This is a genomic window from Brevibacillus sp. 1238, from assembly GCF_029892995.1.
GTDB lineage: Bacteria > Bacillota > Bacilli > Brevibacillales > Brevibacillaceae > Brevibacillus > Brevibacillus parabrevis.
In genome coordinates, this window is record NZ_JARXWC010000004.1 from 1 (window position 1) to 114,791 (window position 114,791).

Sequence of the window (114,791 nt, forward strand, 5' to 3'; positions counted from 1 at the left end):
CAACAACTCGCCTACTTTTGCCCGATGTGCAGGTACATCTACCCGCAAAAGCTCTGCCGGAGCAAGCTCCGTGAACCGCTTCGTCTCCCGCAACAACTCGCCTACTTTTGCCCGATGTGCAGGTACATCTACCCGCAAAAGCTCTGCCGGAGCAAGCTCCGTGAACCGCTTCGTCTCCCGCAACACATCGTCCAGCTTCGCGTGAAGGGAACAGGCAGCATGAAAAGTCAGCGCTTCCGTCAAATACCAAAGCAGCTCATGCAACTGCCACATGATCGGAAAAACTCCGTACATCTGGCTTGCCAGTTCAGGCGCTCGTCTCCAGTCACGCCCTCCGTATGTCTCTTGGGAAAGCTTTTGCCCTGCGCCGAAGCAATCGTAGACTGTACAGCCGCGAAAGCCGATCTGCCGCAAGCTTTGATGAACCCCGCAGCGAAAATCGGCCTGCAAGTTGCGACAGGGGGTACCTGCGTCTTTGTTGATTGCAAAATCCGAAGAAGCGGCAAAAGGCAGCGCCACACAGCACAGTCCGAAACATTTTTCACAGTCCGCTCGCAAATCATCGCGCAACCCCGCCAGGCTCGGCGCATGATTGCCCTGCTGATCATCCATACTTATCCTCCTGAAAAATAGCCGCTTCGTCGTATCAGCACTCAACTGTCAAAAGAGGCGATAAGGTCAAGCGGGCTAACAAATAATTACCATCGTAGTACGCCGACCGTATCTCGTCAATCCATTGTCGCTTCCTGCCTGATTGTCTCTGTTCTGTCGCACAAAAAAGCACGATCCGCCTTGCGCCGCTGGCAAAAGGATCGTGCTTGCTTTTTGTGAAAATGGGAAACAAGTATCGGCGTTTTTGCGAAAACGGATGTGCCTGCTTCCCGCCAACCTGTCTGCCGCAGTAAGCGAAAAACGGCGCGACCATTTGGTTTCTTGCAAGTTACTTGAAGGCGACTTGCGACTCCAGCATGTAGTTGACCAGCACATCGGCAAAAGCCTCTGCCGTATTGTAGCATTCTTCCAGCGTATTGTTCGTTCCGCCAAACTCCAGAAGCAGACTTCCCGTCGAGACGGACTGGTTGTACACGCCGTTTCCTTCGTTTTTGCTTTTTAAAATGACGCCGCGCGACAGGCCGGGATAGTATGCTTCCAGGCGTGCATGAAGGGCATCGGCCAGCTTTTTGTTCTCCAGATAGCTCGGGTTGGCTGACCCGATGACAAACAGCATGCGCGAATACGTTTTGCCGTTGATCGTGATGGCGACTTTGCTGCGCGGCTCGTCGCTATCCCGGTGAATGTCGAAAATGTACTTGAGATTCGGGCTGGTCGTCGCCGCTGCCGCAACCGCTTTGTACGATTCGGTGTAGGACATCGAGTAGCTCTTTTTCTGCTCCGCCAGTTTTTGCGCGAAGTCGTCCTGGTTGACCATCGACGGGATGCCTTTTCCTTGCAGGATTTCGCCCAGTCGCTTGCCTACCAGCGTAATGTTGATCTCAGGATCGTCCACAGAGCTGCCCTGTGTATTGCGCGCTACATTTCTCCATGACTCGCGGTTGTGCGTGTGGTAAATGTAGACCGTTTCATTGCCGATCATGCCTTGATTGTACCCTACTCCCGTTGTCGGTCCTGTGGAGCCTGGCGTCGGTGTTCCCGTCCCCGCAGCTGGAATCAGATCGACAATCCAGCCGGCGATGTAAGCAACCGAGTTGTCTGGCAGGCGAATGGCGTACCATTGCCCTACGGTTCGCACGATTGGAAAAGTTTGACCAGGCTGAACGTTGCCCACGACATCGTATTCTGTACCGGGGCCGCTGCGCAGGTTGGTGTCGGCGTTTTTCACGCGAACCGTCGCTTCTGCCGGAACCGGAGCAACTACTGGCGGCTGTGTCGTCTGACCCGTTCCACCTTGCACGACTGGTTTGAAAATATAGGCGTAGGTGCCGTAGTAGTCGATCGTGTACCACCCGTCCGCATAACCGTATTGCGTAATCGTGGTGCCGCCATTGACTTGTCCAATCACCGTTCCCAAAATATCAGGAGCTGCGTACACCTCGTAGCTCTCGTTCAGAACGAGCGGCCCTGCTCCCAATCCGCCCGGTGTTTCTGGTACGGTCGGCACGGGGGTCGGCTGCGGAACGGGAACCGGGACAGGCGTCGGGGTTGGCACTGGCGTCGGTGTCGGAACAGGAGTTGGCGCTGGTTTCGGTGCTGGCGCCGTCGTTTCTACCAAAAAGCGTGCGTTCACCCAACCGCTCGCTTGGTCGGACAGCTTGAGTTGCGCCCACTCGCCCTGCTTTTTCATTTGCAGGAAAACTCCGTTCTTGTCAATGATTTGCACAATTTGCGAGGTGGCGTTTGGCTCTGTACGCACATTCAGCATGTCCACATTGCTTTTTACGTATTTGATTTGGGGAATTTCAAGCATTTTCACATACTTGTTGTTGACCCAGCCAGTCTTGCCGTTGGTGAGCTTCACTTGCGTCCAGTCTTTTGTTCCCTGCACGATGGGCAGACGTGTTGCTTTGGATATCGTGCCGACGATCTGGGTCGTCGTTCCCGGGGTATCGCGAATATTCAACTGATCAACCGTTACCTCGACATGTGTGGCTGCTTCCGCGAGGGAAGCCGGCAGCAGGAAAATCAGGCAGCAGGCAGCAATAACACTGTTTTTTACGCGTGCAAGCAAGATTCTTGTTCTCCTTTTGTGTAGAGATCGTTAGCGAGATTGGTAAATCTAGCCTGATAGTAAAATTCGTGATTCGCCTGCATTTTCCTTCATCTTCCGACATCTTTTCGGCACGCTTTCCGCGATTGCTGACAAAATGACGCAGCGATTCGTCCGCTCCCCAGACGAATGGACCAGCACTTATGGCTCGATCGACTCTTCCGGCTCCTCCCTGACGATCGCAAGCGTCTGGTGATCCTCCCAGCGCCCGTTGATTTTCACGTTTTTGCGGGCGAGCCCTTCCTTGTGAAAGCCCGATTTGAGCAACACCTTGATCGAACCCAGATTGTGCGGCATCACCCCTGCTTCCAGCCGATGCAAGTCCAATGTCTCAAACGCATAACGGACAACGAGCTTGACCGCCTCCGTCATAAAGCCTTTTCCGTTGTGCTCCTGATCGAGGAAATAGCCGATCCAGCCGCTTTGCAGATTGTAGCGCACCACCTCGGAAAGCATCACTTCCCCGATCACCTGATCCGTCTGCGGCAAACACACGAGGAAAACGTACCCGCGATCCTCCGCGCATAAGGTCATGTACTGGCGAATGCGTTCGAGCTGTCCTTGCAACGTATAAAAGTGTTCGTCCCGCTTTCCGGTAAAAAGTTGAAAAAATTCGCGGTTTCGCACCTCAAGCTCCAAAAGCGCTTGCGCGTCCGACTCTTTGACCAGGCGGACGTAAATGTTGCCTCCATGCATGTGCATCGTGCTCTTCTCTCCCTTGTAGGGCTGGTTTGCCCCAGCTATTTTTTTGCATAAAAAAACACCACAGGTTCATCCCCTGTGGTGTGGCATTTGCTCCGCTGCCAGCTGCAAAAGCGCGATTAACTCACAGGCTCCCCGTTCGTATATCCGTTTTTGGACAGACTTCTCCCGCAGTTAACCGCAGCAAAGAAAACAGCGGTGGAGTAGCCGATGCCTTTGGCCAAAGACTGCAACGATCTTTTTTTCATCTGGACTCTCTCCCTTCCGCTGGTTTCTGGAAAATATACGACACTTGCGCATCCGACTGATCCTGATTTTGCCAGAAGTATACGCTATCGCTGCCACCTTTGGCAAGCTTGTTGTCCGCTACTTGTTCTTTTTTGCCTGCCTCCACAGCATGTAGACATTCGCAAGCGAAGTAACGACCAGACACCCCAAGAGGACATTGGTCACGATTAGCGTGTTCGTCAAGCCGCGAATCGGAGCCTGCATCACGGCAAGCACCCCTGCCAGCTTGTCGGGAAGCTCGTAGATCGCAGCGAGGAAAGCATTGACATCATGTAGGTACTTATCCATAGCAACCGCTCCCTTGTATCGATCACCCACGTTTTTCCTGCCCAGTTGCTATCGTTTGCAGGAAAGGCGCTCGTCATGCTCATTTTGCTATGGATAAAACCATCCTACTTGTGGAACAATAGATATGAGAATATTACAATGATTCATAATTGCAGGGACAAAAAGAAAGGAAGTTTTCTCATGACGATCGAGCGCTTTGTCCGGGAGTCCCGAACTTTTAAAGCCAGCCACGTTCTGCCTCCCGATACGAACAACCACAATACGCTGTTTGGCGGACGGCTGATGGCGCATATTGATGACGTCGCGGCCATTTCCGCGATGAAGCACGCCCGCGGGCCAGTCGTGACCGCTTCTACCGATTCCGTCGATTTTTTGCATCCGATCCGCGTGGACAACGAAGTTTCGCTCGAAGCGTTCGTCACCTGGACACACCAGACGTCCATGGAAGTATTCGTCAAAGTCGTTGCCGAAGACCTTTTGAGCGGAAAACGCACCGTCTGTGCCACCTCGTTTCTCACCTTCGTCGCCATCGGCCCTGACGGACGCCCGACCCCTGTGCCCAAAGTCGTAGCGGAAACCCAGGAGGAGATTTTTCTGCACGACGGAGCCGCCGAAAGAGCCGAAGCACGCCAACAACGCCGCAAGCGCAGCAAGCACCTCGCTGATTTGCTCGGCACAAGACGTCCGTGGGAGCCGTAAAAAATGCATGGCGAACCACAGCAAAAAGTCCCCTTTTCCTGTCGGCGGAAAGGGGACTTGCTGTTTTCCTTCGTGCTTTTATTCCTTCGAGGCCCATTTGAAATCGAGGTAGCCAAGGTCATCCATAACGATGCCCTTCACCTTTTTATCCTGCACCCAGTTGTTTGTGTAAAAATAAATCGGGATGACGGGCATTTCATCCATCAGGAGCTTCTCGGCCTGCGCGAGCAGTTGCTGGCGTTTGGCTGGATCGGCTTGGCTCGCCGCCTGCTGAAGCAGCGACTGATACGCTTTGTTTTCCCATTTCGTATCATTCAGACCGCCGTCTTTCTCCTTGTACAGCTCCAAAAAATTCGCCGGATCGGCATAGTCCGCAAACCAACCGGAACGCCCGATCTGGTAGTCGCCGTTATGCAAGTTTTCCAGAAAAACTTTCCACTCCAACTCTTGCAGCTGGACTTCCACACCTAGCGTCTGTTTCCACTGACGCTGAATCTCGACAGCGACCTTTTGGTGAACGGGAGATTGGTTCAGCGATATCGCAATCGGCGGCAGCTTGGCCAGGCCCAGCTCTTTCATGCCTTCTGCAAGCAACGTTTTCGCCAACTTCTGGTCGTTGTCCTTGAAATACGCTGGCTGTTTGCTTTTGTCGCTGACAGGTACTGCCGTCAAAGCTGGCTCCTGGTTTCCTTTGAGCACCGTATCGACGATCGCCTGACGATTCAATGCGTAGGCGAACGCTTTGCGAATTTTCGCATTGGTAAAAGGCGCTTGCTCTGTATTGAACTTGTACCAGTAAACGGCTGCGAGCGGCTTCGTATGCAGGAGTCCTTTTTCTTGCAAGATCGGCAAAGCATGCAGTGGCAGCTCGCCAAACGGGGCACCCGCCATGTCCACCTCGCCTGCATCAAACTTGGCCAGCGCTTGATCCTCACCTCTGCTGATGGAAAAGTCGAGCTTGTCCAGCTTGACTGCCGCCTGATCCCAATAGCCCGCGTTTTTGCTCAAGGTCAGCTTGTCGTCACGATTCCAGGAAGCGAGCTTGTACGGGCCGTTTCCGACATGTGTCGAAGCTTCCTCTGCCCAGGCCGGGTTGGCAGCCACTACTTTTTGATTGACCGGATAAAAGACGGGAAAAGCAGTCAGCTCCGCGAAGTAAGGAGTAGGCTGCTCCAAAATGACGCGCAATGTTTTCGCGTCTACCGCTTTTACCCCTACCGCATCCAGCTTCTCCTTGCCGCTGTTGGCCTTTTCCGCATTCAAGATCGGAAAGAGCTGGTAGGCGTAGCTGCTTTCCGTGTTCGGATCGAGCACGCGCTTCCAGGCGTATTCAAAATCGTGGGCGGTGACAGGATCGCCGTTGCTCCATTTTGCCTCGCGCAAATGGAAGGTGTACGTCTTCAAATCAGCAGACACGTCCATTTTATCAGCCAGCGAAAGCTGCAACTTCCCATCGGGACCAATCCGAACCAGTCCGTCAAACAAGGCTCGCGCCAAAGTGAGCGAATGCTGATCATCTGCCACTGCCGGATCAATCGACATCGGCTCATCCGACAGATTCAGCCGCAAAACTTTCGCGGAATCGGCTGGACTGACGGCCTGTGTCTTCGCCTCACTCGCTCCAGCATGCGCTGCGCTTGCGGCAACCACTCCCGTAGCTACTAACACCGTCAAAGCCCTTTTGCTTCGTAGCTTCATTGTCCTTCTCCTTTTATTCCTGATTATTCAAACATTACATATAATACCAAAACATCCAATCAGAAACAAACCGCTGAGTTTAAACCTACAGCGTCCAATGATAGTGCAAAAAGCCTTGTGCATCAGCCTGCTGAAAGACAAAGCCGTTTTTTAGCAGCACTTTTTGCGAAGCGATATTGTCCGCAGTTGTCTTGGCGTGCACTTCCCGGATGCCAAGCTGCTGCACGTACTCGCCCAGCAAAAGCCCGAGTGCCGAAGAAGCAACGCCTTTGCCTGCGGCCTCTTCGCCGACGCGATAGCCCAGCTCCGCGCTCGCTCGCTTTTGATCGATGTCTACCAAATTCATTCTGCCTAAAATAATGCCTTGCTCACTTTTGATCAGCGAAAAGAACGCTGTCCCTTCCGCTTGTTCTGCGAGCAAAGCCTGCAAGCTTTCCTGAAAATGCTCGTCCTGATAGTACGCTTCGCCACGGGTGGGCACTGTCCGTTCAAAAAACTCCCTGTTCTTGCTCTCGAACGCCAAAAGCGCGCGGGCATCCTCCTGCTTTAACGCTTCGATCAAGACCTTCATCTCTAACACTCCTTTGAAAAAACGTCCCTTCTCCTCATCTGGCAGCGAAATCGGCTACAATAGAGGAAGATAGGGGGAATCACACTTATGGCTTATTTGGAAGAGGGAACTTTTGTTGCCTATCTCGCCTTTTCGATTTTCTTCCTGGTCGCCTACAAGCTCGATCAGATTTCGTTTGTTGCTTTCGTTGTTTCTCTCGTGGTGACAGCCTTGGTGCATGCCGCCTTTTACTTGCTCGTCCTGAAGTATTGGCCGATTTTTTAGCTGAATGGAACCGGACCAGCAAAATGGCACGGGTGATTGCAGAGACTCCCCGTGCCGCTTTCCATCGACTATATTCGTTTACTTCCCGACTTGCTTTTCATAGGCAGCGAGCAGTTGGGCCGCCTGCTTCTGGTAAGCTGTCAAAAACGGTTGGACGCCCTGTTCCCACTCTGCTTGCGGCAATGGCATCGGCAATTGCTCCGCAGGACGTCCGTTGACCAAAAGCATCGATTCGATCATTTTCTTTTGGGCAAAGGACAGCTCCCCTTGTTTCAGCACCTTGGGCTTCGCCACCTTTTTTCCTGCCAAGGAACGCAGCAGTTCAGAAAAAAACATCTGGTGGTACTCCCGGTACAAATCCATCGTCTGATAGTATTGGTTTCCCCCGCGCTGCAGAACAATTCCCCGCTGTTCGGCCCACCGTGTCAGCTGCTCCGCTGTCATGGACAAGCTGCTTTTTCCCGTCGCCATATAGTAGACGAGGCTGTACATGTCTTCGTCACTCACGTCTGAACGGCCCTCATCCGGCTTGATGATCGCTTTGCCTGTCAGCGCCGCGAGCACTTCGCTCTTGCCCGCGCCTTGCGGAAGTTCCAGATACAACGCCAGATTCGCGTAGAACTTGCCCTCGCTGTTGCCGCCCTCTGGCCAGCTGTACGGCTTGCCGAAGTCGATCAGCTCCAGCGGGTTTTGCTTCATCAGTTCGCTATACGCCGCAAAGCTCGGCAGTTGGAGCGGAAGATAGCTGATCGCGGGCTTTTTCGTCAGAAGTTTGCTGGCAAACAACTCTTTGCCCTCCCGATCGAGGTAGCCGAACTGGTCTTTTTTGCTGAACGCAAAAGGCGGCTGTCCTTCAGACGCAGACCACAAACCGGGAAATGCTTCACTGGACAGCCGGATCGACTCGTACTGAGGAGCGGTCAACTGCTTCCCGTCCTGGGTCAACAATCCGTACAAGCCCGTCGCTTTATCCCGATAGACGATGGCTTTCGCTCCTTTGTCGCTTAGCCCGAGCAGCTTCAATGCCTGATAGCCCCCTGTCGTCAATCGTTGCAGCGACGACGAGTACACATGCCAGCCATCGCTTTCCGCAATCAGCAGACCGCCAAAGTAAGAATCCGTCTGATATTCGCTTGCGCCCGCCACCTTTTTCACCAACTGGTTGCCTTCTTCGCCCCAAAAGTCCAGCGTGCCGTCCGTTCGCATCATCACGGCGACTTTTTTCTCTCCCACGACTTTGTACACTGCTTCCCGATACACCAAATCGCTTGCGGCCTGCAGCTCCCCATCCGCAATGGTGAGCAGTGCCAGCTTGCTCGTGCCTTCCTTGCCTCCCCACGTGTAAAAGGAATCGCCCACCTGGATGAAAGTGACGGGCGGAGCATCGCTTCTTTCACGCATAAAGGCAATCTTCAGCTGCGTGGTGAGCAGCTTGCCATCGGGAGTGTACAGGTCAGCCATCTGTCCGTCTGCTGCCACGATCAGTTTGGACACGTCATCCAGATAAACTTGTTGATACAGCTTGCTGATCGGCTGATTGGTCGTACGGTTGACAATCACGGTTCCTTTGCCCGCTTCGTATACCCCATTCAACTGTTCAGACAAAGTCTGGACATGTTGCCCGCTCTCCGGCTTGCCGCTAATCCCGCCGAATCGCAGCACTTTCCCGTCCGGCTCGGTCACTACGATATGCCCCGTAGCTTCCTCATAACGAAAACGGCAGTTCTCGACAGGCGACAAAATCAGACCTTCATTTTCCGAATACAGGCCGATTTTACTTCCGTCCTTGATCAGTTGCATACTGTAGCTGCCGCCGATTGGCGCGGCGGAGTCAAACCAAAAGTCAAGCTCTTTGATCGGCTTTCCCCAAGCGGGCAACATCGCCTTTTTCCCATCGCTGCGCACAAGCTGTCGAGCAGCCGGCGGCCCTTCCACTTTCGGATAGACAAACGGGATCACTGCTTCCCCGCCGACCTGGAGCACGCCGTACATGCCTGTCTTCGGGTCTTGCCCCAGCACGTAGCTGTCGTGCAAATAGGTCGCGCCCTGTTTCAACGCATGCTCTGTTCCCTTGGCGATGGAATGATAGGTGACGATCCCTTTGTCCAGCGTCCAGTACAAATCGGGGTTATTGTACTCAAAGCCGACCTCTTGATAGAGCGGTTCCGCCAAAAATCGTCCGTCCTTCCACAAGCCCGTGCCTTTTTGCGCGAGCACCTGAAAATATCCCTCGTTCCACGTGTAGATCGCCTTGTACTTCGCTGGCAAAACGTATTTCCCGTTTACGTCCACCAAGCCTTCCATGCCGCCTGACCTCACCTTGAGGTAAGCAGTCTTCGGCCCGCCCTCATTCGGAATCAACTGCGTATTCGCCAACGAAAATCTCGGCTTGAACGAAGCGGCATCATACAGCGTGATCCCTTTGGCAGTCGAAGCCACCAAGTAACGCGTTTCTTTTGCCTCCCGATCTCCCGTCGCTTCCGGGGGAATCAGCGAAACGACAGAGAGCTTGCCGGCAAACGGCGGTATGAGCACTTTGCCTGTACTGTCCAAAAGCATGGACGTCTGCCCGACAAACACGATCGCGTCAGCGTAATCCGCGGACAAGGAGTACGTGTGCGCTCCCGCGAATTTGGCAGCAGACAGCTTTTTCGTCGTCAGATCGATGTATTGAAACCAGCCGCCCTTTTGGACGATCGCCACATTGTTGCGCCCGGGAATTTCTATCTGATCCCAGCTGGCAGGCGTGATTTCTTTTCCCGTGCGGGCGTCGAGCAATCCTTTTTTCCCGGCTTTCGTCACAATCACCGTTTGCCCGGCGTACTCAAACTCATCGTACTGGGCTTTGGTCAACAGAGCATGCCCGTCAGTAAACCCAACCTTGTAATCAGTCAAGTAAGGCTGAACCGTAGTAAACGTTGCTGCTTGCACGGGCGCCACCCATGTGCTGGTCAAAAGCATCGCAGCCGTCAGCAGGCTAATCCTTACGCGCTTCATTTGTTTCTTGCCTCCCTGCGTCGTTTTCTTCTGCTAAAAGTCAGACGCTTTATCAGGCAAATGGTTTCATTTTCCCATAACTGGGCAATGAAAAATAAAAAGCGACGCCTGTCTTCGTATTGCGCACTCCGTATGCTGCCTCGTGCAGTTCCAGGATGTGCCGCACGATGGCAAGACCGAGTCCCGTCCCGCCTGTCTTGCGGTTGCGCGAGCGTTCGATCCGGTAAAAGCGATCCCAGACGAAGCCAAGCTGCTCCTCGGGGATTGGCTCGCCTTCATTTTCAATCGTGACGCGCTGGGCGTGCTGCTCGCCTTCGATCCGCACGGTAATTTCACTGCCGGGATTGGCGTAGCGGATGGCATTGACCAGGATGTTGAACAGCACTTGCTCGATTTTTTCCTGGTCGGCAAACTGCGCTTCCTCATTCGCCAAAATCGTGACGATTCGAAGCTCTTTGTCGCGCAGATGGTGCATGAGCCGCTCTCCGATCTCTTCCGTCAGCTCGCTCAGGAAAAACCAGCTTTTTTTCAGCTTGGTCGTCTTCGCCTCCAGCTTCGCCAGCTCCAGCAAATCGCGGACAAGCTCCTCCATTTTTTCCGTCTCGTCGAGGATGACTTCGATGTACCGCTCCCGCTTGTTCTCCCCTACGCCGTCCCGCAGCCCTTCCGCAAAGCTTTTGACGATGCTCAGCGGCGTCTTCAGCTCATGCGAGGCATTCGAGACAAAATCTTTCTGGATCAGCTCCATCCGCTGCTTGTGATCCATCTCCTGACGCAGTTGCTCATTGGCTTGCTGCAACTCCCGCAAGGTCACATCCAGCTTTTCCGACATCGTATTCAGACTGCGCGCGAGGCTGCCGAACTCATCGTTGCGGGCAAGCGGCGACTTGACGGAAAAATCCAGCCTCGCCATGCGCAGGGCGCTTTTGTTCAAAGACAGCAGCGGCTTGGTGACGATTTTGGAAAAGAGCAAAGAAAGCACGAGAATGAGCGCAAAGCCGCCGATTCCGATGTAAATGTAAAACAGCCGCAAAGCATCGTTTGCCTCGCTGATTTGCTGCAAGGAAGTCAGGGCGACGATCAGCTCGCTCAACTGCCCGTTTCGGATCACGGGATGAATCGCGACCAGGCTGCGCACGCCGCTCCACGGTTCCACCCACTCTTCCTCCAGCACCTTGCCGTGTTCCAGCGCCCGTTTCCGTTCCTCTGACAGCGGGAACAAGTCTTTTAACACATGAAACAAAATGCCTTGCCGCAAATTCCACTGGTTGGGCGCAGGCAAAAACAAATCGGTAATTTCACCGCTGACGCTGACCAGTGACGAGGCGGTGTCGCTTGCTTTCAGGCTGCCGATGTCGGCTGCACCCGCTTTTCTGATCACGCGGGGATAAAACATCTCCTGGAGCAGTCCTTCCTCGAAGACGCCAATCGCCTCAATCCGGTCGCCTTTTTGCAAATTCGCGCTCAACAGGGCACTCCGCTCCTCCTCCGGGAACAGCGACAAAGAGATTTTTACACTTTTTCCAGCCTGATCGCGGATGACGATGCGAAACGGATTGTCGTACTTGACCTGCCCGTTCGTGCTGACAATCGCCAGCTGCGTCTTGTTGCGGCTGATGAACGCCGACAGCTCCCGGGCCATGCTTTCGGCGTCCCACTCCCGCGAAACATACTGTTGGGAAAAGGCTTCGAGCTTCTTTTCCAGATCGTTCAGCTTTTTGGATTGATAAAATTGCTCGAAAAAAAGTAACTGACCGATCATAATAATCGTATAAAACAACAGGAAAAACGATGCGGTAATGGCAAACAGCTTGAGTGTCACGCCCCATTTTTTCATCGCTCTTCCTCGAACGTGTAGCCTGCCTTGATGACAGTCCGTATGTGTCTGGCTTCGCTGCCGAGCTTGCTGCGCAGCTTCTTGATGTGGGTATCGACTACGCGCAAGTCGCCGAAGTAATCGAAGCCCCATACGTGATCCATAATCGTTTCTCGCGACAGCACGATCCCGGCGTTTTTGATCAGATAGACCAAAAGCTCGTACTCTTTTGGCGCGAGGTCGATCTCTTCTCCCTTGATCTTCATGCGCCGGGCATGCCGATTGATGACGACTTCGCCAAAGCGAAGCAAATGGTCGGTTCCCCGAACGGTGCCTTCGACCCGCTTCATCAGCGAAGTCGCCTTGGCTACCAGGACTCGCGGACTGAACGGCTTGGTGACATAGTCGTCCGCGCCAAGCTCAAAGCCTTGCATCTTGTCATCCTCTTCCGATTTGGCGGTGAGAATGATGATCGGCACGTCGGAGTCTGCCCGGATTTCCTTGCAAACGGTCCACCCGTCCATTTCCGGCATCATGATGTCGAGGATGACCAGATCGACCCGGAGCTTTTCCATCATTTGTATGGCTTGCTTGCCGTTTTCTGCTTCATGCACAATCCATTGCTCTTGCTCGAAGTAGTCCGCGACGATTTCGCGGATGCGACTCTCATCTTCGACAAGCAGCACTTGACGCTTCATGCTGAGTGCCCTCCTTGGTACGTGTTATTTACAGCATTCGCCAAAAAAAGACACAGGAAATACACATCGTTGCGGTAAGCTTATGGAAGAAAAATAGCGCGTCTCGAAATTGGAAAGGATGTTCCCATGAATTTGCCCACCTTCTTGCAAAATAAGGATTTCAGACGTTTCGGTATATTGGCGTTGTTTTGCCTCCTGCTTTATTCGCTCGGAAGCATGATCAACGTTGTTTTGCTAACTTTTCTCGTCACATTCCTGATGGATCGATTGCATCAGTTTCTCACCAAATCCATTCACAAGCTTGTGCCTGTAAGTCCCAAGCTGACTCTCATTTTCCTGTACTTGCTGCTCGCTGTTTTGCTCGTATGGGGCGGGATTCGCGCCTTTCCGGCCTTGATTCACGAAACCGGGCAACTGATTCATCTGATCGAACAAGTCGTGCGGGCGAACCAGCACTCCGAATTTGCCCCGTATGTCATGTCTACCTTAGACAAGCTTGACATGAAAGGTCTGGTCAAGAGCAGTCTTGACTTTTTGACCGTCGTGAAAAATATGGGCTTCAATCTGTTTTTGGCCCTTTTGCTCAGTCTGTTTTTCTTGCTGGGAAAAGACAATGTCGTCCAGTTCACGTCCCAATTCCGCACCAGCAAGCTGTCCTGGCTGTATAGCGAAATTGAATACTTCAGCCAAAAGTTTATTCTGACCTTCGGGAAAGTAATCGAAACCCAGCTGCTGATCGCCTTGTTCAACACCGTGTTTACGTTGATCGGCTTGTGGATTCTCGGCTTCCCCAACTTGTTCGGACTGTCGCTGATGGTGTTCGTGCTTGGGCTGATCCCGGTTGCCGGCGTGATCATCTCCTTGATTCCGCTCAGCGTGATCGCTTTTAGCATCGGTGGGCTACCTACCGTCATATACTTGCTTTTGTTTATCATGCTGATTCACGCGATGGAAGCGTACGTCCTGAATCCGCGCCTGATGGCGTCGAAGACCCATCTGCCGATCTTCTACACGTTCGTCGTCCTGATCTTCTCCGAGCATTTCTTCGGGGTGTGGGGATTGATCGTCGGCATTCCGTCGTTCGTGTTCCTGCTCGACATTTTGGAAGTGAAAAAGATGGGAACGCCACAACCTAAAAACAAACCTGTACCCAGCGAAGCTTTGGACGTTCGGGTCAATGCAAAATAACAAAGGAGCCCGTCTCAAGCGGGCTCCTTTTCTTGCGTCTGGCGCTCGGCCAAGCGGCTCACTTCCTTATTGGCGATCAAACCATTTGATCAAAGCCTGTGTCCCGCTGTCCGCTTCGCCTTTTTCCGCCAGCTCTTCGTAGAGCGATTTCGACAAGGCAAGCCCGGGAGTCAACAGCCCCATTTCCTCGGCCGCTTCCAAAGCAATCCCCATGTCTTTGATAAAGTGCTTGATGTAAAAGCCTGGCGCGAAATTTTCGGCTATCATCCGCGGAGCCAGATTGGACAGCGACCAGCTTCCGGCCGCTCCCGCTTCGATGCTGGTCAGCACGCGCGCAGGGTCCAGTCCCGCTTTTTTCGCATAGGCAATCGCTTCGCACACGCCGATCATATTCGTTGCAATGCAAATTTGATTGCACATTTTCGTATGCTGCCCCGCACCTGGTCCCCCTTGGAGAACCACGTTTTTGCCCATGATCGCAAGCAGCGGCTCGACCGCTTCAAACGCTTCCTGATCGCCGCCGACCATGATCGTCAGACGCGCCTCCCGCGCTCCTACGTCGCCGCCGGATACAGGGGCATCCAGCGAATGGAGCGAATGCTGTTTCGCTTCCTCGTAAATTTTTTGCGCGAGGGACGGCTTCGATGTCGTCATATCTACCAAATAAGTACCCGGCTTCGCATGAGCAATGATCCCATCGACGCCGAGGTACACCTCTTCCACATCAGACGGGTATCCGACCATCGTAATGATGACATCAGCCTGTGCGGCAAGCTCGCTTACCTGTTCCTTCCAGACGGCTCCCGCATCCAGCAGCTCCTGTGCTTTTGCCTTCGTGCGCGTGTAAATCAGCACGCTATACCCTGCCTGCAAAAAGTGCTTCGCCATGCTTTTGCCCATGACGCCCGTTCCCACAAAACCGACGACGGTTTCTTCTGCACGTAAAGTCACGCTACCAGCTCCTCGTTCTCTCTATGCTATCACCGCCTATACTTCTTGAAAGAGGCGGAATATTCCTGCTGTCAAATCAAGGAGCGGCTCCTTCTTACCGCATCAACTGCTCCGGATTCAATCCAAGCAAAGCTTCATGCACGAACTTCCCGTCTTTGCGAATCAATACATCGTCAAACCAAATTTCGCCCCCGCCGTAATCCGGTCTTTGGATGGAGATCAAATCCCAGTGAATCGTGCTGCGATTGCCGTTGTCGGCTGAATCGTACGCCCGCCCCGGGGTCAGGTGGAAGCTGCCGGCAATTTTTTCATCGAACAGCGTGTCTCCCATCGGATGCAAAATGTGCGGATGAAACGCAATCGCAAATTCGCCGAAGTAACGCGCCCCCACGTCCGTATCCAAAATTTCATTCAGCTTTTGCGCATGGTTGGCCGTTGCCTCGACAATTTTGCCTTCGCGCACGGTAAAGGTGACGTTGTCAAAAGTCGTTCCTTTGTAATGGCTCGGGGTATTGTAGCTGATCGTCCCGTGCGCCGAACTCCGCACAGGCGATGTGTACACTTCCCCATCCGGCATGTTCCGCTTGCCGACCGCCAGTTGCGTGCCAATTCCTTTGATCGAAAAAGAAATGTCGGTTCCCGGCCCCAAAATCCGCACGCGATCGGTCTTGTCCATCAACTCATACAATGGCTGGCTCGCCTGCGCCATTTTCCGGTAATCAAAAGAGCAGACGTCGAAGTAAAAGTCTTCGAAAGCGTCCGTGCTCATGTTCGCCTTCTGGGCGAGAGCAGACGTCGGGAAATTGATGCGAATGCCTTTTGTTTGATTGTCGATGTAGTGGGCAATATCCTGAAACGCTTCGGCAAACAAACGCTGCTTTTCTTCAGGCACGCCTTTCAGCTCACTGTCATTCGTCTCGCCATGAATGCCGATGTACCCGTGCATTCCCTTCCACAGATCGTTTTCCCACGCCATTACCTGTGCTACGTGCTCTTTGGTCAGACCCAGCAGCCACTCCCGCTCCAGCTTGGGTCTGACGAAGCGCAGGTGCGGATAAGCCCCTTTTGCATACAGACGCTTGACCAGTTCCGCCGCCAGCGGCTCGCCCTCGTCTACTACCCGGATCATGATATGCTCGCCTGCCTGAACGTCCAGACTGTACGAAATCAGGTTGTCTGCGATTTTGCCGATTCGCTCATCTCTCATCGTGTAACACTCCTTCAAATCGTTTTGTTTTTTACAGCGTAACGGATGTTTGTCAGAGGAATATCAGCGGGAAGACGCATTCGCAAAAAGAAAAAAGCGATGCAGGCATCGCCCGCACCGCTTCCCGTTCTATCCCACGCCTTGCTGCTTCATCGCGCTTGTTTTTTCACTGTTTTCCGAGCGTTTGTGTGTGACCTCTTCGAATCGCTGGCTGACTCGGGCCAGCGCGAAGGCCACCATAACGGAGAAAATGACAATCCCGTAAAAGCCCGCTCCGATTCCGATGCCGATTCCGCCCGCGAAAAAAATCATCGCGGCAGAGGTCAAGCCTTTGACCTGCAAGCCGTCTTTCAAAATGACGCCCGCTCCCAGAAAGCCAAGTCCCGTCACGATCTGGGCTGCCAGCCGCATCGGGTCCATCATCGTTCCGCTGTTCGGCGAGCTGTAGAGCTTTGTGCTGTAAATCGAAACCAGCGTGATCAGCGTGCAGGCGACAGAGACGTACATGTACGTCTTCAGCCCGGCAGGCTTGTTTTTGTGTGAGCGATCCCAACCGATGAACATCCCCAGCACAGCGCTCACGATTACCCGCAAGTACATTTCCAGGTTCATGATCACATGCTGCTCGTAAAACACATTCAGAGTTTCCATCCCATCCACCTTCTTTTAGCGATAGAGACATGATATGTGCCGACACGCGATTTAGACCCTTTCTTTTTGCTTTCCCCAATCCCCCCAGATGGCCGATGGAACTGCTTGCGTTTGGCCGCGTTTTTATTAAATGAAATATTCTTAATTTTTATTTTATTATAACACTTCATATTGATTTTTGTTGTTTTAATTTGTTTTTTATTTTCCTATCCAACCAAATTGTGCTTTTAGTTGTGTTGATGTTTTTTTAATAAGTAATTCAAACTAAAAACACAATTAATTTACAACAAAACACAAGACAAAGCACAAGGCTTGTGATATATTCAGTAATAGAAGTGCTGAATTTTTAGACAATTCAAAAGGTCAAAAGGAGGCTTCATCATGAAAGTTCTTTGTCTTGGCGGCGCGGGCCGGATTTGCCGGGAGTCGATTCTCGATTTGGTGCAGTATTCCAGCTTCGAGAAAATTACGGTAGCCGACTTCAATGAAGCAGAAGGCCGCAAAATCGTGGAATCTTTGCAAGACCCTCGCGTCGACTTCATCCAGATCAACGTGCACGATCACGAGGATACGGTCAACAAGATGCGTGGATACGACATCGTCATGGACGGCACCACGATTACTTTGAACGGGCTTTCCACTGCCTGCATCGCGGAAGCCGGCTGCCACGGCGTCAATCTGAACGGCTTTGGCGCTGAAGAAGCCTCCGACCACATTTTCAAGCAAAACGGCAAAACATGCGTGCCTGGCTTCGGAATGACCCCCGGCGTCACGCAAATGATGGCGATGCATGCCGCGAATCAGCTGGATCGCGTGGAGTCCGTCCGCGTCAGCCACGGCGCTTTTCGCCCGATCGCTTTTTCCCGTTCGATCACCGAGACGACTACGTACGAATACGATCCGCTCCTGCCTGGCCGTGTCGTCTTTGAAAACGGCGAGTTCATCCAGGTGCCTCCGTTTGCCCGCCCTCGTGAAATCCAGTTGCCTGAGCCATATGGCCAAACCGTTCAGTACATCATCCCGCACGCGGAGACAAAAACATTGGCAACTGCGCTCGCCGACAAGCACGTACAGCTCATCGAAGTGCGCGGCACGTGGCCCGCGAAAAATATGCAGCTCGTTCGCGCCCTCTACGACTGGGGCTTCATGCGCAACGACAAGATCAACGTCAACGGCAAAGAAATCGGGATTCTCGATTGCATCAGCGAGTATTTGTTTCATTCGACAGAAGGGCAGGAAACCGAGCTGTACGGCTATTCGCTGCATGTGGAAGTCATCGGGGAAAAAGACGGGCAGCGCGTGCAACACGTTCTTTACCACACGCATCCCGCTTCCGACGGCTCCGTAGAAGGCTGGGAAAAACTGCGTGCCTACACGCGAAACGTAGGCATCCCGATGGCCATCGCAACCGAGATGATCGCCAAAGGCATGGTGAAAAAGACAGGCGTGCTCATCCCGGAGGACGCGTTTGACCCGGCTGAAGTGTTCGCCGAACTGGAAAAGCGCGGCATCTATATTCACGAGGAAATCACTCAGCTGGATGCGCAAACGAGCGAGTCTGTACAAGCTTCCCGCTAGGCTTTTGCATCCATGCTTGCAACGAGAAGAGGGGCCTTCCGTTTTTATGCGGAGGCCCCTCTTTTTCAGCTTAGCTTAATAATGACCACACCCGCGAGGATCAGTCCAATCGAGATCCATTTGACCAGGCTGACCTGCTCTTTGAGCCAGACGATGCCGATCAAGGTGGCGAAGACGATGCTGATTTCACGCACGGATGCCACATAGGTGACAGGCGTTGTTTGCATGGCGTAAACAGCGAGCGAGTTGGAAATAAACACAAAAATTCCCCCGGCCAGCGTATGCCACGGATACTTTTTCAACAAGGCGAGATACGACACTTTCCTCGCCGCCCTGCGATCAATCAGCCACTTCCCTGCAAACATCCCGAAAAACACGACGTATTTGAACAAAAGCCCGGACATCATCGCTGCGCCCATGCCGTCTACTACACTACTGCAAGCCGAAAAGCTTCCGGCCAGAAACACCCACTTCATATTGCCCCAGTCTTTGACGATGCTCCCCAGCTCGCGCAGCGAAAACGTCCGCTGATTCATGAACACAACGCCTGCGACAATGACGAGAATGCCCAAATACCCCGTCCAGGCGATCGTCGTTCCGATCACTACGATACTGATGAGCGTTGTCACGATGGGAGCCGTTCCCCGCAAGATCGGGTAAGCATAGCTCAAATGATTTTTCTCGTATGCCTTGCCCAGAGCGACGAAGTACAGCACTTCCGAGCACGTGCTGAGCAACAGCCACTTGATCGCCCCCGGCGGAAAAGACGACGTCTGCCACAAGTAAAGGGCCAAAGGAAAGTACAGGATGACGGAAGCTCCCAAAATCAGCGTAAAAAAGGCGTCCCGCTCCTCGATTTTTTTGGAGAGGGCATTCCAGACCGCATGACAGACAGCCGCAAACAGCAAAATCAGCAAGATCGTGGTCGACATGTTTTTCCCAGCTCTCTTTTCTAAATGGCAAAAGGTGCAGTCTATCCGCAGACTACACCCGTTTTGTTGCTTATTGTTCTCGCGTTACTTCATAAGAATCGACAATTCCTACGATGACAGCATCAATCGGAACCTGTCTGTTCTGAAAAACGATCCGCGCAGGCGTACCGCCGGAAACGATGACCTTTTCGCCGATTCCCGCACCGATGCGGTCTGCGGCAATCACCGTTTGTCCACCTTCCCTGTCTTTCCAGTCAATGGGCTGGACGATCAGCAATTTCAAATTTTCCATGCCCGCTTCTTTTTGTGTGGACCAGACGCTGCCGATCACTTTTCCCAAAAACATGAGGCTCCCCCTTTATCGAACGTAGTGCACGACAATTCCTTTTTCTTTGAGCAAATCCGTCGCCAGAGGAGAAACGATCGTTCCTTCGCGCACCACAAGCTGCTGGTCGGGAAAATCGGCTTGTGCCCGAACCCATTCCGCGGTCAACAGCTTGGCAGAAACAATCGTCTGTGCATCAGCACCTGCACCTGACTGTTCACCTGTTTGCGCTTGCGTCTGAGCTTTTGCCCTGCTTTTGCGAATCGCCGCTTCTGCAAGCGACTTTTGCGGGTAAAACTCGACACCAAGCTCCTTCATGGCGCCGATGTGCCGCAAAAACAGCTTCTGGTACGCTAGTGGCAACGTCAGCGTCTTCAGGCAGCGCCGATCCGAGCGCTTGAGTCCCGGCACATCTTCCCCGATCAAGACAGGCTTGCCGAGGACCAGTGCGGAAAAGACGATCTCTGCCTTGATCGTTCCCTTCAACCCTGCCGCCACTCTCGCCGCGTTGTCGAGGTCGATTTCCGGAATGATGACGCCGTCGTACTCCTTCGGCACCTCCAGCGGAAGCGGTGCGTACTCGTCTGCCGTGATGATTTTGCCCGCTCCGCCGCATTCGATGCGATGCATGCCGAGCCAGGACGACGTTTCCCCGTCCAAAAACAGAATGTCGTGACAAACTCCGTTATTTTGCAGTGCGATGAACTGGTCGTCAAACGACTCATGTGCGCGACTGTCACAGAAGATATACAACCATTTGGGCTTGTTCTCCTGCCTGGGGGACTGAATCATCGATTGCAAAAGCTCGCGAGTAATGGACTCGATCATTTGCCGCACGTCCATGTCCTCACCTCCCTGCCGTTCCATCAAGCTTTCCGTTTTTTCCGATGACGAGCACCTGATCATTCGTCTTCAAGCTGGCCGCGTTGGCTTCATCCAGATCGAGATGAAAATCGAGGGCGTACCTCGGGTTGATCCTGACTGTCACTTCCGGAAAAATGACAGGGCGTTCGCCCGTTGTTTGCAGCATCAGCGTATCTTGGTCGCTCACCTGAAAACGCCTGCCATCCTCTGGCGACATGTGCACATGGCTCTTCGCTACGATGACCCCCTTTTCCAGAACGACGCAGCCAGCAGGGCCGATCAGCGTAATGCCCGGCGTCTCCTCCAGCATCCCCGACAACCGCACAGGCGGATGCAGCCCGAGCTGGAAGCCGTCCGTGCGGGAGATTTCCACCTGGCTCACTCCCCGAGCAGGGCCGAGGATGCGCACGCCTTTCATCAATCCCTTCGGCCCGAGCAGCGTGAGCGTTTCCACAGCGGCAAACTGTCCCGGCTGGGAAAGAGGGCGCAGCGGCGCCAGTTGATAGCCTTTGCCGAACAATTTTTCTACATCTTCCATCGACAGATGAATGTGGCGGTTCGATACACCGACGGGGATTGACTTCTGCTCGCCCTCGCTCGCCCGTTGCGAATGAATCTCCTGCGCCTTCAAGACCTCCACGCGGATTCCTCTCCCCTTCAAAAAGTCGGATGCAGCCGGGGTGAATTTATCGTTGACGTGAACGGAAAACGGATTGGGGATTCCCGTTCTCAGCATGGCCCTCAGCGTCGTTTCCGTGATCAAGGCCATCCGTTAGCGACTATCCTTCCAGCTTGGGAAGAATCGACTCGATATCGGAGTGCGGTCGAGGAATGACGTGCACCGATTTCAGCTCCCCCACCTTTTGCGCTGCTTCTGCGCCTGCATCCGTCGACGCTTTTACCGCTCCTACATCGCCGCGCACCATGACCGTGACCAGTCCCCCGCCAACATGCACTTTCCCGATCAGCTTCACGTTCGCCGCCTTGACCATGGCGTCCGCAGCTTCCACCGCGCCAATCAAGCCTTTTGTCTCAACCATGCCGAGTGCTGCCATTTCTCCTGCCATCTAGTACGCCTCCTTACCTGCCGGAAGATTGCAGTTCCAACAGGACGCTTTTAATAATTTCCGCGATCTCATCCCTGCTGATGGCAGGCGCAGCCGCAGCAGCCACCGCCACTGGCATCGCCGCTTCTGTTTGCGCAAGCTGCATGTCCCGCAAGCCGAACGCTACCCGCTTGATGTTGAACAAATGCTGCGGACCGATGTTGTCAGACGTTACGTTGTTTCCTAGCGAACCGCAACCGAGCGTCAGGGAAGGCGCGATGCCTGTAGTGGCTCCGATGCCGCCAAAGGTCGTCCCACTGTTGACCACGATGCGCGACGCTGGCTTGTCGACGACGAACGATTCGATGACGTGCTGATCGTGACAATGAATGCCGAGCGTATGCCCCAGCCCGCCAAAAGCAAGCAGCTTGCTGCAAAGCGTGCTCGCCTCCCGGGTGTCTGCCACGGTGTACAGCGCAAGAATCGGGGCGAGCTTTTCCACGGAAAACGGATAGTCCAGCCCGACGCCTGTTTCTTCCGCGACCAGCAGTGTCGCGTCTTCCGGGACGAGTATGCCTGCCAGCTCAGCCAGCGCCTGCGGCGACTTGCCTACAATCGCCGGATTGAGGCTTTTCCCCGCCAAAATGACCGCCGCGACCCGCCGCGTCTCATGGTCATCCAAAAAGTACGCCCCTTGCCGCTTCAACTCCGCCACGACTTTGCGCTTGATGGATTGATCGACGACGAGAGACTGCTCCGATGCGCAAATCGTTCCGTAGTCAAACGTTTTGCTCTGGACCACTTGCCTGATCGCCGTCGGGATGTCCGCGCTGGCATGCACATAGACGGGCACATTCCCCGGCCCGACTCCATAGGCGGGCTTTCCGGAGCTGTAGGCAGCCTTCACCATCGCTGTCCCGCCTGTCGCCAAAATCAGGTCGGTCAAGGAGTGGTGCATCAGCTCCCGGGAGGCGGCCAAAGTCGGCTGCGTGAGGCAAGAGATCAGTCCGGCGGGCGCACCTGCGCGCTCTGCTGCCGCCTGGACGACTCTCGCCGCTTCTTTCGTACACTTTGCTGCCTGCGGATGCGGGCTGAACACAATCGCATTTCCTGCCTTCACACTGATCAACGCTTTGAAAATGACCGTCGAGGTAGGATTGGTTGAAGGAACGATTCCGGCGATCACGCCTACCGCCTGGGCAACCTCCCACACACGGTTTTGCTCATCGCGATTAATAATCCCGACCGTCTTCATGTTTTGGATCGATTGATGGACGTCCTGGGCGGCAAACAAATTTTTCGCCGTCTTGTCCGCCGCCTTGCCGTATCCCGTTTCTTCTACCGCCATTGCTGCCAGGCGTCCTGCCTCTTGTCTCGCTGCTTCCGCCATGCTCTGGACGATTTGGTCGATCTGGGCCTGGCTCATCCCGGCAAGCCGCTTTTGCGCTTCCTTGGCGGTTTGCAAACACTGTCGCACTTCCTGCACGGATTGCAAATCTGCATCTAGCATCACGATAACGCCACCTCATTTCAGCCGATTGCGATTCATCTGATTGTTTCGTACAGCAACAAACCGTTGCGACTACGACTCCAGCTTTGGCAAAATCAGTTCAATATCCGAGTGCGGCCGCGGAATGACGTGTACCGAAACCAGCTCGCCCACTTTTTCCGCCGCCGCTGCTCCCGCATCCGTAGACGCCTTGACTGCCCCGACGTCTCCGCGAACCATTACCGTAACCAAACCGCCCCCGACATGCACCTTGCCTACGAGCTTCACATTCGCCGCCTTGACCATCGCATCAGCAGCTTCTACCGCTCCGATCAGTCCTTTTGTCTCTACCATTCCCAATGCATCACCCATGACTATTCCTCCTTACTGGTTGGTGTAGCTGTTTTTGCCGCATCGTTTTTTTGCTTGTCAGTCGCCTGTTTTCCCGCTGGCTTTGGCAGGTCTTTGGCCTTTTGCTTTTCCAGCTGTTGCAAGACCATCTGCATCACACTGCGGTCTGGCCGGGGGATGACGCGGGAGTGGCGAAGCTGGCCCACTCTTCTTGCCTCCGCTTCGCCTACCGCCACCGCAGCCGTAACAGAAGCGACATCCCCGACGATATAGATGGTGACAATCCCCGCATCCGCACCCTGATAGGTCACGCAGCGGACGTCTGCGGCTTTCGCAGCCGCATCGGTCGCCGCAACAAGGGCGGGAAAACCCACGGTTTCAATCATTCCCAGGGCGTAGCCGTTTTCTAGCATCTGGATCGCACTCTCCCTCGCAATCGAGTCAAAACTGTCTGAATAAGGCTGTTCTTTTTGAAAATACACGCAAACGCAAATGCAATCAAGTTAATATTCTGTATTTGCATTTTTTTAATTGATTTTAGTTGCGACTATGTCCAAAAAATAGAGAGCACTCCGTGTATGCCCCTGCTTCAATCTGCCACGATCCAGTTGACCCCTTTTGCGTCCAACTCGTGCAACCACTCGTGTGGAGCCGCAACATTGCTGATGACCGTATCGATTTGCTTCAAATCCGCGACCTTGTAAAAGGTGCTTACCCCGATTTTGGAATGATCGGTGAGCACGATGTTTTCCTTGGCGTTCTCGATGATCCGCTTGGCAATCATCGCTTTTTCGCAGTCATAGCTGGAGATTCCGTGCTGGGCCAGTATGCCGTCAATCGAGATAAACGCTTTGTCGACGAAAAAGCCTTGCATCATGTTTTCAGCCAGCGTGCCTGCCGTTCGGAAATGCTTCGGCTGTACCCTGCCGCCGATGAAGTAGATTTCCCCGCTGAACATCTCCTTGTTGTGGTACTCCATCATCAAGTTAAGGGCGGGAACGGAAATCGTGATCAGCTTCAAATTTTTGCGATTGACCAGAAAATGCAGCATGTGCAGCGTCGTCGTTCCGTCGTCTATGACAATGATATCGTTGTCCTGCACGAGGCTTGCCGCCGCTCGGCCGATGCGCCTTTTCTCGTCTGCATGCGATACTTCGCGCATCAGGTGAGACGGCTCCTCGCGGTCGTAGTTGATTTTGATCGCTCCGCCGTACACGCGCTTGAGCTGATTTTCATTTTCCAGCTCTTCGAGATACCTTCTGATCGTTTCCGACGATACTTGCAACTTCTCCACCAGCTCGTTGGTCCGCACTTTGCCGGCGTAGTTCAGCATGTTCAGGATCGTGTCCTTGCGCTCTTCCCCTATGAGAGACATGACCTGCTCCTACCAGAACATGTTTCGTTCAATCGCCTGTACCAGATGCTTCATGTCGTGCGGGTAGACCTCCCCGATATTGCCGATCCGAAACGTATCTGCTACCGAAATTTTGCCCGGATAAATCACGTAGCCTTCCTGTTTCAGTCGCTCGTAAAAAGCGGCAAACGTAAACTGCGGGCTGTCCGGGAAGTAGAACGAAGTGATGATCGGTGACTGTAGCTCGCGGCGCAGCAGCGTGCGGAAGCCAAGCGCTTCCATGCCTTCTACAAGTGTCCGCTGATTTTCCCGATAGCGGACTTGCCGCTTTTCCACGCCGCCTTCTTCCTCCAGCTCCAACAGAGCCTGATAAAAGGCGCGCACCACATGCGTCGGCGAAGTGTAGCGCCATTTGCCGTTGTGCTTTTCCATCGTCTCCCACTGATCGTACAAGTCGAGCGAGAGCGAACGCGCCTGCCCCTTGCACTTTTTCAGCTCCTCGGTTTTCGCCAGAATAAAGCCGAAACCGGGCACTCCCTGGATGCACTTGTTCGCGCTGCTGATCAAAAAGTCGATTTGCAAATCAGCTACGTCCATCGCGACTCCGCCAAAGCTGCTCATCGCATCGACGATGAAGACCTTTCCGTACTCCTTCGCGACCTTGCCGACCTCGGCAATCGGGTTCAACATGCCAGTCGTCGTCTCGCAATGCACCACGGCTACGTGCGTGACGTCTGTATCCTGCTCCAGCAGTTCCCGCAGCTTGTGCGGCTGGGCTTCATCCACTTCCCCGAAGTCGATGACGACTGTGTTGACCTTGAGCACCTGGGCCATTTGCGCCAAACGGTTGCCATAGGCACCGTTCGTCAGCACGACGAGTTTGCCGTCTGCCGGAACGGCGGAGCCTACGACCGATTCCACGGAAAAGCTGCCGCTGCCCTGCATCAGCACCGCTGTATAGTCGTCGTGGTTGTTGCCGGACAAGCGCACCAGCTTTTTGCGAATGTCCTGCACCAGATCGTTGTATTCGTTGTCCCATGTGCACCAGTCGCGCAGCATGGCAGCTTTTACGCTCTTGGACGTGGACAGCGGTCCGGGAGTCAAGAGCAGATACGGATTATCTGGCAATTGTGTGAGTTTCATCGCTTATCTCTCCTTTTGCGCGAGGCGCAAGTTGATTTTCGGAATCAGCTTATCGAGTTCGCCAATGCTGTCGATGACGTAGTCGGCACCGACAGACTTGAAGCGCTTGGCTACCGCCTCCATTTTGTCAGCCAGTTCGTCCGGGTCGCACTGATTCACCTGCTGCTCGGTCATCCCCAGCTCGCTGCTGCCCTTGATCACGCCGACAGCCCATGCTCCCGCTGCCACTGCCTCTTTTATATCGCTGGTCGTATCGCCGACTTTGATGATGTGCTTCATCGGGTGAACGTCCAGATTGATCGCATTTTGATAGCACATCCACGGCAACGGACGTCCGGCAGGCATCTCGCTCGGCGTCACCATGGAGTCGGGCCAGTAGCCTTTCTTCTTTGCCTCTGGGGCCACGACCGCCATCATTTCGGCTGTGTAGCCCGTCGTCGAACCGATTTTGATTCCTGCCGCCCGCAGCCGCGCCACCAGCTCCAGCACACCGGGGATCGGGGTCGTGTAATTTTTCAGGATGGAAAACAGCATCGGCTCGAAGTCGGCGTACAGCATGTCGACATCTTTTTTCTCCGGCAGTCTGCCATACTTGGCTCTCCACAGCTCCGCGACCCGGTCCATTTTCAGCATCGTGTCGATATGGTCCCATTTGAGCATCCCCATCGGCTCACGAGCTTCTGCATGCGTAACCTCGATCCCCCGCTTCTTGAATACTTCCAGGAAAACGTCCAGCGGCGCGAAGCATCCGTAGTCGACGGTCGTTCCGGCCCAGTCAAAGATTACTGCTTGAATCATGTCTCTTCTCCCACCTTTTTATCTTTTTTGCCAAGCCCCCGTTTTCTCCCTCAGCTTCTTCGTTCCGATCTCGTAAATGATCCGCACCAGCACGTTGGTCAGTACGATCAAGACAGACATGGCGGCAGCGGGAGCAACATCGCCCGCGTCATCCATGTTGACAATCGAGACGGAGGCCAACTTGAAATCGGCTGAGTAAAGAAAGACGACGGCAGAAATCGTAACCATGGAGTTGATGAAGTAGTAGACGGCGTTTTCCAAGATAGCAGGCAGGGACATGGGAACCGTCACCCGCCAGAAGGTGACGTAGAACGGAACACCCATCGACTCGGAGGCAAGCTCAAATTCCTTGTCCAGTTTTTTCAGCGCCGTCGTCGCGGAAATAAACGGCACCGCGTAAAAGTGAATCACGTTCGCCAAAATCAGGATGACGATGGAACCGTACATCCAGTTAAGCGGATTGTCGGGATGGTTGAAGAAAAAGATGTAGGCAAGACCGATGACCAGCCCGGGCAAAGCAAGCGGCAAGATGGACAGGAAGTAGCCGACCTGCCGCATTCCTTTCATGAAGCGCGTCTTTTCGATCAGGTACGCATTGATGAAGGTGACGACCGTCCCTGCCACCGCGCTGTAAAAGGCAACGAGCACACTGTTCCAGAACGGCTGCATCCCTTCCCCGGCTACCTTGGAAAAGTCGTAGTGCGTGACCGTCATCGTCAGGTCGTACGGCCAAACCTTGACGAGCGAGGCAAAAATCACCGTGATGAGCATCAGAAAAATCGTCGCGGTAATCAGCGAGCAATAGACGAAAAAAGCGTTGTCGCGTCCGCGCTGCGGCACGATTTTGTACGGCGTGGACTTCGCATTTACGGATGAGTTTTGCTTCCGCTCCACGATCCGGTCCACGATGAAGGCGAGAATCGCCGGAAGAATCAAAATAATTCCGACCGTAGCCCCCATGGTCGTATTTTGTTGACCGATCACTTGCTTGTAGATGTCTGTCGCCAAAACGTTGAATTGTCCGCCGACCACTTTTGGCGCCCCGAAATCGGTAAAGCTGAGCGTAAAGCAGACGAAAATCGCGCTGACCAGACCGTATTTCACGTTGGGGAGCGTCACGGTCAAAAACTTGCGCAGCTTGCTTGCCCCCATCGTCTCCGCCGCTTCGTACAGGTTGTAGTCGGCAAAAGCAAGCGACACCGCGAGGATCAAATACGCCTGCGGGAAGGTGTAGAACAACTCGGACAAAATGATCCCGAGCGGCCCGTACAGCTCCACCTCAAATCCGGGAAAGACTCCGAAAAACCCGGTCGTAATGATTCCCTGATTCCCGAACAAATACGTCAGGGCAATCCCGTGCATCATCGTCGGCGCAAACAGCGGCAGCAATGCCACATAGCGGAAAAATACTTTCCCTCTCATATTCGTCCGCGTCAGGGCAAAGGCGTACAAAAAGGCGAGCGTAACAGACAGGATCGTGGTGACGCCGGAAACGTACATCGTATTGACAAAAGACTGCACCAAGGCCGGAGTCTCAAAATATTTGATAAAGTTGGCCAGACCGATGTACTCGCCTGTTTCATTGATGAACGCTTTGCTGAACAAATCGCCAAGCGGCATCAACACGGTGATGAACAGCACGAGGACGATGCATGCAATCAACAGCCGCTGCAACCACTCATCCCGGCCCATTTTTTGTCTGACGGTTCGCGTGCTCATGTCAATCACTCCCCGTCTTCTTCGCCACCGCCGCCTGGTCAAACGAGATCAGATTTTCCAGCGGCAGCTCAAACGCTACCTGCTTGTCGCGCCTAAGTCCAAGGCGATGCGTCTGGGATACGGGCAAATCAATCGTCACCAGCTGCGGATGCAGTCCCTTTTGCTGATTGATCAACTGCATCGTCACACGGTAAAAGGAACCGCGAAACTCCATGTCGGAGACGACCGCTCTCAGGCTGTAGTCGGCTGGCGGCTCCATCAGGTTAATGTTTTCCGGCCGAATCGCAAACAGCCGATCTTGCCCGAGCGCACTGCCGCTGACGACGGATTCCTCCAAAAAATTGATCGCGCCCACAAAATCCGCCACAAACGGGCTGTTCGGCTTCTCGTATATTTCCTGCGGTGTGCCTACCTGAACGATCTCCGCGTTGTTCATCACTACAATCCGGTCAGCCATCGTCAGCGCCTCGTCCTGATCGTGCGTCACCATGATGGTCGTGATCCCGATCTTTTCATGCAGGCTTCTCAGCTCGCGGCGCAGCTTCAGCCGCACCTTCGCATCGAGAGCGGACAACGGCTCATCCAGAAGCAAAAAGTCGGGGGACAAGGCAATCGCGCGAGCCAGGGCGACACGCTGCTGTTGTCCGCCAGAGAGCTGGGACGGGTATTTGTCGCGGATGTGCTCCAGATCGATCAGCGCCAAAACTTCTCGAACCTTCGCATCCACCTCTTTTTTAGACATTTTTTTCGCCTGGAGGCCATATGCGATGTTCTGTCCCGCCGTCAAATTCGGAAACAGGGCGTACGATTGGAACATCATCCCGAAGTTGCGCTTTGCCGGCGGCAACGTGGTAATGTCCCGATCATTGACGAGAATTTTTCCGCCCGTTGGCTGTTCCAATCCCGCCAGTATGCGCAGCAAAGTCGTTTTCCCGCAGCCGCTTGGGCCGAGCAAGCAAATAAATTCGTTCTTTTGGATGTCAATATCGATCGATGTGAGAGCTACAAACTTGCCAAACGTCTTTCGGATGCCTTGGATGCTCAAATATGGCTTTGTCATACGCTCCTCCTTTCGCCTGTTGTCGGAAATGGGCTGTTGCATGTACGCCTTCATCAGCTTTTCGGCTCGCTCTTGGTGCTGTATCGTTTGTTCCATTCTTCCAAAATCGCCGGACGCGCTTTTGCCGTCTCGTTCAGGTCGTTGTGGATCAGTTGGGATAGCGGATCTTTCGTGTAGCCCTCCGGCAGTGTCGTGCTTGCGTTGTTGACCGTGATGATCGCGAAGTTTTTGTTGTACTCTTTCATCGCCTCATCGGAGATCGCCCAATCCAAAAACAGCTTCGCTTCCGGTTTGATCTCGGCTTTTTTCACGAGTGCATTGGCTTCTACGTCCCAGCCTGCCCCCTCTGGCGGAAAGACGATTTCCAGCGGTGCGCCCTTCTTCTTCTCGGTAATCCCCCGGTAGCCAAACGAGATGCCGATCGGATACTCTCCCGCCGCTGCCATCTTCGCAGGCTTGGAGCCGGAGTGCGTGTACAGCGCGATGTTGTCGTGCAGCTTATCCATATAGCCCCACGCTTCTTTGTCTCCGTACAGCTCGATCCAGGCGGCAACCGTGAAAAATCCGGTTCCTGACGACGCAGGGTTTGGCATGACGATCAGCCCTTTGTATTCAGGCTTGGTCAAATCAGCGTATGATTTCGGGATGGGCAGATTGCGCTTCTCCAGCTCTTTTGTGTTGACGACAAAAGCGGTTTCAAATGCATCGATGCCTACCCAATGGGCGGGGTCTTTGGAATCTTTGAACTCCGGCGAAATGCGCTCGATTCCTTTTGGCGTATAACCTTCCAGCACGCCTTGAAACTCTGCGCCCAAAAGCTCTGTCGCCGCGGTTCCCCAGACGACGTCGGCTTTCGGATTGTCTTTTTCCGCAATCAGCTTGGCGACGATGACACCAGTAGAGTCTCTGACGATGTTCAACTTGATTTCAGGGTGTGCGCGATTGAAGGCTTCCACATACGCTTTCAGCTGGTCATCCTCCAGAGCGGTATAGACAGTCAGCTCGGACGAACCTGACTTTGCCCCTGTCGAACCTCCGGATTGTCCACATCCTGCCAGCAAAGCAGCCGCTAGAATCCCCACTACCATAGAGCCAATCCACTTTTTCATCCTGAATCCTCCCCTTTGTTTCTGATCCATGCTCCCCTTCCAAGCTGCCTGACGGTAAAGACAAGACTAATTCCATGTGTGATTAGTTTGTTTTCCCGTTTTTTAGTTGTTTTTGTTTTTATTATATATGTAATGTTCTTAAAATTTCAAATATTTTTTGAAAAAGAAAAATCGAGCCAAAAAGCCCGATTTTGCGCGATTCTTTTATATGCATCCTTGCCTGCTCTGCTTGTCTACAAGGAAACTAGCGTCCTTTTTCGTTGCTCAAAGGTTGCGATATGTTGGTATCCTGACTGTTTCAGTGTATTTCTTGCCTGTTCCAGATAGCTGCCCAGGTGGTCGGGAAAGTGCGAATCGGACGAAGTCGTAATCGGCACGTCATGCTCTCGCAAAATGCGCAAAAAGCTTTCGCTTGGGCACATTTCCTTTACCGGATAGCGATAGTACAGCCCTGTGTTGATCTCCGTTGCGACATCGTGCTGTTTCAAAAGCCCGGCGATCCGCCTGTAGAGCGGAACAAGCTCGGCTTCTGGCGGCCGATGACCGAACACTTTCAAGTTGTCCAAATGCGCCACGATGTCAAAAAGTCCGCTGGCTACCGCCTGCCCGACCACCGCAAACGTCTCCTCGTACAAATCAAGCAAAGACATCGCAAGGAAGCGCTCCTGCGTCTGCGGGTTGTCGAAGCCCCAGCCGCTGGCAAAATGAATCGAGCCAATCACATGATCCCACGGATAGTTGGCAACGAGCGGAGCGAGCACCTCTTCTCCCCCGGAAAAATAGTCGGCCTCGATGCCAAGGCGCAGAGCGATCCCGTCCTCCGCCCAGACTGGTTGCTGGGAGAGAATAAACGAGACAAACTCGTCGATCGAGGTAGTGCACACCTGATCGAGCCACTCGCGCTGCAATCGGCCCAGCTCGTCATCTGCGAGATGCATGTGCTGTTCGAAGTACGGCTTGAACTCTCGAAAACGATACAGGTGATCGACCACGCCGACTTCCTGCAAGCCGAGCTGCTTGGCCCGCACGCGATACAAATCCAGCCACTCGCGGGAAAACTCGCCTTGCGCGACTCTTTTGCCCATTCTCGCTGCCATTTCCTCCATCCAGGCAAGCGAATGTCTGGGAGAGTCCGGCTGCTGAAAAAATAGCAACGCTTCTGCTGTGCGGGTGAGCCACCTCAAAGAATACGGCCCTTCTTCCAGATGGACGTGATAATCGACTTTCATTTGGCTTCCTCCCCGGGAACTTTGCGTCTCGAACTGCTCCAAGCTTGCCACGCAAGCTGCTGCTGGCGCTTTGGTGAAAGTTCCGACTTTGTTGTTTTTGTTTGTTTTTATTTTGAAAAGTAGTTTTTTTGTGCTTTTTCATTGATTTTCTTTATTATAAAATCTGCCCCGCTGCCATACAATTGTTTTCGCGTAAAATGCTGGGCAAACAAAAAACCGGAAAGCTCCCATGGCGTTCCGGTTGCGTTGCTACGTTTTCGGGTCATCCCACATCTCCTGCGTCATGGCGACAAACGCCTGAATCGCTGCTTCCTGATTGCGTTCCTTCAAATAGATCAAAGACGTGCGCAGTTTTTTGGCAAAACGGTGGAGAACGACCAGCTTGCCAGCCGCAATTTCTTCTTCGACAATCGCCTCGCCCAATACACAGCACCCGGTCTGGCTCAGAGCGGCTTGCTTGATCCCTGCTTCGCTGCCGAACTCGATAATCGTAGTCGGCTTGAAGTCGATTTCGGCATACAGATTGCCGCCGATCTTTTCGACCATCCCGTCTTTGAGGAACGGAACGGTGTGGAGCAGCGTTTGCTTATCGCGCCCTGCAAGCAGTTCAGGCGCTGCCAGCAGCACAAAATCTTCCTCTCCGATCGGGACGACTTCCAGATCGGGGTTGAGGCAGTCGCCCGCTATAATTCCCACATCCGCCTGATGGGCACAAACCAGCTTCGTCGTCTCCACACTGTTGCAGGAGATCATTTGCAAGCGAACTTGCGGGTAGTCTTTCAAGTAGCGCCCAATAATGCCGGGCATGTAACGCGTACAGTAAAACTCCGGGCTGGAGACGACCAGCGGGCCATACGGGATATCCAGCTTCCGCAAGTCGTCATCCAGCTCCCCCATGACGGCGAGCAGACGATCCGCATGATGCTTCAGCAGCTTTCCCGCGGGCGTGAGGTAGTTTTGCCTGCCCACCCGTGTGAACAACGGTCGGCCGATCTCTTTTTCCAGTGCCTTGATTTGCAGCGTGATTCCTGGTTGACTGTACCCGAGCTGCTCAGCCGCTTTCGTCAGATTCAACTGCTCGGCTGCCACCTGGAACGTTCGGAGGTGACGCAATTCCATCTGTCCAACACACTTTCTTGAAAAAGATTTCCCTCATCGTACCACAGCGCCGCTCTCCTGTCTTTTGGAACGAATCGACCAGTCAGCACTCAGCAGGTGATTCGGTAAGGAAGCTGCGGGTGCGACTGAAAATGTCTTGGCTGACCTGGATCGCTTGCCGCCTCCACCGAGATCGGATGAATGGAAGCTCCCCTGTCTGTCGGGAACCATGGACGGCTTTCTTTGACAAGCACGAGAACCCCATCCTGGTCGCCGTAGAAACGAAAAGTGGTTGATTCCGGCTCGAATGCATTCGGAATGGGTATTGATTGTAAAAAAGCTGTGTACGTCGGAACATCAGGTACAGGCATCCCGATTTCCTGGATCGACAGCCAGCTAGTTTTCGCTTCGCTCGGAAAAGCCAGCATTTCCAGGATGTTGCCCTCAGGGTCCAAAAAGTAGAGCTGTTTGCCTTTCCATGTGTAGGACTGCATGATCTCTTGCCCGTCTTTGCCGCGCAAAACAAGCCCGCGCTGCTGGATCACTTTGGCTAAAGCGTCAAAGGCCGTCTCGGCAATCCCGCAGGCAAAGTGGTAAAACGGCTTTTCCGCTACCTGTTCAAAAACGAGCAGAGCGTCGCCCACCCGTACAGAAAAGGAGTGCTCCGAACGCTCGGAAAGCGGCATTTGCAAGACGCTTGTATAAAAGGCCAGCATCTCTTCCAGCATGGTTGTCGTTAGCGTGACTTTTTGCCATTTCACTGTCAGCTCACTTCCTTTCCCTTCCATATTAGCATGCCGGATAAAAGCCACGGCAAGCATTAGAAAACTTGGCTGCACTTGTACTGAATAAGCATCTTATACATTCTTATCTGTATAAAAAAGCAAGCTATCCAAACGAGAATAGCTTGCCTTGCCGCATATGTGCTTTGTCGCCTCAGGCGAATCGCTTCACCAAGTTCAGGAACAGGTCGATGGCCGTCCCGATTTCTTCTTCATCAATGTCGAACTCGGGATGATGATGGGGAAAAGCGCTCTTTGCGCCGCCCATTCCGACCAGCAAATACGCACTCGGCTTGCTCAGCGCGTAAAACGCAAAATCTTCCGCCCCCATAACTGGCTCTACTTTCGTCGCCACTTCGTCTCCATACACTTCGCGAATCACTTTTTCCGCAAACAAACCGAGATTTTTATCATTGATGAGCGGCGGTGTTCCCAAAATGTAGTCGACTTCTCCCGCTCCCCCGAACGTCAGGCACATTCCTTCTACCAGCTTTTTCATTTCCCGGAAAATGTACTGCCTCGTCTCTTCGGAAAACGTGCGAATCGTGCCTGTGATCACCGCTTCATTCGGGATGATGTTGTAGTTCGATCCAGCGGTCACTTGTCCGACTGAAATGACAGCAGGTTCTACCGGATTGATTTTCCGGCTGACAATCGATTGCAGACCAATCAACAAATGCCCTGCGATATACGTCGGATCGACTGTTTCGTGCGGGGATGAGCCGTGCCCGCCTTGCCCCTTGATCGTGATGCGAAAATCATCGGAGGAAGCGAGCATCGCGCCATGCGAATAACCGAGCTTCCCTTTTGGCAGAGCTGACATCAAATGCAGGCCAAATACGGCATCCGCCGACTCGATCGCGCCTTGCTCAACCAAGGCCTTTGCCCCGCTCGGAGACATCTCCTCTGACGATTGGAACAAGAAAAGAATATTCGCCTTGACCGCGTCCCGGTTTTCCGCCATCCACTTTGCTACAGCAAGCAAAATAGCCGTGTGTCCGTCATGTCCGCAAACGTGCGCCACTCCAGGCACTGTCGACAAATACGGCTTGTCTCCTTCCTCGTCAATCGGCAATGCGTCAATATCGGCACGCAGAGCAATCGTCTTGTGCCCATCTGTCCCTTTCAAATAGCCGACCAGATTCGGCGGCTGAAAATCGAGAATCTCGATGCCCAGTTCTTCCAACACGCCCCGGATATAGGCGCAAGTCTGATACTCTTCCCCAGACAGCTCAGGATAAGCATGCAAATGGCGTCTGTGAGCGACAGCCCACTCGGTAAGATTTGTTTCCACAATTGTCCGCATATGTTTCACTCCTCCTTAAAATGGTCCATAGCCAATCGCGTGCGCCAATATGACGGCGACGACTGCAATGCCGTATTGCATGAGCAAAAGCGGGAACAGCCATCTGATCCAGCTCAAGTAAGAAATGCCCGCCATCCCGACTCCCGCTACTGCAATGCCAGGAATCACGATATTGGAAATGCCGTCTCCGAACTGGAAAGCCAGCACAGCGGTCTGACGAGTGATGCCTACCAACTCGGACAACGGAGTCATGATCGGCATGGTGAGAGCAGCCATTCCGCTTCCCGAGGGGATAATAAAGCTCAAAACTGTTTGGAAACCCAGCATACCAACAGCTGTCAAGGAAGGCGGCAGGTCCTGGATGACCGCTGCCGAATAGTACAGGATCGTGTCCATGATCTGCCCGTCGTTCAGCACGACGACAATCGCTCTCGCCACGCCGATAATCATCGCCCCCGCGAGCAAGGACGATGCACCTTTCATGAAAGCGTCCACCATTTCATTGGCGCTCAGACGGCCAATCAATCCGACGATGACCCCGAGCAGGATGAACAAGCCGGCAATTTCCGTGATGTACCAGCCAAACTCGATCACGCCTACGGCAATCGTGACGAGATTGAGCAAAAAGCAAGCCAGGATCAGCTTGTGGCGCTGCTCAAAAACCACATTTCCGCCAAACATGTCGCGGACACTCTCACGGTTGTAGAAACCGTAAATGCCAAGCTCGGGATTCTTTTTCACTTTCATCGCGTGGCGGTAGACAAAAATAACTGCCACCACATACATGACCACAAACACTCCGATGCGAAAGCCGATCCCCGAAAAAGGCGGCAGCTCGGCAATTCCTTGCGCGATCCCGATCGTAAACGGATTCATGATAGCGGAAGTAAAACCTACCGAAGCCCCCACCAGCACAATGGCAGCACCTGTCATCGCATCGAATCCGAGCGCCACACAGAGCGGAACCAAAATGGCGATGTACGGCAGCGTCTCTTCAAACATCCCGATCAACGAGCCACCTGCGGCAAAAAACAGCATCATCGATGGGATCAGCCATTTTTCCTTGTTGCCAAGCTTTTTCGTCAAGGAATAAATGAACGCCTCCATCGCCCCTGTCGCACTGAGAATGCCGTACGAACCGCCGATAATCAGCACGAAAAACATGATGCTGGCGGAATCAACCATTCCGGTATGAATGCTGTTCAAAAAGCCCATGAAGCCAATCGGCGATGATGCGGTGTACTGAAAAGAATCCGCCTGAACGACGCTGCGTCCATTCACGTCGATTCGGGCATATTCGCCTGCGGGGATCAAATAGGTAAAAAGAACACAGACAGCCAAAATTCCTAGCAACAGCACGAATACATTGATTTCCGTCAATCGGCTTAACGCTTTTTGCTTCAAGACAACTCGCCCCCTTGTCCTCTCTTTGTCTCTTGCCATGGTGTATTCGTTTTCATAGTAGCACCATTTGAAATAATGAAAAAATTACAAAGTCATATGTATGGCATTTCAAATCATTATGGAAGGAGACGGGGCGAGAGTGAATGAAGTGCTTGGGTGGCGCTTTGCAGATTGCTTCATCGGTACTTTTGAAGCGGGTTTCAAGGAAAGTGTCAAAGGCAAGTACATAAAAGCTGGCTTGGGTAGCGCTTTGCAGTTTACGTCATCGATACTTTAGATGTGGCGAGGAAAGAGACGAATCGCTGTAGCTTCTTGGGATACCCCCTGTGGGCCTAGACTGCACGGCTCCGGGGGAAAAGCGAAACCGCGTCAAAAGCAGCGGACTCAGAGAAGCGGACTCACGTTGACGCTTAAAACCATGTTTCGCTTTTTCCTCGGAACCTCGGTCGGTATCCCAAAGAGCTTTCGCGCATTTCGTCTCTTTCCTCGTCAGGGGCTGGTTGTGGTCAGCGCGAGTTTCAAAGAAAAATACCAATACCAAAAAGCTGGCTTGGGCTGGCGCTTTGTAGTTTTGCGTCAACGGTACTTTAGGCGTGGCGAGGAAAGAGACGAATCGCTGTAGCTTCTTGGGATACCTCCTGTGGGTCTAGACGGCACGGCTCCGGGGAAAAAGCGAAACCGCGTCAAAAGCAGTAGTTCACAGAAGCAGACGCACGTTGACGCTTAAAACCGTGTTTCACTTTTTCCTCGGAGCCTCGGTCGGTATCCCAAAGAGCTTTCGCGGATTTCGTCTCTTTCCTCGTCAGGAGCTGGCGGTGGTCGGCGTGAGTTTCAAAGAAAATGCCAAGTGCGGAAAAGCCTACTTGGGTAGCGCTTTGCAGTTTGCTTCATCGGCACTTTTCCTGTGGCGAGGCAAGGGGCTGATAGTAATGATCGAGAGTTTCAAAAAGCACAGAAACATGACTAAGAGTCTTCTTGAAAACGGTTGCTTCATGCAACCCGTTCATGGAAAAACTTGTTTAATTTCTGCTCTGGATTTTTCGTCCCTGATCAACCACACAAAAGCAATGTCCGACCAAAGCTTACCGTTGGCCGAGGAAACAGGAGAAACAAGCGAAAGGGCTTTGGGACTCCTTCCGAGGCGCAGGCGAAAAAGGAAAACACGCCTTTAAGCGGCAACGTGCGTCCGCTTCTTCGATCTCGCTGCTTTTGACGCGGTTTTCCTTTTTCGCCGGAGACGGGCAGTCTAACTCCCCGCTAGAGTCCCACGTCCCTGCAGCGGTTTCTCCTGTTTCCTCCCTCCACCACAGCCGCGATCAACAGGCCAAACCTGTTACATCTCCTTATCTAACAAAAAAACCTCCTTGGCACACAACACAAGAAGGTCTCATCATGGCGAAAATTCACAGGAAACGGGACGAGAAAGGAGAGTACGGTGTTCGCGGTTGTCCAGCCGTATAGAACGAGTAATCGAGCAGGCGAATAGCCGTCTGGCGATTGGTTCAGTCTCTCATAGTTTTTGTAGGTATGCTCTGTCATACATTTCTATGAGCAGCATGCACTGCTCACAGGGGTCCTTGTCTCGCACAAGGATAAGCGTTTGTCCGCGATTTCCTGTGGCTGAGCTGTACTCAGCTTACAAAACATAGCCCCAAGCTTTCTACGTTTTCTAAGCTAAGCACATGAACCATGCGCCTAGTCTTCCAAATCAATGTACTTCTCGGCTTGCGGAAACTCCAGAAAAATTTTGTGGCACTCGTCTTCGATCAGCTGGGACAGACGCTTGACCTTTCGTTCGAGCTGCAACCCGTTCTCGCGCGCTTTTTCGATATCGTACATGGCGCGGGTAATGGTTTGCTCGCCGCCGTTGTAAAACCTGCCTGTGTTCAGCTCTTCTTTTTTCATCGAGCCGTATCTTTTGAGCGAAGCCGCTTCCTTGCGCATATGCTTGGCGGTTTGCATCGCGGTAAACAAGCTGATCTCCTGCTTGTTCCACAAAATATGATGCGCGAGGTTGGCCCCGTGAATCAGCTCGTCAATCTGGCGAAAGTCTTCGCGGGCTTCCTCCAGTTCTTCCGTGATCAGCGTAAACGACCGGGACGGCTCCTCGGCTTTGTCGCCTTTTATATAGACACAGAAAGCGTTATTTTCACGTTCCTGATCCAACTCCGTAACTTTGTGGGCAATATCTGAACGCAACGGAACGAGGGCAGCAAGAGACAATTTTGCCATTCACAACCTTCCTTTCTCACGGGAAAATCTGTACAAGTGTAAAGACGGCCCAAGATATGGAAAGTTACGCTATCCAGCAAAATTTTCTGATGCTGCGAGCAGGCGCACAGCATTTTGTTGCACGCCATGCGCTCCGCTCAAACGCTTTTCGACTGATTGAATTTCTTTTGATAGTAGCGCGAAAAACCGATGATACAGGGAACGAGCACGATTGTCGGCATGAACCAGACAAGCGGGTGAACCGAGCTAAGCCCCAACAGACGCGGTGCGCCAAATACGGTAAAAGCCGTAATCGTCGCAATACAGCAGCCGAGCATCCCGCCCAAGTGCTCGAACCACCAGTGAAGCTTGCGCCCCGGCGCGCGCAGCCAGTACCAAAGCTGCGAAGCACCGAGGAAAATCCCGATGAACGGAAACCAGGTCAAGAGAGTAAAACCGATGGACGCTCCATACAGGCTCATAGCGCCTCCCGAAAGCAGCAGCAGGGCAGGAAACAGCAAGTCGATCGCGTGACGGTGCGCAGCCTTGCGATTTTTGTAGCGAAGCACGCGAATCCCGTACCAGGCCGTTGCTGAGCTCAGTATGGCGATAAAAATGAGGAACCAGGCAAAAGTAACCGACTCTCCTGTTTTTTGCGGATCAAAGCCAATTCGCCAAATGCCCATGACCAAAGCCGAGATCGCTACCGCTCCCATCGCCCAGACATACACCCAGCCCGAGCGCACATGTGCCTTTCCGCCTTTTTTGGTGACGACAGGAATCCAGAACACAAGCAAAGCGGTAAACCCGGCGATGATATGGAGCACTTTGAAGATCGAAAAAATGAGCATGGCACAACTCCCCCCTGCTAGTTTTTTGTCAGCGTTTGATGCATGATTTGATGCACTTCATCGACGGACAATCCTTTGGCTTCCGGTGCGATTTGCGTCTTCATTCTGATACCGTACGTGATCATCGTAAAAAGAATGGCGATCTTCTCGGCATCGAGGCTTTCCGGGATCACTCCGGCTTTTTGCCCCACCTCGATCCATTCCTTTGAGGTTTGTATGCTCTCCGCATGCAGTCGGGAAAGCATGTCGCCAATGACTGGATCTTCCCGTTTGCTCAGCAAGTAAATCAGGATCAGGTTCGTCACATCGCGCGGGTCGTGGACATGACTCAAGCTCTGCGAAATAGTCCCCAACGCTTCCGCCAATTCCCCTCCCCCTTCCCTCACAGTCTGGTAAAACCGCTGGCTGATCGCAGCAAATCGCCTCTGTAGCAGCAAGCCCAAAAGCTCATCCTTGCTTTTTACGTAATGGTAAATAGCTCCTTTGGACAATCCCGAACGCTTCATGATGTCTTGCAACGTCGTTTGCTGGCATCCTTTTTCCAGAATCAATTCCTCCGTGGCTGTAAGCAGCAATTGAAAGCTCGGATTTTGATGGATCGATGACATAGTCTCCTCCTGTGAACATGAATGATGGAAGTCCATTTCCTTTCTTTTACTATACAAACCGTCGGTCGGTTTGTCAACTGAATCAAGAAAAGCGGACTCCTGTCGTCCGCCTGGCCTTTCGCTATTCGCCGATTTGTTTATAGTAAATCACCGTGTCGTGCAGTTCTCCGTCCGCCGATTTTGCATACTGGGGAATGCGCCCGGCTTCCTTGTAGCCCATCGCCTGATACAACTGGTTCGACGGATCGCCCGCCCGCGTATCCAATACGAGCAGGCTGCGGTTCTCCGCCATCGCCCGCGCCTCTGCGAGCAGCATCAGCGTGCGGCCAATTCCTTGGCGCTGTGCCGAAGGATGCACCATCAGCTTGACGATCTCGGCCCGGTGCAGTCCGTTCGGCCGATCCGACAACTGAAGCTGGATCGTTCCGACGATGCCCGTTTCCTTTTCTGCTACCCAGACAACAGCCTGTTCGCGCGGGACCAAAGTCCAATACTTGTACGCTTCTTCCTCCGTCAAAGGCGGCAAAAACCCGATGGAAGCCCCGTCCGCCACGACGTCCACCAACAACCGGGCCAATTCGCGCAGCTCCGCTTCCGAAGGCTGGATCACTTCTCGATACGACAATCCTGGCGTCATGCTTTGAACCCTCCGTTTCATGAGGTATCTTGCAGGTTCCTCTCCACTCCATCATAGCGGACGAACGGAGAAAAGTCAGTGAACAAATCACATTTTATGTAAGAAAATCTAACACGCATTAAAACTGTTATTCACTACGGACGATACCCGTACATGCTAAAGATAAACAGCAGACACATATACACAACAGCTGCCGGGATGAGGGAAAGCGCAACGAGCAGCTTTTTCTTCGTTCCCGAAACGGCCATGAACCAAAGGAAGTAGTTGTACACCAGCAGCAGCAAGAAAGGAACAAAGAAAAAGCCCGTCATGAACCCGACCCATTCCGAATTGGTGTCCCAAAACTGTTTCGGAACCGGCAGCGCATGATACTCCTGGTAAATCTCTTCTTTTCGCGCAATAAATACATATGACAAAACCGCGTAATAGACGATCACAGCGAGCTTGCTCCAGCCATTCATTCTTTTCGTCGCCCACGTCAGCATAAAAATGATGCCCAAGATGAACCATAAGCCCATATATTCCATGTTGATCCCTCCTAGAAGGGATTATATTTTTTCGTTGTCTATGAAATAAGTACCAACTTTTTTTGGTACCTCCCCACGCTTCGTCAGCAAGAGTCGACAAAATTTGGAATCCTTCCTATAATAGACTTGTCTAAAAAAATGCTGTCTTTTCGTAGGAGATGGTCATGATTACATACGCGATTTCGTTTGTACTGTCGTTCGCTATCGTCATGGTGCTGATTCCACCGCTGGCCAAACTGGCATTTCGCCTTGATTTTGTGGACAAGCCCCGGAAAGACGTCGAGCGCAAGATTCACCGCGAGCCGATTCCGCTCACGGCCAGCTATGCCATCTTTGTCGGATTCGCCGCATCTTTTCTGTTGTTTTCCAAAGAGTCGCCGGAACAGACTGTCGCCGTATTGATCGGCTCGCTGCTCCTTCTTACCATCGGCACCATCGACGATTGGTACAAAACCCAGGGCAAAGATTTCTCAGCCCTGCCCAAACTGATCGTCCAACTGTCGGCCGCTGTGATTGTGTACATGTCGGGGATCACCTTCTCCGGGTTCTACAATCCGCTTAGCGGCGAGTACATTTTGTTGCCGGAATGGCTTCAATTCGTTCTCACGATCCTCTGGATATTCGGAGTAACTACTGTCATCAACTTTTCGGACGGAATGGACGGCCTCGCAGGAGGACTTTCCGCCATTTCTGCCGGCACCCTGTTTGTTGTGGCTCTCGTCAAAGGCCAGAACACTTCCGCAATCATGGCGATCAGCCTGGTCGGAGTCGCTCTCGCCTACCTTCGCTACAACAAGCCGCCCGCGAAAATTTTCATGGGGGATGCAGGAGCGACTTTTCTCGGGTTCATCCTCGCCGTGATCGCGCTGGATGGAGCGTTCAAGCAGGCAACCGTCCTGTCCTTGTTCATCCCGATTTTGGCGCTGGGCGTCCCGATCTTCGACAACTTGTTTGTCGTGATGAAACGCTTCATGCAAGGCAAGCCGATCTACCAGGCTGATGCGAGCCAGGTTCACTACCGCCTGTTGCGTACGGGACTCAATCCGAAGCAGGTCGTGGCTTTCCTTTGCCTGATCAGCGTCTGTTTCTCGCTCACCTCGATCATCTTGCTGTTGCTTGGAGTCTAACGCAAGCGCATAAAAAATGCCGCTCCGGTCGCTATCAATCGTGACCGTGCGGCTTTTTTATTGGCAAAAATGGTTTCAGGACAACGGACGTCTTGCCGTCAGCATCGTCTGGCAAGTCTGAAAGCCTGTCCGTTCATACAAGGCAATCGCCGGCTTGTTGTGCGTTCCGGTCAGCAAATACGGCTGCAATCCTTTTTCCAGCGTCCGGTTTACAAAAAATGCGGCGAGCTGCTTGCCGTAGCCTTTTCCTTGATGCAGCGGATCGACAAACACATCGTAAGCCTCGCCGTGCGAGGTGACGATCAGCGAACCGACGAACGCTCCCGCTTCGTCATAAAACATGTGAATATCGTCTTTCATCTCCGTCAGCAGCCACTTTTTCCACGACTCCATCGTTTGCTCGGAGCAATCTGTCAATCGGTACGGCTTCAGGTCGATGCCTTTGCGCACTTCGTAGTAGGCATCACTCTGGGACTGGATGTAGCGCTCCAGATCACCCTCGGCAAAAGGCTTGATCGCAAGCGTCGGCTCAGCGAGCATGCCGCCGCTGTATTGCATCAGATGCTGGCCCCACAAAGGTACAAAGCCTCTCCCGGCAAAAAATGCTTCCGCTTCCCCTTCGTCGACACGATAAGTAGCGGCTACAGCCGTCATCCTTTTCTCCTGCTGTTCCAACTGCCGAAAAAGCTGGTCGAACAGACTGGAACCGATCCCTTGGTTTCGCCACTCAGGGCGCGTATAGACATAAATTTCAGCCGTTCCTTCTTCACCAAAGGAAGTGACATCATACATGCCGCAGGCAACAATCTCCCCTTGCTGTTCGTACAGGAACACGGTAGCGGACTTCAAAATCGCGGCAATCTCCAGCGCGCGCCACTGCACCCCGCGTTGCAGCATCGCCACAACCGCTTTCATGTCGCCATCGTGCATGTCTCGAATCATGTTCTCTTCTCCCTCTATTGCGCACAGTCTGCTTGTTAGTGATTCGGTGCCCCCGTCGTTTCGGTTGCTTGCTCCAGCTGTTTTTTATGCTGCAAGCATGCCTGGCACCTTCTGCTTTTCCGGCCGAAAGCCGTGTAGTATTTCTGCTTTTTGCAGGAGCGGCACGTCATGTACAGCGGGCTGGACAAATTATAGTTCTCTTCGGGCGTGTTTTGCGACAGGTGAACCGTCTTGTTGTACTTGATCAACAGGTGAGCAGTATGTATCGCATCAACCAGCGCGGAATGCAGTCTTCCTTCCTGGACAATTCCGGCACAATCGATCGCATCCTTGAGACTCATCTGCTTGCGGTCGGCGAGCAGCATGCTGATCGCGGGCTGAATATCGTTGTAATTGCGCATCCAGCTGAAATCCAGCCCAAAGCGGGCGCAATGCTCGATCATCAGCCGCTTGTCATCCTGGCCCCACGAGCACAGGTAGTAGTCCGAATCGGTTCCAATCCACTCCAAAAAGGAATGGAAGCCTTTGCGAAACGGAATAAACGTCGGCATATTTTCCTTGTCCAAACCGACGAACTTGCGGGTGCGCTCCGAAATTCTGCGCTCGATGGCCGGAAACGTATAGCTCTGGAAGGTGTCTACCTCCACGCCGTTTGGTCCGGGAACAATTTTTGCCGCTCCGATCTCGATGATTTCCGGAATCTTGTCTTTTTGATGAGTCAGTGTCGTTTCCAGGTCATATACAATGATTTGCAAGCGTGATCACATCCTGAATGTATTGCTTCTATTATGAACGCTTATGGGTATGGATTGCAAAAACATCGGCAAAAGATTTGCTTTTTTTATGGAGGAACGGTCTCGAAGCGGTGACTGACCACAAAGAAAAATGGCTGCCGGAAATGGCAACCATCAGATCGTTTTTCGCAGCCAGGCCAGGAACGCCCAGCGTCTTTCCGTCCGGCGCTTGTAGGAGGGCAGCCCCCGGTAGACTTCTACAGCTTCCTGAAAGGACGCTTTCGCCTTGTCTTTTTGCTGCAATTCGCCGTACACCACGCCGAGTTTGAAGTATACCTCGCACGATGACATGTTCATCTTCGCCAGCTCGCCCAAATATTCCAGCGCTTTTGCCTGTTGTTTGCGCTTCGCATATTCTTCCCCGACGATGAGGTATGGCTCTCCGTACCGGACGCGCGGATTCAGTTGCAAAGCCTTGCCGATCAGCTCCAGTCCTTCTTCCATCCGTCCGACCTTGAACAAGCAAATTCCTTTGTCGCACAAATATTCAGCCGAATCTTGCATCGCGATAGAAATACCGTCCAGATAGGTCAAAGCTTCTGTGTACTGCCGTTTTTCCATGAGCAGCCGGGCAGCCTCAAGCTTGGCAGGCGTATCGTGCGGATTTAGCCTAAGCTGGCTGTTCAGGGCGGACAGTCGCCTCCAGCGCCGATACGGCTTCGTGATGTCAGGCAGCAGCCGGACAAAGCGCAAATCGAGAAAGTACAGGACGAGCAAAATGACGAGCAGCGCGATAAACGGATTACCTGTCAGCCACCATAAAAATGAGAACAAGAACAATTTCCCCAAAAGCTTCCCCTCAATCCTCTATTTTTTTCCTTTTTTACTATATGAGTCTAGCAAGTCTATTGTCAAATATTGTTACAGGGACAAAAAGGTTACTACTACAAGGGGTTGTTATCGCGAAAATTATAGGTTACTATATCTGTGGTAACTTCATTCTTTTATCCAAAAGGAGGTTTGCTCGTCACCGTGAACATGAAAGTATACATTCTGGCCATCGCTGCCTTTGTTGTCGGTACGGTAGAGTTGATCATTGGCGGCATTTTGGACATCATCGCGGAGGATTTGCAAGTCTCCATCAGCACAGCCGGCTGGCTGATTACGATGTTTTCCATTATTTTCGCGCTATCTGCTCCGATTCTTTTGACCGTGACGGCGAAAGCCGAGCGGAAGTCTTTGTACGTCTGGGCGCTAGTTGTGTTTTTGCTCGGCAACGTGATCTCTTTCCTCAGTCCTACTTATTTCGTTTTGATGCTTGGGCGGATTTTTTCCGCAGCGAGCGGCTCGTTGATCATCGTCCTGTCCATCACCATCGCTTCTTCCATTGTCAAAGAAGCGTACCGGGCCAGAGCGATCGGCGTCATTTTCATGGGAGTCAGCGGCTCGCTCGTCCTCGGAGTTCCGCTTGGTCTTGTCATCGGCAATTCGTTTGGCTGGCGCGCTCCGTTCCTGCTCATCTCGGTTTTGACGCTCGCTGCCATCGTCGGCATTTACGCCTTTTTGCCCAAAATTCCGGCAAGACCCACGATTCCGCTGAAAGAACAGCTCGCGACGCTGAAAAGACCGAAGATCATCAGCGCTCAACTGACATCCGTCTTGATGTTGACCGGGCATTTGACCCTGTACGCTTACTTCACTCCGTTTTTAAAAACGGCTTTGCAGCTTTCCTCGGGCTGGGTGAGCATCGTCTACTTCATTTTCGGCATCTCAGCCGTATTCGGCGGCGGGATTGGCGGCTGGGCAGCAGACAAGCTTGGCTCGACGAAAAGCATTCTCGTCATCATCGCTTCGTTTGCCATCGTGATGTTTCTCATTCCGGCCGTCACGTTTTCGCTCTACCTGTTCTTAGTCGTGATGATTGCCTGGAGCATGCTGAGTTGGGCGATTACACCAGCCCAGCAAAACTACCTGATCGAAACCGCGCCGGAGTCGTACGAAATCCAGCAAAGCCTGAACACTTCCGCCCTGCACATCGGCATCGCGCTCGGCTCGGCTGTCGGCGGCTTCGTGATTGAGCATTACTCCGTCGTGGACACGGCTTGGGTAGGCGGCATCTTCGTGCTTCTGGCCTTTGTCTGCGCTGTTTTTTCCGTCACAAGACCTGCTTCCGCCAAAAGGCTCGGTCAATCTATTCCCGTTTAACCCATTCAAGGAGGTGAACGCCGCTGTGTGAGGAACGAGAACGAAAGTAGTCCATGCTCTCGCTCGCCCACACAACGGCCTTATCATGAGCACACATATTCAAGCCAAACCAGGTGAAATCGCAGAAAGCATCCTGTTGCCAGGCGATCCGCTGCGCGCCAAATACATCGCGGAAACGTTTCTCGGCGATGTGACCTGCTACAATCAAGTTCGCGGCATGCTCGGCTTTACTGGCACGTACCGCGGAAAACGGGTATCTGTCCAAGGCACAGGCATGGGCGTCCCGTCGATTTCGATTTACGTCAACGAACTGATCCGCGATTACGGCGTGAAAAATTTGATTCGCGTCGGCACATGCGGCGGCATTCAGAAAGATGTCAACGTCCGTGACGTGATTATCGCCATGACAGCGTGCACCGATTCGAACATGAATCGCCTGACGTTCCCTGGTTTTGACTACGCGCCATGCGCCAACTTCGACTTGCTGAAAAAGGCGTACGATGCCGGAGTCGCCAAAGGGTTGTCTGTACGGGTCGGCAACGTGCTGACAGCCGACGTGTTTTATCGGGAAAGCATGGAACCGGTGAAAAAGCTCGGCGATTACGGCGTGCTGGCTGTGGAAATGGAAACGACCGCGCTTTATACGCTCGCTTCGAAATACGGCGTCAACGGCCTGTCGATCCTGACCGTCAGCGATCACATTTTCACTGGCGAGGAAACGACTGCCGAAGAACGGCAAACGACGTTCAACGACATGATCGTCATGGCACTGGAAGCGATCGCAAGCGAATCGTAGACATACAAAAAAGGGATCGGCCCGCTTCGGCTGATCCCTTTTTTCTATTTATCCTTCTTGACGCAGCACGATCGAAGCCAAAATCATCCCCGCAATGACTGGCTCCCCGCTCTCGACTTCAATCGCCTCTACGCTGCCCGTGACCGGAGAGAGAATGTCCATTCGCCTGCTCCCCTCTGCCAATGTGAACAGCAATTCCCCCTCCTGCACCGAATCGCTCAATTGAAAAAAGATTCGCTCAATGGTTCCGGCAAACGGCGATACCACGTCATACTTTAAACCCAATCGGCTCACCTCGACTTATCTTTTCTTGGATTTCCTGATACTTGCGACTGATCGTGGACTGGCTGACGCCAAGCACTTTGGCAGCCATGGAGGTCGTCTTGAACTCATCCATCGCCATCTTGATCAGTTGCTCCTCCATCGCTCTCGTCGCTTCCTTCAACGGCATGATTTTGGTCAGACGCTGGCGCAAATACTGCTTCTTTTTCGTTTTCAAAAGCGGTGTGATATGGTGCGCCTCAATCAAATCCTCGTCTGCGGTGACCACAATCCGTTCGATGATGTTTTGCAGCTCGCGCACGTTGCCCGGCCAGGAATACGATTCGAGCAAGTCGAGAGCGTCCTGGGACAATTGCGTGGAGCGCGCGTATTTTTCATTGAACGTCTGCAAAAAGTGCAAACTGATCAGCGGGATGTCTTCCGGGCGATCCCGCAGCGGCGGAATGACGACAGGGATGACGTTCAGCCGATAGTACAAGTCTTCGCGGAACGTGCCTTCCTCGACCATTTTTTCGAGATTTTTGTTGGTCGCGGCAATGATTTGCACGTCGACCTCGACGATCTCGGAGCCGCCTACGGGAATAATTTCCCGCTCCTGGAGCACGCGCAGCAGCTTGACCTGCAAATTCAGCGGCATTTCGCCGATCTCGTCGAGGAACAGCACGCCTTTGTGCGCCATCCGGAAGTACCCCGGCTTCCCGTTCGAGTTTGCACCTGTGAATGCGCCCTTTTCGTAGCCAAACAACTCGCTTTCCAACAGCGTCTCCGGGATCGCCCCGCAGTTGACTTTGACGAACGGTTGGCTGTAGCGCGGTCCCAGCTCGTAAATCGTGCGGGCAAACACTTCTTTGCCGACGCCTGATTCCCCGGTGAGCAGCACCGTAGAGGACGTGTTGGCGATCTTGTGGATGTATTTCATCACTTTTTCCATCGGTTCGCTGGCGTAGATCAGCTGGCGGTTTTTCGCGTACTGCTTCTGGTCGCGCAAATGCTCCAGCTCTTTTTTGTACTTTTCCGATATTTTTTTGACTTGCAGCAGCTCTTCCTTCAACATGACTGTCTCCGTCACGTCGCGCAAAGCGATGACGATCCGCTCCAGCTTTCCGTTGTCAGCGAAAATCGGGTTGCCGACAGCCAGCACGTTTTTGCCCGAGCGGCTTTCCTGTGTGACAGACACCTTGCGCTTGCGCTCCATCACCATGCGGACAATCGCCGAGAAAAACAAGCCCTCCTGTTCCAGCTCCATCAGATTGATGCCGAGCAGCTGCTCCTTGTTGATTTCCCAAAAGTCTTCGATCAGGTTGCCGCTGTAGCGCAGCAGCACGCCTTTTTCATCGAGGACGAGAATTTCGTCGTAGATCGAGGAGAGAATCCCTTGCAAGTCGGTGTTGAGGTTTTTGACGTACTCCATTTCCATCGCCATTCGCTCGATAAAAGGCAAATCTTGCAGGACGATCGTCGCTCCGGTCACCGTGCCATCGTGGCTGTGGATCGGGCAAAAGTCGGCGAGCACGCCGATTCGTTCGTTGACGATGATGTAATTGAGCACCTTTTCCCCGTTTTCAATCACTCGCTGAAAAACGCCCGGGTCCAGCAATTCGCCTACCCGTTGCTGTCGCAACTCTTCTGGCGTTACGCGAACCATCCGCAACACTTCGGAGCTGAAGTTTTCGATCTGCCCCTTTTTGTCCACGATCAAAATGCCCATCGGAATCGAGTTGAGCAAAGATCGCATCCAATCCGGGTGGCCGGACTGATTGGTCAAAATGTAGTACAAGACATCCTCGCGGCGCAAATAGCCTTCGTCTTGCCCCGCCGGGTCGCGGACGACCACGACTTCCTCCCCAAACACCTTGAAGTAGTCGGGTATGCTGATTCCTTGCTGATAATAGGCGAGGTTGGTCTGGTACGGAAGCTCCCGAACGGGCTTGTCCATCCAGCCCGGCTCGGTCAAGAGCGGCAGCATATCCGTATTTCGTATATAAGCAACATACTTGTTTTCGCTTTTGGGATCGGTAACAAACACATAACGCTCGTTGAACCGAGTCATGATGTCCCACACTTCATTCGCAGAAGATTCAAACGATACTGGATACGTTTTTCGTACAAAACAATTGGAAACCATAGGTCCTCCCAATATAGCTTGGCATGTGACTACTATTATACTCAGGGCTCCCATGGAGAAGAAAGGGAAAAGAAGACTGGGGTGGGCAGTCTTCTTTTCCTGTCTATCGGTTAGATTTGGACTTGCGGCAGCACTTTTTGGAAAGTCTCGATGACTTTGTCTGCTTCTTCGTACGTAATCGTGAGGGGCGGTTCGATGCGGATCGTCTTGGCATTGATCAGCGTTCCGGCTACCAGAACGCCGTTGTCAAACAAGCCTTTGGACACCTCGTAACCAATCTCGTCGTTATGGAACTCGATTCCGATCAGCAGCCCTTTGCCGCGCACTTCCTGCACTTTGTCACTGTGAGCCGCTGCTGCGGCGCGCAGCCCTTTCAGCATGTACTCGCCCATTTCCACGCAGCGGTCCAGCAAGTTTTCCTCGATCAGCACGTTGAAGGTCGCAATCGCTGCGGCGCACGCCAGCGGATTTCCGCCAAAAGTCGTCGTCTGCACAAACGGGTTCGGGAAAAAGCTTTTGAATACTTCCTCCGTCGCGACCACCGCTCCTGCTGGCATGATGCCCCCGCCAAACGCTTTTGCCAGGCACAAAATGTCCGGCACCACATCGTAATGCTCGCAGCAAAACATTTTTCCGGTGCGGCCCATTCCCGTCTGCACTTCGTCCAAGATGAGCAGGGCACCGTACTGGTCGCACAGCTCGCGCACTTGCTTCAAGTAGTTTTCCGGCGGCAGGTTCACTCCGCCTTCGCCCTGGATCGGTTCGAGGATCACCCCGGCAATTTCTTCCCCGACGAGCGCGCACGCCTCGAATGTTTTGCGCAGCATGTCGATATCGCCAAAATGCACATGGCGGAAGCCGGGAATCATTGGCAAAAACGGTTTGCGGAATACGCCTTTGGCCGTAGCGGACAACGCTCCCAGGCTTTTGCCGTGGAACGCTTTTGTCGTAGCGATAAACGTAGTGCGCCCTGTGTGCATTTTCGCCAGCTTGATCGCCGCTTCTACCGTCTCCGTACCGCTGTTGGCAAAATAGGCGTACTTCAGCTCGCCCGGCGTCACGTCAGCCAAAATTTTGGCGAGCATGGCGCGCAGCGGATCGAGCAAATCCTGGCTGTGCAGCGGTTGACGGTTGAGCTGGTTAATGACGGCCTCTACTACTTTTGGATGGCGATGCCCGACGTTGTAAATGCCAAAGCCGCCGAGACAATCGATGTATTCTTTTCCGTTTACATCCATAAAGGAGTTCGGGCCTGCGTCCTTCCATTCCACGGCGGCGAACTGTCCGTCTTTCGTAACCGACTTGCGGTAGCCGAGAAAGCCGGGATTTACGTGGTCGCGGAAGTTCTCGACCGTCTGGCGCGTTACCCACTCTGCCTCGTCTTTTGTAATGTCGGTTTTGGCGATCAGATCGAGAATCTGGCTCGTATAGGCGTAGACGTCTTTGTACTGTTCTTGTACTTGTATGTTCTGCTGTTTGCTCTCCACGGTTTTGCTCATCTCGCTGTCCTCCTGATTGGTTGGATTAGTTTTCAAACCAGCCGGTTGGCTGAACTTGCAGGTTGATGTTGATTTGCTTCACTTCCGTGTACTCCTCGAAGCCAAACGTGCCCAGGCCGCGGCCGATGCCGCTTTGCTTGTAGCCGCCCCAAGGCGCTTCGTTGTAGGTCGGATGGTAACAGTTGATCCACGTAATTCCGGCGCGCAGCTTTTTGATGACGCGCATCGCTTTGGCGCCATCCTGGGTGAACACGCCGCCCGCCAGTCCGTACACGGTATCGTTGGCGAGACGCACGGCATCTGCCTCGTCTTTAAAGCGTTGAATCGCCAGCACTGGCCCGAAAATTTCTTCCTGAACAATTTTCATGGACGGGGTCGTATCGGTGAAAATCGTCGGCTCGATGAAATAGCCTTTTTCCAGACCGTTTGTCGTCAGGCGGTTTCCTCCGCACAAGAGGCGTGCCCCTTCTGCTTTGCCCAGCTCGATGTAATGGAGAATTTTTTCCATGTGAGCCTGACTGACGACCGGGCCCATCTCCGTAGCAGGATCGTCGCCACGGCCTACGCGTATTTTTTGGGCGCGCTCCACCAGTCGCTCGACGAAGCGGTCGTGAATGCTATCTTCGAGCAGCAGCCGCGATCCCGCCGAGCAAACTTGCCCTTGATTCGCGAAAATTCCGAATAGCGCGTAATCAACAGCCGTATCGAAGTCTGCATCTGCGAAAACGATGTTCGGCGATTTGCCGCCCAGTTCGAGGGAGATTTTTTTGATGTTGCCGACAGCAGCCCGCATGATGCTGCGCCCGGTGGCCGTACCGCCTGTAAAAGAAATTTTGTCGACCAGATGGCTCTCGGCAAGCTCGTTTCCGACCGTTGCTCCCGCTCCGAGCACCATGTTGGCTACGCCTTTGGGAATGCCGACTTCCTCGATGATTTCAAACAGCTTTTGGGCGGTAACCGGAGTGACCTCTGACGGCTTGAACACGATCGTATTCCCGGCGGCGAGCGCAGGCGCAATTTTCCACACACCCATGAGCAGCGGATAGTTCCACGGCACGATCAGGCCGCACACACCGACAGGCTCGCGCACGACCATGGCTTGCACCGGGTCTGCCACGTGATACGTCTGTCCGTCCGGCTTGGTAGCCAGCCCCGCGTAGTAGCGGAAGCAAGCAGCCGCATCCGCGACGTCAAAAGCTGTCTCGCGCAATGGCTTTCCATTGTCCAGCGTCTCCAGCCTGCCGATTTCTTCCGCCCGCTCCTCCAGCTTGTCGGCAATCGCCAGCAAGTAGCGGGCGCGCTCCGCTGCCGGAAGTTCCGACCAGATGCCGCTATCGAACGCATCGCGGGCGATCTGAATGGCATGGCGGGCGTCTTCCACATCCCCTTCTGCCGAGAGCGCAATCACTTCCCCTGTAGCGGGATTCAAGATTTCGCGGGTCTTCTTGCTTTGCGCATCCACCCATTCCCCGTTGATGTACATCTTCAGGTTTATCATGCAATCCATCCTCTCCTTCCGCTGTGTCCCTTCTCAGTGTCATTCCTTAAAGCAACTCCCGTGCCAATCAAGGAAGCACGACTACCATTGGTGTAAGCCTGGGCACTTGTACGACTGATTTATGCAAAAAATCATCGATTATGCAAAAATGAATAGATTTCTTATTGGCTCGCCAGCTGATTTTGCCGGAGGGCAACCAGGGCGGCAAAGTCGTGAATCAATGTCGCTGCCAACAGCGAAGTAATTTGCGTCGGATCGTACGGAGGCAACACTTCCACGAGGTCAAACCCGATGTAGTTCAGGCCTGTCAGGGAGCGTATGATTTGCAGCGCCTCGTGACTGGTGAAGCCGCCTACCTCAAGCGTTCCGGTGCCGGGTGCGAAGGCGGGATCGATAAAGTCGATGTCAAAAGTGAGGAAGCAAGGAGTTTCTCCAATCTGCGCTTTGATTTGCGCAATGACATCCGCAAATCCGCGGCTGCGCAGCTCTTGTGTCGTGATCACGTTGTACCCCAGCTCGTAGCTGGCCTCGATGTCGCCCGGATGGTTCAGCGTCCCGCGAATCCCGACCTGAAGTACTTTGTCCGGCTGCAAAAGTCCTTCCTCGTGCGCCCGGATGAACGGGGAACCGTGCCAATATTTTTCGTCGTAGTACGTGTCCCACGTGTCTGTATGCGAATCAAACTGGATCATCGCTACCTGTCCGTATACTTTTTTGGCGGCGCGCAAGGACGCTAATGTAATCGAATGATCGCCGCCCAGCCCAATCGGCACGATGCCTTTTTTCATCAGGTCGAGCACGGCTTCTTCCATCAGCTCATAGCTGCGGTGGATGTTGTGCGGAATGACCGAAACATCTCCGACATCAATCGCTTGCGTATCCTCGAACGGGTATACTTTGTGCGTCGGATGATACGGAAACAGCGTCATGGAAGCCTGGCGAATCGCTTGCGGAGCAAACCGCGCCCCTACGCGAAACGAAGCGGCCGTGTCGAACGGCTGTCCGATAATCGCTACTTTGGCATTTTCTCTTGCCGACGGTAACCGCATGAACGTGCCTGTCGTGCAAAACTCCGGTTTTACGTCTGGGGAAAGTGGATATTGCATAGGTTGAAGTCCTCCGTTTGTAGATAGTGTGTAGGAGACGGCTGCATTTTGTTCTACAGCGTTGGACTTTTGGTTTGGCTATCTGGTGTCTATCCCTCTGCTCCTGTCCAACGCTGCCTGTATTCGTTTGCCATGTAATGGCGAAGCGGCAAAAGAATCATCGACAGCAGGACGGCAATGAGGAAAAGCTTGTTTCGCATCGCTCGTAACCACTCCTTGTTTCCTTCCTTGCTTGTTCGCGGAATAATTATTGCAAATATTATGCCAATTTACTTTTCCAGCGAACACTTGCAGCAAGGGGGGCGGCTTATGCGGTTTTGCATAATCTATGCGTTTTTGAATCATCGTTTTTGCATGGACTGGTCATGAAAAGGGCGCTGCTCTGGTGAGCAACGCCTTTGATTTTTGCACATTTAGTTTATTACTCGCTTTGTATACTGAGAGCTTCTTTCTCCTGTTGAAATTCCGTCAGCAACTGTTCTGCTTCTTCTTTGGCCTCTTCAGACTGCTTTGCCTTTTTAGCTCTCTTTTTTAAAGAAGCCAATTTCTCTTCAAATTTTGCAACCAGTTTTTTTCGCTGTTCGATTTGCTCTACAATCTCGGTTACTTTTGGGTCATTGGCATCTGCATCGCTGTCCTTGTAGCTTGATTCATGAATGAGTGTCATCTCTTTGAAAACAGCTAACTTACGTGTTAATACATCCTCGGGGTTTTCGGGGTTCAGTTCTTTTTCGAGCTTTCCTACTTCCCACCCCAAGTCTTTGATTTTTTGCCTTTCTTCGCTCGGCGCATTAGGATCATCTTGATCGGCCAATTTTTTATACTCTTCTTTCATTTGCTCAAGCATTTCCGTTTTGGACGAATCATCGGCATAAGCTTGGTAGCCAAGAAAACTTCCAGCGCTTAAAATAGCAAGACTGCCTAATGTTAAAGCGAGAAGTTTTTTTGTTCGATGTACAAACATGATTTCATCCCCTTTTAGCGGATTATTTCTTGATTTTTATTGTCACAACATATGCCCCGCCATAATCGAGCCATTCACTTAATGGCAGGTCTGTCCCCCAAGTATAATCACTGTCATTTACCGAATGTTGAGCCATATACACTTCTCCATCCTTAAAGCGATGAACTACTTGCGAATGAATGGTTCTTCCTGAAGCATCAACATACTGAACAATATCGCCTTCGTACAAATCATTGTAAATGTCTCTAAAATTCTTTATTGCATCTTTGACTGAGTACTTTTTGGCTTGATACGCAAATTCCCCTCCTGAACCATTAACTACTGCCCAGTGTTCTCTAAATTGATGAGCACCAGTCCAAGAAGATGTGCGAGATTTTTTATCATTTGTATTTTCCGGAACATTGCGACCGTAATAGTACCAATCTTTGGTGTTCCTGTTGTAACCAGCCTTCCCATGAAAATCCAGACCCCCACCTTCATGTAATACTTGAGAGACAAAGTTCGTGCAGTCACCGCCATCGCCATTACTTCCATAATTTGCATAATTTTTGTTCCCCGGTCGTTCAGCATACTTTTCAGCGTATTTTTTGGCACCTTTTCGATCAAAATTATTGTTTATTTGGGAATCCGTATTTGTAAACATAGTTTCTGGTGCTGCAAATGCTTGTCCAATTAGTAATGTTGATCCTAAGCATGTTAGTACCAATGATTTTTTTAACATCGTCTTCAAGTTTTCCATCTCCTTGCATGTTAACTTTTTAAAAATAAAGCTCAAATCAATTTACATTAAATCAAAATATTGGAAAATATTCAATTTATTTTTATTAAGAGCAGAAGCAAGCGCGACCGTTTTGTATGCATTTTTGGGTAATCCATGAATTTTTGCATGAATAGGAACGCGCACGCTGACCCCTCCCGCAGCAAAAAGCGGGATAGATGGCGCCCTTTCGCGTTTGGCATATCACTTGCTTACATGGCTGAGAGAAATAGTCGCATCATGTACACCACAGTTTGGGGAAGCAAGGGGGGCAAACGGCATGAGGAAAAACGATGCGACCAGACTCCGCAGCCGGGCGGCCGGGGGTTTGGATCGAATAGAAGCTGACCGCGAAATGTTAACCGCTTTCATTTTACAAACAAAGGGGATTGGTCATGGAAAAAAGCCTGAATCATTCAACTGCACCCACATTAAAAAGAAGCTTGAAGCTGTGGCAGGTTATCGTTTTGGGACTGGGCTATTTAACACCTCTGACCGTTTTTGATACGTACGGCATCGTCAGCCAGGAAACAGGCGGGCATGTTCCGACTGCCTATATTTTGGCGCTGGCTGCCATGCTGTTTACCGCATCCAGCTACGGGAAAATGGTGCGGGTATTTCCCGTCGCCGGGTCTGCCTACTCTTACGCCCGTCAGGCGATTAACCCGCACATCGGCTTTCTCGTCGGCTGGGTATCACTCCTCGACTACGTATTTCTGCCTGTCATTAATGTACTCCTCGGCAAAATTTACTTGTCTGCCGCCTTTCCGATGGTTCCGGGCTGGATATTGGGCATCCTCCTGGCTGCGGTCACTACTTACATCAATTTTCGCGGTATTCAGTCTACGGCCAACTTCAATACATTGCTGGTCGTGTTTCAGGTCATCGTTGTCGTCGTTTTCGTCTGCCTGAGCATTTCGCACATTGCTTCTGCCGCCAACGGTGCGCCTGCTTTTACAGCCCAGCCTTTTTACGGGGAAGCGATCTCGCTGCCGACGCTGCTCACCGGGGCTGCGATTCTCTGCTTTTCGTTTCTCGGCTTCGATGCCGTCACCACGTATACGGAAGAAGCGGTTGACCCGCTGAAAACGATCCCGCGCGGCATTTTTCTCGTAGCATTGATCGGGGGCGTCATCTTCATCACGACTTCCTACTTCACTCAGCTTGCTTTTCCGGCGGTGGACCATTTCCAAAATCCGGAGTCGCCTTCACCCGAAATGTCGATGATTCTCGGACAAGATCTGTTTTACGCGATCTTCGTAGCGGGCAGCATAACCGCTGCGCTTGCTTCCGGGATCGCTTCCCATACGAGCGCTTCCCGCCTGCTGTACGTGATGGGCAGAGAAAACGTCCTGCCGAAAAAGCTGTTCGGCCACCTGCACCCTGTCAAAGGCATTCCGGCGCGCAACGTCTTTTTTGTCGGAGCCATCTCCCTGGCCGCTTTGTTTCTCGACCTGGAAACGGCGCTTGCCTTCATTAATTTTGGCGCATTGACCGCTTTTACTGCCGTTAACGCCTCTGTGATCGCCCATTACTATATTCGCAATCAACAGCGTTCTTTGCGCGATGTCGTTCACTACCTGCTTTCGCCGTTGATCGGCACCAGCTTTGTCGCTTTTCTCTGGTACAACCTGGACAGCCACGCGCTGACCCTTGGACTCACCTGGTCGTTGGTCGGCATCAGCTACTTGCTGTTCAGCACCAAATTTTTCACCAAAAAGCCTCCGGTCATCGACTTCGAGGAAGCCATTTAAAGCTCGGCCCCAAATCAAGCACAGGAGTGAGTCGACAATGAAGTTTGAATATTTGTACGATCAATCAGAAAATTTGCTGTCCCGCTTCGTCACTTTTGCCACCGAGCAGCGCCGCTATGATTTCGCCTTTTTCTACTCCCGGCATTTCGATGGAAAAAGTATCGTCATGTCGCTGCAAAACATGCGCGCCGCCTTGCTGTGCTCCGACGATGTCGGCCACGATCACAACTGGGTTCATTCGTTGGCTGTGCATGCGGAAGACGAAGAGGTCGTTTCCAGTTTCCTTGCGAAAGCGCTCTCTTCCTTGTTCAAACACGACGATCTCGATTAATGAAAGAAACTTTCACGAGCTGGTGCCTGTTTGCGGCATCGGCTTTTTTGCGCTGTGACGCCCGGCGATCCTTGATCGTCATGATCGGCGAACAAACAACCTTTTCCGTCTCCGCACAAGCTGCTTGCCGTTCCCGGAAAGGAAACCGTATCGACCGCTTTCACAGTAGCAGGTATCCGGAAAATCGGAACCTTTTCGCATGGCGGCAGGAAAATGCATGCGCAGCCAGTAAAATAACAAACAGCCCGCTTATTCTCAAACGGCTAACAAGGAGGATAACAACCATGTCCCACGATTGGCACATCCAGCTTGCTACGCCACACGATACGCTGGCTGTCATCAGTCTGCTGAAGCAGGTCGCGCAATGGCTGAAAGAGTCAGGGATCAGGCAATGGGCGTTTCTTTTGGAAGGCGGAGACGACGAGGAGATTGCACAAGCGATTGTGGATCAGCACACGTATCTCGTACGGAAAGGGCCGGAGCTGATCGGCACCTTTACCATCGCAGCCAGCCAAACGGAATGGGACCGCCATATTTGGGGAGAAGATGCTTCCGAAAACAGCCTCTATCTTCACAGGCTCGCCCTGCGTCCTGCTACGATGCGAAAAGGACTCGGAGCCGATCTGTTGACCTGGATCACGCAGCATGCAGCAAGCGAGCAGAAGAACCTGAGACTGGATTGCGTAGCGGACAATCCGCAGCTGAACCAGTTTTATCAGCGCAACGGCTTCCACCTGCTCGGGACAACAGACGGACATCACAAATGGCAAAAGAGCGTGGAACCCCGCGCTTAGCGAATTTGGGCTTTCGCCTTCATAGGCAGCTGCATACGGTAATAGGGACAGCAACTGGAGAGAGGAGCAATTCAATGTATCCGTCGCACTATGGTTATCCATGGCATCCCCCTGTCACGCCTGTGAGCTGGGACTGGGACCAAACGTCTTGGGGACACCACTGGTATCCAGCCTATTATCCTTGGTACAGCAACTGGGAGAGCAGCTGGAATCGGGTCGAGCTGAAAGATTACGGCCCCCACCCGCTGGCGATCAATATCGATGAAGCGACAAAGCAAAACAACTATTACCGCACCGCCTTGTGGACGGGGAAGCATTTGCAAGTCACCTTGATGAGCATTCCGGTAGGTGGAGACATCGGTTTGGAAATACATCCGGACACCGATCAGTTCTTCCGCATTGAGGACGGACACGGGCTTGTGCAAATGGGAGCGAGAAAAGACCGGCTGGACTACCAGGCAAGACTCAATGACGATTACGCCGTGATGGTTCCCGCAGGCACGTGGCACAACATCATCAACACCGGAAACGAGCCGCTGAAGCTGTACTCGATCTACGCGCCGCCCCACCATCCGCACGGAACGGTCCACCGAACAAAGGCGGCTGCCATGGCAGAAGAACGGCATCACTCCTGATGAGCCATTTGACTTCAAGCAAAAAAAAGCAAAAATCCCGACTGACCCTGCGTGCAGGAGTCGGGATTTTTTCATGGCAAATGCTCAATTGCTCAGCTTTCGACGAGTGCTTGCGTATGCTCAAAAACCACTTTTCCATCCACGATTGTCAGCACTGCTTTCGTATCCGGGATTTCCTCGACTGGCACCGCGAAAAGATTGCGCGCAAGCACGACGATGTCTGCCAGCTTGCCCGCCTCCAGCGTGCCCAGCTCCTGTTCCCGGAACGAGCCGTAAGCAGACCCGGCTGTGTACGCCCGCAGTGCCTCGGCCAGCGTAATTCGCTCGTGCGGATGCCAGACATCTGCGCCGCCGCTGTCGATCCTGGTGACAGCCCGGTACACCTGGAGCAACGGATTCAGCAGATCGATCGGGAAGTCTGTCCCGAACGCCAGCCTTGCCCCGGCCTTTTGCAGCGTGTTGATCGAGAAGACATGCTTCTCCCGCTCCGCCCCGATCCGGTCCGTATAGACGCCGCGTTCGGACATGGCAAAATGGTCGGGCTGCATCGAAGCGGTGACATCCAGCTCCCGGAACCGGGGAATATCATCCGGGTGGATGACCTCCACATGCTCGATCGAGTGGCGGGCATCGCGCTTGCCGTTTGCTTTTTGCGCTGCTTCGTAGGCGTCAAAGGCAAGCCGGATCGCTCCGTCTCCGATGGCGTGGAAGCGGATCGCGAAGCCTTCCTTGTCGGCATCCACCACCCATTGTTTGATCGTCTCCGGCGGGAATGACGTCTCGCCCCGCGTGTCGGGCTGATCGGCATACGGCTCAAGCAAATACGCTGTGCGCGCTGTAATGACGCCATCGATAAACTGTTTCAGCCCCGATACGCGCAGCATGTCTGACTGGTACGTCTCGCGAAGCTGTTTGGCTCGCTCCAAATCGCCATCCAGAGCAGGCCAGAGATGAATCCGCATCGTCAGCTCATCTGCCGCCTCAAACTCGTGGAATACGTCATAGTCCGTCAAGATCGCCATCGATTCCGTCGCAAACAGGTCGTGAACCGCCGTGACGCCCAAGCTCGCCGCATACGCGAGGAAGTTGCGGAACAGCTCGCGTCTTTTTTCGCGGGAAAAGTGATACGCGTGCTGGACGACGGCTCCCATCGCCTTTTCATACAAAAGGCCGTTCGGCTCCCCCTCCTCGTCTTTGCCGATGATCCCGAAAGCAGGGTCTTCCGTATCCCTGTCGATTCCGGCCAGTTCCAGCGCTTTGGAGTTGACCCAGGCGTAATGCCCTTCCGCGTGAAACATGAGCGCTGGCCGATCCGGCACAGCCTGATCCAGCGCATAGCGATTCGGCAATTGCTGCGTGTCCCAATAAGCCGCATCCCAGACGTTGCCAATGACCCACGGCTCATCCGGTTTTGCCTGGGCAAACTCGCGCATCATCTCCAGCGCCTCTCTTTGCGATCGGGCGGAAAACAAGTTGACGCATTCCATCGCCACGGCCCCGTGCATGATGTGCAGGTGAAAATCGTGGAATCCCGGCATGATCAGCTGGTCGACAAACGAATACACTTTCGTCTCTTCCCCGGCATAAGCGCTGATCTCTTCTTTTGTGCCGACCGCGATGATTTTGTTGTTGGCAATCGCAATCGCCGCTGGCTCCGGCTTCTCGGAAAGCCCGGTAAAAACGGCATTGCTTGATATGATCAAATCCGCTATTTGTTTTCCCATTGTTTGTCTCATCCTCTCATTTTTCGCTGGAAACGAGTTAAGTTGCCTTCAGCAATGACCGCTGTTAGCCCATCTCGCATCACCCTTTCCTCTCTGCTGGAATGCTCGATTTCGCCCCATTAGTGCACTTCGTCAACCGTCAGCATCGGCGGCGGCTGTCTGAACATTTTCGTCAGTCCAACGAGATAAATAAAGCCAAGCAGGAGCCAACTGCCGCCCAACAACAGGGAATGCTTGTCGAGCTTGATGAAAAACAGGCCGATGAGCGCAGCGCCGATCAAAGGTAGAATCAGGTACAAAATCGTCCCTTTGAACGACCGCTGTTTCTCGCGGATGTAATAATGGGCAACGACCGCCAGATTGACGAAGAAAAAGGCAAACAGCGCTCCAAAATTAATAAACGACACAGCGGTCAGCAAATCGAGAAACAGCGCACTCAACGCGACCAGACCAATGATGGCAATATTGAAAACAGGGGTCCGATACTTGGGCGACAAATAGCCAAACACTTTTTTCGGCAGCACATTTTCCCTGCCCATCGCGTATAAAATGCGCGAGGCGCTCGTCCCGGACGCTACCGCCGACGCGAATCCGGCTGTCAAACCGACTGCGATCACGATGCCGGTGAACACTGTCCCGCCAATGTCCATCGCGATTTCCAGATAGGCGGAGTCGGGGTTTTGAAAAGACTGAAACTGCGGATAAATGAGTTGGGAAAAATAAGACCCGGCAATAAACAACAGTCCGCCGATCAGCGTGATCAAATAAATCGCTTTCGGCAAGCTTTTCGTCGCGTCTTTCGTCTCCTCCGACAGCGTCGTCACCGCATCGAAGCCAAGGAAGCTGAAACAGAGCAGCGGAACGACGGACAACAGCGTCGGGATGCTGATTTGGGCATCGTAAAAAGGCACGGTCGAAAACAGCGTCCCTTCTCCTTTGCCAGTCTGCAAGCCGTAGATCGCCAAAATGAAAAAGAGCAGAAAAACAAGCAGTTGCAGCAGAAGCATGTACGTGTTGAATTGCGCTGCCAGCTTGATGCCGAGAATGTTGACCGCCGTAATGATGGCGATAAAGGACACAATCCAGACGAACATCGGAATCGAAGGGAAAAAGGCCGACAGCGAGATGCCGATGAGCAAGGAACTGATCATCGGGCTGAACATGTAGTCGATAATGATCGTCCAGCCGACAATAAAACCGACGTGCGGACTAAGTGTCTTCTGGGTAAACGTGTAGGCCGCCCCCGCATTCGGGAACGCTTTGACCAGCTGCGCGTAGCTGTACGCGGTAAACAGCATGACAATCATGGCGATGGCGTAAGCCGTGGGCATCATTCCGTTCGTACTATGTACGGCGACACCATACGTCGAGAAAAACGTTTGCGGCGCCATAAAAGCAAGTCCGAAAAAGACGATGTGCCTAAGAGTTAGCGAGCGCTTCAGCGTTGGTGCAGACGGATGCTCCATTGATCAATCCCCCAGTTCTTTTGTTTAGCTACTCTCTTTTTCAAGAAGTTGTCCTCTGCATATTTTGTACCAAGTCAGATAATTTAGCAAATTCCGTTTATTTTGCTGCCAGGTCTAATTCTGCTGCCGCCGAAATGTATGCAATGGTGCATCGGCTATCCATTTTTGCATACTTACTGACGAACGGGCGTAAGCATTTTCCGCGCTGTTTGGGAAGAAAGGTGGTGACATTTGCTTTTTCCGGAAAAATATCGCGGCGTTTTTCGGACACAAAAAAGACTGCCAAGCCATTTGGCAGCCGCTGTCTTCTGTATTTTACTTGTGCACGTTTTGTATGAAACTATTGTCACTCGTTTTGTTTGTGCAGCTTTTGCTTGAAAAGCCATCCGGGCCTTTATTGATAGATCCGCTGAACCCTAAGGTGTATTTTTATGATGAAAAAGAGGCACACATTCAGAAGTTATTCTCACGAGTGAAAGGTAGGGGCGCACTTCATTTTCCAGAGAGGATGTTTTCTTAGATAACACGACACAGTCGATACGAGAAACGAATCACTTTGCTCTTTTCGTGACAATCCATTCTTGATTGTCCTCGTCCAATTTAAATTCAGCAAGAATTAGCTTTCCTTCTCCTTCTTCTTGCAAATATGCCATTTTTCCAAGTGTAAGATCCTCGTTAAGCAAGAGTACGGGTATTGTATCTCCTACTTGAATAATGGGATCCAAGATTTTTTCCTGAACATCAATAAATGACGTCGCTACTTTTTCAGAGTATTTTTCTTCTAACTGCTCTTCAATCAAATTGCTGTGCAGATACGAGACATAGGTCCACTCGTTCCCCTGAGCATCTTTTACTGTATCCAGTACGGGAAGCTCAGAAGCACTTCCTCCCTTGAACGTATTATTGTTCAATTGTACGCCCAGCTTCTCTAACGTCATGCTTTGATACTTTTGCGATGAATCAGTCAACTGCTGAACTTCTTTGTCAGCTAACACACTCTGGCCAACAACAGCCATGACAGCGAGCCCAACGCATACAGGTATTAATTTCTTCAACATATGATTACCCCACCTTTATTTTTTCCAAACCTTGCCAGTCGTCTTGGATATATAGGAATTATCCAGCGTGTATGCCTTGTGAACTGTTTTCACTTCAGCTTCCTTTGTACCTGGCCCTGTATAGTACGATGTTTGTGCCCATGCACCTTCGCCGGAGGAATCTTTTTTAGTCTTATCGGTAATAAATGTTCCGTTTTTGTAAAATTTGGAAGTTGTGCTTACGCCTTTTAAATCTGGCCCCTCGCCTTTTGTGTAACCGCTTAGAAACACATTTCCCGGTTCGGCTTTCTGGTCAACCGCGTATGAGTAGTAATCCTCAAACCCCCAAACATAGTCTGGTCTAGCAAAAGTAGTTCCGCCACCAACAACCAATCCGCTTGCAATTGTGAACAAAAAAACAAATCCACTTATTTTCCTCACAACAAAATCACCTCCGTAATAAGCAATATCATTACACAAATGCGCTAGATTGTCAAATATTGGTAATTCATTTACTTTTCTATCTCAAGCGAAATCACCCCACATATATAGGCGGGAAAATAGCTTCATCTATTGATCTGCACACCAAAACTGTGTACATAACCGTTTGTATCCTTGATTAGCCACAAGTTTTCCGAATCCCCAGTCGAACCGAGCGTTTTGTTGAGCGCAAGCGGTCACATCCCATTTCATGGAAAACGTCGAGCCGTTGTTCACAAAAAAAGACTGCCAAACGAATTTGGCAGCCGCTGTCTTCTGGATGTGCTTGTGCAAGTTTTGCTTGAATCCCACGCGAGCCTTTATTGATTCACAGGCAGCAAAGGCAGACGAATATGGCTCGGATGCCGTTCATCATGGTAAATGTGCTGCGTGGCGACCACCGTCTCGGTTTCCGTCGCCAGGTTCCCTCCCGTGTTTGGATTCGGGAACGAGAAGTTTTCCGCACCGGACGTGACCGCGACCCGGATTCTGTGGCCCTTTTGAAAAACGTTGGCGATTTTGCCCATGCGGATTTCGTAGCGTTCGATCTGTCCCGGTTCGAGCAGCTGCGGCTCGGAAAACGAATGGCGGTAGCGGGCGCAAATGATTCCATCCGACAGGCGAATCGAGTTGCCCGCTTCGTCCACGTCGCTCAGTCGCACGAGCCAATCCGTATCGCGGGCCGAGCTGGCTGCGTACAGGACGGCAGAGATTTCCCCGGCAATGGCGACCGCTTCCTGCAAAGGCTCCGATGTGTAGACAAGCACGTCTTGACGTTTCTCTACCTCGGCGTAGTTTTCCGGCACGCAGTTTTCGTTCTCGGACAAATCAAGCAAGTACGGCGCGGCATCTAGCGGATCGAACAAGTACGTATCCGCTGGCTGCTCACCGGGAGTCGCAAGCGTCAGGGCACCATCTCCCGCACTCGTATTCGCCTGTCCATGGCTGCTCAAATAAAACGCCGTTTGCTGCGCCTCTGCTGGCGGCCACGCCGAGGACGTCTTCCATTCGTTTTCGCCAACCATGTAATACTGGACGCGCGGCTCGTGTTCCACGCCGTTTTCGATGCCTTTCAAATAGCGGTCAAACCAGCGCAGCTGCGTCACGTCCAGATCGTAGCGAATCGCGTTGTTTCCAAATGGCACGTGGTGAATCTCGCGCGTCGTATTGGCTTTGTGGTACCACGGGCCGAGAATCATCCGGGTGTGCTCTGGCATGTTCTGGGACACGACCTCCCACGCCTCGCTTGTGCCCATTCCGTTGTCGTCGTACCAGCCGGATACGAGAAACGCAGGCACTTTTACTTGATCGGCAAACTGCTTCCAGTCGGAACGCGCCCAAAAATCGTCGCCATCGGGATGCTCCATCCATTTTGTCCAGAACGGGATTTCTTTCCCGAGCACTTTTTGCGGAATTTCCTTGATCGGGCGGACTTTCAGCACTTCGCTCCAGTCATCCCGGCTGAGGGCAGCGACATTTCGGCGCTTTTCGGCCATCATGAAAATCCACGATAGCCCCGTGAGAATCGTCCCGCCTTTTCGCGGAATGTCGATGTACGGCGTGCCGACGGTTACGTAGCTGAAAATCGCCTTCAAGTGCGGGTTGCCGCTCGCTGCTGCCGCCCATTGCACATAGCCTACGTACGAACCTCCGAGCATGCCGACTGCCCCGTCCGACCATGGCTGCTCCGCGATCCAGTTGAGCGTGTCGTCTCCGTCTTCGCGCTCATGCACCAGCGGAATCCATTCGCCCTCGGAGTCTTCCCGCCCTCGCGTGTCCTGTACGACCAATGCGTAGCCGCGCGCGACGAATGGCAGACGGCGAAAAATCGCGTCCATCCGTCCGTATGGCGTCCGCAGCAAAATGGTCGGCACCCGTTCGCCCGGCTGCAATCCGGCTGGAATCCACACTTCTGTCGCCAGCTTGATGCCATCGCGCATGGCTACGTCGTGCCTGCCCAGATGCTTGACGCCGTAGCGCGCGGCAGAAAGCTGCGCATCTTGCCACAGCACAAGCGGCGTCATGCTTTCCCAGCCTTCCTGCACGAGTACCACACTGTCTCCCCTGCCCGTCAAGACGAATGCGATGACCTCGTTGTCGCACACGATCAGGTCGATCGGCATCGCTCCGCCGCGCAGCGCCCACACCCACGCCTGCTTGTGCTCCCGCCCGCCAGAGAGCGTCCCTTCGACTCGCTCATGCCGCTGGTAGCAGCCGCCACCAGGCGGATGCATCTCCTCGACAGCCGACCAGTCGAGCGCATTCCACTCGCCAAGCCTGCGGCTCAGCTCGTACACAGGCAGTTCGTAGACCGCTTTGTCTTCGGCGAGCAGTTCGAAGCTTCTCTCTGCCTTTTCTTCCGACTCCCAACCTGTAGGCCGATGCCACACTCGCTCTTTTCCCAAAAGCAAATCAGCGATGTGAACGCCTGATTGATAATAGCCAAAAACTTGTCCAGACGGTTGCTTGTTCTCCATCGTAGCTCTCCTCTTTTCTACAAAACGGAATTTATCTCCACGCTTTCTGATAGACGCGCAAATAGTTTTTGCCGAGAATGTCCTCAATCTCTTCGTCCTTGTAGCCCCTGATCATCAGCTCGCGCGTAATCAGCGGAATCGACGCGTGGCCTTTTACGACATCAAAAGGCATCTCTGTCGTTTTCGCGATGCGGTCGAGCGGAATGTACTTGGTCAAATCGTCGCACAGGTCAAGTCCGATGCCGATATGCTTGCTGCCGACGAGCTTCTTCATATGGTCGACGTGGTCGATCAGCCGCTCAAGCGTCGCTTCGGCTCCGCTGTTTGCCGTAAACATGCTGAACGCATTCAAGCCGATCAACCCGCCCTTTTCGGCAATCGCCGTGATCTGTTCGTCCGTCAGGTTGCGCATGGTCGGCACCAGGCTGCGGCAGTTGGAATGAGAAGCAATGATCGGCTTGCGGGCCACTTCGATCACGTCCCAAAATCCTTCGTCGTTCAAATGGCTGACGTCGATGAGGACGCCCAAGCGCTCCGCCTCTTCAATCAGGGCAACGCCAAAGTCGGTCAGACCGCCTTTTCTCCCTTCACGCACAGGGGCAAAAAAGCTGCCATCTGCGGCAAAATTTCGCCGACTCCAGGTAAGCCCCATCATCCGTACGCCCAGCTCGTAAAAAATGCGCAGCATGCTCAGATCGTTGTACAGCGGCTCGGCGCCCTCCAGGGAGAGAACAAACGAAACTTTTCCTTCCTGCCTTGCCGCGAGCAAGTCTTGTCCGTTTTTGGCGATGACCAAATAGTCCGGAGATTCCGCCACTTCCGCGTGCAAGGCACTCACCTGATTGAGCGCTTTGCGCAACGCCATTTCCGGCACAAACGCATCTTCCACAAAGACGGCCGCCACGACGGAATGCACCCCGCCTGCCTGAAACCGCGGCAAGTATTCTGTCTCGATCAGCTTCGTCCGGCCGTAGCCGCGCTGAATTTCTACATCCATCAGCAAGTCAAAATGTCCGTCCAGCACATGGACGCCATCGTGAAAGCTGCGTGCCTGCTGCAAAGTCGCATCTGCCATTCCCGCTCATCTCCCGTCTTTTTTGTCCAAATAGTTGTAGATCGTGTACTTGGTGACATCCAGCAAATCCGCCACGTGCTGCACGGCTCCCTTGATCAAAAACAGCCCTACTTCGTCGAGCAAATGGATGAATTGAATCTTCTCTTCCTTTTGCATCAGGGCAATCGGTTTTCCGGTCTTTTTCAGGCAATCGTCGATCATTTGCTCCATCAGACTGGTGACCGTCGGCGCGAACTTTTCCGCGGCCCGCCCTTCCTCGGCTTTGTCCGCGAACGCCATCATGTCGTTTAAGGCCGCCTGCGCGATGGCAATGTGCGTCAAGTCCATATTCAGGCACAGGCTGCCGATAATTTGCCCGGTTTCGTCCTTGATGTACAGCGAGCTGGACTTGATCTGCTTTCCCTTGATCGTGTCGTTGCGGTAGTTGAGATCGTAGTCCTCCTGGCTCGTCTTGGCTGTGCGCAAAGCTTGCAGCGCCAGATTGGTGACCGGGGAGCCGACCTCCCTCCCGCTGACATGACCGTTGTAGATCGCAATGATCGAAGAAGATATGTCTGTCAAATCGTGCAGCACGACTTCACAATGCTGCCCCAACGTCTTCGCCAAGCCTTCCGCGACAGGAATATAGCTGGCTAAAATCGGATGAATGTGTCTCGTCATGAACAGAGCCTCGTTTCTTTCTGCTGTGTTGCTTGTGTCAGCTGACTTCGACAATCAGCTCAATCTCTATCGGATTATTGAAAGGAAGCACAGAAGTTCCGGCAGCTGCCCGCGCATGCTGGCCTGCCTCGCCCAACACTTCGATGAAAAAATCGGACGCGCCATTAATCACTTGCGGCTGCTCGTAAAAATCCGGAGCGCTACTCACCAGCGCAAACAGCTTGACGATCCGCGTGATCCGGTCCAGATCGCCCAGCTCGGATTTGAGCAAGGCGAGCAAATTGAGCGCCGTAATTTTCGCGGCTTCATATCCTTGCTCGATCGTCACGTCTGTTCCCAGTCTGCCCAAATAAAGCGGCTTGCCGTCCACGTAGCACCCCGCTCCCGAGGTGTACACCAGATTGCCCGTCTGCACACACGAGACGTAATTCGCCATCCGCGGTGGCGGTGGCGGCAATGTGTAGCCCAATTCCTTCAACCGCTGTTCGATCCTCGACATGTCCTCACCCCTTGAATGAATGAAAAGTCAGCAAGACCTGTTGCTGCTTTAACCATACTATTCTGACCACTTTGATTTCAACAATTTTTTAGAAGTTGATTAATTTTTTAAAAGAAAGACACAAAAAACAGCCAGACACACTTTTTTCCAAGCGTGTCCGGCTCGCAAGTCGTCGTATCGTGAAAATCAGTCAATAGCGCAGCTGCATCAGGATGCTTCTGATCTCTTCGTCATTCATCATCAGGTCGTAGTGCTTCCTGCTGATTTTCGCCAGCGCGAGATCGTGGTAGAAAAATTCCGTAAACACTTTGACAAAAGGCTTCGCCATCGTCTTGATCGCTTGCCAGGACTGGTTTTCCTCACAGGCAAAAATCACTTCGCGCTCGTCGATGATCAACAGGCGAAACCGCTCCAATGTATGATGCTCGTCCGCCGGAATCAAGGTGTGCACCTTGGCAATGTTCGGCTTCAGCGATCCGACGACAAGCACTTCTACGTCCACGCCCTCTGCTTCCTTTTCCTCCAGGATCGGCAAATACTCGACGAGATCGTCTTTCCATGCCGAGATGCGGATCGAGCTTTTCGCTTCTTTGATGAGTTGCTTGCTCTGCACCCGAATCGAGCTGTCGACTTTCAGGCTCCAGACGAGATCCTCGGAGTAAGCTTTTTTCCTGGACTGAATTTTCAATTGCTTGATGTTGTCCTGAAATTCTGCTGTCAGCTTTTCAATCGCAAGCGCAAGAGGCAGTGCGCTGTACAGCTTTTTCTTTTCGGAAACCGAATCGAGCACCATGCCTTTTTCAATCATGCGCGACAGCACTTCGTATATTTTCGCCTTGGGCACGCCGGAAATTCGGACGATTTTCGTGGCGTCAAGCGGCTCCTCGCTCGAAACCAGCGCTTCAAAAACTTTGCTTTCATACTGCGAAAAACCAAATTTTTGTAACATGCTTCCTCCTGCCCGTATCATCTGGTTATTTATTTCCTATGATAAAGCATAGAAGCAAGCAAATCCAATGATCGTCCCTGAATTGACAGGCGCTTGGCTTCCATGTAATCTGTAACAGGCCATAAGTTACTCCATAGGTAGTAACTAAAATTCACAATCGTTGCACTTCTCTTGCAAAGCGTTTGGAACGCCGCTTGTGAAAGGGACATGCACCTCGGGCAGCATGAGAGACTAGGTAGTAATGGGAGGCAGAAAGTAGCAATGAATGTCGTTTTTTTGTTCACAGGATTTTTGTTCGTAGCAGGCTTGGGCTATGCGTTCAGCCACAATCGCAAAGCGATCCGGCTTCGGCCGATCATCGCCATGATGATCGCCCAGCTGGTGTTGGCCTTCCTCTTGCTGAATACCGGCGTCGGGATTGAGCTGATTTTGTTTATCTCCAAAGTGTTTGATACGCTGATGAAGCTCGGTATCAGCGGAGTCGACTTCGTCTTCGGGGGACTGGAAAACGCCGGAATGTCCACGTTCTTTCTCGATGTGCTGCTCCCGATCATTTTCATCTCGGTATTGATCGGGATTTTGAACCACTTTAAAATCTTGCCGCTGTTGATCCGCTTCACAGGATTTGTCCTCAGCAAGCTGAACGGCATGGGCCGACTGGAAAACTACATCGCTGTTTCCTCGGCTTTTCTCGGACAATCGGAAGTGTTTTTGACGACGAAAAAGCAGCTCGGCCTCGTGTCCAGCAAACGGCTCTATACGCTGTGCACCTCTGCCATGAGCGCGGTGAGCATCGCCATCGTCGGCGCCTACATGACCATGCTGGAACCGAAATACGTCGTCGTCGCCATCGTCGTCAACATTTTGTCGGCGCTGATTGTCGCCAATATTATCAACCCGTACACTTTGACGAAAGAGGAAGATTTGATCGAGCCAGTGGAGGAAACCGAAAAACCTGCGTTCTTCCAGATGATCAGCGAAAGCATTGTCGACGGCCTGAAAATCGCGGTCATCGTCGGCGCGATGCTGATTGGCTTCATCGCCCTGATGAATCTGGTCAACGAGCTGTTCTTGCTCATCTTCCGGATTTCTTTCCAGGAAGTTCTCGGCTACATATTCGCTCCGGTTGCTTTTTTGATGGGCGTTCCCCAGGCGGAGATCGTTTCGGCGGGAAGCATCATGGCGACCAAAATCGTGACCAACGAGTTCGTCGCGATGCTGAACTTCAAGGAAATCGCCAGCAGCCTGTCGCCCAAAACGGTTGGCATCGTCTCGGTCTTTCTCGTCAGCTTCGCCAACTTCGGCTCTATCGGCATCATCACCGGATCGGTGCGGGCACTCAACGAAAAGCAGGGCGACCTCGTAGCCAAGTTCGGCTTGAAGCTTTTGCTCGGCTCGACGCTGGCATCTGTGTTGTCGGCAACGATCATTGGTGTTTTTCTGTAAGTAATCACTGTTTGGCTACGAAAAAACAGGCAGCCCCGAAGTGACCTCGAAAAGTTAGACACATCTAACAATCGGAGTTCCGTTCAGGCATATGCCTGTTTTTTGCTGTCAGCGGGTGAGACAAGCAGGCTGTACCGGAATGGCGGCGGATAGGCGGACAGACGCAGCTCCAAGCTCATCACCGTATCGGGTACATGCCAAAAAGACAGGCAGCCCGCCCGGCATGCCTATCTTTCGCTCGCCTATTTTTCTCCCTCTGCTTTGTCGGAAGCTTTCGTCAATTGACGCAAGGCGTAGCTCATTCTCACGACCTTGCCTTCCCGATCGCGGAAAAAGTCGATCCAGACGGTGGAATCCCGCCTTTTGAAAACGAAGCTGTCCTTGTCAACCGGAGTGAGCGGATAAGCAAGACCGTCCACCAAAAGTTGCAGCTTCCCTTCCCGCTCCTCGATCACGGTGTTCAGCCATTCCGCAGATCGATAGTTCCCGATGTACTCGGACAGCTGCTCGCTTGCCAGTTCATACGGGGCATACGTGTACAGCGGCGCCGCTGGCGGTCTTTGCGCAAGCGTATTCAAGAGCGCCACGACCAGTTCGCGGACAGATACGCCATCGAGGTTGGCCAGCACCACTCCAGTCAGTTCCATCGACGGAACGGAAAAAATGTGCGAGCTGATCCCTTTGAGCGAACCACCGTGCTCCAGCATCAAGCCTTCGGGAAAAGCCGGAGATACCATCAAACCGTAGCCGTAAGAGCGGTGCCCATCACAGCGGGCGTGTGGCGCGAGCATTTGCCGGATACTGTCCGAAGACAAAATGTTCGCACGATTGTCCTCGGCATCCGGGCGAAAAATTTGCAGGTAACGCAGCAAATCGTTTACGGTCGATTTGAGAAAGCCTGCGGCGCGCATGGCGGGAGCGTCATGCCAGTACGGGGCAGCGATCACCTCGTTGTTTCCGTCGACTTTTTTGTTCGTGTACAAAACGGTCACGTCGTCCTTGTCCGCAAGCTCCTCCACGGCAAAAACCGTCCGCTGCATGCCAAGCGGCTGCAAAATGTGCTGCTTCACATACTGCTCGTAAGTCTGGCCGCTCGTCCGCTCGATGATCGCCCCGAGCAAGCCGTAAGCGTCGTTGTTGTAGCTGAACGCTTCTCCCGGTTCGCTGAGCGGCTTTCCTTCAAACCCGGCGATCGCTTGCAATACTTCTTCATACGTATCCAGATAGGGCACGGTCTTCAGCTCTTCTTCCGCTTCTGTCCCGATGATCGCAGGGTCTTGCTCCATGCTGCGCTTCATCGCTCCGTCCAAATAAGGCATCGGCGCCATCCCAGGCGTGTGCGTCATGAAATGGTGGATGGTAATTCGCTTGGTCAACTCGTCATCGCCCGTGCGAAACTCCGGCAAATAGCGGATGACCGGATCGTGGACGGACAGTTTGCCTGCCTCTTGCAACTGCATGATCGCCACACACGTAAACGACTTCGTAATCGAGGCGATGCCAAACACGGTATCGAGCGAAAGCGGCAGCTGTTCCTCCCTGTTGCGGTAGCCGAACGTCTTTTGGTACAACAGCTTTCCTCCGCGCGCGACCCCGATTGCCGCCCCTGGCGCCTGCGCTTCTTCAAGCAACAGCCTGGCGTACTCCTCAAACATTTTCATCTGTTCGTCCACTTTTCATCTGCCTCCCAGCGCCTGGTCGTAAATCGCCCGTGCGATGCGGGCAATCGCCAGCTCTGCCGCCGGCTTTTCCGTCACAGCCCGCGACAATACCGTAATCGCGATTGCTCCTTTATCCTCAGGCAAGTAAATGATTCCCGCGTCATTGACCACCGCATTGACTGTTCCGGTTTTGTGTGCGACCTTCGTTCCTTCCGGCAGCAAATACGGCAGGCGGCTGTTGAACTGTTGGCGGCGCAAAATGTCCAGCATGAGCTCACAGGAGGCAGGCGTCAAAATTTCTTTTCGTGCGATCATCGCAAGCAAGCGGTTGAGGTCGCGCGGCGTAGCCACGTTGTTGTCCCGCGTCGGCAGGGAGACATCGTGAACGATTTCATAATCGCCTGTCTCTTCCCGGCGCTCGTATTCGTCGTAGCCAGCTGCAGACGGAGCAGGCTCATTCATCCCGACACAGTGGTTGAGCAATTGCCAGCAAGTGTGCCGCAAATGAATCTGTTCCAGCCCCAGCTCATGCATATGGGCCTCTACCTTGTCGATGCCGCCGATCAGCTCGATGACCAGATCTGTCGCGTAGTTGTCGCTGACAATCGTCATCAAGGTCGCCAAGTCTTTTACGGTCAGGGCTGCGCCTGCGTCCAGCTCCTGCAAAATGCCCGAGCCTGGCACGCGGTTTTCTTTTTGCGAGGCGATCCGCTGGTCGAGCGCGACCCGTCCCGCTTCGACTTCGCGCATCAAGGTGACGAGAATCGGGATTTTGAATGCGCTCGCCAGCTGAAACAGCTCGTCATCCAGATGCCCGGCCTCCTCTTTCGTCTCCACGTGCAATGCCGCTACCCCAAACACTCCTGGCGCATCCTTGAGCGCTTCATCCAATGCCTGTTGCCAAGCCATAAGCATGCCTCCTCCTTTTTATGGAAACAGCCAACACACATGCATGCGGGTGTCGGCCATCTCTGTCTGTCCTATTGCTCTTTGTAGCCCCATTTGAAGTCGATGTAGCCTAGCGGGTCCACCGTGATGCCTTTGACCTTGTCGTTTTGTACCCAGGAGTTGACGCTGCTGTACACGCCCGTGACTGGCATTTCTTCCATCAAAATGCTCTCCGCCTCGACCAAATATTGATTGCGCTTCGCTTCATCCGGCTCGGCGTACGCCTTTTTCACCAGCTCTACGTAGCGCTCGTTGTGCCAAAAGGTCGAGTTGTTGGAGCTGTACTTTTCCATCATCAGCTCCAAAAAGTTGACGGAGTCGTTGTAGTCGCCTGTCCAGCCTGTGCGGGAAATCATGTATTTGCCGTGCTCCTGATCGTCGAACATGACCTTCAACTCTTTGTTGAGCAGCTTGACGTCCACGCCGAGCACCTGCTTCCATTGGGCTTGCAGTGCTTCGGCAATCTTTTTGTTGAGGTCGGATGTGTTGTACAAATATGTGATCTCTGGCAGCTTGGCGAGGTTCAGTTCCCGCATGCCTTCTGCCAATAACTGTTTCGCCGTCTCCCCGTCATTATCCTTGAAGTAGCCGTCCGGTTTCAGCGAGGCGGAGAGCGGCACAAAGCCCATCAACGGCGTCTGTCCGGCCTGGCCGATGTTGTCGGCAATATCTTTTCGGTTGATCGCGTAGGCAAACGCCTTGCGAATCTTGGCGTTCGTGAACGGCGGCTTTTCAGTCTGGAACAGCAAGTAGTAGTTGGTGGCGCGTTCCATCGTTTGCAGCTTGCCTTCATCGCGCAACGGTCCGATGGCGTCCGCAGGCAATCCGCTGATCGGGCCGCCCGCCCAGTCCAGCTCCCCGCTATTGAACAGCTCCAGCTCTGTATTCGTATCTTCAATCATGGAAAACTCGATTTCGTCCAGCTTCACGACATCCTTGTCCCAATACTGGTCGTTTTTCGCCAGCTCGATCTTGTTTTTATGCTCCCAGTTCGCCAGCTTGAACGGCCCGTTCGTGACGATGGTTTCCGGCTTTTTCGCCCAGTCGGGATTGGCCTCGACGACTTTCTGGTTGACCGGATAGTAAAAGGTGGCGAGCGTCAGAAAATACGGCGTCGGATTTTCCAGAGTGACTTGCAATGTCTTTTCATCCAGCACCTTGATGCCTACGTCCTCCGCCTTTGCCTTTCCTTCGAAAAAAGCGCGGGCGTTTTTGATCGGATAGTATTTGTAAGCGGAGCCACTCGCCGTCTTCGGGTTGAGCACGCGCAGCCAGGCGAAGGCAAAGTCGTTCGCTGTCACCGGATCGCCGTTGCTCCACTTGCTTGCGCGCAACGTGAATGTATACACTTTTTTGTCATCCGACAGCTTGATGTCCGAGGCGACGGAATTGACTGGCTTGCCATCCTTGTCCAGCCTGACGAGCGAGTCGTACAGCGAGCGGATAAAAGCGCCGGAGATCACGTCATTCGACATGCCGGAGTCCAACGTCTCCGGTTCTGAGGCGTTCATGTGCAAAATTTGGGTGGCGGCCGGCTGCGACGGCGTTGGCTGGGACTGTTGCGTGGAATCGGCAGCAGGTTGATTCGTGCTGGCACTGTTGCTGCAACCTGCGAACAATCCCGATAGCAAAACCAAGAGACTTGTAATGACGACTGGTCGTTTCATGCTTACCCCCATCTTTGTTCAATTCGCTTCTAACTTCTGTATAAATATTCTGCAAATTGTATGCCAGCTGTTTCTGCCAAGCTTGATCCGGCCTTTTTATTCACTGCTGCATACATGGGCCTTCGACTCATCCTGACAAAATGCTGCATAAAGCTGTCCAGCAGCAAAAAGATGGCTCACACGATCAGCCTGCCCATTTTTTCGCCTGATGAACACGCAAAAAAGAAGTATTCAACGTTGAATACTTCTATTCACTCACGAATATTCATTTTGCCTAGCCAATCGCTGGCTGATACATGGCGACGGCATCACACGATCTCCGGCAAAAAACGATCGGCACGTGCTTTTGCTTCGCCAGCTTTTTAATATTTTTGCTGAGACTGTGACTGACAAAGTTGATAAAGACGAGAACCAGCTCCGTATCGGCAGGAATCGTCGCCTTCACGTCCGACTTTTTTCGTCCAGATACGTGATATACATTCCGAAATCCTTTATCCTGCAACAAGCTCTCGATTTCTCCTACCCGATCTCCTCCAACTACAAGAACGCCTGCCATATGAAAGCTCCTCCTCTCTAATCTCCCATTCTCGTCTGTTTTGTCAGTCCGTCGCCTAGCCGTGCGTCCGATTCAACAACGGTCTGTTCTGAGTTGTCTGTCCTTCTTCTTTCTCTTTTTTGGCAGGGAGTCGGTATTTTTCCGTCCGCTCGATCTGAACCACCTGCGAATCGTGAACCACGATATGGATGGAACCAAATTCCAAACTGTCCAAGGCTCGCTCGATTTTCTCCCACAGTTGTTCATTCAGGGCATTCTCTTTCTTCGCCATTCGCTCACGCCTCCCTGGTTATGTTGTGAAAAACTAAATGTTTATTATTCATACCTATTTAGTATGTTTTATGGCCTAATGTTACCTCTCGAAAGCCTTCTGTTGTCCAACAGCGACGACACCGACTTTTCGAGAGGTCATGTCCTTTTGGAATGATAGCAGCGTTACCCTCCTCCTGTTCATATAGCGAAAGGCTCCCGACATGGTCTTGTCTGCGCGGGAGCTTTCGGAAGTCCGATCAGCTATTCACTAAAATCCGATGTATTTACTTATGATTAGAGATTATCACAGACCCATTCCATCGGTCAATGCCCCAATGTTCTGATTTCGTCTGCGCAAGCCAGATTAAATGTGCCGCCGTTCCGTAGCTTGCTGTACAAACTGTTTGTGCCGCTCACGCATCCTTTGCTCTGTCGCTTGATCCAGTCCCCAATTGCCAAGGTTGGAAGCTGGCCGCAGCGCTGCGTACAAATCCCAGTACGCCAAGTCCGTATAGTCGAGATCAGGCATCCTCTCCCGATAAAATGCTGTAAAGGTGTCCATCGCTTCGCTGCCAAACGCCCAAAGCAGCTCCAGCCGGGCATTGCCCACATCTGCGAGCGGATCGCCCACAGCCGCATCTTCCCAGTCGAGTACGGCAGTCAGACGGCCATCCAGCCACATTGTATTGCCTGGCCAAAAATCTCCGTGCAACAAGACATCGCGATTTTTTCGCGCCAAGGGCCAGACAGTGCCCAGCAGCTCGCGAATCAGCCCCTCGTCCAGCGAGTCGTCCAGCTTTTCCGGTGTTTTGCGAAGCGTATCCGCTACCCAATCGGTCTGACGCGGCAAAAAGGTACTGGCTTTTTGTTCAGGGTCGATCCGGTGGATACGGGCAAGCACCTCTGCCAGTTGGGACAAATAAGCGGACAGATTGGCTGGTTGGAAGTCTGTCTGTCCCTCGACGAATGTCGTGACAAGGCACGGCGAGACAAAAATAGTTGCCGATGCTTCCAGATGGAGCGGCTGCGGCGCAGGAATATGCGCTTCCTGCAACAGTTGCAGCAGCTTGTATTCGTCGGAGGCGATCTGTGGATTGCGCTCGCGATCTGCTGCGCCGTGTTGCCGAACAACCATTTTTTTGCGCGTCCCGTCCGCACACTCCAGCTCTAGCGCTGTCACCGTCGCCGAGACGCCGCCGACAAGCTCCCAGGCGCGAAGCAGCTTCCCGCAAGGTTCGATTTTTCCTGCCAGCTCTCCCCATTTGTCCAGCTTGTTTGCTTGAGTCATGTTTGTTCGTCCTCCTGTCCGCTCTTCCGAAAAAGAGCCATCTAGTGTCGCTGTCAATCAGTCTGGCCGTATCCGCCAGGCTACTTCCTGCTTGCGCTTTTGCAAAAGCTTGCGGCACGCCTCGGCCATCAGCGCTATTCCTTGCTCAATCTTGTCTGTGTCTGTCTGGATGATGCTAAGACGCAATCCGTTGTCCCGGCCAAAGCCTGGCAAATAGTTTTGGTCCGTCGAGCGCACAGAGACGTGCTGCTGGTGCAAAGCAGCGATCACGTCGTGGGCATCCAGCTCTTTTGGCAGAACGATTGTGGTAAAAATTCCGCCGTGGGCAGCCGGACACTGAACGCTTGGGTCCAGGTGGCGGCGGCAAGCTGCGGCAAGTGCATCCATCCTCGTCCGATAGCGCTCTCTGACCATCGCGGCATGATGATCGTACATCCCCGAGTTCAAATACAGCTCCAGAGCAGCCTGGGACAAAACGGACGTGCTGGAGTCCGCCGAAGCTTTATGCAGGCGAAATGTCTCCATGACCGCTGGCGGCAAGACGACAGCAGCCAGGCGCAGTCCGGGCAACATGATTTTGGAAAAGCTTTTCACGTAAATGACGTGCCCTGACAGATCGTAGCTGTAGAGCGGATCGGCCTTCGCGCTCGTCTCCATATCCGCCAAATAGTCATCCTCCACCACAAATACCCCGTAGCGCTCCGCCAGCCTGGCGATTTGCCTTTTCTCCTCGGCTCCGTAGCTTGTCCCTAGCGGATTGTGAAAGCGCGGCATCGTATAAAAAAATTTGATCGGCTTGCTGCGAAACTGCTGCTCCAGCTCGTCCAGATCGATGCCTGCCGTCGTCCGCCCGATGCCGTATGTCGTGACACCAAGCAGTTGCAAGGTGCGAACCATGCCGTGAAAAGTAGGCTGCTCGACCAGGACGGCGCTTTTTCCATTGGGAAAAGGCATGGACGACAAGAGGTGCAGCGCTTGCTGCGAGCCGGAAACGACGCAAATCATGGACGGCTGCGCGAAAACTTGCGAATGGGCCAGATGCTTCTCCAGCTCCCGGCGCAAAGAGTAAAAGCCTTGCGGATCGCAATAAGTGAACAGCTGATCCTCGTACAGCTCAATCGCCCGGTTCAGGCAATGCTGGAAGTCTTTATACGGCATGACTTCCGGGTCTGGACTGGCCGCGGAAAAATCGATTTGTCCCTGTCCCGCTCCCGTTCGCGTGACGGCCAGCGGGCGCAGCACCGCGTAATAGCCGCTTTTTTGCACTGCGTACACGAGATGCTCTTTTTCCAGCTCCTGATACGCCCGGATCGCTGTATTCGTACTGCAATTCCACCGCTCGGAGGCTGTACGGATCGACGGCAGCTTTTCTCCGGGGCGTATTTTGCCCGTCAGCAACTGTTGTTTGAGCTGTTGCTTGAGCGCCTCGTATTTTTTCTCCACCCTTGTCCACCCGCTCTCCATCTGTGTGGGTACAGATGCCCTTTTTCCTCGTTTCTCCCTGGTTGTTCCTTCAGTATAGTGAATCGTAAGTCAGTCAGTAAACAGGAGAAAGGATGAGCAACAGATGGAATGGAAACACCCCGAATCGCCTTACACAATCAGTGATGATCCGAAGCTGCTCGACGAAGAGCAAATTTTTGCCTGGCTGTCTACGACCTACTGGGCTGGCGAGCGTCCGAGAGAAATGATCGTCAAAGCCATTTCGCAATCGCTCTGTTTCGGAGTGTATCACGAGAGCGGACAGGCCGGGTTTGTCCGGGTCGTCACCGATTACGCGACTTTTTCTTGGGTGTGCGACGTCTTCATCGATCCCGCCCACCGTGGAAAAGGGCTGGGCAAATGGCTGATGGAGGTCATGGTGCAGCACCCGGCTATTCGCCATACAAACATGACGCTGGCAACGCGGGATGCCCATGGGCTGTACGAAAAATACGGCTTCGTCCGCAAAGAGATGATGCGTAGAATGGCAGAAGTACCGATGCCGCTCTCGTAATGGCAAAAGCATGTTCCGCCAACAAAAAAATCCGTGGGGATATGCTCCTCAACGGATTTTTGCCGTTTGCCTGACTTGACCGTCCCGTTCAATGCTTGCCCCGTACGAAATCCGGTTCAGCTTGTCGATCATGCGCTGCTTGCCTTGACTGTCCTGCTCGGCAGGCTGTCCATTCACGATTTTCACAGGAATGACGCGGGAGCTGGTTTCTTTCTCTTTAAAAGCAAGCTCTACCATCATCGCTTCGCGTCCTTTCGAATTGTACGAGGTCGTAAACACAAAGTTGCCGACGCTGTAGTAGATCGGGACTTGCTTGTAAAATTCGACGCCCATCACGGAATGGCTGTGTGAGCCGACGATCGCGTCCACGCCGCTGTCGATCAGCTTTTTCGCCAGCTCGCGCGCATACGGCTCAGGCGTGTCCTTGTACTCCAGGTTCCAGTGCATCACCGCAATCGTAATATCCGACTGGGCAACCGCCTGCTTCACATAGGACAGCATCGGTTCGTAGGAGTAGGCGTGAGCAAGTCCCGGCTTGTTTTTGCCCGCGTACCAGCGATAATTGGGCAGCACGTGGCTCAGGCCGATCACTGCCACTCGCTTGCCCTTGATCGTCTGGATCTGCGGCGCAAATGCTTCCGCTTCGTTTTTGCCTGCGCCCACGTAGCCGATTTGCTGCTTGTCCAAATGTCCGAATGTGTCCAGCAAAGCGTCTACGCCGTAATCGAGCGTGTGGTTGTTAGCCAGATTGACTACGTCGATGCCGGCATTTTTCAGTCCGTTCAGTGCGCTGGGCTGGGCGCGATACGTAAATTCTTTTTTCTCCGGCTTGCCGCGTGTGCTGACAGGCGTCTCCAGATTGGCGATGGCGAGATCAGCTTGTCGCAGAAACTCCCCTGTTTTTTGAAACGGATAGTCTACCCCGTGCCGTCCGATTTGCACCCCCACGCTTTTATCCAAAATGATGTCTCCCACAAACGCAATCCGGATTTCCTCCGCCGTCTCCTCTTGCTTCGCGTCCGCACCTGTCGCATGGATGGTCGGCGGACTTGCACTGCTGACCGCGAGCACCAACGCAGCAACGGCCACAGCAGCCGCACCGCTCCAACGAACAATCCCCATCCGCCTCACACGCCCTCTTGCTTTTTTATGCTCATTGTAGAAGGCTTGGGGCAAAAAGAGTGTTGAAGCGTGTCTTCGGACTTGCCATCATTTCTCGCCCTCATTTGACGAGACTTTTTTCCATGTCGAAGCGTGCTGTTTTCGCTAGTATAATAAGGACATACCTTTTACGCTGCAAAGAATGGAAAGGAGGAAAAATGGGTCAACCATCCGTTATGTTGAAAACGAAAACAGCGGTCCCTGCCTATCGCTTCGACAGTGTAAAGAGAAGTCATCTGCTGGAACAAATGAACAATGGGCTACAGTGCCGGCTCACGTTTGTAAACGCACCGGCGGGCTACGGAAAGACAACGCTGCTTTGCCAATGGGCGCACGATTTCAGCGGGCAGCTGGCGTGGCTTTCGCTCGATGAGAAAGACAACGATCTCGTCCGGTTTTGGCGCTATATCGTGCATATGCTGACAAATGCCTCTTCCCCGCATCTGGCGGAGAACATGGAAAACTCCATGAAGGCAACCTCTCATACTTCAATTTTTTCGTTTATAGACTCGCTGCTCAATGAGCTGGCGACAACGATTCACCAGCCGCTGGCGATCATTCTCGATGACTATCATGTGATTTCGGAAAGCGCGATCCACGACAGCCTCGCTTACTTTATTGAATATTTGCCAGGCAACTGCCATGTGTACATCGCCAGCCGCAGTGCCTTGCCCTTTTCAACGGCAAAATGGCGTCTTCGGAGCGAGCTTGTTCATCTGACGCCACAGCAGCTGTTGTTCGATCAAGCCGAGGCGTTCAGCTTTTGTCAGCAGGTGCATGGCTTGCTGCTTTCCGAGGAGCAAATCTCCAGTCTCGTCGCCAGCACAGAAGGCTGGGTCGCCGGGCTGCAACTCGCTGCGATTTCGCTTTCCACCTCCGGGAACCACGAACGGTTTTTTGCCAAATTTACGGGGGCACACCGCGACATCTCCGACTATTTGTTTCACGAAGTGCTGGTGCAGCTGCCCCAATCGACGCGCGATTTCCTGTTGCTGACCTCCGTGCTGTCGCGGCTGGACGCCCACGTATGCAACGCGCTGGTCGGCATGACGGGCAGTCAGCAAGTTTTGGCTGAGCTGTACAGACAAAATATATTTTTGTTTCCCCTCGACGACGATCAGACTTGGTATCGCTACCATCATTTGTTTGCCGATTTTTTGCGCAGCCAACTGGAGCTGACTTACCCTGGCAAAGCTTACGAGCTGCACAAGCTTGCCAGCGAGAGCTTTGCTGCGCGCGGATTTCTGGACGAAGCCATCGAGCATGCGATTTGCGCTTGCGATTACCCGCTCGCCGTGCAGTTGCTTGCGCAGCACTTCCCGACGTGGCTTTCGCGCGGCGAATTTTTCACCTTGCTGCGCGCGCTTACGAGCATCCCGGATCACGGGCAAAATATGCCGCCGCTGCTCAGGCTGCTCTACGTCTTTTTGCTAATCGCTTGCGATCAGACCAGTCTTGCCCAAGCCGAGCTTGACCTGCTGGAAAAAGACTGCCAGAGCATGCCCCCATCCGCGGAGCGCGAACAGTTTGCCAGCGGCCTGTTTTTTGTCCGGGCCAATCTCGTCTTTGCCAACGGCGATTTCGCAAGCTGGGTAGCCAGCTCGTCCCAATTGCAGGAGGACTTGCCGCAAAACCCGTTGTTTTATCATCTGAACTACAACACGACCGAGCCGTTCATCCGCAGGACGCGATTCGGCTTGAAAGGGATGCTGTCCGAGGAAACGGAGCTGGTCGGCAAGCAGTTTTCCGCTATTCTGGAGGCGCACGGCTGGCAGGACTCCTTGATCAACAAATACGTCGTCCAGGCGCTGGCGGAAGGGCTTTACGAGGAGAACAAGCTCGAAGAAAGCTTCGCGTTTTTGCAAAAAATCGCGCCTGTAGCGCTACAGCAAAAAATTCCCGGACTTTATGTTCCGTATGTACTGACTCATGCCCGGCATTTGCTGGCGAACCAGGCTTTCAAGGAAGCGCGAAGGCTTGTCCAGGAAGCGATGGAGATTGTCACGGGGTGGTCGCAGCTGTACTGGATCAGTCCGTTGCGCGCTTTTCAGGCGTACATCGCACTCAGGGAAGGAGATGTGGCCTGGGCCGAGGCAGAGCTTGCCAAGCTGCCCCGCTCCACTTTTCACAAACCCAGTATTCATAAAGAGCTGGAGCAGTTGGCCTATGTCCGGCTGCTGCTCGCCAAACAGCAAGAGGCAGATGCGCTCAAGATTCTTGCCCCTTTGAAGCAAATTGGCGTCAGGGAGGGACTGTTAGGCAGCCAGGTAGAAATCGCCAATCTGCAAGCGATGGCGCTCCAGCAGCAAGGCAACAAGCGCGAGGCGTTGGCACATCTGCACGAGGCCCTTGTCATCGGGGCGAAAAACTTGTATGTACGCAGTTTTTTGGACGAGGGGCTGGCTATGTACAGCTTGCTCAGCGCTTACCAGCAGCGGGAAAACTCCAGGACGGAGCAAGCTCCTCCGGTCATTTCTCCCGACTATGTGCAGCAGTTGCTTGAGCTTTTCCCGAAAAAGCGGGCAAGAGCGCATGGCAGCTCATTCTCGCCGCTTCCAGAGCCGTTGACAGGCAAGGAAATGATCATTTTGTCCATGCTCGGCCAAGGGGCGTCCAACAAGCAAATTGCCGAAGAGCTGGGCAACACGGTCGGTACGGTCAAAGTGTACCTGCACCGGATTTACGGGAAACTCGGTGTGGAAAACCGTACCCAAGCGCTGCTCCGGGCACAGGAAATCTCGCTTTTGGAGGCGCCGACAAGCACTATGTTATAAAGCTGAGCTTTAGGATGAGAAAAGGCTTCGCCACGGTTTTGTGGGCGGGGTCTTTTTTCTTTTGGGGATAGTCGGGAGTTTCAAGGAAATTACTGATTGCATGAAAGCCTGTTTGAGTGTCGCTTTGTCGGGTGCGGATGCGAGTGATCCAGCCATCCTCCGCCCCTTTCGCGAGCAGCCATAATCCAACGAGCAAAGCCGCGAGGGCGAGGTACCCCCGCTTGTGGTCAGCGCTCCGATCTGCAAGCCTTTATCTGCTGTGGCGAGCCAGCCATCCCGGCATGACTGCCGGAGACAAATACGCCATCATGACTTCCCGCCACAGCACAAACGATTTCGCCTTGCCTTGGGGCGATCCGTCCTCGTCTCAGCGACAGCCGCTGTCTTTGCCCGATGATTCACTCCCATGAATGAACTTCTTCCTTGTTTTTTGAATATATAATTAGGTTCCTAACTATATACCTGTGAAAATGGGCTAGTTTTCCTAGCCCGTCTTTACCTTTTCTTGCTGTTTGCTTGCACGTCTTTCTTTTCATCTGTCAGTGCCGAGATGCCTTCTGTCACGCGACCAAGCAGGGACAGAAATACGCTGCGCTCCTCCAGCGAAAGGGAACTGACCATCGCTTCCAGCCGCATGAAATGCTCAGGCGCCATGTCCTTCAGCTTGCTCCCACCCGCTTCGGTCAAAACAACCGCTTTTTGGCGTCCATCCTGCATGCTTTTTCACCGGGAGACGAGTCCATCGCGCTCCAGCACGTCAATCAGGCCCGTCACCGTAGCGCGGGTGACGCCGAGATTGTCTGCCAATTGCGAAGGCAGCAGCTCTCCGTCGTTGGTTTCCAGCTCCGCCAAAAGCCGATAGCGCCCGGTTGACAAGCCGAAGCGGCCAAAGTGAATCTCCGCTGCGCTGCCGAGTTTCGCTCCCGCCTCCATCAGTCGCGCGGCTACAAGAACTGCCTGTGCGTCTACGTCCAGACTGTAGCGCGCAAGCTGTCGCCTCGCCTGGTCAAGCGAAGGAGCAGAGTCGAAGTCATGCTTGTTTTTCGGTTCGTTGTTCATGCACGTAGTATGGTGCCTAACTACTTTTCGTGTCAACCAAATTTTCCAAACCCATTTTTCAGTAGACCAGACAGACTCGATCGGCTTATTTCGGTTGCATCCGAATCGCCCCGTCCAGCCGGATTGTCTCTCCATTCAGCATCGGGTTCGTAATGATGCTGTTCACCAGCTTGGCGTACTCGTCGGGCTGACCCAATCTCGGTGGAAAAGGCACGGTCGCTCCCAACACGTCTTTTACGGCGCGGGGCAGCTTGTCGTACATCGGCGTGTCAAACAAACCAGGAGCGATCGTCATCACCCTGATTCCATACGGAGCCAAGTCCCTCGCCAACGGCAAGGTCATGCCGACAATCCCGCCCTTTGCAGCGCTGTAAGCCACTTGTCCGACCTGCCCGTCAAAAGCAGCGATAGACGCTGTATTGACGATCACGCCGCGTTCGCCCGTTTTGGCTGGCTCGTTGCCCGCCATCTGCTCGACTGCCATTCGCACGACATTAAACGTGCCGATCAGGTTCACTTGCACGACTTTGCTGAATGTCTCCAAGGAATGAGGGCCGTTTCTGGACAGCGTCTTTTGCCCCAGAACCATTCCTGCGCAATTGACTGCGGCGTGAATCGTGCCGAAAGCTCCCGCCGTGCGCTCGATCGCCTCCCGCACGCTCGCTTCGCTCGTCACATCCGTCTGTACGAACAGGGCGTGATCGCGTCCCAGCTCATTTGCCAGGGCGTACCCCCGTTCGAGGTCCTGATCAAGAATGGCTACTCTTCCTCCGTGCTCTACCACATTCCTCACAGTGGCTTCCCCCAACCCGGAAGCTCCACCCGTTACAATGGCAACCACATCCCGAATGTCCACGCCATTCTCCCCCTTCCTGCAAATCGACATTCAGGATAAATAAATGCAAGTTGAGTACCAGCCGCGAAAAGCGCTGCCAGCCCTTGCTTCGGGTCACCGAAACTGTCCTTGTGTCCAAGCCGTTCGGACACTCGTGAGACAGTTTTCGTCCGATAAATGGACACGAACCGCCCGCTTCCTTTCGCACAGGCCAGCAGCTGTGGTCATTGGCGTGCAGCAAAGCGGCTGGGAAAAACACAAGCAGTCTTTCACGGTGTCGTCAAAGCCATTCAGAAAAAAGCTGAGGGAGTGTTGCCCATGCCCAAGCAACGCTTTGTCTGGCCTTATCTATTTGGGACACGCTCAGCGAAGTCAAATAAACAGGATGCACAAATAACCCCGCAAAAGGCGACTGCCCTTTCTTCGGGGTTTTGTTTGTTCTTGGCCAAAACAATGCCGTGACTCGGCTTCCAGCAGACTGTAGTTGGCGGGCACTGTCAAGCTGCCGAATTACGGCGCAATTTGCTCAACGAGATGAACGATGGCTTGCGCGACCTTTGCTTCGTAGCTCTCCTTGCGGCACAGTTCATCCCATAGTTGCTCATGCTCTTTTTCACCGGGCACATCAGCAGTTTTATGCTCTACCTGCCCGTCTCCGCCAGCCGCGGCGGCCACCTCGGCATTTAGCGCACGATTGCGGACCAGCTCGTGTACCATGAGCAAGCTCATCAGCTTGTCCATATTCGCCTGATGACGAATCAGGTGCGGCTCCATCCGTCTGGCCATCTCCCACAGCTTCTCTGTTTGATCTTGTGCGGTCAGCATTTCCCTCTCAAACCTCCACACGGAACATAACTAAACAACATTAATTATATCTAATTATAATCAAATATAGAAAGATAAGAAATCAATCCGCGCTATTTTCCTGGACAGGCTGACGGAGATGCTGTGTGGAATCAGGAGAAAGTAGTCCGACCCTATTTTGTTGTATGATGGGCATATGCACGAACTGCTCGTTGGCCGCAAAAGTGTGCCCAACGCTATTTTTTCAACCCGGGAGGAACTATGGATCGCATTCAATATTTGTCGCAGTTCAATTTGTTGCGTTCCCTTTCCAGCGAAGACCTGATCGAAATGGACGAGCTGACCTCGATTACGACTTTTCCGAAATATACATTCATTCAAACGCCCGACACGTTCACGGAAGGGCTATACTTTGTGAAGCGAGGGAAAGTTCGTTTGTATCGGCTCAATGAGGAAGGCAAGCAATTTACTTTGGATATTTTGCGCGAGGGGAACATCTTTGGCGAGATGGGGGATATTTCGCTAGGGACGCGCGGCCTGTTTATCGAGACGGTCGAGGAAAGCGATATTTGCGTGATGGACAAGGAGCGCTTCGAGAGTTATCTTCTTCGTCGGCCACGTTTCATGCTGAATATGATCAAAGTAATGAGTGAGCGCTTGTCGCACATGAGCAGTCTCGCGCAAAGCCTTGCTCTCGGAAAGCTGCACGACAAAATTATCCACGTTCTGGCGGAGCTTTCCGAACGGTTCGGGGTTCAGGATGATGGCGACGATTACAGCCGAATCGACATGCCCCTCTCCCATCAGGAAATTGCCCACCTGGTAGGAGCTTCAAGAGAAGCCGTGTCTGTAGCGTTGAAAGAGCTTGCGGAGGCGGGCATGCTCCGCACCGGGTTCCGTACAGTGACCGTCCACCGCGACATTCTCCGGGCGGCACAAAAACTCGCTCAGGACGACAGCTTGTGAACTGCATTACATCTTTTCCATTCGTGCTTCTCTTATGATGAAGAAGAGTTGAATGACAGGACGAAACGGAGAGAGAACGAGATGGAAAACAGGCCACTGGCTTCTTTGCAAACAGAATTGGATCGTGCTACCGCGCAGATGGAGCAAAACCTGCCCGCTGAAATGGTCAAGATGTTCGAGCAGTCAATCCAGCAAGTAAAGGCATCCGCTGGTGCTGCTGGCTTGAAGGCCGGAGCACAGGCACCAGACTTTTCACTGACGGATCAAAACGATGCCAGCATGACTTTGTCTGAACTGACGGCCAATGGCCCCGTCGTTCTTTTGTTTTATCGCGGCGTCTGGTGCCCGTTTTGCAATATTGCGTTGCGGGCTTATCAACAAGCGTCAGCACTTTTTGCGAAGGCAGGAGCGCAACTTGTGGCGATCAGTCCGCAAACGCCGACCTATTCAGCCAGCATGAAGGCAAATAACGAACTTGGATTTCCGCTTTTGAGCGATCCTCGCAATGAAGTCGCAGCCCGCTACCATCTCGTATTCGAGCTTCCGGAAGCGCTACGGGGAAATTACCAGTCTCTTGGCATTTCTCTCGACGAGTATCATGGCGATTCTTCGTGGAAGTTGCCTGTGCCCGCGACGTATGTGATCGACCGTGAGAACATGATTCGTCTGGCTCACGTCGAAGCTGACTACAAGCAGAGGCTGGAGCCTTCCCACGTATTGGACTTGCTGGCTTCACGAAACGATTGGTAATCACGATTACGGAGGCGGCTATGCTATGACATTCGACGAAATGGCTTCGATTTCAGAAAGGGTGCTGAATCGGAAAGGAGCCAGAAAAGCTGGCGACATTCTCCCGGATGTGCTCGTTTTATTGAATGGCGGACGAATCGAGAGTGTCAATTTGACAGAGTGGTTGGCAGTCGATCATTTGCAACTGCTTAGGCACATCCTGGCTGAGCTTCAGTTGCAGCGGCATGCTGACGCGATGTTATCCGCGCTGGAAAGAATCGCGGGGCAGCCGACGATGAAAGTCATCCCCGCCATTGCGGTCGAATGGCTAGAGGTGTTCCGTCAAAAGACTGGCGAGGAGCGTACACAACTGTTCCAACGCTTGGCGGCGCATCCGTCAGATAGCGTGCGCTGTTGGGCAGCTTACATCGTGGGGTTGGATCAGTTGGAACTGGAGCAAAAACTGGCGCTCATTCGCCCGTTTGCTGCCGATAGCCACTTCGGCGTCCGCGAAATCGCATGGATGGCTGTCCGGGACTCTGCTTCCCAACAGCTGAAACTAGCCATCCGCCTGCTGGGGGCTTGGGTACAGGAACCGGATGCCAATCTCCGCCGTTTCGCCGTTGAATTGACCCGTCCGCGCGGCGTTTGGGCCAAGCATATTGCGGAGTTGAAGGCGAATCCCGAATGGGGTCTTCCCCTTTTGGCGCCGTTGAAAGCCGATCCATCCAAGTATGTCCAGGATTCGGTTGCCAATTGGTTGAATGACGCAGCCAAGTCGCAGCCGGATTGGGTCGTTCAAGTATGCCGTGCTTGGCTGGATGCGTCCGATGAGAAAGCGACCAAGCGGATCGTGGCGAGGGCGCAAAGAAGTATGAAGGGCTAGGATGGGGGATGCTTTGTAGATTGCGTCATCGGGAGTTTCAAAAAAATGCCAATGCAAAAAGCTTGCTTGGGGTAATGCTTTGTAGATTGCGTCATCGGTACTTCAGGTGAAGCGAGGAAAGAGACGAATCGCTGTAGCTTCTTGGGATACCCCCTGTGGGCTTAGACTGCACGGCTCCGGGGAAAAAGCGAAACCGCGTCAAAAGCAGCTCGCTCACAGATGCAGATTCACGTTGACGCTTAAAACCGTGTTTCGCTTTTTCCTCGGAACCTCGGTCGGTATCCAAAGAGCTTTCGCGGATTCGTCTCTTTCCTCGTCAGGGGCTGGGTGTGGTCGGCGCGAGTTTTAAAGAAAATGCTAAAGGCTGAATACATAAAAGTTGGCTTGGGTAGCGATTTGCAGTTTGCTTCATCGGTACTTCAGGCGTGGCGAGGCTGGTTAAGGGGTGATGGAGGGTTTCAAAAAAAGACATAGAAACAATGATTAAGATTCTTCTTGAAGACGATTGCTTCATGCCACCAGTTCGGGGAAAGCTTGCTCACTTCCTGCCCTGGATTCCCCCCCCCTTGAGCAACCTCCAAAAAACAATATCCGACCAAAGCTTACCATTGACCGAGAAAACAGTGACCCCCGCCCATTTCCTCCCCATTCAAAAAAACGGCCACCCAGCAGTCTCCAAGCGACCACCAGGCAGCAGTTGTCTTTTCCCTAAAACGATCATTACTCCATCGTCAACACGACGCGGCCGTTAATTTGGCCTTTTTCCATCCGTTCCAGCACCTCGTTGATTTTATCCAGCGGCTGTGTCTCGATGATCGCGCGAACCTTGCCGCGAGCCGCGAAGTCGAGTGCTTCCTGCATGTCTTTGCGCGTTCCTACGATCGAGCCTTTGACCGTTACACCGTTGAGCACCGTATCGAAAATCGGGATAGGCAGCTCGGCATTCGGCAATCCAACCACCACGAGCGAGCCGCCGCGGCGAACCGATTTGTACGCCTGCTCAAACGCTTTTTTCGTTACAGCCACACTAATCGCTCCGTGCACGCCACCGACCTGCTCGGTAATCGCCGCCACAGGATCGACCTCGCTGCTGTTGACCGTCACGTCAGCCCCCAATTCTTTTGCCAGTTCGAGCTTCTCGTTGTGAATGTCTACCGCGACGACGTTGTACCCCATTGCTTTCGCATATTGCAGGGCTACGTGGCCCAGTCCGCCGATCCCGAAAATTGCCACCCAGTCGCCCGGCTTCACATTGGCGACCTTCAGCGCTTTGTAAGTAGTCACGCCCGCGCACAAGATCGGAGCAGCCTCCACGTCTCCCAGTTCAGCCGGGATACGCGCCACATAAGCCGCTGGCGCCACGCAATACTCCGCGTAAGCTCCGTCTGCGGAATAACCGCCATTCAATTGCTTCTGGCACAAAGTCTCCCAACCCGTGAGGCAATAGTCGCACTCGCCGCACGCGGAGAACAGCCACGGGATGCCTACCCGGTCGCCCAGCTTCAAGGAAGTGACGCCTTCGCCCAGCTTTTCCACGACCCCTACCCCTTCATGGCCCGGAATCAAAGGCAGCTTCGGCTTGACCGGCCAGTCTCCATGCGCTGCATGCAAATCTGTATGGCAAACGCCGCACGTCTTGATTTTGACCAACACTTCCCCGTAACCCACCTCTGGAACCGCTACTTCCTTTACCTCCAGCTTTTGATGGAACTCGTTGACCACTGCTGCTTTCATCTCGACCTTCCTCCTCTTTTCCCCCACGGGCACCTGTTTGTGTGCCGAATGAGCGTTTATGTATTTTCGCTCCTATATATTTGCAAGCAGCATGCCAAATTGTAAGCGCTTTATCTTTCGCGCTTTTTCGCCTTGTCTCGCCTTCGGACTGGCCGATTTTTCGGCCCATCAGCCAAAAAAACGGCACGCGAGCCAAGCTTTTGGCCAAAAAAGGGATTCGACCCTGTCTGCGGTATTAACTACATAGGGAAAAAGGGGGTAAGCAGCATGCAAATATCCAAATTTATGACACCGGAGATCATCTTCGGCAACCAATCCATCGGCCAAGTCGGGGAAAGCCTTCGCCGTCTGGGAGCATCCCGCGTTTTTCTCGTCAGCGATCCCGGTGTCGTAAGCGCAGGCTGGGCCGAGCGAATCATCCACTACTTGCAGCAGCAAAAGCTCGACTATCATTTGTGGACCAACGTGACGGCCAATCCAAAAGATTACGAGATTCACGCCGGAATCGCGGCGTACCGTGCTGCCGAGTGCAACGCGATTCTCGGAGTCGGCGGCGGCAGCGCGATCGACGCAGCCAAAGCCATCGCCCTGCTCGCCACCAACGAAGGAAGCATTGTGCAGTATGAAGGAGTCGATCAGATTCAGCATCCGCTCCCGCCGATGGTCATGGTGCCGACTACGGCTGGCTCCGGCTCCGAAGTCTCGCAGTTTTCGATTATCGTAGACAGCGCGCGCAAAGTAAAAATGGCGATCATCTCCAAATCGCTCATCCCGGATATCGCCATCATCGATCCGCAAACCTTGATGACCAAAGACCGACAACTCACTGCCAATACAGGCATGGATGTCCTGACCCATGCCATCGAGTCGTATATTTCGCTCGCTGCGACGCCGCTTACCGAGGTTCACTCCTTGCAAGCCATGCGCCTGATCGCCGAACATCTGCGTCCATCCGCCGCCAGCCAGTACAACGCCTCCGCCAAGCAAGCGATGGCAATGGCGAGCTTGCAGGCCGGAATCGCTTTTTCCAACGCCATACTCGGAGCCGTCCACGCCATGTCCCATCAACTGGGCGGCTTCCTCGACGCCCCGCACGGGGAAGTAAACGCCATCCTGCTGCCGCACGTTCTCGAATACAACTATATCGCCGCTCCCGAAAAATACAGGCAAATCGCCGAATGTCTGGGCGAAAACACTTCGGGTCTGAGCACGCACGACGCCTCTCGTCTCGCCATGAAAGCCGTGACGAATCTGGCAAAAGACCTGGACGTGCCGCAATCGCTGTCTGCCATCGGGCTGCACCCTGACCAGATCGAACTGCTCAGCTCACTCGCCTTGCTCGATGTGTGCATGACAACCAATCCGCGCGACATGAGCGTCCAAGACGTCGCTTCTCTCTTTCGCCAAGCTCTATAGGAGGCCGCCATGCAAAGCAAACAGGAGATACTCGAAAAGCTCACCGGAATATCTTCCTCGCGAAAAAGCTACTACAGCGAGCTTGTCTATCTCGTCGAAGAAATGAAAAAGAAAAACCGCCAGCTCGCGGTCATCAACCAACTGACGCACATCCAGATCGACGCAACCTGGCAGCAAACGAGCAGCTACATAGCCCAGCAGCTATCGCAAATTCTCGCCTTCGAGCACTTTACGTTGACGATTGTCAAAGGAGGCACGCCGACGTCGTACTTGTGCATGCGGACAGACACGGACTGGCAGTGCCACACGTTGACTCATCCGCACTGCCCTGACACGGCAAACTTTCCCGAGCAGCTTCATCACAAGCTGGCGCAAACGTTGCCGCAGCACTATGCGACTTCGGTGTCGCTGCGCAATCCATTGAACCAGACTTTCGGCTACTTGACGCTTTTGCGAGAGGAACAGCGCCCAGCCGATCCCGAAGAAGCCGAGTTGATCCAGCTCGTTGCCCGGCACGTAGGCGTCATCGTGGAAAACAGTCTGCTGTTTCAGGACGTGAACGAAAAAATCAAGATCGAGGCCCAACTGATCCAGTCGGCAAAAATGGCTGCCATCGGGGAAATGGCCGCTGGAATCGCCCACGAGCTGAACAGTCCGCTGACCGCGATTCTCGGCAATTCCCAACTGCTTTTGCGCGAAACAGCCGATGCTCCGACCGCGCCGCTCATGCGCGACATTTATCAGTGCGGCGTCCGCTGCAAAAAAATTATTCAAAACCTGCTGACCTTCTCCCGGCAAGAGGAGTATTTGTTTGAGACTGTCTCCATTGACGAAGTCGTGGAGGATGTGCTCGGGCTGATCGGCTACCAGCTGTCTGTCTGCGGCCTGACCATAACCCGGGAAATGAACGAGCCGAGCCTGCTGTTTCACGGCAGCCGCCATCAGATCGAGCAAGTCGTCATCAACTTGCTCTTGAACGCCAGGGATGCCTTGTCCGAGCAGGAAGCGCCGCGGATTCTCATCCGTTCCTTTCCCGTCGAAGAAGACGGCGTCCGCTACGCAGGCTTGTCCGTTTACGACAACGGGACGGGCATTCCAGCCGAACAGCTCTCACAAATTTTCCAGCCTTTTTTCTCGACCAAAGAACGGACAAAAGGGACAGGGCTGGGCTTGTCCGTCAGCCTTGGCATCGCCGAAGCGCACGGCGGCAAGCTGTATGCGCAAAGCGAAGAAAATCGCTACAGCGAATTTACGCTGCTTTTGCCACTGCTGATCAAAGAGGAGGAACATCAACATCATGGAGCAGAAACGGATATTGATTGTGGATGATGAGACGGAGGTCACTACGTTTTTCACCTATTTTCTCCGGCGCAAAAATTGCGAGGTAGTCGTCGCCAACACGGGCAAGGACGTCCAATGGCTTTTGCAAAACGATTCCCGCGGCTTTCAGGCTGCTCTCGTCGATCTCAAGCTGCCTGACGCGGACGGGCTGGAGCTGCTGCGCAAGATCAAAGCCGTTTTTCCCGCGTGCGAAGTGTTGATCATGACTGGCTACAGCACCATCAAGTCGGCCGTCACAGCGATGCAGTGGGGGGCCAAAGACTATTTGGAAAAGCCGTTCGACAATCTGGACAGTCTGGAACACATCATTGATTCTGTCCTCTCTGCTTCGGCGAACCAAAAAGATGACCTATCCCAAGAAGCCGCGCAATATGGTATCGTGTATTCAGCAGAAAGCCCGATGAGCAAAATGATCGCCATTGCCAAAAAATTAGCAAAAAAGGCGATCCACATCTTGATAGAAGGAGAGACCGGAACAGGCAAGGAGCTGATGGCCCGTTTTCTCCACGGAGCGAGCAACCGCGCCCAGCAGCCTTTCGTCGCGTTCAACTGCGGTGCCGTCCCGGAATCGTTGCTGGAAAGCGAACTGTTCGGGTACGAAAAAGGCGCGTTTACCGGAGCGGTCAAATCGCGAAAAGGGTTGTTTGAGCTTGCTCACAACGGCACGCTGTTTCTCGACGAGATTGGCGAAGCCCCGCTGTCGATCCAGGTCAAGCTGCTGCGCACGCTGGAAACGGGAGAATTTATGCGGGTCGGGGGCGAACAGGTCGGTCAGAGCAATATTCGCTTCATCTCCGCCACGAACCGCAACCTGGAGCACGAGGTCGAGATGAACCGTTTCCGCAGCGACCTGCTGTATCGTCTCGAAGGAATCAAGCTGGCAATTCCTCCCCTGCGGGAGCGTGCTGGCGACATCCCGGCAATCGCGCATTCCTACTTGCAAAAGCGCAGCGGCGCTCCATGCGAGATCGAGCCTGATGCCATGGAGCTTTTGCAACGCTATGACTGGCCTGGCAATGTCAGACAGCTCCTGAATGTCCTGAATCAAACGATCGCCCTGCACGAATGCGAAAAACTGCGCGCCGAGCACCTGCCTGCCCAGTTGCGGCAAAAGACGCTGCAAACGAAGCTGCCAGGTCAATCCCACCCCGAACCGAGCAGCGTCGAGCAAGCGATTGAGCGGGAGTGCGAGCGGTTTGTAGAATCGCTCACCCGCGTACTCCCTTCCATCGAAGGCGTCGATTTCGATTACTTGCAAAAAAGAATCAAGCTGTTGGAAGGGGAAGTCGGACGGGCGATCATCGAAAAAGGATTGAGCGAAACAAAGGGAGACAGGCAGCTTCTGAGCAAGAAGCTGAACATCACCAAGCGGACGATCCGCTACATTCTCAACGAAAAGGGGTAATGCCTCGCCTGCGCTGCGCTAATCCCCTGTAGGAGGCAATGATTGTGGTACCCCAAAAACAACAGCACTGGTCGATTTCGCATCTCAAAAGCATTCCTGGCGATTTTTCCATCTCGGCCGTCGTCGTCGGCCTGATCGCCACCATCGTGTCTTATGCCGGCCCGCTCCTGATCGTCTTTCAGGCGGCGCAGAGCGCGGGACTCAGCGAAGCAGAGCTTTCCTCCTGGATTTGGGCGATCTCCATCGGCAGCGGCTTGACGGCGATTATTTTAAGCATCTGGTTCAAGACGCCAGTCATTACCGCCTGGTCGACGCCAGGTGCCGTCCTCTTGGTATCCAGCCTGACCACCTATCCTTACAGCGACGCGATTGGCGCGTATCTGTTTTCCGCAGCCGTCATCACGCTGCTCGGCGTCTCCGGCCTGTTTTCCATCCTGATGAAATACGTGCCGCAGTCGATCACGACCGCGATGCTCGCCGGGATTTTGTTGGCTTTTGGCGTCGAAGTGTTCGTCTCGATGCAGCATTTGCCTGCGCTTGCCTTGCCGATGATCTTCTGCTACCTGTTCGCCAAGCGGTTGTTTCCGCGCTACGCCGTCGTGCTGACGCTTTTGGTCGGACTTGCCATCGCTTTTGGCATGGGGCGATTGCAGCTTGATTCTGTGCAAATGACATTGGTGAACCCTGTGTTTACGATGCCAAGCTTTTCGCTCGATGCGATTGTCGGGCTGGGGATTCCCCTGTGCATCGTCACGATGGCTTCGCAAAACGCGCCGGGAATCGGCGTGCTGAAAGCAGACGGCTACGACACGCCTGCCAGTCCGCTCGTGGCGACGACCGGGATTGCCTCGCTGCTCCTGGCTCCGTTCGGCTCGCACGGAATTAACCTGGCGGCGATTACCGCAGCCATCTGCACTGGAAAAGAAGCGCACCAGGATCGTTCCAAGCGCTATATCGCCGGAATCGCCTGCGGTGCCTTTTATCTCGTGTTCGGCATGTTTGGCGCCACGATTACGTCTGTCTTTTTCGGCTTGCCCAAGGAACTGATCGCCGTCATCGCTGGCCTGGCCCTGTTCGCTTCGCTTAGCTCCAGCCTCGCCCAAGCGATGAGCGATATGAAGGAACGGGAAGCCGCTCTGGTCACCTTCCTCGTGACGATTTCCGGCATTTCGATCGGCGGAATCGGTGCCGCGTTCTGGGGGCTGATCGCAGGCGTCGTCACCAATCTGATTTTGAACGGAAACGTCCGCAACTGGTTGACTCGCAAAAAAAATACACAGCCGCTCGCTTAGGGAAATCGCTATACGAGATGCAAAAGGGGCTGTCTCCAAAGTCGGTGTTTCGACTCGGAGACGCCCCTTTTTCCTTTCAAAAACGTTGATCAATCAATGCTTTCCGTTGTTGTTTGGCGTCAGCTAAATTGCCCTGTTTGGACAGCAATCCCGACTCCGCCACTTGCCGTTACCAGCTCGGCTGTCTCCTCGATTGTTTCTGGACGAACCATGTCGGATGGCTGTCCGCGCACGCTTCGGCCTGTCACGTAGACGGTCGCCCCGGCTTCCCCAAGCCCGATGGCGATTCCTCGCCCCGCCCCTCTCGTTCCTCCCGCCACGACTGCTACTTTTCCCTGCAATGCTTTCCCTGTCATACATGCGCCTCCTTTTTGTGCGAACCAGCCATTCACGCTGTGCGCTGCGTCAAAAGAGCTAGATCGCTTGCCGTCAGCCAAACGGACATGACTGATTGGTTTTGGTTGATAGGAACAGTGTAACCTCACCAATATGACACCATCTGTCATATTGGATAAGATAAAATGAAGCTACTACGAAGTCGTTTTTCAGGAGGGATTTTCTATGCGTGCTGATCGGCTGCTCTCGATCTTGCTGCATCTGCAAAACTGCGGGCGGATGACCACCAGACAATTAGCCGAGAAGCTGGAGGTGTCTGAACGGACGATTCATCGGGACATGGAAGCTTTGAGCGCGTCTGGAGTGCCCGTCTACGCGGAACGCGGCTCGGCTGGCGGCTGGGTTCTCGCGGAAGGCTATCGCACCAGTCTGACCGGATTGAAAATCGATGAGCTGCAATCGCTCATGCTTTCCTCACCTTCCCGCGTGCTGAACGACCTCGGTCTGGCCGAAGGGTACGAGCGTGCTTTTTGGAAGCTGCTGTCCGCCTTGCCGCAACCTGTTCAGCAGGATGCCTGGCAAGTACGTGAGCGCCTGCATATCGATGGAGCGGGCTGGCATGAATCAGATGAAACGTTCCCTTTGCTCGCCACCATTCAGGACGCCGTCTGGCTCAGCCGCAAGCTTTGGGTTCGCTACCAGCGCGAAGATGCGCTTGTCGAGCGGACGCTGCTTCCGCTTGGACTTGTCGCCAAAAGGAGCACCTGGTATTTGGTCGCGCAGATCGATGCGGACTTGCGCACATACCGCATCTCCCGGTTCACGGAAGCTCGCGTGCTGGAAGAAGCTTTTGTCCGGCCGGAAAACTTTGACCTCGCCAGCTATTGGGAGGAGTCGACGACACAGTTCAAGGCGAGCCTCCCCCGCTATCCGGCAGTCATCCGCTTTCGCGAAGAGGCGTGGCCCCGGCTCAAACAGGAGCGCTACATGAAAATAGCCTCCACCCATGCCGCCAAAAGCGGTTGGATCGAGGCCGAGGTTGAATTTCATACGCTGGATTCCGCCTGTGCGCTAGTGCTTGGCTACGCCTCGCTCATCGAGGTGCGGGAACCTGCGGAGCTGCGAGCGGAAGTCATCTCCCGCGCTCGCAGTATCCTGCACCTGTACGAAAACGCAACTCGCAGCACACCAGATGCAGCCCAGTGAAGCTGTCATCAATTGGCGCGCGCCGCACTTGCTACTCTTGTTTCTTTGCCATAAATCAGCAAAATCGCCGTACCAATGAACAAGACGATTGTAAAAATGCTAAAAATAAACGTGTAGCTGTAATGCAAGGATGAATAATAGCCGACGAGATACGGGGCAATGATGCTGCCGATTCGTCCGATGCCGGAAGCAACGCCTGCGCCTGTGGCGCGAAGCGGCGTCGGGTAGTTTTCCGGGGTGTACGCGTACAGCGCCCCCCACGCTCCCAGGTTGAAGAAGGACAAAAGGGCACCCGTTACCAGCAATTCCGTCGTCCCGCTGCTTTGTCCGAAAGCGAACGCCATGATCGCTGTCATGAACAAAAAGCTGGCCAGCGTCTTTTTGCGGCCCCAATTTTCCACGAGATAGGCGGCGGCAAAATAGCCGGGCAGTTGCGCCAAAGTCATGATCAGGACGTACTGGAAGCTTTTGATCATGGTGAAGCCTTTGTCTACCAGCACAGACGGCATCCACAGGAACATGCCGTAATACGAGAAGGCAATGGCAAACCAGACAGCCCACAAAGCGATCGTCTCCCGCTGATGCGAGGTCAGCAGCTTTTGCACAGGTACTTGCTCCTGGCGTTGCTGGAACTGGGGCGATTCAGGGATCGTGCGTCTCGCGTACCAGGCGTACACAATTGGCAGTGCCCCGATGATGACCGCGACTCTCCAGCCGTAATCCGGGATGATGAAATACGATATGACCGCCGCCGCAATCCAGCCGACCGCCCAAAAGCTTTCCAGCAAAACAACGGTGCTCCCCCGTTTTTCCGCAGGAGCAAACTCGTTGACCAGCGTGGAAGCAACAGGCAGCTCGGCGCCAAGTCCGAGTCCCATCAGGAAGCGGAACAGCAGCATGGTGAAAAAGCCTGTGGCAAACGCACTGGCGAAGCTCGCTGCGCCAAACAGAAGCAGTGTGAGCAGGAAGACGGGCTTTCTTCCGATCCGGTCTGCCATATATCCGCCCACGATCGCTCCGATCGCCATTCCTACCAGATTGCCGGTCCCGAGAAGGCCCGCTTCTTGTGCAGTCAGTCCCCACTCTTGCCTGAGCGCCACCATAATGAATGATAAAAGGGCAACATCCATCGCGTCGAACATCCAGCCAAAGCCGGCTGCCCAAAACACTTTTTTGTAAGGTGCTGACATGTGTGATTCCCTGCTTTCTTGTCATCTGCGTGTAGCACGCCTTGTAATCATTTCGCGTCTCGTCGCATTTTCCTGCCCGGAAATAAAAGTTCGACGATTTGCAGCTAGTTTTTCCTATGGGGAGGAAAGTCATTAGTTTTGTTGTAAAGGGAAGGTTTCTCAAGGATTGAGAAAATTGTCGAGTTTTTTACGAATCTGTTTCTAATTGGAGCACCAAAATAAAAAGACCGTCATAATTTTGGGGAATTAAGACGATCTTCTACTAATTTAATAACTAGTAGTAATTGTGTAATTCAGCAATGAACTGGACTCTCCAGACTCATCCGTTTTATAGGAATAATCAAAGCAACCTGCACATCCAACATCTTTTTGCAACGCTGTCATTTTTATCGAGTGTGAAACGTACGTTCTCCACTCATCATCTCCAAAATCATCATTATAGTAATCAGCCCATCCTGTGTAAGTGATTTCTGAACTATCAGTATTTGCATCTGGTGTGGAATCATCGTAATCATCTACAAACCAATGTGTATCGAATTTACTTGGGTTTGCAGCCCAGGGAGAGATACTATGGCTTGTATCTTCTAACGTCCCATCTTCATACTCTTTCCACTTTAGAGTAAGCTTGGTTGCATTGACCGGAACTCTAACTGGATCAAGTGTTGTTATCTTAAACCAACCAGTATAATAATTAGCAGCAAGAGCTTTTATTCCACCGTTCAAGCTATCAATATCCTTGTTACTCACATTTTGGGATTTTTCATCTACTCGTTTCAATTCATCATCTAATTCTTGTTTGCTTAACTTCTCTGTTTTATACGTTCTTTTAGCTCGATCAATTAATAATCGGTAACCAATCGCTCCATTTCCCGCCTTTGCTTTACCTTTAATCCAAATACTAGAGGCTGAATTCTTTTCATCAACTGTTAGTTCTACATTTTCCAAAATGACATCACTACTTAATTCTGGAGATAAATGATAGGTTTTTTTATCAATTTTTCCTCCAGCAAAAACTACAGAAGTCGATAAGCACAGAAGTAATATCGTAGAAGTAGTTAATATTTTTTTCATAGTGAAATAACCCCTTCACATAGATCTTTACATCCATTTCTTCGTTAAAAATTACAAAGTGCGTATGGTGCTTGTGATATTTGTAATATTTGTAAAATATGGTATTATAATCAACAAATTATCACACCTAAAAAGCAATCTCAATAAATTTATTTGATAAATCTAGACAAGAATTTACAAAGCTCTTTCCAAGGAGGGAAAACTATGAAGACGATTTACAAAAATTTTTATTTGTGGAGTGGCTGCTTGTTAGGGGCTTTAAGCTCCATTCTCAGCATTTACTTGTGGTACGTAGCAACGATCCGTGATGGTTCCATTAAAGGAATGCCGTATATGATGATTTTTTTCATCTTGCTCCCTGCTTGTTTTGCTCTCATCTCCTCTTTGGTAAATCCCCCTGTCATTTTGATCTCATTTGTTTGGGCATCTCCCTTGTCGTTATACATGCTCTTTACCTACTCAAACATCGGTGTGTGGTTTGGGGTAACCTGCATCTGTTATCTGGTGTCCGCTGTTTTAAAATTTCAAGGATTACGCCATGAACAAACTATATAAAAAACAAGCCAGCCCAAACCTGCGTTTGGACTGACCTGCTCCTTCGATCAATGCGCGGATGCGCCCTGACCTTCCCATTCTTCTTTTTTTGGCGGAACCGCCCGCTTGAGGAACATAGATATGATCCAGGCAAGCACGACCAGAGCGAAAGCCAGGAGGAACGCGCTTTTCATTCCTGCCATCATGGCGAGCACCTTTTGGGCTGGGTCGGCTTCTGCTCCCCCGAACTGGGCCAAATACTTGCTCGTGCCGTTCGTCATGATCGTGACGAGCAGCGCCGTCCCGACGGCTCCGGCTACTTGCTGCAACGTACTGATGATCGCTGTGCCGTGCGGATACAGCTTCGGCGGCAGCTCGTTCAAGGCGTTGGTCATGACTGGCATCATCAGCATGGAAATGCCGAGCATCAACAGCGTGTTCCAAACCATGATCGTAAGATAGGAAGTAGACACAGTAATAAAGGCAAATTGCCACAGCGTATTGCCGACCAACCCAAGTCCGATGAGCGCCAGCCACTTGGCCCCGAAGCGGTCAAAGAGCCGTCCTGTAATCGGCGACATGATCCCCATGACGATCCCGCCCGGCAGCATGATCAGCCCCGCATGAAACGGACTGTAGCCCAAAGCGTTCTGGAGGAAAATCGGCAGCAGCATCATTGCCGAAAACATCGCCATCATGACGATCATCATAATAATCGTGGACATCCGAAAAACTTTGTACGTAAAAGCGCGCAAATCGAGCAGCGGCTCATCCAGACGCAGCTGCCGCCAGATGAACAGGATCAGGGAGATCACCCCGATCGTAATCGGAACGAGCACTTCATTGCTGCCCCAGCCCCCATGCCCTTCTCCGGCGCTGCTGAAACCAAACACAATCCCGCCGAACCCACAGGTGGACAAAAGCAGGGAAAGCACATCTACTCGCGGACGGGATGTTTCTGTTACGTTTTTCAAGCGGAAATAGGCGAAAGCGATGACGAACAAGGCAATCGGCAGCACTCCGTAAAACAGGGCGCGCCAGCTGAAATGCTCGACGATAATGCCGGACAGCGTCGGCCCAATGGCTGGGGCAAAGGTGATCACGATTCCGATCGTGCCCATGGCCGATCCCCTTTTTTCAATCGCAACGACAGACAAGACGACATTGGTCAGCAGCGGGAACAACAGCCCCGTTCCCGAAGCTTGCAGCACCCTGCCGATCAGGAGCAGCTCGAAGCCCGGCGCAAGCGCTGCTGCCAGCGTTCCCAAAGTAAACAGCCCCATCGCTGACAAAAACAAGGCTCTCGTTGTAAACCGCTGAATGAGAAAGGCCGTCACCGGGATCAAGACGCCAATGACGAGCAAATAGCCAGTCGCCAGCCATTGGGCTGTGCTTGGAGAGATTCCGATATCATCCATGATTTTTGACAAGGCAACGTTCAGCAGCGTCTCATTGAGAATCGCAACAAAAACCCCCAGGATCATCACCATGACCACGAGAAAGTTGCTTTTGCTCCCGAAAGTGCCTTCATTATGCTTTTCCTCTTGCTGATTTTTCACTTGGTTTCTCCTTTCATAATCCAGCTGTAAAGTTCCCACTCCATCTCTTTACGTTAATAAGTAGCTATCCTAGCCTACCACGAATCATAGGTTATGATTTCTTTTCGATTGCTATGATGTTACTTCGCCACCCGGTTGATGAAATGATCCATCAAGAGCGGCAAGGAAATCAAAATAGGCGGGTCGTCGGGATGAGGCTCGTAGAGGGTAACTTGCTGATGTGGAACGGTATTGTTCGGTGTGACGATGATCGGTTTTTTCGATCGGGTGCGCAACGTGGAATGCGGCAAAAGAAAATCGATCGCCTGCGTGCCCCAATCGACAGAAGTAGCCATCAAATAATACGTGCCAGGCGCGACGCCCGTAAAACAAAAATCGCCAAGGGACGGCAGAAGTGTCCCGTACAAGGGCAGCCCTTCCGGAATCGGCTTGGCAAACAAGCCAATCAAAATGACGCCGTGAAAAGGAGCCGCAGCCGTAACAGTCCCGCTGATCCGCAATTTCGTCTCCGCAAACGACCTCGCCATGCTCCAGTCGGAAAGCAGCTGCAAAGTGCGCAGTTGGTCGTCTGCCCGATGCGCTGACTCGCGGAACTCGCTTGGCGATATGCCCACTTTTTCCGTAAACCGGGTAGAAAACGTCCCGAGGCTTTGCTGCCCGATTTCCAGGCCGATATCGCGGACGCTCATGTTGGTGCGCAACAAAAGATCCTTAGCCTTTTGCAAACGCATCGAGGATACGTAGTACAGCGGTGACAAGCCGATTCTTTCCTTGAAAATGCGCGCAAAATGATACTGGCTGTAGGCGACATGACTGGCCAAACGGGAAAGTGGCAGAGGCTCATCGAGATGTCGATGAATATAAGAAATGACCTCGTCAATTTCGGTGTATCGGTCAATCACAGAAGCTCCACCTTCCTTCCACCTGTCATCGTTTACGAATCGAAACAGAACGCTTGTTCGCTATATAAATTTACCACAATTTTCTCTTATAGAAAAGGACGAATTTCAAAATTTTACATAAAATTATCAGTTTAATCCATAGGTCTCGTTACCCGCTATGTCGTCCGATTTCAGCCAAAAACGATTGCAGCGTGCTGGTCATGGCCGCATCTTTTCGGCGTATGAACATCGTCGTCACATCCCGGTATGGCTTTGGCACCGGATGCATATGGATTTGCCCGCTTTCCGCGAGCTGCCGTACCGCCGACTTGGGCAAGATCGTCATGCCGATGCCTGCTGTGACACCTCCGATGATCGTCTCATACGTCCCGAACTCCATCACTTTTCTGGGAATAACCCCTTCCAGCTTCATCCAGCCCTCCAGCCTCTCGCGAAACCCGCAACCTTTGTTGTATAAAAGCAGCGCCTTCCCTGGCATGTCATCCATGGTGAAGGAGCTTCCTTTGCTGACCAGCACCAGCTCTTCGCTAAACACCTGCCTCTGCTCGATCAACGGATGGCTGATCGGACCTGTGACGAACGCCCCGTCCAGCTCCACATCCAGAACCATCCGCAGCAAATGCTCGGTCACGCCTGCCGTAAGCGACAAGTCCACTTGCGGAAAGCGGCTGCAATAGGCAGACAAAAGCTCAGGCAGCCGATTGATTGTCTCCACCATCCCGATGGACAGCACACCGGAAGGCTCCGAGCTTTGATGAAAAAATCGGTGCATGTCATCCAGCTTCGTCAAAATGTCGCGCGAATATTCCAGCAATCTTCGTCCTTCTGTATTTAATGTCATTCCCCGCTTGTGCCGGTAAAACAGCGGCGTTCCCAGCTCTTTTTCCAACAGCTTGATTCTGGCCGTCACATTGGACTGCACATAGCTCAACTCCGCTGCGGCCTTGCTCACGCTGCCCAGTGTCGCTACCATGTGAAAAATTTTTAAATCGTTCAGCTCCACCCTTGCTCTCTCCCCATCTGTTTCCTGTATCCATCATTGAAAATGATATATCCCTTGATTATCAATCATTATACTAACAGATTTTCATCCCGTATGATGTGGAAGATGCTTCAGATGGAAAGGAAGAGTTTTCACATGAACAACAAGTCACTCCTTGCAGGAACCGTGTTATGCGCACTTGCCAGCGCGTCGTGGGGAGCGATGTTTCCTGTCGCCCATATCGCCCTGCAAAAAATCGATCCGGTTACGTTCGCGTTTTTGCGCTATTTATTGGTCAGTATGCTGCTGTGCGGCTTGCTTTTGGCAAAAGAAGGACGGTCCGCCTTTCGTCTGGAGGGGCGCGGCGGCGCGTTGACCTTCTTCGGCACGATGGCTTTTACGGTGTACAACATGGGTGTTTTTATGGGGCAAAAGCTGATGGGAGAGACGGGAACGATTGCGGCGGCGATCATGGAAGTGCTGATGCCGATGATCTCCATCGTCCTGATCTCGCTCAAGACGAAAAAGCTGCCGCCTGCTTACAGCGTCACCAGCATCGCGATTGCTCTCGCCGGAGCGCTTTTGGTCATCACAAACGGAAGCCTCGCATTTTTCATCACGGCAAGCGAGCAAATTTTCCCGCTGCTGCTCATCTTCGCAGGCGTTGTCGGGTGGGTCGTCTACTCCATGGGCGGCGCGCGCTTCGTTGGCTGGTCGACGCTGCGCTACTCGACCTTGACGTGTCTCTTGGGTACGTGCGTTTCTTTTGGTGTGATTGCGGCCGCTATTTTGTTGCAGTGGATGCCCGCGCCAAGCTGGGAGAGTGTGGTTGCGATCAAATATGAGATGGCCTTTATGGTGCTTTTGCCGGGACTGGTTGCCCTGTTAAGCTGGAACGAAGGGATCAAACGGCTTACTCCGCTCAATGGAATCTTGTTCATCAATCTCGTCCCGATCACGACGTTCGCCTTGATGGCGATGCAAGGCTATGAAATCAGCATGTTCGAGTTTTACGGCACTTTGCTCGTCATTTTTGCCCTGATCCGCAACAACCATTTTCAGCGCAAACAGCTCGGATATCGGAAAAAACAGCAAAAGGCGAACCGTGCCAGGGTGCCGAGTGTCTGATTGCCGTTCCCAGCCTCAAAAGAGCTTGCCGGAAACAAAGAAGGATTCGCGGGAGCATGCCGTGTTCCTCACGAATCCTTTTTCAGATTGCACCCGCTGGCTAGTCATTGTCGCTGTTCATCGCTTTTGCAATTGCTGCACATGCTGCAAGCTGTTGCCCAACACCTCCTGAAAGGGCGGAGCTACGACTTTTTTCCAGCCAACTACAGGTAACTCGCTTTGCGGTTCATCGATTTCGACATAGACCAAAACTTTTGGCTGGTCACTCGGCGCAAATCCGATCACCGAAACGGTATATTTCCCGTCAAGTGCATTCCCTTTCGGATCGGTTTTCTCGACTACACTGTGCTTCGCTGCCACCGCGACATTCGGCAAGCCAAGTCCGATTCCTGAGCCACGCGCGCCTGCAACCACCGATTCCAGCATGTCGCGTACTTTCCGGGCGGTTTCTTCCGAGACAACCTGCCGAACCATGTACCGATTGTGTTCGTCCGTACCTGCCTGCTTGTACAGATGCGGCTGCATCAGCTTTCCGCCATTGGCGATGGCTCCCACAGCCGCCATCTGTTGAAGCGGAGTTGCCGCACCGCCCAGCCCCGTTGCCGCCAATGCCGCCTGCCTCGGTTCGTCCATATTCGGCAGCTTCCCCGCCTCTTCGTTCGCTGCCTCCACCCCTGTTTCGCGTCCGAAACCGAACCGTTCGAAGTATTCCAGCAACGTATCCCCGTGCAAACGTTCGTGGACGAGCTTGGCAAATGCTACGTTGGATGAGCGCAGAAATCCTTCCAGAAACGTGATCTTCCCCCAGCCGATGCCGTTGTTGAAATCTTTGATCGGTTCGCCGGGAATCCCTTTGTATGTACCGGACTCGTATATCTCCCGAGGGTCGAACTTCCCCTCTTGAATCGCTGCCGCCAGTGTCACGATCTGATAGGCTGCACCAGGATTAGGCTGCGCTTTTCCTGCGGCGGCAAAACGTTCCGCATCGTCCGTCGCTCCGTTTTTGCTTCGGGTGCCGATCGCCAAAATTTCGCCTGTGCCCGGATCGGAGACAATCACCGTCATTCGCTCCGGATGAACAGCGTCAAATGTCTTCGCGATTGTTTGCTCTATCGAAGTCTGGATTTGCGCATCAATCGTCAGCACAGCAGCTTCTTTCCCTGCTTCTGCTGGCTGCCCGTTGACGTCTGCCCTTGCTGCCTGCGTGCTCTGGCCGCCTGAATGAGCAGGCGCCAGGGAGGATGGGGATGGCAAAAACGGCGAAGCGAACCACAGCATGCCCAATAATGCGGCTACGCCTCCGATGACGTAGCGATACGCAGCACGCCCCCTCCGCTTTTTGAGCAGCTCTTTTTCACGTCGCAGCTGCTGGATCACCTCGCGTTGCTTTTCCTCCTCCATCCTGAGCGTCGGAAAAGATTGCAGCAGACTGCTAACCTGTTTTTCTTCAAAAGATGGCGTCATGCAGATGAACCTCCTTGCCGCTATTGGACATGCGTTTTTGCAGGGCTTTGACTGCCCGGTGCAGCGTGGTGCTGACTTTTGCTTCGCTCCATCCCAAAATTTCGGCTGTCTCTTCCGTCGATATGCCTTCGATCAGGCGCAAGATCAAAACTTCCCGATACGTTCTTTTGAGCTGGTTCATCGTGTGGTAAACCTCTTGCAACTGCTCTTTCAGCACTAAGGCATTTTCGGGCGAGCGCTCTTTGGAGCGGAGAAATCCAAGGACCGTCTCCGGGAACCAGTCGATCATTTTTTGCTTGCGGCTATGGTCAATCGCTGCGTGACGCGCGATGGACAGCAGCCACGTCCGCGGTTGCGCCCTGCCCTCGTAACCGGATAAAGCCTTGAGCGCCTTCGTGAACACTTCCTGAACCAAATCTTCCACATCTCTTCTTCCCGTAAAATACGCCAGATACTGGTACACATCGTTGCCGTATCGGAGAAACCATTGCTCGATTCTGTCATCCGGCTCCATTGCTTCGCTCCTTTGTTACAGCTTTGTATTGGATTAGACGAAAAAATCCGATTTGCTTACAGTTTTTGTCCAAAAAATGTTCGGGAATAAAAAAACAGGCCGCCAGCTTCGCAGCCAGGCGACCTTTGTGTGCTTATTTTAGCTCGTTCAGGCGCTCTTCCAGGCGATCCCACGTTTCGGTGATGCCTTGCAGCATGCCCATGTCCATAACGGTTTTGAGCGCCTCTGCCGACACGTACTCGGCGCGGTTGACCAGCTTCGTCCGCCCTTCCTGGTCAATAAATTCCAGCGTGACTCTGGTCGATGGCATCTCCGCATTCGCATTTCCTTCGGCGTCCGAGAAATAGTCGGTGTACACAATCCGGTTCGGCTCGTCGATTTCCTCGTACACGCCTTTGCCCCACGATTCCATGCCGTAAAACTCGCCCTGATTTTGGTCGACACATTTCATGCAGTAGTGCCACACGCCTTCCGGACGAAAATCGATATGACAAACCGGAACTTCCCAGCCTCTTGGCCCCCACCAGCGTTTCAGGTGCTCTGGCTCTTTAAACATTTGGAACACAAGCTCGCGCGGCGCGTCGAAAATACGCTCCAGCACCAGGACACGCTCACCCTCAACTCGCGAAACGATTGCATTTCTGGACATGGTTATTCCTCCTTGTTTTCGTGCATTTGTTCAGGACGATTTTGGCCCTGCAATTCCCGCAAGTAATCCTCTAGGTTGTCGTACCTTTCCTCCATGACTCGCTGGAACGATTTCACCCAGGCATCAAGCGCTTGAAATGGCTCTGGCCGGAGTCTGTAGATTCGACGGTTGGCTTCGGCCTTTACTTCCACGATGCCGTTTTCGCTGAGTACCTTCAGATGCTTGGAAGCCTGGGGCTGACGCAACCCGAGCCGCTCGGCGATTTCGCCTACAGTTAGCGGACCTTCGCGCAAAAGCTCCACGATATTCAGTCGATTCGGCTCAGCCAAAGCGCCAAGCGTCGTCATGCCCATGTCCGGAATGTCCCCTGACATGTTGTTCACCTCATTACGTGATGACCTCCAGATTGCCGTCTCCTATCTCATCATTGTGGTCATCTTTCTGTTATCCTAAATATACACAAAAAGGAATATTCCTTCAAGAGAATGTTTCAAAAAATGAAAAAGACCGGAAAAAAATTCGTTTTTCTCCGGCCTTGCTTGCTGTCACGCTTGCGTTCCCGACAGCCCGATCCTTTTTCCAGCTCAGCTTGTACGCTTATTGCTTTTTCAGCAACATGCCGCCAATCTCGTCGAGCAGCATTTCCTTGCCGAGCGGGCCAAACGCTTTTGTATTGAATGTTTCGTTCGTTACTTCATAGAGATGGTTTTGTTGAACGGCCTTGTTGCTTTTCCACACCGGACTCTTTTTCAGCTCCGCGTAAACTTCATCCGCCTTGCCGCCAAAATTGACGAGGAACAGATGGTCAGGCTGGAACTTCGTCAAACCTTCCAGCTCGATCATTTCCATCGTTTTATCGGCAGGTGTGCCTTCTGCCGGCTTCAGTCCGAGATCGGTGAACAAAATATCGGCATATCCGTAGTTGCCGTACACGCGGAACAGCTTCGGCGTTACAGCCAGGAACATAAAGGACTGATCGCCGTAAGCTTGCTTGAGCTGCTCACGCATTCCTTTCGTCTTCTCGTCGTAGCCAGCCAGCCATTTGTTCACGTCTTCTTCTTGTCCGAACAAGCGACCGATTTCCTTGAACTTGTCGCGCCATTTGTCCATGTCAGTTTCCAGCACGACGGTCGGCGCGATTTTCGCCATTTGCTCGTACAGCTTTTGCTGACGGTTGTTCATGATGATCAAGTCTGGCTTCGCTTCGATCACTGCCTCCATATTGATCGAGTCATCCCACATCCAGCCGACAGGTTTGACGTCTGGCAGCTTGTCCGTCAGGTGGGACATGACTTTTGTTTTGTATGTATTGGCCGTAGCAATCGGCTTGTGCCCCAAAATCAGCAGCTCCTCGGCTGCTCCCGATACGTCGGCAATCCGTTTTGGCTCTGCCGGAATCGTCACTTCCCCCATCAAATGCTTGACTACGCGCGTCGCAGGCTTCTTGTCCGCCTCCGGTGCCGTTTGGTTGCTTCCACAACCGGCAAAAACAGCTGTGACTGCTGCAATCAAGCAGGCCAGTACGATTCGTGTTCCTTTTTTCATACGCTCTTTTCTCCTTGCTACTTGGTGTTTTGTGTGAAACAGTTTTCTGATAATAATTCTCATTATCAGCGACAGAGTAGATAATCACATATTCGAACGCTTATGTCAATGGTTTTTATTTATGTCGTGAATATAAAAAAGGCTGTCCCATTGTCTTTCGACTTTGGGAACAGCCTCTTTTTCCTTTCAAAAAGCCACTCTATGCGGTACGAGCTTGCGCTTTTCGCCCTGGCTCAGCGCACGTTTGGCGGTCAAACCTGGACAGCACCTGTCAGGCGTTTCGCCGTCTTTTCATGCGTGGCGATGGTGATCACGGTCAAAAAATTTGTTTGGCATCAGGAGCAAGCTGTGAAACACGATGCAAGTAGCTCGTCACGCGCTCGTCATCGTCGTGCGGGTACTCGTAGCCGAAAGCGTCTGCTACCTCCCCCGCGACTTCGCGGAACAGCTCGCCCATCGCGAACAGTGCCGTCCAGACGCCTTCGTAGCTGCCGCCCGGATAAGTGGACAAAAGCTTTTGCCAGCGTTCGGCAGACAAGTGTGCTTCCAAATATTTGCCACTCTTCCCGATGCTCACGGAAAAATCGGTTTGAATGCCCACCCGCCACTCGATCATTTTCAGCAACATCGGTCGCACGTACCGATCCAGATGCTCGATGGCAAACAAAATTTCTTTTCGCCACAAGCCTTTTGCCACATACGTCGACACCCACCAAAACTCGTTGCAGCAGTCGCGGAAGAATGCGGCAGAAGGGCGTTTCACCCAGTAGTCTTCATCCGTCGGCGCAGGTACGTGCGGCAAGCATTGGTCCTTGTCGAGCAGCACGACCAATAGCTTGTCCTCCTGGCAATAGGCGTCCTTTTCCTCAAGCGGGATCAAGGTCAAGTCGATCCGGTTTCCGTCGGCAAACAGCATCAGGTAGGAAAAACGCTCGCCCAGCTCTGGCGGAAACATGCTCATCGCTTCCGGTGTTTGCAAAATGATTCTCTCGCCGAATCGATCAATCCATGCCGGCTCGTCGAGAAACGACTGCATATCGGTGACGAGAAAGCTGATGTCGTAATCTTGAAACATGTCCTTGGGAGCGCGCGGATTGGTCCGCGAGCCTTCCAGTGTCACTGCGCGAATCCGTTCGTCTGCCCGCGCAAAATCGAGTACCAGCGCCATCATTTCACGTTCTGTTCTCATCGTCTGCAACCACCCTTTTTGCGTGACAACTGCCTCGCCATTTTCCTCCATGCGGATGCGAATACAGCCGCTGGCGGTCGGTCGGCGAAACTGTCACGTCCGATTTGTTTTTTGACTTGCCTTCCGCAAAAAACAAAGTCTGGCGGGCGGGCCGCGAATCTGAGTGAGACGATGAGCGTGTTACACGATCAACAGCGACACGAACGACTCCCGGTCGAGATTGCCGAAAAACTCCTGCAAGTTGACCAGAGCGATCCGCTCGGTGACAGAGGGACGGTCGTACGGCGTGTCGCGCAGCAGCGCTTCCAGCTCCGCCACGTCTCTCACGCCGAAGAAATCGCCGTATATTTTGGCGTCCTTGATTTTTCCTTTTTCGATATCCAGTTGCACTTCGATGCTGCCGACGTTTTCGAATCGCTTGGATTGGCGATAGTTGCTCTTCGGCGATTTGCCGTAGTTCCAGTCCCAGCTTTGGTAGCGGGCTTTGGACAGCTCGTGAATCTTGTCCCAGTCTTCGGCGGTCAGCTTGTACTCTTCCACTTCTCCCTCTCCGAAAATCGAGTGGAGAATCGCCAGGCGAAACTCTGCAATCGTCATGCTTTCCGGCAAAAATTCCGAGATATTCGCAACCCGGCTGCGGATCGATTTGATCCCTTTGGACTGGATTTTCTCGGCGTTTACTTTCAGTGCCGAGACGACGTTTTCCATTTCCGAATCAAACAAAAGAGTACCGTGGCTGAACATCCGGCCTTTGGTCGAATACTGCGCATTGCCAGAAATTTTCCGCTCTCCGACCTGGATGTCGTTGCGCCCGGTCAGTTCGGCTTCGACGCCGAGCTTTTTCAGCGCCTGCACAACCGGCTCGGTAAATTTGCGAAAGTTGTGAAACGATTGGCCGTCATCGTTCGTGATGAAGCTGAAGTTCAGGTTGCCGAGGTCGTGGTAGACGGCCCCGCCGCCAGACAGCCTGCGAACGACGTGGATATGGTTCTCCTCCACATAGGCAGAGTTGATCTCTTCAATCGTATTCTGGTTTTTTCCGATGATGATCGATGGTTCGTTTATGTAAAACAGCAAATAGTCGTCACTTGCAGGCAAATTTTTCAATGCGTATTCCTCAATAGCCAGATTCATGCGAGGGTCCGTAATTCCCTGGTTATCTATGAATTTCATCACGCTGCCTCCATCCCGATTGGATTTACATCCTTTCTATCATACCATGAGTCGCTGGCAAACACCGCAGTTGCTTTCCCTATCATTTCCAGAAGCTGCAATCCTTTCAACGCCAGACCCAAAACGTTCCAAAAACTTTTGGAAAATACGCCAGAACAGACTAAAACAGTGCTTTACTTCTGTCGATAAAAGTCATAAGCATCGTAGTAAAACTCCAGATGGATCGGTTTCCCCTGCTGTGAATCCACAACAAAAAAGCGTCAGCCTGTGGTGATCATCTTGGTGTTTCCTTCATGTCCGAAATCTTTTGAAGCAGCGAGGTGTTCATTTATGAAAGCAGCCAAGCAAGCCAAGTTCGTTTCCTTGCGCACGAAGCTCGTGATGATGTGTCTGCTGTTACTGGCAATCCCCAGCTTAGTCATCGGTTTTCAAGGCTACAATTCCGCCAGCGCCGGAATGAGCGACTTGGGTTCGCGCATCCTGAAAAACAACGTGCATTTGACGATCGAAATGATCGACGCCCTGCAAAAACAGGTCGATGCCGGCAAACTCAGCAAAGAAGATGCGCAAGAGCAAGTAAAGGAGCATATTCTTGGCCCCAGGCAAGCGGACGGCAAACGCCCCATCAACCCCAATATTGATTCCGGTGCAAGCGGCTACATGTTCGTAGTCGATCAACAAGGAATCATGCTCGCCTCTCCTTCCATCGAAGGGCAAAACCAATGGGACAAAAAAGGTCCTGACGGCGTGTACTTTACCCAGGAAATAATCAAGCAGGGCTTGAATGGCGGCGGGTTTACGTACTACCAGTGGACCAAGCCAAACGAACCTGATGTGATGTATCCGAAAGTAGCCTACTCCAAAGCTGATCCGCACTGGGGCTGGATCGTAAGCGCGAGCAGCTACATGGAAGACTTTGACGGTCCCGCCAACAAAGTATTGTACGATCTTTTGATTACCCTCGGCATTTTCCTGCTAATCGGCTTCGCAGTTTCCTGGATTTATTCCGGTCATATTTCCAAACCGATTGTGCAAATGGCAACGCGAGCAAAACAAGTAGCAGAAGGCGACCTTACCGGAGAAAAAATTACGATCAAAAATCGGGACGAACTCGGTCAGTTGGCTGATGACTTCGCACTCATGACCGACAATTTGCGCCAGTTGATTTCGCGTGTGCGCCTCGGCTCGGAGCAAGTCGCTTCCACCTCTGAACAGTTGACCGCAAGCGCGGAGCAGACGAGCAGAGCCACCGAGCAAATCGCCGTCACCATGCAGGAGATGGCGGTAGGAACAGAAGACCAGGCGAAAACGGTCGATGCCACATCCGAAACGATCAATGAAATGTCGGCTCGGATGCAAGACATTGTAGACAATACCGAGCTGGCGACACGCACTGTAGAGACAGCCGCCAAAACCGTAACCAGCGGAAACCAGGCGATTGAGACTGCTATCGCGCAGATGAACTCGATCAGCACCACCGTAAGCGGCTTGGCCGAATCGATCAAGCTGCTCGGCGACCGTTCAGCCGAGATCAGCAAAATCGTCGAAGTGATCACTTCCATCGCGGAGCAAACCAACCTGCTCGCATTGAATGCGGCTATTGAGGCTGCGCGTGCGGGTGAACACGGACGCGGCTTTGCCGTCGTCGCCAATGAAGTGCGGATTCTCGCGGAGCAGTCCGCCAAATCTACCCAGCAGATCAAAGACTTGATTGCTGCCATTCAGATCGACACGAACAGCGCCGTTCTGGCGATGGAATCGACGACTTCCGAAGTGTCGGCCGGAATCGAAGTGGTGAATGACGCAGGCAAGGCGTTCCACGGCATTTTGTCCGGTACGCAAGAAGTCGCCAGTCAAATCCAGGAAGTGTCCAACGCGACCCATCTCATGTCGGAAGGCTCTGCGCAAGTCGTGTATGCCATCGAAACCATCGCCAAAACAGCAGAATCGACCGCGTTTGGCACGCAAAACGTTTCCGCCGCTGCCGAAGAACAGCTTGCCTCGATGGAAGAAATCTCTTCCTCTGCTGCTGCCCTGTCAGAGATGGCGGAAGAATTGCAGGATTTGGTCAAACAGTTCAAAGTTTAGCTTTATGCTTACGCTCAGCCGCCAGCTTGTTTTTCCAGGCTTGGCGGCTGCGTTGTTTTCCAAGTGATAGCAATGACCGTCCCTTGCCCTTTGGCAGTCTCGACCTCAATCGAGCCGCCCAACGCTTCCACCAACGCTTTCGTGACGGCCATGCCGAGGCCCGATCCCTCTCCACGGGTTTCGGTATCCGTACCGCGGAAGTACCTCTCGAACAAGCGCTCCGCCGTTTCCTCGTCCATTCCTTTTCCATTGTCGGCAAAAGTCAGTTGAACAGTCGACGACCCGCTCTGCCGCAAACCGACCGTGACAGTTGTGCCCGCTTCGTTGTGCAACAAGGCGTTGGCGACCAGATTTTCCACAATCCGCTGAAACCACGGCTTGTATACGTGCATGTAAAGTGACGTCTCAGCCGCTGGGTCAAAGCGAATCGAACCCGCCACGTACGCAGGATGGTTCGCTACTTCCCTGACTACCTCTCTCGTGTAGCTGTTCAACTCCACAAGCTCGACAGCCGGAGCTTCTTGTCCGTTTCGCAATCGATACGTAAGCGTCAAGTCATTGATCAACTCATCGAGGTAAGCGGACTTGTCCAAAATGATTTCCGCAAACGAACGCGTCTCCTCTGCACTCCAGCTATACGCCTCATTTCCCAGCAAGTGCGCGTACCCTTTGATCGAGGACAGCGGCGTTTTCAAATCGTGGGATACTCCGGCGATCCATTCGTCGCGGATGCGCTCGGTTTCCTCCCTCAGCTTCTCGTTGCGGTGCAGCGATTGCGACAAGGAATCCAGCGAATCCATGACGTCCTGATACACGCGGTAGTTGCGCTTTCGCCGTCCGCGCTTGTCCATGCTTCGCGCCATTCCGTTTGCGCCCGCAGGCTCGGCATAGCGCCCCCTGCGCAGGTGGGTCAGCCATTTCATCATGTGGACGATCGGGGCGCCAAAGCGTTGTCCCAGCCAGTACGCCACAACCAGAATGACCAGCATCGAGCCAGCCAAAAGCGAGCCTAAGCCAACGAGCAAAACTTGAATCTCCGGTTCCAGCAGCGGCTTTTGCCCAGGCTTCATGCCTGCAAGCGGGGTGCTCAACACCCACGTTTGCCGCTTTTCCTTGTCATAGTAGGAAACGAGCTTCGTTCCGTACCGATCCGGATACACGGAGCGCAAAGCCAACTCTTGCAGCGAAAAGTCGTGAATCGCTTCCGACGGCTTGTTGAAAGAAGCCAGCTCGTTGCCTTTTTCATCGAGCAATTGCAGCCAGGCGCCCTCGCTTCTCACTCTGTCCGCCAAGTCGGCATCAACTGCAATCTCGGCGCCTGTAACCGTAGAACTGTCGATGAGCAGCTTTAAAAACTGTTCCTGCTTTTTGCCTACTCCGTACACCAGCGTGTGCCGGACGCCATCTTTCTCCTGTATCCACAAAAACAGCTGGTACGGAAACGGACTTTTTCCCAGCCAATAAGCGGTAAGCTCTCCCGGCCCATACGCGTGCGGCACGTCATCGGGCGTGAAAAACGAATCGGTGACTTTTCCCGATTCATCCAGGCGTTGCAGCCAGCCCCCGCTCTCGCGAATCAGCTCCAGCAGCTGCGGATCAAAGTAAAGCTGCCCGTCGCGTGATTCAAGCGTTTGAATCAACTGGTACAGCCCGGCATTTTCAAACTGGCGGTTCGCTTCAATCTGCGTCATGCGATCGATGATCCAGAAAAGCGCCACGCCACCCAGGATCGATAGCAACAACCCGACAATCACCAGCCAGGAGATCAGCCGGATCGCCAGCCGATTTTTAAAGTTCATGCGGCAGCCCTTTCTTCACCAGCTTGTAGCCCAGCCCGCGCACGTTCACCAAATATTCCGGTTGCGCCGGATCAGGCTCGATTCGCTCGCGAATCCGATGAATGTGCACCATGATCGTATTGTCGTCGCGAATGCTGTGTTCTCCCCACACCCGCTCATACAGCTC

General features: G+C 53.0%; 109 protein-coding genes and 4 pseudogenes (1 of these 113 running past the window's edge). 28 read left to right on the forward strand and 85 right to left on the reverse strand.

All coding sequences use genetic code 11. From position 1 onward, the window contains the following. The 5 genes and pseudogenes from M2298_RS10850 to M2298_RS10870 form a co-directional block, all read right to left on the reverse strand. A pseudogene (locus M2298_RS10850) lies at positions 1–612 on the reverse strand (pentapeptide repeat-containing protein); the annotation flags it as partial. 328 nt (positions 613–940) lie between these two features. Beyond that, entirely contained in the window at positions 941–2,686 is a 1,746-nt protein-coding gene (gene spoIIP / locus M2298_RS10855) for a stage II sporulation protein P (protein ID WP_122964719.1), read from the reverse strand. 189 nt (positions 2,687–2,875) lie between these two features. Continuing rightward, positions 2,876–3,427: pseudogene (locus M2298_RS10860) on the reverse strand (GNAT family N-acetyltransferase); the annotation flags it as partial. 119 nt (positions 3,428–3,546) lie between these two features. Then, positions 3,547–3,675, reverse strand: a complete 129-nt coding sequence (locus M2298_RS10865) for a hypothetical protein (RefSeq protein WP_255679161.1) — start codon at positions 3,673–3,675, stop codon at positions 3,547–3,549. 118 nt (positions 3,676–3,793) lie between these two features. Then, on the reverse strand, positions 3,794–4,003 hold the full coding sequence (locus M2298_RS10870; protein WP_122964717.1) for a hypothetical protein: 210 nt from the start codon (positions 4,001–4,003) through the stop codon (positions 3,794–3,796). 180 nt (positions 4,004–4,183) lie between these two features. Here M2298_RS10870 and M2298_RS10875 point away from each other — a divergent pair, with 180 nt between their 5' ends. Further along, positions 4,184–4,702, forward strand: coding sequence for an acyl-CoA thioesterase (locus M2298_RS10875; protein WP_122964716.1), 519 nt, complete (start codon positions 4,184–4,186; stop codon positions 4,700–4,702). A gap of 78 nt (positions 4,703–4,780) precedes the next feature. On the opposite strand, the gene M2298_RS10880 is transcribed toward M2298_RS10875, so the two are convergent. Further along, positions 4,781–6,400 carry a peptide ABC transporter substrate-binding protein gene (locus tag M2298_RS10880; protein ID WP_280648507.1) on the reverse strand — a complete coding sequence of 540 codons (1,620 nt, stop codon included), beginning with the start codon at positions 6,398–6,400 and terminating at the stop codon, positions 4,781–4,783. Positions 6,401–6,485: 85 nt separating this feature from the next. After that, entirely contained in the window at positions 6,486–6,971 is a 486-nt protein-coding gene (locus M2298_RS10885; RefSeq protein WP_122964714.1) for a GNAT family N-acetyltransferase, read from the reverse strand. Positions 6,972–7,058: 87 nt separating this feature from the next. Here M2298_RS10885 and M2298_RS10890 point away from each other — a divergent pair, with 87 nt between their 5' ends. Then, on the forward strand, positions 7,059–7,235 hold the full coding sequence (locus M2298_RS10890) for a hypothetical protein (protein ID WP_167470308.1): 177 nt from the start codon (positions 7,059–7,061) through the stop codon (positions 7,233–7,235). A 78-nt stretch (positions 7,236–7,313) separates the two neighbouring features. On the opposite strand, the gene M2298_RS10895 is transcribed toward M2298_RS10890, so the two are convergent. From M2298_RS10895 to M2298_RS10905, 3 genes are read right to left on the reverse strand one after another with little or no spacing between them, the layout of a single operon-like run. Further along, positions 7,314–10,232, reverse strand: a complete 2,919-nt coding sequence (locus M2298_RS10895) for a WG repeat-containing protein (RefSeq protein WP_280648508.1) — start codon at positions 10,230–10,232, stop codon at positions 7,314–7,316. Positions 10,233–10,284: 52 nt separating this feature from the next. Further along, a complete protein-coding gene (locus tag M2298_RS10900) occupies positions 10,285–12,069 on the reverse strand; it encodes a sensor histidine kinase (protein ID WP_173597608.1) in 1,785 nt (594 codons plus the stop codon). Then, on the reverse strand, positions 12,066–12,746 hold the full coding sequence (locus M2298_RS10905; protein ID WP_173597607.1) for a response regulator transcription factor: 681 nt from the start codon (positions 12,744–12,746) through the stop codon (positions 12,066–12,068). Before M2298_RS10905 ends, M2298_RS10900 begins: the two co-directional genes overlap by 4 nt. 126 nt (positions 12,747–12,872) lie before the next feature. Here M2298_RS10905 and M2298_RS10910 point away from each other — a divergent pair, with 126 nt between their 5' ends. Continuing rightward, the gene (locus M2298_RS10910; protein ID WP_063230024.1) at positions 12,873–13,934 is read left to right on the forward strand and encodes an AI-2E family transporter; all 1,062 of its coding nucleotides are present in this window, start codon (positions 12,873–12,875) and stop codon (positions 13,932–13,934) included. A gap of 66 nt (positions 13,935–14,000) precedes the next feature. On the opposite strand, the gene M2298_RS10915 is transcribed toward M2298_RS10910, so the two are convergent. The 3 genes from M2298_RS10915 to M2298_RS10925 all read right to left on the reverse strand — a co-directional run bounded on the left by M2298_RS10915 (position 14,001) and on the right by M2298_RS10925 (position 16,743). Then, positions 14,001–14,885 carry an NAD(P)-dependent oxidoreductase gene (locus M2298_RS10915; RefSeq protein WP_173597606.1) on the reverse strand — a complete coding sequence of 295 codons (885 nt, stop codon included), beginning with the start codon at positions 14,883–14,885 and terminating at the stop codon, positions 14,001–14,003. Positions 14,886–14,979: 94 nt separating this feature from the next. After that, on the reverse strand, positions 14,980–16,092 hold the full coding sequence (locus M2298_RS10920) for an aminopeptidase (protein WP_173597605.1): 1,113 nt from the start codon (positions 16,090–16,092) through the stop codon (positions 14,980–14,982). A gap of 129 nt (positions 16,093–16,221) precedes the next feature. Next, on the reverse strand, positions 16,222–16,743 hold the full coding sequence (locus M2298_RS10925; protein WP_063230021.1) for an MgtC/SapB family protein: 522 nt from the start codon (positions 16,741–16,743) through the stop codon (positions 16,222–16,224). Positions 16,744–17,124: 381 nt separating this feature from the next. On the opposite strand from M2298_RS10925, the gene M2298_RS10930 reads away from it, so the two are divergent. After that, on the forward strand, positions 17,125–18,321 hold the full coding sequence (locus M2298_RS10930) for a saccharopine dehydrogenase family protein (RefSeq protein ID WP_122964708.1): 1,197 nt from the start codon (positions 17,125–17,127) through the stop codon (positions 18,319–18,321). Positions 18,322–18,386: 65 nt separating this feature from the next. Here M2298_RS10930 and M2298_RS10935 read toward each other — a convergent pair whose 3' ends face one another. The 19 genes from M2298_RS10935 to M2298_RS11025 all read right to left on the reverse strand — a co-directional run bounded on the left by M2298_RS10935 (position 18,387) and on the right by M2298_RS11025 (position 36,369). Continuing rightward, on the reverse strand, positions 18,387–19,253 hold the full coding sequence (locus tag M2298_RS10935; protein WP_122964707.1) for a DMT family transporter: 867 nt from the start codon (positions 19,251–19,253) through the stop codon (positions 18,387–18,389). Between the two features lie 70 nt (positions 19,254–19,323). Further along, positions 19,324–19,599 carry a EutN/CcmL family microcompartment protein gene (locus tag M2298_RS10940; RefSeq protein WP_122964706.1) on the reverse strand — a complete coding sequence of 92 codons (276 nt, stop codon included), beginning with the start codon at positions 19,597–19,599 and terminating at the stop codon, positions 19,324–19,326. Positions 19,600–19,611: 12 nt separating this feature from the next. Further along, the gene (locus M2298_RS10945) at positions 19,612–20,421 is read right to left on the reverse strand and encodes a hypothetical protein (protein ID WP_280648509.1); all 810 of its coding nucleotides are present in this window, start codon (positions 20,419–20,421) and stop codon (positions 19,612–19,614) included. 4 nt (positions 20,422–20,425) lie between these two features. Then, on the reverse strand, positions 20,426–21,211 hold the full coding sequence (pduL, locus tag M2298_RS10950; protein WP_242774628.1) for a phosphate propanoyltransferase: 786 nt from the start codon (positions 21,209–21,211) through the stop codon (positions 20,426–20,428). Positions 21,212–21,221: 10 nt separating this feature from the next. Beyond that, a complete protein-coding gene (locus tag M2298_RS10955; RefSeq protein WP_122964703.1) occupies positions 21,222–21,509 on the reverse strand; it encodes a BMC domain-containing protein in 288 nt (95 codons plus the stop codon). 13 nt (positions 21,510–21,522) lie between these two features. Continuing rightward, positions 21,523–23,001: an acetaldehyde dehydrogenase (acetylating) gene (locus M2298_RS10960; RefSeq protein WP_280648510.1), complete on the reverse strand. Its 1,479-nt coding sequence runs from the start codon at positions 22,999–23,001 to the stop codon at positions 21,523–21,525. A gap of 69 nt (positions 23,002–23,070) precedes the next feature. Next, positions 23,071–23,349, reverse strand: a complete 279-nt coding sequence (locus tag M2298_RS10965) for a BMC domain-containing protein (protein ID WP_122964701.1) — start codon at positions 23,347–23,349, stop codon at positions 23,071–23,073. A 2-nt stretch (positions 23,350–23,351) separates the two neighbouring features. Beyond that, on the reverse strand, positions 23,352–23,741 hold the full coding sequence (locus tag M2298_RS10970; protein ID WP_122964700.1) for a BMC domain-containing protein: 390 nt from the start codon (positions 23,739–23,741) through the stop codon (positions 23,352–23,354). A gap of 176 nt (positions 23,742–23,917) precedes the next feature. After that, positions 23,918–24,703 carry a DeoR/GlpR family DNA-binding transcription regulator gene (locus tag M2298_RS10975; protein WP_122964699.1) on the reverse strand — a complete coding sequence of 262 codons (786 nt, stop codon included), beginning with the start codon at positions 24,701–24,703 and terminating at the stop codon, positions 23,918–23,920. Between the two features lie 9 nt (positions 24,704–24,712). Then, positions 24,713–25,825 (reverse strand): 2-aminoethylphosphonate--pyruvate transaminase, encoded by a 1,113-nt coding sequence (gene phnW / locus M2298_RS10980; RefSeq protein ID WP_173599215.1) that lies wholly within the window; start codon positions 25,823–25,825, stop codon positions 24,713–24,715. A 3-nt stretch (positions 25,826–25,828) separates the two neighbouring features. Beyond that, positions 25,829–26,623 (reverse strand): phosphonoacetaldehyde hydrolase, encoded by a 795-nt coding sequence (gene phnX / locus M2298_RS10985; RefSeq protein ID WP_122964697.1) that lies wholly within the window; start codon positions 26,621–26,623, stop codon positions 25,829–25,831. 18 nt (positions 26,624–26,641) lie between these two features. Next, entirely contained in the window at positions 26,642–28,342 is a 1,701-nt protein-coding gene (locus M2298_RS10990; protein WP_280648511.1) for a putative 2-aminoethylphosphonate ABC transporter permease subunit, read from the reverse strand. A 1-nt stretch (position 28,343) separates the two neighbouring features. Beyond that, complete coding sequence (locus tag M2298_RS10995) at positions 28,344–29,402, reverse strand: putative 2-aminoethylphosphonate ABC transporter ATP-binding protein (RefSeq protein WP_122964695.1); 1,059 nt, start codon at positions 29,400–29,402, stop codon at positions 28,344–28,346. A gap of 53 nt (positions 29,403–29,455) precedes the next feature. Then, positions 29,456–30,511 carry a putative 2-aminoethylphosphonate ABC transporter substrate-binding protein gene (locus M2298_RS11000; protein WP_280648512.1) on the reverse strand — a complete coding sequence of 352 codons (1,056 nt, stop codon included), beginning with the start codon at positions 30,509–30,511 and terminating at the stop codon, positions 29,456–29,458. Between the two features lie 233 nt (positions 30,512–30,744). Next, positions 30,745–31,740, reverse strand: coding sequence for a histidinol phosphate phosphatase domain-containing protein (locus M2298_RS11005; protein ID WP_122964693.1), 996 nt, complete (start codon positions 31,738–31,740; stop codon positions 30,745–30,747). 249 nt (positions 31,741–31,989) lie between these two features. Then, a complete protein-coding gene (locus M2298_RS11010) occupies positions 31,990–32,859 on the reverse strand; it encodes a LysR family transcriptional regulator (protein ID WP_122964692.1) in 870 nt (289 codons plus the stop codon). Between the two features lie 89 nt (positions 32,860–32,948). Beyond that, a complete protein-coding gene (locus tag M2298_RS11015; protein WP_122964756.1) occupies positions 32,949–33,599 on the reverse strand; it encodes a VOC family protein in 651 nt (216 codons plus the stop codon). A gap of 175 nt (positions 33,600–33,774) precedes the next feature. Continuing rightward, the gene (locus M2298_RS11020; protein WP_122964691.1) at positions 33,775–34,926 is read right to left on the reverse strand and encodes a M20 metallopeptidase family protein; all 1,152 of its coding nucleotides are present in this window, start codon (positions 34,924–34,926) and stop codon (positions 33,775–33,777) included. Positions 34,927–34,941: 15 nt separating this feature from the next. Beyond that, positions 34,942–36,369, reverse strand: a complete 1,428-nt coding sequence (locus M2298_RS11025; RefSeq protein ID WP_173597599.1) for a YfcC family protein — start codon at positions 36,367–36,369, stop codon at positions 34,942–34,944. A 100-nt stretch (positions 36,370–36,469) separates the two neighbouring features. Here M2298_RS11025 and M2298_RS11030 point away from each other — a divergent pair, with 100 nt between their 5' ends. Both M2298_RS11030 and M2298_RS11035 read left to right on the forward strand, forming a co-directional pair. Further along, positions 36,470–36,607: a hypothetical protein gene (locus M2298_RS11030; RefSeq protein ID WP_167470307.1), complete on the forward strand. Its 138-nt coding sequence runs from the start codon at positions 36,470–36,472 to the stop codon at positions 36,605–36,607. 439 nt (positions 36,608–37,046) lie between these two features. Beyond that, entirely contained in the window at positions 37,047–37,502 is a 456-nt protein-coding gene (locus M2298_RS11035) for a hypothetical protein (protein ID WP_280648514.1), read from the forward strand. Between the two features lie 523 nt (positions 37,503–38,025). Here the strand turns inward: M2298_RS11035 and M2298_RS11040 are convergent. The 5 genes from M2298_RS11040 to M2298_RS11060 form a co-directional block, all read right to left on the reverse strand. After that, positions 38,026–38,562 (reverse strand): hypothetical protein, encoded by a 537-nt coding sequence (locus M2298_RS11040; protein ID WP_063230010.1) that lies wholly within the window; start codon positions 38,560–38,562, stop codon positions 38,026–38,028. A 137-nt stretch (positions 38,563–38,699) separates the two neighbouring features. Continuing rightward, the gene (locus M2298_RS11045; RefSeq protein WP_280648515.1) at positions 38,700–39,392 is read right to left on the reverse strand and encodes a DUF2306 domain-containing protein; all 693 of its coding nucleotides are present in this window, start codon (positions 39,390–39,392) and stop codon (positions 38,700–38,702) included. Between the two features lie 17 nt (positions 39,393–39,409). Continuing rightward, complete coding sequence (locus M2298_RS11050; protein ID WP_122964689.1) at positions 39,410–40,000, reverse strand: TetR/AcrR family transcriptional regulator; 591 nt, start codon at positions 39,998–40,000, stop codon at positions 39,410–39,412. A gap of 121 nt (positions 40,001–40,121) precedes the next feature. Further along, positions 40,122–40,637, reverse strand: a complete 516-nt coding sequence (locus M2298_RS11055; RefSeq protein WP_280648516.1) for a GNAT family N-acetyltransferase — start codon at positions 40,635–40,637, stop codon at positions 40,122–40,124. A gap of 134 nt (positions 40,638–40,771) precedes the next feature. After that, a complete protein-coding gene (locus M2298_RS11060; protein ID WP_122964687.1) occupies positions 40,772–41,164 on the reverse strand; it encodes a hypothetical protein in 393 nt (130 codons plus the stop codon). Positions 41,165–41,322: 158 nt separating this feature from the next. Here M2298_RS11060 and M2298_RS11065 point away from each other — a divergent pair, with 158 nt between their 5' ends. Continuing rightward, positions 41,323–42,291: an MraY family glycosyltransferase gene (locus M2298_RS11065; RefSeq protein WP_122964686.1), complete on the forward strand. Its 969-nt coding sequence runs from the start codon at positions 41,323–41,325 to the stop codon at positions 42,289–42,291. A gap of 75 nt (positions 42,292–42,366) precedes the next feature. Here the strand turns inward: M2298_RS11065 and M2298_RS11070 are convergent, their stop codons facing one another. From M2298_RS11070 to M2298_RS11080, 3 genes are all read right to left on the reverse strand, one after another. Further along, on the reverse strand, positions 42,367–43,233 hold the full coding sequence (locus tag M2298_RS11070; RefSeq protein WP_280648517.1) for a GNAT family N-acetyltransferase: 867 nt from the start codon (positions 43,231–43,233) through the stop codon (positions 42,367–42,369). A 35-nt stretch (positions 43,234–43,268) separates the two neighbouring features. Then, on the reverse strand, positions 43,269–43,988 hold the full coding sequence (locus M2298_RS11075) for a 3'-5' exonuclease (RefSeq protein WP_122964684.1): 720 nt from the start codon (positions 43,986–43,988) through the stop codon (positions 43,269–43,271). Between the two features lie 153 nt (positions 43,989–44,141). Beyond that, entirely contained in the window at positions 44,142–44,801 is a 660-nt protein-coding gene (locus tag M2298_RS11080) for a tetratricopeptide repeat protein (RefSeq protein WP_328139467.1), read from the reverse strand. Positions 44,802–44,999: 198 nt separating this feature from the next. On the opposite strand from M2298_RS11080, the gene M2298_RS11085 reads away from it, so the two are divergent. Beyond that, complete coding sequence (locus M2298_RS11085; protein ID WP_122964682.1) at positions 45,000–46,172, forward strand: MFS transporter; 1,173 nt, start codon at positions 45,000–45,002, stop codon at positions 46,170–46,172. Between the two features lie 85 nt (positions 46,173–46,257). After that, entirely contained in the window at positions 46,258–46,968 is a 711-nt protein-coding gene (gene deoD / locus M2298_RS11090; protein WP_122964681.1) for a purine-nucleoside phosphorylase, read from the forward strand. 48 nt (positions 46,969–47,016) lie between these two features. Here the strand turns inward: deoD and M2298_RS11095 are convergent, their stop codons facing one another. The 8 genes from M2298_RS11095 to M2298_RS11130 all read right to left on the reverse strand — a co-directional run bounded on the left by M2298_RS11095 (position 47,017) and on the right by M2298_RS11130 (position 55,346). Then, complete coding sequence (locus tag M2298_RS11095) at positions 47,017–47,253, reverse strand: hypothetical protein (RefSeq protein WP_173597593.1); 237 nt, start codon at positions 47,251–47,253, stop codon at positions 47,017–47,019. Next, entirely contained in the window at positions 47,237–49,375 is a 2,139-nt protein-coding gene (locus M2298_RS11100; protein ID WP_122964679.1) for a sigma 54-interacting transcriptional regulator, read from the reverse strand. The genes M2298_RS11095 and M2298_RS11100 overlap by 17 nt, the downstream gene beginning before the upstream one ends. 110 nt (positions 49,376–49,485) lie before the next feature. Beyond that, entirely contained in the window at positions 49,486–50,874 is a 1,389-nt protein-coding gene (locus M2298_RS11105; protein ID WP_122964678.1) for a putrescine aminotransferase, read from the reverse strand. Positions 50,875–50,899: 25 nt separating this feature from the next. Further along, on the reverse strand, positions 50,900–52,372 hold the full coding sequence (locus tag M2298_RS11110; protein WP_217022276.1) for an aldehyde dehydrogenase family protein: 1,473 nt from the start codon (positions 52,370–52,372) through the stop codon (positions 50,900–50,902). Between the two features lie 161 nt (positions 52,373–52,533). Continuing rightward, positions 52,534–53,478, reverse strand: coding sequence for an agmatinase (gene speB / locus M2298_RS11115; protein ID WP_173599223.1), 945 nt, complete (start codon positions 53,476–53,478; stop codon positions 52,534–52,536). Between the two features lie 421 nt (positions 53,479–53,899). Beyond that, positions 53,900–54,442, reverse strand: a complete 543-nt coding sequence (locus tag M2298_RS11120) for a hypothetical protein (RefSeq protein ID WP_173597589.1) — start codon at positions 54,440–54,442, stop codon at positions 53,900–53,902. 22 nt (positions 54,443–54,464) lie between these two features. Further along, the gene (locus tag M2298_RS11125; RefSeq protein ID WP_173597588.1) at positions 54,465–55,181 is read right to left on the reverse strand and encodes an amidase domain-containing protein; all 717 of its coding nucleotides are present in this window, start codon (positions 55,179–55,181) and stop codon (positions 54,465–54,467) included. A 42-nt stretch (positions 55,182–55,223) separates the two neighbouring features. Further along, complete coding sequence (locus M2298_RS11130; protein ID WP_255679163.1) at positions 55,224–55,346, reverse strand: hypothetical protein; 123 nt, start codon at positions 55,344–55,346, stop codon at positions 55,224–55,226. A gap of 248 nt (positions 55,347–55,594) precedes the next feature. Here M2298_RS11130 and M2298_RS11135 point away from each other — a divergent pair, with 248 nt between their 5' ends. The 4 genes from M2298_RS11135 (at position 55,595) to M2298_RS11150 (ending at position 58,713) form a co-directional block, all read left to right on the forward strand. Then, positions 55,595–56,953 (forward strand): APC family permease, encoded by a 1,359-nt coding sequence (locus tag M2298_RS11135; protein WP_173597587.1) that lies wholly within the window; start codon positions 55,595–55,597, stop codon positions 56,951–56,953. A 37-nt stretch (positions 56,954–56,990) separates the two neighbouring features. Then, positions 56,991–57,284: an SAV0927 family protein gene (locus tag M2298_RS11140; RefSeq protein ID WP_173597586.1), complete on the forward strand. Its 294-nt coding sequence runs from the start codon at positions 56,991–56,993 to the stop codon at positions 57,282–57,284. A gap of 284 nt (positions 57,285–57,568) precedes the next feature. Further along, positions 57,569–58,078, forward strand: coding sequence for a GNAT family N-acetyltransferase (locus tag M2298_RS11145; RefSeq protein ID WP_173597585.1), 510 nt, complete (start codon positions 57,569–57,571; stop codon positions 58,076–58,078). 74 nt (positions 58,079–58,152) lie between these two features. Then, a complete protein-coding gene (locus tag M2298_RS11150) occupies positions 58,153–58,713 on the forward strand; it encodes a cupin domain-containing protein (RefSeq protein ID WP_173597584.1) in 561 nt (186 codons plus the stop codon). Between the two features lie 92 nt (positions 58,714–58,805). Here the strand turns inward: M2298_RS11150 and M2298_RS11155 are convergent, their stop codons facing one another. The 10 genes from M2298_RS11155 to M2298_RS11200 form a co-directional block, all read right to left on the reverse strand. After that, complete coding sequence (locus M2298_RS11155; RefSeq protein ID WP_280648519.1) at positions 58,806–60,437, reverse strand: amidohydrolase; 1,632 nt, start codon at positions 60,435–60,437, stop codon at positions 58,806–58,808. Positions 60,438–60,556: 119 nt separating this feature from the next. Beyond that, positions 60,557–61,903 (reverse strand): APC family permease, encoded by a 1,347-nt coding sequence (locus tag M2298_RS11160; protein WP_173597582.1) that lies wholly within the window; start codon positions 61,901–61,903, stop codon positions 60,557–60,559. 97 nt (positions 61,904–62,000) lie between these two features. Then, positions 62,001–62,174, reverse strand: a complete 174-nt coding sequence (locus M2298_RS11165) for a hypothetical protein (RefSeq protein ID WP_280648520.1) — start codon at positions 62,172–62,174, stop codon at positions 62,001–62,003. Between the two features lie 280 nt (positions 62,175–62,454). Next, positions 62,455–62,961, reverse strand: a complete 507-nt coding sequence (locus M2298_RS11170) for a hypothetical protein (RefSeq protein ID WP_173597580.1) — start codon at positions 62,959–62,961, stop codon at positions 62,455–62,457. 15 nt (positions 62,962–62,976) lie between these two features. Beyond that, on the reverse strand, positions 62,977–63,381 hold the full coding sequence (locus M2298_RS11175) for a hypothetical protein (RefSeq protein WP_122964667.1): 405 nt from the start codon (positions 63,379–63,381) through the stop codon (positions 62,977–62,979). A gap of 359 nt (positions 63,382–63,740) precedes the next feature. Beyond that, the gene (locus M2298_RS11180) at positions 63,741–65,897 is read right to left on the reverse strand and encodes a CocE/NonD family hydrolase (RefSeq protein WP_274874262.1); all 2,157 of its coding nucleotides are present in this window, start codon (positions 65,895–65,897) and stop codon (positions 63,741–63,743) included. A gap of 31 nt (positions 65,898–65,928) precedes the next feature. Next, positions 65,929–66,972: a dipeptidase gene (locus M2298_RS11185; RefSeq protein ID WP_274874263.1), complete on the reverse strand. Its 1,044-nt coding sequence runs from the start codon at positions 66,970–66,972 to the stop codon at positions 65,929–65,931. 6 nt (positions 66,973–66,978) lie between these two features. Further along, on the reverse strand, positions 66,979–67,632 hold the full coding sequence (locus M2298_RS11190; protein ID WP_122964664.1) for a helix-turn-helix transcriptional regulator: 654 nt from the start codon (positions 67,630–67,632) through the stop codon (positions 66,979–66,981). A gap of 37 nt (positions 67,633–67,669) precedes the next feature. Next, positions 67,670–68,131, reverse strand: coding sequence for a RidA family protein (locus M2298_RS11195; RefSeq protein WP_122964663.1), 462 nt, complete (start codon positions 68,129–68,131; stop codon positions 67,670–67,672). A gap of 190 nt (positions 68,132–68,321) precedes the next feature. Next, entirely contained in the window at positions 68,322–69,080 is a 759-nt protein-coding gene (locus M2298_RS11200) for a TrmB family transcriptional regulator (protein WP_122964662.1), read from the reverse strand. Positions 69,081–69,341: 261 nt separating this feature from the next. Between M2298_RS11200 and M2298_RS11205 the strand changes: the two genes are divergently transcribed. Next, a complete protein-coding gene (locus M2298_RS11205) occupies positions 69,342–70,526 on the forward strand; it encodes a NupC/NupG family nucleoside CNT transporter (RefSeq protein WP_122964661.1) in 1,185 nt (394 codons plus the stop codon). A gap of 242 nt (positions 70,527–70,768) precedes the next feature. Here M2298_RS11205 and M2298_RS11210 read toward each other — a convergent pair whose 3' ends face one another. The 7 genes from M2298_RS11210 to M2298_RS11240 form a co-directional block, all read right to left on the reverse strand. Next, on the reverse strand, positions 70,769–72,199 hold the full coding sequence (locus tag M2298_RS11210; RefSeq protein WP_280648521.1) for a serine hydrolase: 1,431 nt from the start codon (positions 72,197–72,199) through the stop codon (positions 70,769–70,771). A gap of 3 nt (positions 72,200–72,202) precedes the next feature. Further along, positions 72,203–73,096: a serine hydrolase gene (locus M2298_RS11215; protein WP_122964660.1), complete on the reverse strand. Its 894-nt coding sequence runs from the start codon at positions 73,094–73,096 to the stop codon at positions 72,203–72,205. Between the two features lie 71 nt (positions 73,097–73,167). Beyond that, positions 73,168–74,802: a peptide ABC transporter substrate-binding protein gene (locus tag M2298_RS11220; protein WP_122964659.1), complete on the reverse strand. Its 1,635-nt coding sequence runs from the start codon at positions 74,800–74,802 to the stop codon at positions 73,168–73,170. Positions 74,803–75,076: 274 nt separating this feature from the next. After that, positions 75,077–75,358, reverse strand: a complete 282-nt coding sequence (locus tag M2298_RS11225) for a DUF2325 domain-containing protein (RefSeq protein WP_063229985.1) — start codon at positions 75,356–75,358, stop codon at positions 75,077–75,079. Between the two features lie 55 nt (positions 75,359–75,413). Continuing rightward, complete coding sequence (locus M2298_RS11230; RefSeq protein ID WP_063229984.1) at positions 75,414–75,629, reverse strand: YezD family protein; 216 nt, start codon at positions 75,627–75,629, stop codon at positions 75,414–75,416. Positions 75,630–75,974: 345 nt separating this feature from the next. Continuing rightward, positions 75,975–76,898 (reverse strand): phosphotransferase family protein, encoded by a 924-nt coding sequence (locus tag M2298_RS11235; RefSeq protein WP_280648522.1) that lies wholly within the window; start codon positions 76,896–76,898, stop codon positions 75,975–75,977. Positions 76,899–76,955: 57 nt separating this feature from the next. Next, the gene (locus M2298_RS11240) at positions 76,956–78,341 is read right to left on the reverse strand and encodes an aminotransferase-like domain-containing protein (protein WP_280648523.1); all 1,386 of its coding nucleotides are present in this window, start codon (positions 78,339–78,341) and stop codon (positions 76,956–76,958) included. Positions 78,342–78,465: 124 nt separating this feature from the next. Here M2298_RS11240 and M2298_RS11245 point away from each other — a divergent pair, with 124 nt between their 5' ends. After that, complete coding sequence (locus M2298_RS11245; RefSeq protein WP_280648524.1) at positions 78,466–78,894, forward strand: GNAT family N-acetyltransferase; 429 nt, start codon at positions 78,466–78,468, stop codon at positions 78,892–78,894. A 48-nt stretch (positions 78,895–78,942) separates the two neighbouring features. Here M2298_RS11245 and M2298_RS11250 read toward each other — a convergent pair whose 3' ends face one another. Beyond that, positions 78,943–80,016, reverse strand: a complete 1,074-nt coding sequence (locus M2298_RS11250; RefSeq protein ID WP_122964655.1) for a CapA family protein — start codon at positions 80,014–80,016, stop codon at positions 78,943–78,945. Positions 80,017–80,213: 197 nt separating this feature from the next. On the opposite strand from M2298_RS11250, the gene M2298_RS11255 reads away from it, so the two are divergent. Both M2298_RS11255 and M2298_RS11260 read left to right on the forward strand, forming a co-directional pair. Then, positions 80,214–82,829 carry a winged helix-turn-helix domain-containing protein gene (locus tag M2298_RS11255; protein ID WP_280648525.1) on the forward strand — a complete coding sequence of 872 codons (2,616 nt, stop codon included), beginning with the start codon at positions 80,214–80,216 and terminating at the stop codon, positions 82,827–82,829. 221 nt (positions 82,830–83,050) lie between these two features. After that, on the forward strand, positions 83,051–83,239 hold the full coding sequence (locus M2298_RS11260) for a hypothetical protein (RefSeq protein ID WP_173599230.1): 189 nt from the start codon (positions 83,051–83,053) through the stop codon (positions 83,237–83,239). Positions 83,240–83,324: 85 nt separating this feature from the next. Here the strand turns inward: M2298_RS11260 and M2298_RS11265 are convergent. The 3 genes and pseudogenes from M2298_RS11265 to M2298_RS11275 form a co-directional block, all read right to left on the reverse strand. Next, positions 83,325–83,888 (reverse strand): annotated as a pseudogene (locus tag M2298_RS11265) (MarR family winged helix-turn-helix transcriptional regulator). Positions 83,889–83,973: 85 nt separating this feature from the next. Then, a complete protein-coding gene (locus M2298_RS11270; RefSeq protein ID WP_122964652.1) occupies positions 83,974–84,744 on the reverse strand; it encodes a 3-hydroxyacyl-CoA dehydrogenase in 771 nt (256 codons plus the stop codon). A 489-nt stretch (positions 84,745–85,233) separates the two neighbouring features. Continuing rightward, positions 85,234–85,548 carry a hypothetical protein gene (locus tag M2298_RS11275; protein WP_173599231.1) on the reverse strand — a complete coding sequence of 105 codons (315 nt, stop codon included), beginning with the start codon at positions 85,546–85,548 and terminating at the stop codon, positions 85,234–85,236. Positions 85,549–85,788: 240 nt separating this feature from the next. Between M2298_RS11275 and M2298_RS11280 the strand changes: the two genes are divergently transcribed. From M2298_RS11280 to M2298_RS11290, 3 genes are all read left to right on the forward strand, one after another. Further along, positions 85,789–86,493 (forward strand): Crp/Fnr family transcriptional regulator, encoded by a 705-nt coding sequence (locus M2298_RS11280; RefSeq protein WP_274874270.1) that lies wholly within the window; start codon positions 85,789–85,791, stop codon positions 86,491–86,493. A gap of 81 nt (positions 86,494–86,574) precedes the next feature. Further along, on the forward strand, positions 86,575–87,243 hold the full coding sequence (locus M2298_RS11285; RefSeq protein ID WP_280648526.1) for a peroxiredoxin-like family protein: 669 nt from the start codon (positions 86,575–86,577) through the stop codon (positions 87,241–87,243). A 25-nt stretch (positions 87,244–87,268) separates the two neighbouring features. Then, complete coding sequence (locus M2298_RS11290; protein WP_280648527.1) at positions 87,269–88,108, forward strand: DNA alkylation repair protein; 840 nt, start codon at positions 87,269–87,271, stop codon at positions 88,106–88,108. Positions 88,109–88,828: 720 nt separating this feature from the next. Here M2298_RS11290 and adhP read toward each other — a convergent pair. Continuing rightward, positions 88,829–89,842 carry an alcohol dehydrogenase AdhP gene (gene adhP, locus M2298_RS11295; RefSeq protein ID WP_173597566.1) on the reverse strand — a complete coding sequence of 338 codons (1,014 nt, stop codon included), beginning with the start codon at positions 89,840–89,842 and terminating at the stop codon, positions 88,829–88,831. 267 nt (positions 89,843–90,109) lie between these two features. Here adhP and M2298_RS11300 point away from each other — a divergent pair, with 267 nt between their 5' ends. From M2298_RS11300 to M2298_RS11315, 4 genes are read left to right on the forward strand one after another with little or no spacing between them, the layout of a single operon-like run. Then, positions 90,110–91,258, forward strand: a complete 1,149-nt coding sequence (locus M2298_RS11300; protein ID WP_122964648.1) for an iron-containing alcohol dehydrogenase — start codon at positions 90,110–90,112, stop codon at positions 91,256–91,258. A 9-nt stretch (positions 91,259–91,267) separates the two neighbouring features. Next, positions 91,268–92,587 carry a sensor histidine kinase gene (locus M2298_RS11305; protein ID WP_122964647.1) on the forward strand — a complete coding sequence of 440 codons (1,320 nt, stop codon included), beginning with the start codon at positions 91,268–91,270 and terminating at the stop codon, positions 92,585–92,587. Next, on the forward strand, positions 92,556–94,004 hold the full coding sequence (locus tag M2298_RS11310; RefSeq protein ID WP_280648528.1) for a sigma-54-dependent transcriptional regulator: 1,449 nt from the start codon (positions 92,556–92,558) through the stop codon (positions 94,002–94,004). The genes M2298_RS11305 and M2298_RS11310 overlap by 32 nt, the downstream gene beginning before the upstream one ends. A gap of 38 nt (positions 94,005–94,042) precedes the next feature. Beyond that, positions 94,043–95,296 (forward strand): benzoate/H(+) symporter BenE family transporter, encoded by a 1,254-nt coding sequence (locus tag M2298_RS11315; RefSeq protein WP_217022274.1) that lies wholly within the window; start codon positions 94,043–94,045, stop codon positions 95,294–95,296. 137 nt (positions 95,297–95,433) lie between these two features. Here the strand turns inward: M2298_RS11315 and M2298_RS11320 are convergent. Then, a pseudogene (locus M2298_RS11320) lies at positions 95,434–95,652 on the reverse strand (short-chain dehydrogenase); the annotation flags it as partial. A gap of 205 nt (positions 95,653–95,857) precedes the next feature. Here M2298_RS11320 and M2298_RS11325 point away from each other — a divergent pair. Beyond that, positions 95,858–96,838 carry a helix-turn-helix transcriptional regulator gene (locus M2298_RS11325; RefSeq protein ID WP_217022273.1) on the forward strand — a complete coding sequence of 327 codons (981 nt, stop codon included), beginning with the start codon at positions 95,858–95,860 and terminating at the stop codon, positions 96,836–96,838. 8 nt (positions 96,839–96,846) lie between these two features. Here M2298_RS11325 and M2298_RS11330 read toward each other — a convergent pair whose 3' ends face one another. Together M2298_RS11330 and M2298_RS11335 are read right to left on the reverse strand one after the other, a co-directional pair. Next, positions 96,847–98,028 carry an MFS transporter gene (locus M2298_RS11330; protein WP_173597563.1) on the reverse strand — a complete coding sequence of 394 codons (1,182 nt, stop codon included), beginning with the start codon at positions 98,026–98,028 and terminating at the stop codon, positions 96,847–96,849. A gap of 267 nt (positions 98,029–98,295) precedes the next feature. Next, a complete protein-coding gene (locus tag M2298_RS11335; RefSeq protein ID WP_280648529.1) occupies positions 98,296–99,099 on the reverse strand; it encodes a hypothetical protein in 804 nt (267 codons plus the stop codon). Between the two features lie 204 nt (positions 99,100–99,303). Between M2298_RS11335 and M2298_RS11340 the strand changes: the two genes are divergently transcribed. Then, the gene (locus tag M2298_RS11340; protein ID WP_173597561.1) at positions 99,304–99,654 is read left to right on the forward strand and encodes a hypothetical protein; all 351 of its coding nucleotides are present in this window, start codon (positions 99,304–99,306) and stop codon (positions 99,652–99,654) included. Positions 99,655–99,701: 47 nt separating this feature from the next. Here the strand turns inward: M2298_RS11340 and M2298_RS11345 are convergent, their stop codons facing one another. The 3 genes from M2298_RS11345 to M2298_RS11355 form a co-directional block, all read right to left on the reverse strand. Further along, on the reverse strand, positions 99,702–101,123 hold the full coding sequence (locus tag M2298_RS11345; RefSeq protein ID WP_429827474.1) for an MDR family MFS transporter: 1,422 nt from the start codon (positions 101,121–101,123) through the stop codon (positions 99,702–99,704). A gap of 188 nt (positions 101,124–101,311) precedes the next feature. Then, positions 101,312–102,091 (reverse strand): helix-turn-helix domain-containing protein, encoded by a 780-nt coding sequence (locus M2298_RS11350; protein ID WP_173597629.1) that lies wholly within the window; start codon positions 102,089–102,091, stop codon positions 101,312–101,314. 151 nt (positions 102,092–102,242) lie between these two features. After that, positions 102,243–103,097 (reverse strand): LysR family transcriptional regulator, encoded by an 855-nt coding sequence (locus M2298_RS11355; RefSeq protein WP_173597559.1) that lies wholly within the window; start codon positions 103,095–103,097, stop codon positions 102,243–102,245. A gap of 135 nt (positions 103,098–103,232) precedes the next feature. Here M2298_RS11355 and M2298_RS11360 point away from each other — a divergent pair, with 135 nt between their 5' ends. Next, positions 103,233–104,204, forward strand: a complete 972-nt coding sequence (locus tag M2298_RS11360; protein ID WP_173597558.1) for a DMT family transporter — start codon at positions 103,233–103,235, stop codon at positions 104,202–104,204. Positions 104,205–104,321: 117 nt separating this feature from the next. Here M2298_RS11360 and M2298_RS11365 read toward each other — a convergent pair whose 3' ends face one another. From M2298_RS11365 to lplA, 7 genes are all read right to left on the reverse strand, one after another. After that, the gene (locus M2298_RS11365; protein WP_280648531.1) at positions 104,322–105,668 is read right to left on the reverse strand and encodes a penicillin-binding transpeptidase domain-containing protein; all 1,347 of its coding nucleotides are present in this window, start codon (positions 105,666–105,668) and stop codon (positions 104,322–104,324) included. Further along, positions 105,652–106,182, reverse strand: a complete 531-nt coding sequence (locus tag M2298_RS11370) for an RNA polymerase sigma factor (protein WP_122964638.1) — start codon at positions 106,180–106,182, stop codon at positions 105,652–105,654. Before M2298_RS11370 ends, M2298_RS11365 begins: the two co-directional genes overlap by 17 nt. A gap of 133 nt (positions 106,183–106,315) precedes the next feature. After that, positions 106,316–106,831 carry an SRPBCC domain-containing protein gene (locus tag M2298_RS11375; RefSeq protein ID WP_122964637.1) on the reverse strand — a complete coding sequence of 172 codons (516 nt, stop codon included), beginning with the start codon at positions 106,829–106,831 and terminating at the stop codon, positions 106,316–106,318. A 2-nt stretch (positions 106,832–106,833) separates the two neighbouring features. Beyond that, positions 106,834–107,205 (reverse strand): ArsR/SmtB family transcription factor, encoded by a 372-nt coding sequence (locus M2298_RS11380; RefSeq protein WP_122964636.1) that lies wholly within the window; start codon positions 107,203–107,205, stop codon positions 106,834–106,836. Positions 107,206–107,428: 223 nt separating this feature from the next. Beyond that, positions 107,429–108,376, reverse strand: coding sequence for an ABC transporter substrate-binding protein (locus M2298_RS11385; protein ID WP_122964635.1), 948 nt, complete (start codon positions 108,374–108,376; stop codon positions 107,429–107,431). Between the two features lie 316 nt (positions 108,377–108,692). Next, complete coding sequence (locus tag M2298_RS11390; protein ID WP_173599239.1) at positions 108,693–109,565, reverse strand: aminoglycoside 6-adenylyltransferase; 873 nt, start codon at positions 109,563–109,565, stop codon at positions 108,693–108,695. 180 nt (positions 109,566–109,745) lie between these two features. Next, on the reverse strand, positions 109,746–110,738 hold the full coding sequence (gene lplA, locus M2298_RS11395) for a lipoate--protein ligase (protein ID WP_122964634.1): 993 nt from the start codon (positions 110,736–110,738) through the stop codon (positions 109,746–109,748). 330 nt (positions 110,739–111,068) lie between these two features. On the opposite strand from lplA, the gene M2298_RS11400 reads away from it, so the two are divergent. Beyond that, positions 111,069–112,826 carry a methyl-accepting chemotaxis protein gene (locus tag M2298_RS11400; protein WP_280648532.1) on the forward strand — a complete coding sequence of 586 codons (1,758 nt, stop codon included), beginning with the start codon at positions 111,069–111,071 and terminating at the stop codon, positions 112,824–112,826. A gap of 14 nt (positions 112,827–112,840) precedes the next feature. Here M2298_RS11400 and M2298_RS11405 read toward each other — a convergent pair whose 3' ends face one another. After that, on the reverse strand, positions 112,841–114,625 hold the full coding sequence (locus M2298_RS11405) for a sensor histidine kinase (RefSeq protein ID WP_280648533.1): 1,785 nt from the start codon (positions 114,623–114,625) through the stop codon (positions 112,841–112,843). After that, a protein-coding gene (locus M2298_RS11410) for a response regulator transcription factor (protein WP_280648534.1) crosses the window boundary here: on the reverse strand, positions 114,615–114,791 show its final stretch. Its footprint extends 546 nt past the window's final position; 177 of the gene's 723 nt are visible here — the last part of the coding sequence; its start codon lies beyond the right edge, outside the window; it ends in the stop codon at positions 114,615–114,617. Before M2298_RS11410 ends, M2298_RS11405 begins: the two co-directional genes overlap by 11 nt.

Excerpts from the sequence above, each read along its gene's own strand:
- M2298_RS10900 (WP_173597608.1), bottom strand. The coding sequence starts at position 12,069 with ATGAAAAAATGGGGCGTGACACTCAAGCTGTTTGCCATTACCGCATCG.
- M2298_RS11110 (WP_217022276.1), bottom strand. The coding sequence starts at position 52,372 with ATGATAAACCTGAAGATGTACATCAACGGGGAATGGGTGGATGCGCAA.
- phnX (WP_122964697.1), bottom strand. The coding sequence starts at position 26,623 with ATGATTCAAGCAGTAATCTTTGACTGGGCCGGAACGACCGTCGACTAC.
- M2298_RS10895 (WP_280648508.1), bottom strand. The coding sequence starts at position 10,232 with ATGAAGCGCGTAAGGATTAGCCTGCTGACGGCTGCGATGCTTTTGACC.
- M2298_RS11105 (WP_122964678.1), bottom strand. The coding sequence starts at position 50,874 with ATGAGCAAAACCGTGGAGAGCAAACAGCAGAACATACAAGTACAAGAA.
- pduL (WP_242774628.1), bottom strand. The coding sequence starts at position 21,211 with ATGGCCTTGATCACGGAAACGACGCTGAGGGCCATGCTGAGAACGGGA.
- M2298_RS10995 (WP_122964695.1), bottom strand. The coding sequence starts at position 29,402 with ATGACAAAGCCATATTTGAGCATCCAAGGCATCCGAAAGACGTTTGGC.
- M2298_RS11215 (WP_122964660.1), bottom strand. The coding sequence starts at position 73,096 with ATGGCTTGGCAACAGGCATTGGATGAAGCGCTCAAGGATGCGCCAGGA.
- M2298_RS11020 (WP_122964691.1), bottom strand. The coding sequence starts at position 34,926 with ATGCGGACAATTGTGGAAACAAATCTTACCGAGTGGGCTGTCGCTCAC.
- M2298_RS11235 (WP_280648522.1), bottom strand. The coding sequence starts at position 76,898 with ATGACTCAAGCAAACAAGCTGGACAAATGGGGAGAGCTGGCAGGAAAA.
- M2298_RS11040 (WP_063230010.1), bottom strand. The coding sequence starts at position 38,562 with ATGGCAAAATTGTCTCTTGCTGCCCTCGTTCCGTTGCGTTCAGATATT.
- M2298_RS11205 (WP_122964661.1), top strand. The coding sequence starts at position 69,342 with ATGAATGTCGTTTTTTTGTTCACAGGATTTTTGTTCGTAGCAGGCTTG.
- M2298_RS10890 (WP_167470308.1), top strand. The coding sequence starts at position 7,059 with ATGGCTTATTTGGAAGAGGGAACTTTTGTTGCCTATCTCGCCTTTTCG.
- M2298_RS11375 (WP_122964637.1), bottom strand. The coding sequence starts at position 106,831 with ATGTCCAGAAATGCAATCGTTTCGCGAGTTGAGGGTGAGCGTGTCCTG.
- adhP (WP_173597566.1), bottom strand. The coding sequence starts at position 89,842 with ATGAAAGCAGCAGTGGTCAACGAGTTCCATCAAAAGCTGGAGGTAAAG.
- M2298_RS11070 (WP_280648517.1), bottom strand. The coding sequence starts at position 43,233 with ATGATTCGAGACATGCACGATGGCGACATGAAAGCGGTTGTGGCGATG.
- M2298_RS11385 (WP_122964635.1), bottom strand. The coding sequence starts at position 108,376 with ATGAAAAAAGGAACACGAATCGTACTGGCCTGCTTGATTGCAGCAGTC.
- M2298_RS11220 (WP_122964659.1), bottom strand. The coding sequence starts at position 74,802 with ATGAAACGACCAGTCGTCATTACAAGTCTCTTGGTTTTGCTATCGGGA.
- M2298_RS10910 (WP_063230024.1), top strand. The coding sequence starts at position 12,873 with ATGAATTTGCCCACCTTCTTGCAAAATAAGGATTTCAGACGTTTCGGT.
- M2298_RS11255 (WP_280648525.1), top strand. The coding sequence starts at position 80,214 with ATGGGTCAACCATCCGTTATGTTGAAAACGAAAACAGCGGTCCCTGCC.
- M2298_RS11190 (WP_122964664.1), bottom strand. The coding sequence starts at position 67,632 with ATGACGAGACACATTCATCCGATTTTAGCCAGCTATATTCCTGTCGCG.
- M2298_RS11340 (WP_173597561.1), top strand. The coding sequence starts at position 99,304 with ATGAAGACGATTTACAAAAATTTTTATTTGTGGAGTGGCTGCTTGTTA.
- M2298_RS11185 (WP_274874263.1), bottom strand. The coding sequence starts at position 66,972 with ATGGCAGATGCGACTTTGCAGCAGGCACGCAGCTTTCACGATGGCGTC.
- lplA (WP_122964634.1), bottom strand. The coding sequence starts at position 110,738 with ATGAAATTCATAGATAACCAGGGAATTACGGACCCTCGCATGAATCTG.
- M2298_RS11275 (WP_173599231.1), bottom strand. The coding sequence starts at position 85,548 with ATGCTGACCGCACAAGATCAAACAGAGAAGCTGTGGGAGATGGCCAGA.
- M2298_RS11180 (WP_274874262.1), bottom strand. The coding sequence starts at position 65,897 with ATGGAGAACAAGCAACCGTCTGGACAAGTTTTTGGCTATTATCAATCA.
- M2298_RS11000 (WP_280648512.1), bottom strand. The coding sequence starts at position 30,511 with ATGAAAAAGTGGATTGGCTCTATGGTAGTGGGGATTCTAGCGGCTGCT.
- M2298_RS11400 (WP_280648532.1), top strand. The coding sequence starts at position 111,069 with ATGAAAGCAGCCAAGCAAGCCAAGTTCGTTTCCTTGCGCACGAAGCTC.
- M2298_RS11225 (WP_063229985.1), bottom strand. The coding sequence starts at position 75,358 with ATGGCAGGCGTTCTTGTAGTTGGAGGAGATCGGGTAGGAGAAATCGAG.
- M2298_RS11290 (WP_280648527.1), top strand. The coding sequence starts at position 87,269 with ATGACATTCGACGAAATGGCTTCGATTTCAGAAAGGGTGCTGAATCGG.
- M2298_RS11135 (WP_173597587.1), top strand. The coding sequence starts at position 55,595 with ATGGAAAAAAGCCTGAATCATTCAACTGCACCCACATTAAAAAGAAGC.
- M2298_RS11360 (WP_173597558.1), top strand. The coding sequence starts at position 103,233 with ATGAACAACAAGTCACTCCTTGCAGGAACCGTGTTATGCGCACTTGCC.
- M2298_RS10940 (WP_122964706.1), bottom strand. The coding sequence starts at position 19,599 with ATGTTTTTGGGAAAAGTGATCGGCAGCGTCTGGTCCACACAAAAAGAA.
- M2298_RS11140 (WP_173597586.1), top strand. The coding sequence starts at position 56,991 with ATGAAGTTTGAATATTTGTACGATCAATCAGAAAATTTGCTGTCCCGC.
- M2298_RS11335 (WP_280648529.1), bottom strand. The coding sequence starts at position 99,099 with ATGAAAAAAATATTAACTACTTCTACGATATTACTTCTGTGCTTATCG.
- M2298_RS11055 (WP_280648516.1), bottom strand. The coding sequence starts at position 40,637 with ATGACGCCAGGATTGTCGTATCGAGAAGTGATCCAGCCTTCGGAAGCG.
- M2298_RS10885 (WP_122964714.1), bottom strand. The coding sequence starts at position 6,971 with ATGAAGGTCTTGATCGAAGCGTTAAAGCAGGAGGATGCCCGCGCGCTT.
- M2298_RS10975 (WP_122964699.1), bottom strand. The coding sequence starts at position 24,703 with ATGTCTCTCATAGGGGAAGAGCGCAAGGACACGATCCTGAACATGCTG.
- M2298_RS11195 (WP_122964663.1), bottom strand. The coding sequence starts at position 68,131 with ATGTCGAGGATCGAACAGCGGTTGAAGGAATTGGGCTACACATTGCCG.
- M2298_RS10870 (WP_122964717.1), bottom strand. The coding sequence starts at position 4,003 with ATGGATAAGTACCTACATGATGTCAATGCTTTCCTCGCTGCGATCTAC.
- M2298_RS11315 (WP_217022274.1), top strand. The coding sequence starts at position 94,043 with ATGATTGTGGTACCCCAAAAACAACAGCACTGGTCGATTTCGCATCTC.
- M2298_RS11250 (WP_122964655.1), bottom strand. The coding sequence starts at position 80,016 with ATGGGGATTGTTCGTTGGAGCGGTGCGGCTGCTGTGGCCGTTGCTGCG.
- M2298_RS11285 (WP_280648526.1), top strand. The coding sequence starts at position 86,575 with ATGGAAAACAGGCCACTGGCTTCTTTGCAAACAGAATTGGATCGTGCT.
- M2298_RS10875 (WP_122964716.1), top strand. The coding sequence starts at position 4,184 with ATGACGATCGAGCGCTTTGTCCGGGAGTCCCGAACTTTTAAAGCCAGC.
- M2298_RS11330 (WP_173597563.1), bottom strand. The coding sequence starts at position 98,028 with ATGTCAGCACCTTACAAAAAAGTGTTTTGGGCAGCCGGCTTTGGCTGG.
- M2298_RS11145 (WP_173597585.1), top strand. The coding sequence starts at position 57,569 with ATGTCCCACGATTGGCACATCCAGCTTGCTACGCCACACGATACGCTG.
- M2298_RS10920 (WP_173597605.1), bottom strand. The coding sequence starts at position 16,092 with ATGAGAGATGAGCGAATCGGCAAAATCGCAGACAACCTGATTTCGTAC.
- M2298_RS10905 (WP_173597607.1), bottom strand. The coding sequence starts at position 12,746 with ATGAAGCGTCAAGTGCTGCTTGTCGAAGATGAGAGTCGCATCCGCGAA.
- M2298_RS10925 (WP_063230021.1), bottom strand. The coding sequence starts at position 16,743 with ATGGAAACTCTGAATGTGTTTTACGAGCAGCATGTGATCATGAACCTG.
- M2298_RS11380 (WP_122964636.1), bottom strand. The coding sequence starts at position 107,205 with ATGTCAGGGGACATTCCGGACATGGGCATGACGACGCTTGGCGCTTTG.
- M2298_RS11155 (WP_280648519.1), bottom strand. The coding sequence starts at position 60,437 with ATGGGAAAACAAATAGCGGATTTGATCATATCAAGCAATGCCGTTTTT.
- M2298_RS11065 (WP_122964686.1), top strand. The coding sequence starts at position 41,323 with ATGGTCATGATTACATACGCGATTTCGTTTGTACTGTCGTTCGCTATC.
- M2298_RS10880 (WP_280648507.1), bottom strand. The coding sequence starts at position 6,400 with ATGAAGCTACGAAGCAAAAGGGCTTTGACGGTGTTAGTAGCTACGGGA.
- M2298_RS11325 (WP_217022273.1), top strand. The coding sequence starts at position 95,858 with ATGCGTGCTGATCGGCTGCTCTCGATCTTGCTGCATCTGCAAAACTGC.
- M2298_RS10930 (WP_122964708.1), top strand. The coding sequence starts at position 17,125 with ATGAAAGTTCTTTGTCTTGGCGGCGCGGGCCGGATTTGCCGGGAGTCG.
- M2298_RS11160 (WP_173597582.1), bottom strand. The coding sequence starts at position 61,903 with ATGGAGCATCCGTCTGCACCAACGCTGAAGCGCTCGCTAACTCTTAGG.
- M2298_RS10945 (WP_280648509.1), bottom strand. The coding sequence starts at position 20,421 with ATGGACGTGCGGCAAATGATCGAGTCCATTACTCGCGAGCTTTTGCAA.
- M2298_RS11365 (WP_280648531.1), bottom strand. The coding sequence starts at position 105,668 with ATGACGCCATCTTTTGAAGAAAAACAGGTTAGCAGTCTGCTGCAATCT.
- M2298_RS11310 (WP_280648528.1), top strand. The coding sequence starts at position 92,556 with ATGGAGCAGAAACGGATATTGATTGTGGATGATGAGACGGAGGTCACT.
- M2298_RS11150 (WP_173597584.1), top strand. The coding sequence starts at position 58,153 with ATGTATCCGTCGCACTATGGTTATCCATGGCATCCCCCTGTCACGCCT.
- M2298_RS11300 (WP_122964648.1), top strand. The coding sequence starts at position 90,110 with ATGCAAATATCCAAATTTATGACACCGGAGATCATCTTCGGCAACCAA.
- M2298_RS10865 (WP_255679161.1), bottom strand. The coding sequence starts at position 3,675 with ATGAAAAAAAGATCGTTGCAGTCTTTGGCCAAAGGCATCGGCTACTCC.
- M2298_RS11305 (WP_122964647.1), top strand. The coding sequence starts at position 91,268 with ATGCAAAGCAAACAGGAGATACTCGAAAAGCTCACCGGAATATCTTCC.
- M2298_RS11025 (WP_173597599.1), bottom strand. The coding sequence starts at position 36,369 with ATGGCAAGAGACAAAGAGAGGACAAGGGGGCGAGTTGTCTTGAAGCAA.
- speB (WP_173599223.1), bottom strand. The coding sequence starts at position 53,478 with ATGCAATATCCACTTTCCCCAGACGTAAAACCGGAGTTTTGCACGACA.
- M2298_RS11405 (WP_280648533.1), bottom strand. The coding sequence starts at position 114,625 with ATGAACTTTAAAAATCGGCTGGCGATCCGGCTGATCTCCTGGCTGGTG.
- M2298_RS11245 (WP_280648524.1), top strand. The coding sequence starts at position 78,466 with ATGGAATGGAAACACCCCGAATCGCCTTACACAATCAGTGATGATCCG.
- deoD (WP_122964681.1), top strand. The coding sequence starts at position 46,258 with ATGAGCACACATATTCAAGCCAAACCAGGTGAAATCGCAGAAAGCATC.
- M2298_RS11050 (WP_122964689.1), bottom strand. The coding sequence starts at position 40,000 with ATGTCATCGATCCATCAAAATCCGAGCTTTCAATTGCTGCTTACAGCC.
- M2298_RS11125 (WP_173597588.1), bottom strand. The coding sequence starts at position 55,181 with ATGGAAAACTTGAAGACGATGTTAAAAAAATCATTGGTACTAACATGC.
- M2298_RS11280 (WP_274874270.1), top strand. The coding sequence starts at position 85,789 with ATGGATCGCATTCAATATTTGTCGCAGTTCAATTTGTTGCGTTCCCTT.
- M2298_RS10990 (WP_280648511.1), bottom strand. The coding sequence starts at position 28,342 with ATGAGCACGCGAACCGTCAGACAAAAAATGGGCCGGGATGAGTGGTTG.
- M2298_RS10965 (WP_122964701.1), bottom strand. The coding sequence starts at position 23,349 with ATGGGTGATGCATTGGGAATGGTAGAGACAAAAGGACTGATCGGAGCG.
- M2298_RS11100 (WP_122964679.1), bottom strand. The coding sequence starts at position 49,375 with ATGGTTTCCAATTGTTTTGTACGAAAAACGTATCCAGTATCGTTTGAA.
- M2298_RS11230 (WP_063229984.1), bottom strand. The coding sequence starts at position 75,629 with ATGGCGAAGAAAGAGAATGCCCTGAATGAACAACTGTGGGAGAAAATC.
- M2298_RS10935 (WP_122964707.1), bottom strand. The coding sequence starts at position 19,253 with ATGTCGACCACGATCTTGCTGATTTTGCTGTTTGCGGCTGTCTGTCAT.
- M2298_RS11390 (WP_173599239.1), bottom strand. The coding sequence starts at position 109,565 with ATGAGAACAGAACGTGAAATGATGGCGCTGGTACTCGATTTTGCGCGG.
- M2298_RS10970 (WP_122964700.1), bottom strand. The coding sequence starts at position 23,741 with ATGCTAGAAAACGGCTACGCCCTGGGAATGATTGAAACCGTGGGTTTT.
- M2298_RS11170 (WP_173597580.1), bottom strand. The coding sequence starts at position 62,961 with ATGTTGAAGAAATTAATACCTGTATGCGTTGGGCTCGCTGTCATGGCT.
- M2298_RS11370 (WP_122964638.1), bottom strand. The coding sequence starts at position 106,182 with ATGGAGCCGGATGACAGAATCGAGCAATGGTTTCTCCGATACGGCAAC.
- M2298_RS11060 (WP_122964687.1), bottom strand. The coding sequence starts at position 41,164 with ATGGAATATATGGGCTTATGGTTCATCTTGGGCATCATTTTTATGCTG.
- M2298_RS10955 (WP_122964703.1), bottom strand. The coding sequence starts at position 21,509 with ATGGCAGGAGAAATGGCAGCACTCGGCATGGTTGAGACAAAAGGCTTG.
- M2298_RS11120 (WP_173597589.1), bottom strand. The coding sequence starts at position 54,442 with ATGTTTGTACATCGAACAAAAAAACTTCTCGCTTTAACATTAGGCAGT.
- phnW (WP_173599215.1), bottom strand. The coding sequence starts at position 25,825 with ATGAAACTCACACAATTGCCAGATAATCCGTATCTGCTCTTGACTCCC.
- M2298_RS11005 (WP_122964693.1), bottom strand. The coding sequence starts at position 31,740 with ATGAAAGTCGATTATCACGTCCATCTGGAAGAAGGGCCGTATTCTTTG.
- M2298_RS11045 (WP_280648515.1), bottom strand. The coding sequence starts at position 39,392 with ATGCTCATTTTTTCGATCTTCAAAGTGCTCCATATCATCGCCGGGTTT.
- M2298_RS11010 (WP_122964692.1), bottom strand. The coding sequence starts at position 32,859 with ATGGAATTGCGTCACCTCCGAACGTTCCAGGTGGCAGCCGAGCAGTTG.
- M2298_RS11200 (WP_122964662.1), bottom strand. The coding sequence starts at position 69,080 with ATGTTACAAAAATTTGGTTTTTCGCAGTATGAAAGCAAAGTTTTTGAA.
- M2298_RS11345 (WP_429827474.1), bottom strand. The coding sequence starts at position 101,123 with ATGGTGATGATCCTGGGGGTTTTTGTTGCGATTCTCAATGAGACGCTG.